General features: G+C 70.6%; 100 protein-coding genes, 1 other RNA gene and 1 pseudogene (2 of these 102 running past the window's edge). 46 read left to right on the top strand and 56 right to left on the bottom strand.

Annotated elements, in window-relative coordinates:
- The 3 genes from AB0K12_RS08925 to AB0K12_RS08915 all read right to left on the bottom strand — a co-directional run.
- Positions 1-82, bottom strand: the 5' end (the start) of a protein-coding gene (locus AB0K12_RS08925) for a hypothetical protein (RefSeq protein WP_355413268.1). The gene continues 665 nt to the left of window position 1, outside the view; the window shows 82 of its 747 coding nt (coding positions 1-82); the start codon lies at positions 80-82; the stop codon falls past the left edge of the window.
- 58 nt (positions 83-140) lie between these two features.
- The gene (locus tag AB0K12_RS08920) at positions 141-353 is read right to left on the bottom strand and encodes a hypothetical protein (RefSeq protein ID WP_364557112.1); all 213 of its coding nucleotides are present in this window, start codon (positions 351-353) and stop codon (positions 141-143) included.
- 775 nt (positions 354-1,128) lie between these two features.
- Positions 1,129-1,866, bottom strand: coding sequence for a hypothetical protein (locus tag AB0K12_RS08915; RefSeq protein ID WP_345387553.1), 738 nt, complete (start codon positions 1,864-1,866; stop codon positions 1,129-1,131).
- A 224-nt stretch (positions 1,867-2,090) separates the two neighbouring features.
- On the opposite strand from AB0K12_RS08915, the gene AB0K12_RS08910 reads away from it, so the two are divergent.
- On the top strand, positions 2,091-3,335 hold the full coding sequence (locus tag AB0K12_RS08910) for a Scr1 family TA system antitoxin-like transcriptional regulator (protein WP_364557110.1): 1,245 nt from the start codon (positions 2,091-2,093) through the stop codon (positions 3,333-3,335).
- Between the two features lie 195 nt (positions 3,336-3,530).
- Positions 3,531-4,358, top strand: coding sequence for an SAM-dependent methyltransferase (locus AB0K12_RS08905; RefSeq protein WP_364557107.1), 828 nt, complete (start codon positions 3,531-3,533; stop codon positions 4,356-4,358).
- Positions 4,359-4,422: 64 nt separating this feature from the next.
- On the opposite strand, the gene AB0K12_RS08900 is transcribed toward AB0K12_RS08905, so the two are convergent.
- Positions 4,423-5,241, bottom strand: a complete 819-nt coding sequence (locus tag AB0K12_RS08900; RefSeq protein ID WP_364557104.1) for a DUF4253 domain-containing protein — start codon at positions 5,239-5,241, stop codon at positions 4,423-4,425.
- A gap of 110 nt (positions 5,242-5,351) precedes the next feature.
- On the opposite strand from AB0K12_RS08900, the gene AB0K12_RS08895 reads away from it, so the two are divergent.
- On the top strand, positions 5,352-5,930 hold the full coding sequence (locus AB0K12_RS08895; RefSeq protein ID WP_364557101.1) for an HAD-IA family hydrolase: 579 nt from the start codon (positions 5,352-5,354) through the stop codon (positions 5,928-5,930).
- Positions 5,931-6,116: 186 nt separating this feature from the next.
- On the opposite strand, the gene AB0K12_RS08890 is transcribed toward AB0K12_RS08895, so the two are convergent.
- Positions 6,117-7,142, bottom strand: a complete 1,026-nt coding sequence (locus AB0K12_RS08890) for a TIGR03118 family protein (protein WP_364557099.1) — start codon at positions 7,140-7,142, stop codon at positions 6,117-6,119.
- A gap of 219 nt (positions 7,143-7,361) precedes the next feature.
- Between AB0K12_RS08890 and ppgK the strand changes: the two genes are divergently transcribed.
- On the top strand, positions 7,362-8,093 hold the full coding sequence (gene ppgK / locus AB0K12_RS08885) for a polyphosphate--glucose phosphotransferase (protein WP_364557096.1): 732 nt from the start codon (positions 7,362-7,364) through the stop codon (positions 8,091-8,093).
- A gap of 69 nt (positions 8,094-8,162) precedes the next feature.
- Here the strand turns inward: ppgK and AB0K12_RS08880 are convergent, their stop codons facing one another.
- Complete coding sequence (locus AB0K12_RS08880; RefSeq protein ID WP_364557093.1) at positions 8,163-8,594, bottom strand: MarR family transcriptional regulator; 432 nt, start codon at positions 8,592-8,594, stop codon at positions 8,163-8,165.
- Positions 8,595-8,651: 57 nt separating this feature from the next.
- Here AB0K12_RS08880 and AB0K12_RS08875 point away from each other — a divergent pair, with 57 nt between their 5' ends.
- From AB0K12_RS08875 to AB0K12_RS08865, 3 genes are all read left to right on the top strand, one after another.
- On the top strand, positions 8,652-9,011 hold the full coding sequence (locus tag AB0K12_RS08875) for a VOC family protein (RefSeq protein WP_364557090.1): 360 nt from the start codon (positions 8,652-8,654) through the stop codon (positions 9,009-9,011).
- 92 nt (positions 9,012-9,103) lie between these two features.
- Positions 9,104-13,027 (top strand): ATP-dependent RNA helicase HrpA, encoded by a 3,924-nt coding sequence (hrpA, locus tag AB0K12_RS08870; RefSeq protein ID WP_364557087.1) that lies wholly within the window; start codon positions 9,104-9,106, stop codon positions 13,025-13,027.
- A 105-nt stretch (positions 13,028-13,132) separates the two neighbouring features.
- Positions 13,133-13,786 (top strand): HAD family hydrolase, encoded by a 654-nt coding sequence (locus AB0K12_RS08865; protein ID WP_364557084.1) that lies wholly within the window; start codon positions 13,133-13,135, stop codon positions 13,784-13,786.
- A gap of 44 nt (positions 13,787-13,830) precedes the next feature.
- Here AB0K12_RS08865 and AB0K12_RS08860 read toward each other — a convergent pair whose 3' ends face one another.
- The 6 genes from AB0K12_RS08860 to AB0K12_RS08835 form a co-directional block, all read right to left on the bottom strand.
- Positions 13,831-14,154, bottom strand: coding sequence for a DUF5709 domain-containing protein (locus AB0K12_RS08860; RefSeq protein ID WP_364557082.1), 324 nt, complete (start codon positions 14,152-14,154; stop codon positions 13,831-13,833).
- 105 nt (positions 14,155-14,259) lie between these two features.
- Positions 14,260-15,804, bottom strand: a complete 1,545-nt coding sequence (locus AB0K12_RS08855) for a gamma-glutamyltransferase (protein WP_364557079.1) — start codon at positions 15,802-15,804, stop codon at positions 14,260-14,262.
- 82 nt (positions 15,805-15,886) lie between these two features.
- Positions 15,887-16,198 carry a MerR family transcriptional regulator gene (locus tag AB0K12_RS08850; RefSeq protein WP_364557077.1) on the bottom strand — a complete coding sequence of 104 codons (312 nt, stop codon included), beginning with the start codon at positions 16,196-16,198 and terminating at the stop codon, positions 15,887-15,889.
- Positions 16,199-16,257: 59 nt separating this feature from the next.
- Positions 16,258-16,689 carry an Hsp20/alpha crystallin family protein gene (locus AB0K12_RS08845; RefSeq protein ID WP_364557074.1) on the bottom strand — a complete coding sequence of 144 codons (432 nt, stop codon included), beginning with the start codon at positions 16,687-16,689 and terminating at the stop codon, positions 16,258-16,260.
- 110 nt (positions 16,690-16,799) lie between these two features.
- A complete protein-coding gene (locus tag AB0K12_RS08840) occupies positions 16,800-18,053 on the bottom strand; it encodes an MFS transporter (protein WP_364557071.1) in 1,254 nt (417 codons plus the stop codon).
- A 104-nt stretch (positions 18,054-18,157) separates the two neighbouring features.
- Positions 18,158-19,891: an ABC transporter ATP-binding protein gene (locus AB0K12_RS08835; RefSeq protein WP_364557068.1), complete on the bottom strand. Its 1,734-nt coding sequence runs from the start codon at positions 19,889-19,891 to the stop codon at positions 18,158-18,160.
- A gap of 70 nt (positions 19,892-19,961) precedes the next feature.
- Between AB0K12_RS08835 and AB0K12_RS08830 the strand changes: the two genes are divergently transcribed.
- A complete protein-coding gene (locus AB0K12_RS08830; protein ID WP_364557065.1) occupies positions 19,962-20,408 on the top strand; it encodes a MarR family transcriptional regulator in 447 nt (148 codons plus the stop codon).
- Here the strand turns inward: AB0K12_RS08830 and AB0K12_RS08825 are convergent.
- Entirely contained in the window at positions 20,375-21,532 is a 1,158-nt protein-coding gene (locus AB0K12_RS08825; protein ID WP_364557061.1) for a helix-turn-helix domain-containing protein, read from the bottom strand. The genes AB0K12_RS08830 and AB0K12_RS08825 overlap by 34 nt on opposite strands.
- Positions 21,533-21,638: 106 nt before the next feature.
- Here AB0K12_RS08825 and AB0K12_RS08820 point away from each other — a divergent pair, with 106 nt between their 5' ends.
- On the top strand, positions 21,639-23,738 hold the full coding sequence (locus AB0K12_RS08820) for a M6 family metalloprotease domain-containing protein (protein WP_364557059.1): 2,100 nt from the start codon (positions 21,639-21,641) through the stop codon (positions 23,736-23,738).
- A gap of 63 nt (positions 23,739-23,801) precedes the next feature.
- Here AB0K12_RS08820 and AB0K12_RS08815 read toward each other — a convergent pair whose 3' ends face one another.
- On the bottom strand, positions 23,802-24,557 hold the full coding sequence (locus tag AB0K12_RS08815; RefSeq protein WP_364363529.1) for a hypothetical protein: 756 nt from the start codon (positions 24,555-24,557) through the stop codon (positions 23,802-23,804).
- A gap of 181 nt (positions 24,558-24,738) precedes the next feature.
- On the opposite strand from AB0K12_RS08815, the gene AB0K12_RS08810 reads away from it, so the two are divergent.
- Positions 24,739-25,542 carry a tyrosine-protein phosphatase gene (locus tag AB0K12_RS08810; protein ID WP_364557055.1) on the top strand — a complete coding sequence of 268 codons (804 nt, stop codon included), beginning with the start codon at positions 24,739-24,741 and terminating at the stop codon, positions 25,540-25,542.
- A 152-nt stretch (positions 25,543-25,694) separates the two neighbouring features.
- On the opposite strand, the gene AB0K12_RS08805 is transcribed toward AB0K12_RS08810, so the two are convergent.
- From AB0K12_RS08805 to AB0K12_RS08790, 4 genes are all read right to left on the bottom strand, one after another.
- Positions 25,695-26,789 carry a Gfo/Idh/MocA family oxidoreductase gene (locus AB0K12_RS08805; protein WP_364557053.1) on the bottom strand — a complete coding sequence of 365 codons (1,095 nt, stop codon included), beginning with the start codon at positions 26,787-26,789 and terminating at the stop codon, positions 25,695-25,697.
- 62 nt (positions 26,790-26,851) lie between these two features.
- Positions 26,852-27,751 (bottom strand): PAC2 family protein, encoded by a 900-nt coding sequence (locus AB0K12_RS08800; protein WP_364557050.1) that lies wholly within the window; start codon positions 27,749-27,751, stop codon positions 26,852-26,854.
- A gap of 346 nt (positions 27,752-28,097) precedes the next feature.
- A complete protein-coding gene (locus tag AB0K12_RS08795; RefSeq protein WP_364557048.1) occupies positions 28,098-29,114 on the bottom strand; it encodes a hypothetical protein in 1,017 nt (338 codons plus the stop codon).
- A gap of 144 nt (positions 29,115-29,258) precedes the next feature.
- On the bottom strand, positions 29,259-31,370 hold the full coding sequence (locus AB0K12_RS08790; protein ID WP_364557047.1) for an ATPase: 2,112 nt from the start codon (positions 31,368-31,370) through the stop codon (positions 29,259-29,261).
- Between the two features lie 231 nt (positions 31,371-31,601).
- On the opposite strand from AB0K12_RS08790, the gene AB0K12_RS08785 reads away from it, so the two are divergent.
- The 3 genes from AB0K12_RS08785 to glpK all read left to right on the top strand — a co-directional run bounded on the left by AB0K12_RS08785 (position 31,602) and on the right by glpK (position 34,479).
- Positions 31,602-32,051 (top strand): GNAT family N-acetyltransferase, encoded by a 450-nt coding sequence (locus tag AB0K12_RS08785; protein WP_364557044.1) that lies wholly within the window; start codon positions 31,602-31,604, stop codon positions 32,049-32,051.
- Between the two features lie 100 nt (positions 32,052-32,151).
- Positions 32,152-32,958 (top strand): MIP/aquaporin family protein, encoded by an 807-nt coding sequence (locus AB0K12_RS08780; protein ID WP_364557042.1) that lies wholly within the window; start codon positions 32,152-32,154, stop codon positions 32,956-32,958.
- A gap of 9 nt (positions 32,959-32,967) precedes the next feature.
- Positions 32,968-34,479 (top strand): glycerol kinase GlpK, encoded by a 1,512-nt coding sequence (gene glpK / locus AB0K12_RS08775; RefSeq protein WP_364557039.1) that lies wholly within the window; start codon positions 32,968-32,970, stop codon positions 34,477-34,479.
- A gap of 169 nt (positions 34,480-34,648) precedes the next feature.
- On the opposite strand, the gene AB0K12_RS08770 is transcribed toward glpK, so the two are convergent.
- The 3 genes from AB0K12_RS08770 to AB0K12_RS08760 form a co-directional block, all read right to left on the bottom strand.
- The gene (locus AB0K12_RS08770) at positions 34,649-35,497 is read right to left on the bottom strand and encodes an ABC transporter permease subunit (protein ID WP_364557036.1); all 849 of its coding nucleotides are present in this window, start codon (positions 35,495-35,497) and stop codon (positions 34,649-34,651) included.
- Positions 35,494-38,262, bottom strand: coding sequence for a CocE/NonD family hydrolase (locus AB0K12_RS08765; RefSeq protein ID WP_364557033.1), 2,769 nt, complete (start codon positions 38,260-38,262; stop codon positions 35,494-35,496). Before AB0K12_RS08765 ends, AB0K12_RS08770 begins: the two co-directional genes overlap by 4 nt.
- Before the next feature lie 203 nt (positions 38,263-38,465).
- Positions 38,466-38,873 (bottom strand): PaaI family thioesterase, encoded by a 408-nt coding sequence (locus AB0K12_RS08760; RefSeq protein WP_364557030.1) that lies wholly within the window; start codon positions 38,871-38,873, stop codon positions 38,466-38,468.
- A gap of 106 nt (positions 38,874-38,979) precedes the next feature.
- Between AB0K12_RS08760 and AB0K12_RS08755 the strand changes: the two genes are divergently transcribed.
- From AB0K12_RS08755 to AB0K12_RS08745, 3 genes are read left to right on the top strand one after another with little or no spacing between them, the layout of a single operon-like run.
- Complete coding sequence (locus AB0K12_RS08755; protein WP_364557027.1) at positions 38,980-40,416, top strand: cytochrome P450; 1,437 nt, start codon at positions 38,980-38,982, stop codon at positions 40,414-40,416.
- 33 nt (positions 40,417-40,449) lie between these two features.
- The gene (locus AB0K12_RS08750; protein ID WP_364557024.1) at positions 40,450-41,268 is read left to right on the top strand and encodes a class I SAM-dependent methyltransferase; all 819 of its coding nucleotides are present in this window, start codon (positions 40,450-40,452) and stop codon (positions 41,266-41,268) included.
- 17 nt (positions 41,269-41,285) lie between these two features.
- The gene (locus AB0K12_RS08745) at positions 41,286-42,473 is read left to right on the top strand and encodes a hypothetical protein (RefSeq protein ID WP_364557021.1); all 1,188 of its coding nucleotides are present in this window, start codon (positions 41,286-41,288) and stop codon (positions 42,471-42,473) included.
- A gap of 59 nt (positions 42,474-42,532) precedes the next feature.
- Here AB0K12_RS08745 and AB0K12_RS08740 read toward each other — a convergent pair whose 3' ends face one another.
- Positions 42,533-43,567 carry a CopD family protein gene (locus AB0K12_RS08740; RefSeq protein ID WP_364557019.1) on the bottom strand — a complete coding sequence of 345 codons (1,035 nt, stop codon included), beginning with the start codon at positions 43,565-43,567 and terminating at the stop codon, positions 42,533-42,535.
- Positions 43,564-44,250: a copper resistance CopC family protein gene (locus AB0K12_RS08735; protein ID WP_364557016.1), complete on the bottom strand. Its 687-nt coding sequence runs from the start codon at positions 44,248-44,250 to the stop codon at positions 43,564-43,566. Before AB0K12_RS08735 ends, AB0K12_RS08740 begins: the two co-directional genes overlap by 4 nt.
- 52 nt (positions 44,251-44,302) lie before the next feature.
- Between AB0K12_RS08735 and AB0K12_RS08730 the strand changes: the two genes are divergently transcribed.
- Positions 44,303-44,539: a hypothetical protein gene (locus AB0K12_RS08730; RefSeq protein WP_364557014.1), complete on the top strand. Its 237-nt coding sequence runs from the start codon at positions 44,303-44,305 to the stop codon at positions 44,537-44,539.
- Here AB0K12_RS08730 and AB0K12_RS08725 read toward each other — a convergent pair.
- Positions 44,496-45,485, bottom strand: coding sequence for a diiron oxygenase (locus tag AB0K12_RS08725; RefSeq protein WP_364557011.1), 990 nt, complete (start codon positions 45,483-45,485; stop codon positions 44,496-44,498). The two genes, AB0K12_RS08730 and AB0K12_RS08725, sit on opposite strands and share 44 nt — an antisense overlap.
- Before the next feature lie 64 nt (positions 45,486-45,549).
- On the bottom strand, positions 45,550-46,149 hold the full coding sequence (locus AB0K12_RS08720; RefSeq protein WP_364557009.1) for a TetR family transcriptional regulator C-terminal domain-containing protein: 600 nt from the start codon (positions 46,147-46,149) through the stop codon (positions 45,550-45,552).
- A 464-nt stretch (positions 46,150-46,613) separates the two neighbouring features.
- Between AB0K12_RS08720 and AB0K12_RS08715 the strand changes: the two genes are divergently transcribed.
- The 3 genes from AB0K12_RS08715 to AB0K12_RS08705 are packed head-to-tail and all read left to right on the top strand — an operon-like array spanning position 46,614 to position 50,290.
- Positions 46,614-47,780, top strand: coding sequence for an acyl-CoA dehydrogenase family protein (locus AB0K12_RS08715; RefSeq protein ID WP_364557007.1), 1,167 nt, complete (start codon positions 46,614-46,616; stop codon positions 47,778-47,780).
- Entirely contained in the window at positions 47,777-48,799 is a 1,023-nt protein-coding gene (locus AB0K12_RS08710; protein WP_364557005.1) for an acyl-CoA dehydrogenase family protein, read from the top strand. The genes AB0K12_RS08715 and AB0K12_RS08710 overlap by 4 nt, the downstream gene beginning before the upstream one ends.
- Positions 48,800-50,290, top strand: coding sequence for an AMP-binding protein (locus tag AB0K12_RS08705; RefSeq protein WP_364557002.1), 1,491 nt, complete (start codon positions 48,800-48,802; stop codon positions 50,288-50,290).
- On the opposite strand, the gene AB0K12_RS08700 is transcribed toward AB0K12_RS08705, so the two are convergent.
- From AB0K12_RS08700 to AB0K12_RS08685, 4 genes are all read right to left on the bottom strand, one after another.
- Complete coding sequence (locus AB0K12_RS08700) at positions 50,269-51,282, bottom strand: YafY family protein (protein WP_364557000.1); 1,014 nt, start codon at positions 51,280-51,282, stop codon at positions 50,269-50,271. The two genes, AB0K12_RS08705 and AB0K12_RS08700, sit on opposite strands and share 22 nt — an antisense overlap.
- A gap of 192 nt (positions 51,283-51,474) precedes the next feature.
- Positions 51,475-52,905 carry an Nramp family divalent metal transporter gene (locus AB0K12_RS08695; protein ID WP_364556997.1) on the bottom strand — a complete coding sequence of 477 codons (1,431 nt, stop codon included), beginning with the start codon at positions 52,903-52,905 and terminating at the stop codon, positions 51,475-51,477.
- Positions 52,906-52,969: 64 nt separating this feature from the next.
- On the bottom strand, positions 52,970-53,743 hold the full coding sequence (locus AB0K12_RS08690; RefSeq protein ID WP_364556994.1) for a GNAT family N-acetyltransferase: 774 nt from the start codon (positions 53,741-53,743) through the stop codon (positions 52,970-52,972).
- Between the two features lie 253 nt (positions 53,744-53,996).
- Positions 53,997-54,545, bottom strand: a complete 549-nt coding sequence (locus tag AB0K12_RS08685; RefSeq protein ID WP_364556992.1) for a DinB family protein — start codon at positions 54,543-54,545, stop codon at positions 53,997-53,999.
- Between the two features lie 97 nt (positions 54,546-54,642).
- Here AB0K12_RS08685 and AB0K12_RS08680 point away from each other — a divergent pair, with 97 nt between their 5' ends.
- A complete protein-coding gene (locus AB0K12_RS08680) occupies positions 54,643-55,602 on the top strand; it encodes a YafY family protein (protein WP_364556989.1) in 960 nt (319 codons plus the stop codon).
- Between the two features lie 270 nt (positions 55,603-55,872).
- Here AB0K12_RS08680 and AB0K12_RS08675 read toward each other — a convergent pair whose 3' ends face one another.
- The 3 genes from AB0K12_RS08675 to AB0K12_RS08665 all read right to left on the bottom strand — a co-directional run bounded on the left by AB0K12_RS08675 (position 55,873) and on the right by AB0K12_RS08665 (position 59,786).
- A complete protein-coding gene (locus tag AB0K12_RS08675) occupies positions 55,873-56,970 on the bottom strand; it encodes a M20 family metallopeptidase (RefSeq protein ID WP_364556987.1) in 1,098 nt (365 codons plus the stop codon).
- Between the two features lie 243 nt (positions 56,971-57,213).
- Positions 57,214-58,239, bottom strand: a complete 1,026-nt coding sequence (locus AB0K12_RS08670; protein ID WP_364556985.1) for a membrane dipeptidase — start codon at positions 58,237-58,239, stop codon at positions 57,214-57,216.
- 95 nt (positions 58,240-58,334) lie between these two features.
- On the bottom strand, positions 58,335-59,786 hold the full coding sequence (locus tag AB0K12_RS08665) for an NAD(P)/FAD-dependent oxidoreductase (protein WP_364556982.1): 1,452 nt from the start codon (positions 59,784-59,786) through the stop codon (positions 58,335-58,337).
- A 103-nt stretch (positions 59,787-59,889) separates the two neighbouring features.
- Between AB0K12_RS08665 and AB0K12_RS08660 the strand changes: the two genes are divergently transcribed.
- The 4 genes from AB0K12_RS08660 to rnpB all read left to right on the top strand — a co-directional run bounded on the left by AB0K12_RS08660 (position 59,890) and on the right by rnpB (position 63,226).
- Positions 59,890-60,690, top strand: coding sequence for a Nif3-like dinuclear metal center hexameric protein (locus tag AB0K12_RS08660; protein ID WP_364556979.1), 801 nt, complete (start codon positions 59,890-59,892; stop codon positions 60,688-60,690).
- A 2-nt stretch (positions 60,691-60,692) separates the two neighbouring features.
- The gene (locus tag AB0K12_RS08655) at positions 60,693-61,433 is read left to right on the top strand and encodes a C4-type zinc ribbon domain-containing protein (RefSeq protein WP_364556976.1); all 741 of its coding nucleotides are present in this window, start codon (positions 60,693-60,695) and stop codon (positions 61,431-61,433) included.
- Entirely contained in the window at positions 61,430-62,695 is a 1,266-nt protein-coding gene (locus AB0K12_RS08650; protein ID WP_364556973.1) for a bifunctional RNase H/acid phosphatase, read from the top strand. The genes AB0K12_RS08655 and AB0K12_RS08650 overlap by 4 nt, the downstream gene beginning before the upstream one ends.
- A 140-nt stretch (positions 62,696-62,835) precedes the next feature.
- An RNA gene (rnpB, locus tag AB0K12_RS08645) (RNase P RNA component class A) lies at positions 62,836-63,226 on the top strand.
- 33 nt (positions 63,227-63,259) lie between these two features.
- Here rnpB and AB0K12_RS08640 read toward each other — a convergent pair.
- The 4 genes from AB0K12_RS08640 to AB0K12_RS08625 all read right to left on the bottom strand — a co-directional run bounded on the left by AB0K12_RS08640 (position 63,260) and on the right by AB0K12_RS08625 (position 66,825).
- Positions 63,260-64,426, bottom strand: coding sequence for a site-specific integrase (locus tag AB0K12_RS08640; RefSeq protein WP_364556970.1), 1,167 nt, complete (start codon positions 64,424-64,426; stop codon positions 63,260-63,262).
- Positions 64,426-64,614: a helix-turn-helix domain-containing protein gene (locus AB0K12_RS08635; protein WP_364556967.1), complete on the bottom strand. Its 189-nt coding sequence runs from the start codon at positions 64,612-64,614 to the stop codon at positions 64,426-64,428. The genes AB0K12_RS08640 and AB0K12_RS08635 overlap by 1 nt, the downstream gene beginning before the upstream one ends.
- Before the next feature lie 34 nt (positions 64,615-64,648).
- On the bottom strand, positions 64,649-66,160 hold the full coding sequence (locus AB0K12_RS08630) for a replication initiator (protein WP_364556964.1): 1,512 nt from the start codon (positions 66,158-66,160) through the stop codon (positions 64,649-64,651).
- 95 nt (positions 66,161-66,255) lie between these two features.
- Complete coding sequence (locus tag AB0K12_RS08625; protein ID WP_364556961.1) at positions 66,256-66,825, bottom strand: helix-turn-helix transcriptional regulator; 570 nt, start codon at positions 66,823-66,825, stop codon at positions 66,256-66,258.
- 248 nt (positions 66,826-67,073) lie between these two features.
- Here AB0K12_RS08625 and AB0K12_RS08620 point away from each other — a divergent pair, with 248 nt between their 5' ends.
- The gene (locus tag AB0K12_RS08620) at positions 67,074-67,814 is read left to right on the top strand and encodes a GntR family transcriptional regulator (RefSeq protein ID WP_364556958.1); all 741 of its coding nucleotides are present in this window, start codon (positions 67,074-67,076) and stop codon (positions 67,812-67,814) included.
- A 560-nt stretch (positions 67,815-68,374) separates the two neighbouring features.
- On the opposite strand, the gene AB0K12_RS08615 is transcribed toward AB0K12_RS08620, so the two are convergent.
- Positions 68,375-68,959, bottom strand: coding sequence for a hypothetical protein (locus AB0K12_RS08615; RefSeq protein ID WP_364556955.1), 585 nt, complete (start codon positions 68,957-68,959; stop codon positions 68,375-68,377).
- A 588-nt stretch (positions 68,960-69,547) separates the two neighbouring features.
- Positions 69,548-69,810 (bottom strand): annotated as a pseudogene (locus AB0K12_RS08610) (WYL domain-containing protein); the annotation flags it as partial.
- Between the two features lie 62 nt (positions 69,811-69,872).
- Between AB0K12_RS08610 and AB0K12_RS08605 the strand changes: the two are divergent.
- Positions 69,873-71,048 (top strand): epoxide hydrolase family protein, encoded by a 1,176-nt coding sequence (locus AB0K12_RS08605; RefSeq protein WP_364556952.1) that lies wholly within the window; start codon positions 69,873-69,875, stop codon positions 71,046-71,048.
- Here AB0K12_RS08605 and AB0K12_RS08600 read toward each other — a convergent pair whose 3' ends face one another.
- The 4 genes from AB0K12_RS08600 to AB0K12_RS08585 form a co-directional block, all read right to left on the bottom strand.
- The gene (locus AB0K12_RS08600; protein WP_364556949.1) at positions 71,049-71,681 is read right to left on the bottom strand and encodes a class I SAM-dependent methyltransferase; all 633 of its coding nucleotides are present in this window, start codon (positions 71,679-71,681) and stop codon (positions 71,049-71,051) included.
- Positions 71,682-71,881: 200 nt separating this feature from the next.
- Positions 71,882-74,158, bottom strand: a complete 2,277-nt coding sequence (locus tag AB0K12_RS08595) for a SulP family inorganic anion transporter (protein WP_364556947.1) — start codon at positions 74,156-74,158, stop codon at positions 71,882-71,884.
- A gap of 78 nt (positions 74,159-74,236) precedes the next feature.
- A complete protein-coding gene (locus AB0K12_RS08590) occupies positions 74,237-75,832 on the bottom strand; it encodes a hypothetical protein (protein ID WP_364556944.1) in 1,596 nt (531 codons plus the stop codon).
- Between the two features lie 184 nt (positions 75,833-76,016).
- On the bottom strand, positions 76,017-76,565 hold the full coding sequence (locus AB0K12_RS08585; protein ID WP_364556941.1) for a YbhB/YbcL family Raf kinase inhibitor-like protein: 549 nt from the start codon (positions 76,563-76,565) through the stop codon (positions 76,017-76,019).
- 758 nt (positions 76,566-77,323) lie between these two features.
- Between AB0K12_RS08585 and AB0K12_RS08580 the strand changes: the two genes are divergently transcribed.
- Both AB0K12_RS08580 and AB0K12_RS08575 read left to right on the top strand, forming a co-directional pair.
- Positions 77,324-77,845, top strand: a complete 522-nt coding sequence (locus AB0K12_RS08580) for a PH domain-containing protein (protein ID WP_364556938.1) — start codon at positions 77,324-77,326, stop codon at positions 77,843-77,845.
- A 149-nt stretch (positions 77,846-77,994) separates the two neighbouring features.
- Complete coding sequence (locus tag AB0K12_RS08575; RefSeq protein WP_364556935.1) at positions 77,995-79,593, top strand: PH domain-containing protein; 1,599 nt, start codon at positions 77,995-77,997, stop codon at positions 79,591-79,593.
- Positions 79,594-80,032: 439 nt separating this feature from the next.
- On the opposite strand, the gene sepH is transcribed toward AB0K12_RS08575, so the two are convergent.
- From sepH to AB0K12_RS08550, 5 genes are all read right to left on the bottom strand, one after another.
- Positions 80,033-82,780, bottom strand: a complete 2,748-nt coding sequence (gene sepH, locus AB0K12_RS08570) for a septation protein SepH (RefSeq protein ID WP_364556931.1) — start codon at positions 82,778-82,780, stop codon at positions 80,033-80,035.
- A 157-nt stretch (positions 82,781-82,937) separates the two neighbouring features.
- Positions 82,938-83,885, bottom strand: a complete 948-nt coding sequence (locus tag AB0K12_RS08565; RefSeq protein ID WP_364556929.1) for a protease inhibitor I9 family protein — start codon at positions 83,883-83,885, stop codon at positions 82,938-82,940.
- Positions 83,886-84,107: 222 nt separating this feature from the next.
- Positions 84,108-85,385, bottom strand: a complete 1,278-nt coding sequence (locus tag AB0K12_RS08560) for a D-arabinono-1,4-lactone oxidase (RefSeq protein WP_364556926.1) — start codon at positions 85,383-85,385, stop codon at positions 84,108-84,110.
- Between the two features lie 44 nt (positions 85,386-85,429).
- Positions 85,430-86,149, bottom strand: coding sequence for a polysaccharide deacetylase family protein (locus AB0K12_RS08555; protein WP_364556923.1), 720 nt, complete (start codon positions 86,147-86,149; stop codon positions 85,430-85,432).
- A gap of 99 nt (positions 86,150-86,248) precedes the next feature.
- The gene (locus AB0K12_RS08550) at positions 86,249-87,409 is read right to left on the bottom strand and encodes an MFS transporter (protein WP_364556920.1); all 1,161 of its coding nucleotides are present in this window, start codon (positions 87,407-87,409) and stop codon (positions 86,249-86,251) included.
- Between the two features lie 141 nt (positions 87,410-87,550).
- Here AB0K12_RS08550 and AB0K12_RS08545 point away from each other — a divergent pair, with 141 nt between their 5' ends.
- Positions 87,551-88,747 (top strand): lytic transglycosylase domain-containing protein, encoded by a 1,197-nt coding sequence (locus tag AB0K12_RS08545; RefSeq protein WP_364556917.1) that lies wholly within the window; start codon positions 87,551-87,553, stop codon positions 88,745-88,747.
- On the opposite strand, the gene AB0K12_RS08540 is transcribed toward AB0K12_RS08545, so the two are convergent.
- Positions 88,738-89,688, bottom strand: a complete 951-nt coding sequence (locus tag AB0K12_RS08540) for a ferrochelatase (RefSeq protein WP_364556914.1) — start codon at positions 89,686-89,688, stop codon at positions 88,738-88,740. The genes AB0K12_RS08545 and AB0K12_RS08540 overlap by 10 nt on opposite strands.
- A 56-nt stretch (positions 89,689-89,744) precedes the next feature.
- On the opposite strand from AB0K12_RS08540, the gene AB0K12_RS08535 reads away from it, so the two are divergent.
- Positions 89,745-91,721, top strand: coding sequence for a S9 family peptidase (locus AB0K12_RS08535; RefSeq protein ID WP_364556911.1), 1,977 nt, complete (start codon positions 89,745-89,747; stop codon positions 91,719-91,721).
- Positions 91,721-92,509 (top strand): inositol monophosphatase family protein, encoded by a 789-nt coding sequence (locus AB0K12_RS08530; RefSeq protein WP_345387408.1) that lies wholly within the window; start codon positions 91,721-91,723, stop codon positions 92,507-92,509. Before AB0K12_RS08535 ends, AB0K12_RS08530 begins: the two co-directional genes overlap by 1 nt.
- A gap of 52 nt (positions 92,510-92,561) precedes the next feature.
- Here the strand turns inward: AB0K12_RS08530 and AB0K12_RS08525 are convergent, their stop codons facing one another.
- The gene (locus AB0K12_RS08525) at positions 92,562-92,726 is read right to left on the bottom strand and encodes a hypothetical protein (RefSeq protein WP_165974805.1); all 165 of its coding nucleotides are present in this window, start codon (positions 92,724-92,726) and stop codon (positions 92,562-92,564) included.
- 255 nt (positions 92,727-92,981) lie between these two features.
- Between AB0K12_RS08525 and AB0K12_RS08520 the strand changes: the two genes are divergently transcribed.
- From AB0K12_RS08520 to AB0K12_RS08505, 4 genes are all read left to right on the top strand, one after another.
- Positions 92,982-93,635, top strand: coding sequence for a response regulator transcription factor (locus tag AB0K12_RS08520; RefSeq protein ID WP_345387406.1), 654 nt, complete (start codon positions 92,982-92,984; stop codon positions 93,633-93,635).
- A gap of 161 nt (positions 93,636-93,796) precedes the next feature.
- Positions 93,797-94,945: a HAMP domain-containing sensor histidine kinase gene (locus AB0K12_RS08515; RefSeq protein ID WP_364556906.1), complete on the top strand. Its 1,149-nt coding sequence runs from the start codon at positions 93,797-93,799 to the stop codon at positions 94,943-94,945.
- A gap of 307 nt (positions 94,946-95,252) precedes the next feature.
- Positions 95,253-95,552, top strand: coding sequence for a DUF4193 domain-containing protein (locus tag AB0K12_RS08510; protein WP_020542847.1), 300 nt, complete (start codon positions 95,253-95,255; stop codon positions 95,550-95,552).
- Positions 95,553-95,644: 92 nt separating this feature from the next.
- Complete coding sequence (locus tag AB0K12_RS08505) at positions 95,645-96,463, top strand: hypothetical protein (RefSeq protein ID WP_364556903.1); 819 nt, start codon at positions 95,645-95,647, stop codon at positions 96,461-96,463.
- Here the strand turns inward: AB0K12_RS08505 and AB0K12_RS08500 are convergent.
- From AB0K12_RS08500 to paaI, 3 genes are read right to left on the bottom strand one after another with little or no spacing between them, the layout of a single operon-like run.
- On the bottom strand, positions 96,453-97,061 hold the full coding sequence (locus tag AB0K12_RS08500; RefSeq protein ID WP_364556900.1) for a TetR/AcrR family transcriptional regulator: 609 nt from the start codon (positions 97,059-97,061) through the stop codon (positions 96,453-96,455). The genes AB0K12_RS08505 and AB0K12_RS08500 overlap by 11 nt on opposite strands.
- A complete protein-coding gene (gene paaK / locus AB0K12_RS08495; protein ID WP_364556896.1) occupies positions 97,054-98,352 on the bottom strand; it encodes a phenylacetate--CoA ligase PaaK in 1,299 nt (432 codons plus the stop codon). The genes AB0K12_RS08500 and paaK overlap by 8 nt, the downstream gene beginning before the upstream one ends.
- Before the next feature lie 7 nt (positions 98,353-98,359).
- Entirely contained in the window at positions 98,360-98,728 is a 369-nt protein-coding gene (paaI, locus tag AB0K12_RS08490) for a hydroxyphenylacetyl-CoA thioesterase PaaI (RefSeq protein WP_364557758.1), read from the bottom strand.
- Between the two features lie 191 nt (positions 98,729-98,919).
- Here paaI and AB0K12_RS08485 point away from each other — a divergent pair, with 191 nt between their 5' ends.
- The 3 genes from AB0K12_RS08485 to AB0K12_RS08475 are packed head-to-tail and all read left to right on the top strand — an operon-like array spanning position 98,920 to position 102,852.
- Positions 98,920-99,867 (top strand): MBL fold metallo-hydrolase, encoded by a 948-nt coding sequence (locus AB0K12_RS08485; RefSeq protein WP_364556893.1) that lies wholly within the window; start codon positions 98,920-98,922, stop codon positions 99,865-99,867.
- Entirely contained in the window at positions 99,864-101,402 is a 1,539-nt protein-coding gene (locus tag AB0K12_RS08480; RefSeq protein WP_364556890.1) for an FAD-dependent monooxygenase, read from the top strand. The genes AB0K12_RS08485 and AB0K12_RS08480 overlap by 4 nt, the downstream gene beginning before the upstream one ends.
- A 16-nt stretch (positions 101,403-101,418) precedes the next feature.
- Positions 101,419-102,852 (top strand): trehalose-6-phosphate synthase, encoded by a 1,434-nt coding sequence (locus AB0K12_RS08475; protein WP_364556887.1) that lies wholly within the window; start codon positions 101,419-101,421, stop codon positions 102,850-102,852.
- Here the strand turns inward: AB0K12_RS08475 and AB0K12_RS08470 are convergent.
- Positions 102,785-103,069, bottom strand: coding sequence for a DUF4235 domain-containing protein (locus AB0K12_RS08470; protein WP_364556884.1), 285 nt, complete (start codon positions 103,067-103,069; stop codon positions 102,785-102,787). The genes AB0K12_RS08475 and AB0K12_RS08470 overlap by 68 nt on opposite strands.
- 78 nt (positions 103,070-103,147) lie before the next feature.
- Between AB0K12_RS08470 and valS the strand changes: the two genes are divergently transcribed.
- Complete coding sequence (gene valS / locus AB0K12_RS08465) at positions 103,148-105,655, top strand: valine--tRNA ligase (protein ID WP_364556881.1); 2,508 nt, start codon at positions 103,148-103,150, stop codon at positions 105,653-105,655.
- Here valS and AB0K12_RS08460 read toward each other — a convergent pair whose 3' ends face one another.
- Together AB0K12_RS08460 and AB0K12_RS08455 are read right to left on the bottom strand one after the other, a co-directional pair.
- Positions 105,656-106,189, bottom strand: coding sequence for a winged helix-turn-helix domain-containing protein (locus AB0K12_RS08460; RefSeq protein WP_364556879.1), 534 nt, complete (start codon positions 106,187-106,189; stop codon positions 105,656-105,658).
- A 93-nt stretch (positions 106,190-106,282) separates the two neighbouring features.
- Complete coding sequence (locus AB0K12_RS08455; protein WP_364556876.1) at positions 106,283-108,445, bottom strand: DUF6351 family protein; 2,163 nt, start codon at positions 108,443-108,445, stop codon at positions 106,283-106,285.
- 394 nt (positions 108,446-108,839) lie between these two features.
- Here AB0K12_RS08455 and AB0K12_RS08450 point away from each other — a divergent pair, with 394 nt between their 5' ends.
- The 6 genes from AB0K12_RS08450 to AB0K12_RS08425 all read left to right on the top strand — a co-directional run bounded on the left by AB0K12_RS08450 (position 108,840) and on the right by AB0K12_RS08425 (position 113,094).
- Positions 108,840-110,186: an AI-2E family transporter gene (locus AB0K12_RS08450; protein WP_364556873.1), complete on the top strand. Its 1,347-nt coding sequence runs from the start codon at positions 108,840-108,842 to the stop codon at positions 110,184-110,186.
- A gap of 93 nt (positions 110,187-110,279) precedes the next feature.
- Positions 110,280-110,834 (top strand): PaaI family thioesterase, encoded by a 555-nt coding sequence (locus AB0K12_RS08445; protein ID WP_364556870.1) that lies wholly within the window; start codon positions 110,280-110,282, stop codon positions 110,832-110,834.
- Entirely contained in the window at positions 110,831-111,274 is a 444-nt protein-coding gene (dut, locus tag AB0K12_RS08440) for a dUTP diphosphatase (protein ID WP_364556867.1), read from the top strand. Before AB0K12_RS08445 ends, dut begins: the two co-directional genes overlap by 4 nt.
- Positions 111,275-111,367: 93 nt before the next feature.
- Positions 111,368-112,003: a DUF3710 domain-containing protein gene (locus AB0K12_RS08435; protein WP_364556864.1), complete on the top strand. Its 636-nt coding sequence runs from the start codon at positions 111,368-111,370 to the stop codon at positions 112,001-112,003.
- Positions 112,004-112,031: 28 nt separating this feature from the next.
- Positions 112,032-112,418, top strand: coding sequence for an OB-fold nucleic acid binding domain-containing protein (locus AB0K12_RS08430; RefSeq protein WP_364556861.1), 387 nt, complete (start codon positions 112,032-112,034; stop codon positions 112,416-112,418).
- Between the two features lie 4 nt (positions 112,419-112,422).
- Positions 112,423-113,094: a DUF3159 domain-containing protein gene (locus tag AB0K12_RS08425; RefSeq protein ID WP_364556859.1), complete on the top strand. Its 672-nt coding sequence runs from the start codon at positions 112,423-112,425 to the stop codon at positions 113,092-113,094.
- A 99-nt stretch (positions 113,095-113,193) separates the two neighbouring features.
- Here AB0K12_RS08425 and AB0K12_RS08420 read toward each other — a convergent pair whose 3' ends face one another.
- Positions 113,194-113,559, bottom strand: partial view of an HAD-IIB family hydrolase gene (locus AB0K12_RS08420; protein WP_364556856.1) — the 3' portion only. The gene runs 1,362 nt beyond the window's last position; 366 of the gene's 1,728 nt are visible here — the last part of the coding sequence; the start codon falls outside the window, past its right edge — the gene reads right to left on this strand; it ends in the stop codon at positions 113,194-113,196.

The raw sequence follows: 113,559 nt of genomic DNA, 5'->3' as shown, positions 1-113,559 counted from the left end.
GCGAGCCGAACAGCCGGGTGAGTTCCGGCTCGGCGGAGGGGTTCTCCGGCGCGACGATCACGCCGACCCTGCCGCGGCTCATAGCGTGCCCCGGACGGTGCGCATGGTCTTCCTCCTGTGCGGGAAGGCGAGAGAAAGGGTCACGAGGCGCGGTGCCGGAGCGCCTGGTCGATCTCGGTGATGGCGTCGACGGACACCTGACGGATGCGGCGCAGCCGGTGCACGGTGCGCGCCGTCGCCTGCGGGGGCGGAGCCGGCCTGTCCTCGTCGCCGTAGGGTGGCGGCGGGCCGGGCCTCACGCCTCGCGGGTGCATTTCATGGGGTTGTGACCTGCGCGTTTCGTCGGTGAGCATGATCGCTCCTGATCTATAGCGGGTGTCCTGAACGGTTGCGGGCTGAGTCGGGGGCCTCCGCGCGGGCGCGGCGCGTGGCCGCGTACCGGGAGGAGGGCCGCGCGTCGTGCGGCGAGGAGCCGGCGGGCGATCGCCGGCCCCTCTTCCGCCGCGCGCTGAGATCGACGTCCGGTCTCATGTCCCGACGCCACGGCGACCCGCACCAGCGCCGTGGCGGCGAGCAGAACGGCGGCCGGCGGAACGGTCACGGGCGCACGCCCGGGCACCGCTGCCCGCCGGGACGGCCGGTCGATCGGCTCAGTGGCGCCCGCCCTGCCGATCGACCCGCCGAAGCCGTGTTGGAACACGTTGAGCCGACCCCAGGCGCTACCCCTCGAGTTGGCCAGCACGCCAGCCGCTACCGCGCTGGCCAACAGCACCGAACCGACTGAGTCGGGCACGTGCCGCACGGTGCCGGGGGGGCGGGGAAGCGCCGGGGCCAGCGCTTTGCGCGCTGCCACCGTTCCCGCACTGAAGGCGGACGGGCCGGGCAGGCCGTGCGCGGCCCGCCACCTCCCGCCGCCGGATGGCAGCGCCGGCATTCCGGCGCCTGCGCTCACGCGCGTCGGCGCGGTGCCCGGAGGCACGCGTCCGGTGGACCGCTCGCCGGCGAACGGCGCGAGCGAGACGGGGGACTGCGTCGCGGCTCCGATGCAGGGATCGGGCCGTCCTCCCCGCGGTCCTGGCCCTGGCGCGGCCGTGATGACCGCGGTCGCGCCCTGGCGGCTGGTGTTCGTCATCGGGCCGTCACCGCACTCTCGGCCACGTTCGGGACGCTGACGCAGACCATGCGCTCCGTCAGCCCGGCACGCTGTGCCGCCGATCGGGGCCCGGCCGTCCGCGTCCGTGCCGGTCCCGCACCACCGGCGACCGTACGCGCGACCTTCGAGGCCAGGACGAGGTGCTCACCGCAGCGCCTGGCCACCTTGGCCTCCAGGCCGGCCACCTGGGCCAGCCTGAGCCGCATGGGCTCCAGCGACGACCGGCGTTCGAGCCCTTCGAGGTCGGCCAGCCGGGCCGGCCAGCGCAGCGCGTCGGCGCAGCGAGCCTCGACCTCGGCGGGCACGTCCGCCATCGGGAACCCGTCGTGACACAGCCGGGTGGCGAGCATGACGGCGGTGAACGCCGTCTGGTCGAAGTCGGCCAGCCGTCCCTTGAGGGCCGCGCCCAGCATCCTGACGCGGTGGCTCAGGCAGACCGCACTCCACCCGAGCAACAGCAGCCGTTCCGGTCCCGTCTCCGTGTGCCAGCCGGCCAGCCGCAGCTCGCGGGCCATCCGGTGGTAGAAGCGCCAGCGGTGACGGGGGCTTTCCAGCCAGACCTGGAGACCGCCCAGCGGCAGGCCGGCGACCTGGACGTCGTCGCCCGCCTCTGGCCCGGTCACGCGGGCACAGATGCGGCGCACCGCCTCTTCCTGCCCGGCGGAGACCGGATCGTCCATGAACCGGGAACCGTCCCGATGCTCCATGGTCATGTCCGGCCACCTCCTTGCCCGGGGAATCTCTCCAGAACCCGTAGGCTGTTAAGCCACAGTTACCACGCGCTTCCGATAGTCCGCTTTCGAGGGGGACTATGTCAACTGGCAGTTTGCGAATAAGTTGATACCTCATCGCGGGGCAGAGCTTGCCCGCATGGCAGGGGACACCGGGCCCCGCGTCCCTTACGCTGGAAAAGTTCACGGGCGGTAGGAGGTGTGCCGTGGCGAACTTCGCCGAACGGCTCGATCTCGCGCTGACCAAGCGCGGTTTCACCGGCGCGCAGGTCGCCTCCGCCCTGACGGAGGCGGGCATCCCCATCACGCGCGCCTACGTCAGCCAGTTGCGCACGGGCAAGCAGACCAACCCGACGCTCCAGGTGCTGCGGGCGCTGGCCTCGTGCCTTCAGGTGAGCGTGGGCTGGCTGGTCGGCGACGACTACCTCGAGTCAGGGTCGGTCGAGGACCTCCAGCTGCGCGCCGCCACCATCGGCCTGTCCGCCTCAGGGCTGTCGGAGAGCTCGCTGGCCGTGCTGCGCGGCGTGGTCGAGATGGCGCGCAAGGCCGAGGGGCTGCCCGACGAGCCCGAGCCCAGCTCCGAGATCCCCGAGGCGGTCGCGCCGCTGAGCGGGCCGCAGCGCAGGGCGCTCGGCAAGCGGCTGCACGGCCTGCGCGTCTCGGCGGGGCTCTCCGTCGAGCAGGTCGAGACCGCGATCGGCAAGGGCGCCGCGGCGATCCCCGCCATCGAGGAGGGCCGCATCGCGCCAGCCCCCATCACGGTCGAGCGCCTGCTGACCGTCTACGGCGTCTCGTCGCCGCCCATCCGCGAATACGTGCTGAGCCTGGCCAGGGGCGAACGCGCGGCCGCCTGGTACGACGCCCAGTCGGTGCCCGTCTGGCTGGCCACCGGCTACGCGCTCGAACAGCGCGCCACCGTGATCCGCAGCTACCACCCCCAGTTCGTGCCGCCGCTGCTGCAGACCGAGGAGTACGCCAGGGCCGCGCTCACCGTCGCGGGCCCCGCCACCCTCGGCCAGCAGACGGTCGACGAGGCGCTCGCCCTCGTCATGGCCCGCCAGGAGGCGCTGCCCCGCGACAACGGCCTGGTGCTGTGGGCCGTGATCGACGAGAGCGTGCTGACCCGCTCGATCGTCGGGCAGCACGTCCAGCTCCGCCAGCTCGAGGTGCTCCTTGAGCACGCCAAGCGGCCCAACGTCTCGCTGCACGTGGTGCCGACGGACGACCCCGTCTACGTCCCGCGCACCGGCCCGTTCACGATCTGGCGCTTCGCCGAGGCGTTCGAGCCCGACGTCGCCTGCGTCCACGGCATCGAGTCCGACCGGCTGACCGGCGACGCGGCCGAGGTGGAGGTCTACCACCAGGCGTTCACCAAGCTGTCGGTGACGACCACCACCCGCGAAGAGACCTTCGAGGTGCTCAACCACCATCGCGAAAGGCTTTCGCGTTAGTTCGGGAAATGAGCCCCTTCCCGCCCGCGAGATCATTTATGCCGGCGAGTGGTTAGTGACATATACCCAAAACTAATGGCTTTTCCGGTTGTCTTTCCCCGTGTGGCGAGGATCATATGGTCTGGGTCATCGAGTGGGGTCCGAAAGGATCATCTTTTCCCGAGATTGTGGGCGAGGGGAAAGGGGCAACACTCAATGCGTCAGCGTGCCATCCGAAATCTGGCGAAGCTGGAGCTGGCCCAAGCGAGAGTCACCCGGATTCTCGACGCGGCCGCAGGTGGGAAGAACCACTTCACGGCCGATCGGGACGCCGTGCGGCGCTACGACCTGGCCGCCCCCGTCACCACGACGGCCGCCCGTGCCGTGCTGCGGTTCTTGTGCCGGGTGGTCCGTCACCTGGCCGTACGCGGTGTGGACCAGTTCGTGATCGTCGGCAGCGGGGTGCCCAGCGGGCTGCCCCCCGGCCGGCAGCTGCACGACGTCGCGCGCAAGGCGCTGCTCGACTCGGTGCCGCGCGTGGTCTATGTCGAGAACGATCCGATGGTGCTGGCCGGCGCGCGGGCCACCATCGAGCCCGTCACCGATCTCGTCCGCGTCGTCGAAGGCGACCTGCGCGAGATCGACGAGGTGCTCGACGACCGCGTCCTGCAGACGTTCCTCGATTGGGACCGGCCCATGGCCGTGTTACTGCTGTCGGCTTACAGCCTCAACGACGACGAATACTTCCATTACGTGATCAAACGCATTCGGCAGGTGGTACCCGAGCGGAGTTATCTGTCGCTGGTGCAGACCACGTTCGACGCCATTCCCCCCGAGTTGCTGCCGGCCATTCACGACCTGCTGGCGATGACGCTGCCGGGGCACGCCGTACGCACCAGGGAGGAGGTCAAGGCGCTGCTCGAAGGGCTCGTACTGGTCGAGCCGGGGCTGGTGTGGGTCCCGGACTGGCGGCCCGACGGCTCCGACGACGCCTGCGATCCCGGCGCGTCCGGCACGTACGGGGTCGTGGCGCGCGTCCCCTGACGCGGACGACGGGGCCGGGACGGCACGGAAACCGGCCCCCGCGCGTCAGGGGCGCCTTGAGCGCTCAGTCCCACCAGAACGACCAGGCGTGCCCGCCGATGATCTGCTCGGCGTACCCCTGCAGATCGCCAGGACCCTGCACCACGTTGTCCGGGCAGAACGTCCAGTGCTCGGCCGCCACGTGCAGCGCGTGCTCAGGATCGACCGGCGGCGCCGCGACGCTCAGGTCGAGCGTGTTGAACCCGACGCTCACCACCCGCGCCCCGAAGCGGTCCTCCCAGCTGCGCACCACCGCCGCCATCGGCACCATCCACTCGTTGTGGTGCAGCGCCCCCTGCCAGCCCATGACGGCCAGCGCGTCCGCGCCGCGGCCCGCGGCGACCAGGCCGAGCGGCATCCCCTTCGCCGCCAGCTCGCCCGCCAGCCACGCCGCCACCGCCTCGGGATCGGCCCGCAGCACGCCGGGCGGGGCCGGACCAGGACAGATCGCGCCGTACGGCTCCAGCTCTCCGAGCGCGTCCGCCGGCATCTGCGCCACCCACTCCTCCCACACCTCCGCCATGAACCCCTCGGCGGTGAAGTGGTCGATCTGACGGGGATCGTCCGGCACGACCTGCCCGACCGCCCACGGCTGCGCCGACTCGTCCAGGAGCAGCGGCCATAACCCGCTGTGCGGGTGCCACTCGCGCAGCAGCGCCCAGTCGGCGCCGCTCGCCTGCTCGTCGCTCATCCAGAACGCCGGTCGCGGTGCCTCCCCCTGCCCGGTGTAGCCGGGATCCGGCCATACGACGTCGCCGGGAGGCAGCGCCACGGGCAGCCTCCTCCCCTTGCCGCCGTCGGCGAACAGCTGGCACAGCTCGCGTGGCAGCCGGTGATCGCTCATGCCCTACCGTTCCGATACCGAATCCTGTCTCGGAGATGGTAGTGCCGCGGGTCCCCTCAGCACCTGTGGCAGGGGGACGGGCTTGCGCGCACCGGGCAGAACGGTGGGCTGTGATCCCCTACGACGCGGTTCTCACCGACTTCGACGGCGTGCTCCGCCACTTCGACCACGCCGCCCAGGCCGAGATCGAGGCCCGCTACGGGCTGCCGCTCAGGAAGACGGCCTTCGACCCCGAGCTGATCATGCCGGCCACGCTCGGCGAGCGCACCGAGGCCGAGTGGGCCGAGTCGGTCGCCGTGGCGCTCGGGGGAGACGAGCGGGCCAGGCGGGCGGTGGCCGAGTTCGTGGAGATCAAATTCTGGGTGGACGAGCAGGTCAGGGAGCTGCTGGCCCGGGTGCAGGAGCACGTGCCGGTAATCATCGTGACCAACGCCATGGACACCTTGGAGTCGCATCTCGACCTGCTGGGTCTCACGTACTTCGCCGACGCCGTGGTCAGCAGCGCCAGGGTCGGCGTGGCCAAGCCGCACCGGCGCATCTACGAGATCGCCGCCGAGCTGGCCGGGGCGGCGCCTGAGCGCTGCCTGTTCGTGGACGACCGGCCGCAGAACGTCGAGGCCGCGGTGTCGCTCGGCATGACCGGCGTCCACTACCGCACCCTCGCCGACCTGACCGCCGCCCTCACCTGACCGCCCTCACCTGACCGCTCTCACCTGACCGGCCGCGCGCTGGTCCCGAGATCGAGGGGTGGAGCGGGCGTCTCCGGCGCGGCTCGCGCCGGCCGCGCCGGAGACCCCCGACCGCCGCCCCCTCGCCCATGTGGGCGAGCTGCGCTCCTCGCCGGGCTGGAGGGGACGGCGGCGGCTGAGCGCCGGTCAGTACCCGCCGTAGGGATTCTGGGAGGGGGGCCGGGTCGCTGGGGCGCTCGTCTTCTGGCCCGACGGCTTCGGCGCCGCGGCCGCCCCGTTCGAGCTGACCTTCGTGCCCTTCGGCGCGATCACGCCGATCAGGCCGTGCTTGGTGCCGTCGATGCCGGCGGAAAACCACAGGGCCTTCTCGCCGCCGGTGGCGGCGGTGCCCGGCTCAAGGTCCCAGAGCCCGGGCAGCACGATCTGCCTGCCACCGGAGTCACGCAGGGCGCCGAGGTGCCGGCCCCGCTTGTACGCGTGCACCGTGCCGTCACCGAAGTTGCCGACCAGCAGCGAGCCCGCGTACTCGCGGCCCCAGCCCTTGGGCGCGGCGGTCAGTCCCCAGGGGGCGTTGAGCCCGACCCGGGAGATGCGCCCGGTCAGCCGCCCGTTGGCGTCGAACCGGCTGACGAACCCCTTGCCGTTGCCGAAGACCGGCTTGCCGGTCGCCGGGTCACGCAGGGCGTAGGCGACCCAGATGTTGCCGTTGGCCACCGCCACGTTGTAGGCGTTGTAGCCCTTCGGCAGCGCCGGGTCCCTGAACTGCCAGCGCGCCAGCTTGATGCGCCGGAAGTCCTGGTCGAAGGCGTGGATGCGCCCACCGGCGAAGTCGGCCGCCAGCAGGAACGCCTCGTCCTCGGTCTGGACGAGCTCCAGCCCCTTGTAGTCGGCGCCGCGGGTGAAGGCCGCGATGATCGCGTTGGCCGGGTCGACCTCCGCGTTCCAGCCGCTGATGGCGCCGCTCGGGCTGGAGAAGATGAACGCGGCCGGCTTGCCCTTGACGGTGAAGCCCTGGCCGGGGTTGAACACCTGCCCGGTCGGGGCTCCGCCCGGGATCGCCACCTCCGTCTTCTCCTTCTTGCCCGTGCCGGAGTAGACGGTGGCGGTGCCGGTGCCGGTGTTCGAGACCCACAGAGTCTTTCCCATGGCCAGGCCCCACGGGTTGACGACCTTGGGGTCGGTGACAGGGGCTTTGCCCTTGACGTCCGACACAAGGTTGATGACGTCGAAACGCGTCCTGGTGGTGGCGTGTGCGGGAGTGGTGAGAGTCGCTCCCAGAACGACCGCAACAGCGCAGAGTGTGATGATGCGTGGCCGCATCCGGTGCCTCCTAATGAGCGCTTGTGACGCGAGATACGTATGCGGGCGGGACGCGGGTTCAGCCGGACCGGAAAGAGAGTTCGTCGGCGTCGTAGCGGGGAGAGGAAGAGCATGGACGTCTTGGGCATCGACATCGGCGGCTCCGGCATCAAGGGCGCGCCGGTCGACACGGAGTCAGGAGAGCTGCTGCGGGAGCGGCTGCGCATCCCCACGCCGGAGCCGTCGGGCCCGGACGCGGTCGCGGGCGTGGTGGCTCAGCTGCGCGACCATTTCGGGTGGAACGGTCCGGTAGGAGTCACCTTTCCCGGTGTCGTCGTGGACGGCGTGGTGCGCTCGGCGGCCAACGTCGACCGCTCGTGGATCGGCGTGGACGCGGGCCGGCTGTTCGGCGGGGCGACCGTGCTCAACGACGCCGACGCGGCCGGCCTCGCCGAGATGCGCTTCGGCGCCGCCCGCGGGCACCAGGGGACGGTGCTGGTGCTCACCTTCGGCACCGGCATCGGCAGCGCCCTGTTCGCCGGCGGGGTGCTGGTGCCCAACACCGAGCTGGGGCACCTGGAGCTGCACGGCAAGGACGCCGAGCACCGCGCCGCCGCCCGGGTGCGCGAGGAGCACGACCTCAGCTGGGAGAAGTGGGCCGAGCGGGTGGAGGAGTACCTGCGGCACGTCGAGATGCTGTTCTCGCCGTCGCTGATCGTCCTTGGCGGGGGAGTGAGCAAGAAGGCGCAGAAGTTCCTGCCGCACGTACGGCTCGACACGCCGATCGTGCCGGCCGGCCTGCAGAACCAGGCCGGCATCGTCGGCGCCGCCCACGCCGCCGCCGACGCCGCCTCCCACGCGTAGCCCGCGCCGCTCCTGCCTGTCTCCTGCCGGGCTGCCTGGCCCGGGGACGCTGTGCGTAGGGCTGGGGTGTCAGTCCGCGAGGGCTTCGGCCATGCGGGCCAGCAGTCGCGCCAGCTCCTCCGCCTGGACAGGGGTCAGCGGGGAGTTCATCCGCCGCTCCACGGCCAGCACGTCGGCCTTGGCGGCGGCCAGGCGGAGCCGCCCTGCCTCGGTGAGCCGGGCGGGCAGCGCGCGCCCCGAGGGGGCCGTCGACGGCCGCTCGACCAGACCGGCCTCCTGGAGGTGCTGCAGCAGCACGTTCATCGACTGCCGGGTCACGAACACCGCTCGCGCCAGCTCCGCGTTCGACAGCCCTGGCCGCTGCCCGAGCACGTCGAGGCACGAGTACTGCGGGGTGGTGAGCCCGTGCACGCGCAGCACGCCGTCCATGGCCGCCCGCAGGGCCGCCTGCACCCGTTTGAGCTGGTATCCGACGCTGCGCCCAAGCTCATCTTGCGTCATGTCAACATTCTGACATACAGTTCCCTATGTCAATGTTCTGACATATGAGGAGAAACCATGACCGCCACCGGCATCGACTTCGTCGCCCTCCAGGTCCGCGACCTCACCAGCGCCGCGGACTTCTACGAGCGGCGCCTCGGGCTCAAGCGCGCCCCCGCCGGCCCGCCCGGAGCCGTGGTGTTCGCCACCGAGCCCGTCCCCTTCGCCGTACGCGAGCCGCTCCCCGGCGTCGAGCTGCCCGAGCGCCCCGGCACGGGCGTCGTCCTGTGGTTCGAGTGCGGCGACGCCCAGCGGCTGCACGACGAGCTCCAGGCGGCCGGCGTGCCGATCGTGACCCCGCCGGCGGACGGCCCGTTCGGCCGCTCGTTCAGCTTCACCGACCCCGACGGCTACGTGGTCACCGCGCACAGCCGCTAGTCACGGCGATATTGGGATGCGCGCGGCGGGCGGGTCGGGCACCATGGGCGGTTGGCTCCGGCGAAGCGGAGCTCAAATATCCTGAAAGCAGTATGGGAACGTCTTCGTTGTCCTCGCCGTCCTCGCCGTCTCCGGCCTCGCCTTCCCGGCCCGCGCGGGCCTCCGGGTCACTCGCGGAGCTCCAGTCGCGCCTGCCCGACCTCATGCCGCGCGACCAGCGGCGGCTGCGGCGCAGGCTCGACGGCATGCGCAGGGTCCGCTCCCGCGACGCGCGCGACAAGATCGCCGCCGAGATCCTCGCCGACGTCGAGCGGGCCGAGCAGCGGCTCGTACGCCGCCGCGACGCCGTCCCTGCGGTGACCTATCCGGACAACCTGCCGGTCTCGCAGCGTAAGGACGACATCCTCGCCGCCATCCGCGACCACCAGGTCGTGATCATCGCCGGTGAGACGGGCTCGGGAAAGACCACCCAGATCCCGAAGATCTGCCTGGAGCTGGGCCGGGGCGTACGCGGCCTGATCGGCCACACCCAGCCCCGCCGCATCGCCGCCCGCACGGTCGCCGAGCGCATCGCGGAAGAGCTCGGCACCGGGCTCGGCGAGGTGGTCGGCTACAAGGTTCGCTTCACCGACCAGGCGAGCGACCGCACCCTCGTCAAGCTCATGACCGACGGCATCCTGCTGGCCGAGCTGCAGAACGACCGCATGCTCGACCAGTACGACACGCTGATCATCGACGAGGCCCACGAGCGCAGCCTCAACATCGACTTCATCCTCGGCTACCTCAAACAGCTGCTGCCCAAGCGCCCCGACCTCAAGGTCATCATCACCAGCGCCACCATCGACCCCGAGCGCTTCTCCCGCCACTTCGACGACGCCCCCATCATCGAGGTCTCCGGCCGCACCTACCCGGTCGAGGTGCGCTACCGCCCGCTCGATGACGACGACGACCAGACCCAGGGCATCGTCGACGCCTGCCGCGAGCTGATCAGCGAGGGCCCTGGCGACATCCTGGTGTTCCTGTCGGGCGAGCGGGAGATCCGCGACGCCGCCGACGCCCTGGGCAAGGCCGACTTCCGCAGCACCGAGGTGCTGCCGCTCTACGCCCGGCTGAGCGCCGCCGAGCAGCACCGCGTCTTCCAGCGCCACACCGGCCGCCGCATCGTGCTGGCCACCAACGTCGCCGAGACGTCCCTGACCGTGCCGGGCATCAAATACGTGGTCGATCCCGGGTTCGCGCGCGTCTCCCGCTACAGCCACCGCACGAAGGTGCAGCGCCTGCCGATCGAGCCCATCTCGCAGGCCAGCGCCAACCAGCGCAAGGGCCGCTCGGGCCGCACGTCCGACGGCATCTGCATCCGGCTCTATGAGGAGGACGACTTCCTCAGCAGGCCGGAGTTCACCGACCCCGAGATCCTGCGCACCAACCTGGCCTCGGTCATCCTGCAGATGACCTCGATCGGGCTGGGCGACATCGAGGCGTTCCCGTTCGTCGAGCCGCCCGACCGCCGCCAGGTCAAGGACGGCGTCAACCTGCTTCATGAGCTGGGCGCGTTCGACGCCCACAACAAGCTCACCCCCATCGGCCGCAAGCTGGCGCAGCTCCCGGTCGACCCGCGGCTCGGCCGCATGGTGCTGGAGGCCGAGAAGAACGGCTGCCTGCGCGAGGTCATGGTGATCGCCGCGGCGTTGTCCATCCAGGACCCGCGCGAGCGGCCCGCCGAGAAGCAGCAGCAGGCCGACGAGAAGCACCGGCGCTTCGCCGATCCCGAGTCCGACTTCATGGCCTACCTCAACCTGTGGAACTACCTGCGCGACAAGCAGAAGGAGCTGTCGTCCAGCGCGTTCCGGCGGCTGTGCAAGGCCGAGTTCCTCAACTACCTACGCGTACGCGAGTGGCAGGACATCTACAGCCAGCTCCGCCAGACGCTCGGCGCCCAGCCCGGCTCCCAGCCCGCCGAGCCGTACCACATCCACGCCTCGCTGCTGGTGGGCCTGCTGTCGCACATCGGCGTGAAGGACGTCATCGACAAGCAGCGCGGGCAGGACGGCCGGCGGCCGATCCAGGAGTACATCGGCGCCCGCAACGCCCGCTTCGCCATCTTCCCCGGCTCCGCGCTGGCCAAGAAGCAGCCGCAGTGGGTCATGTCGGCCGAGCTGGTCGAGACCTCGCGCCTGTGGGCCAGGGTCAACGCCAAGATCGAGCCCGACTGGGTCGAGCCGCTCGCCCAGCACCTGGTCAAGCGCACCTACTCGGAGCCGCACTGGGAGAAGAACCAGGGCGCGGTGATCGCCCTGGAGAAGGTCACCCTCTACGGCGTCCCGCTCGTCGTCGGCCGCAAGGTCGGCTACGGCCGCATCGACCCCGACCTGTCGCGCGAGCTGTTCATCAGGCACGCGCTGGTCGAGGGCGACTGGGACACCCACCACAAGTTCCTCAAGGACAACCGCCGGCTGCTCGGCGAGGTCGAGGAGCTGGAAAACCGTGCCCGCCGACGCGACATCCTGGTGGACGACGAGGCGCTCTACGACTTCTACGACCAGCGGGTGCCCGCCGACGTCGTCTCGGCCCGCCACTTCGACTCCTGGTGGAAGAAGGCCGGGCGGGAGCAGCCCGACCTGCTCACGTTCTCGCCCGAGATGCTGGTCAACGAGGGCGCCGACATCAGCACCCGCGACTACCCCGACACGTGGAAGCAGCTCGGTCAGCGGATGAAGCTGACCTACCAGTTCGAGCCGGGGGCCGACGCCGACGGCGTCACCGTCCACGTGCCGCTGGCGGTGCTCAACCAGGTCAGCTCCGACGGCTTCGACTGGCAGATCCCGGGCCTGCGCGAAGAGCTCATCACCGCGCTCATCAGGTCGCTGCCGAAGCACCTGCGCCGCAACTTCGTGCCCGCGCCCAACTACGCCAAGCAGGTGCTGGGCGGCGTCAAGCAGGGCGGCGAGCCGCTGCTGGCCGCGGTCGAGCGCGAGCTGCTGCGGCTCACGGGCGTCCGGGTGCCGCGCGAGGCGTGGCAGCTCGACCAGGTGCCCGATCACCTGCGCATCACGTACCGGGTGATCGACGAGAAGCGGCGTACGGTGGCCGAGGACAAAGACCTCGACGCGCTCAAGCGGCGGCTGGCCCCGCGCCTGCGTCAGACGCTCTCCCAGGCCGGCGACGACCTCGAGCAGACCGGCCTGCACACGTGGAGCTTCGGCACCCTGCCCAAGGTGTTCGAGCAGGGCCGGATGAAGGGCTATCCGGCGCTCGTCGACGCGGGCGACTCCGTCTCCGTCAAGATCTTCGAGACTGAGGCCGAGCAGCGCCGCTCCCACTGGCCGGGCCTGCGCCGCCTGCTCCTGCTCAACGTCACCAACCCGGCCAAGTCGCTGCTCGGCGGCCTGTCCAACCAGGCCAAGCTGGCGCTGTCGCGCAGCCCGCACGGCGGGGCGGTGGCGCTGTTCGACGACGTCGTCAACGCGGCGGTCGACAAGCTCATGCTGGAGGCGGGCGGCGTCGTCTGGGAGCCGGTCGGCTACGACCGCCTCTACCAGCACGTCCGCGCCAACCTCTACGACACCGCCCGTGACGTGCTGGGCAAGGTCGAGCAGATCCTCAGCGTGTGGCACGAGGCCGGGGCCCGGCTCGACTCCCTGCGCGCGAGCGCCGCCACCGACGACGTACGCGAGCAGCTCGGCAAGCTCGTCTACCCGGGTTTCGTCACCGCGACCGGTCACGGGCGGCTGTCCGACGTCCTGCGCTACCTGCGGGCCATCGACCGCCGCCTGACCAAGCTGCCCGAGGACCCGTGGCGCGACCAGGAGTGGATGGACCGCGTCCACAAGGTCGAGGATGACTACGACGACCTGCTGGCCAAGCTGCATCCGGCGCGGCGGGGCGACCCCGACGTGGTGGAGATCCGGTGGATGATCGAGGAGCTGCGGGTGAGCTTCTTCGCCCAGACCCTCGGCACGCCGACCCCGGTGTCGGAGAAGCGCGTCGCGAAGGCGATGGACCGGCTGGCGCCCTGAGACGTGTGGTTCGCGGCCGTCCCGTGAGAAAATCACCCGTGCACCGTTTGTCCGGGTCTGTCGGGCCGGCCGGTGCGCCTAGCCGCCAGGTGAGCAGGGGGATCAATGATCAGGTCAGTGGTGTTCGACGTCGGTGAGACGCTCATCAGCGAGGGCCGCATCTGGCACCGCTGGGCCGAGCGGCTGGGCGTCAGCCCCTTCCTGCTCATGGGCGCCCTGGGCGGGATGGCCGCCCTCGACCGGCCGCACAGCGACGCCTTCCGCCTCGTCCGTCCCGGCATCGATCTCGACGTCGAGGAGGCGGCCTGGGAACGTGACGACCCCGACGGCCTGCGCAACCACTTCGACGCCGACGACCTCTATCCCGACGTACGCGAGGCGCTGGCGGCCATCAGGGCCGCGGGACACCAGGTGATCATCGCCGGCAACCAGCCGCGCCGCGCCTACGACGCGCTGGTGGCGATGGACCTGCCCGCCGACTCCGTCCACACCTCCGACGGCTGGGGCGTCTCCAAGCCCGACCCCGGCTTCTTCGCCAAGGTCGCCGCGGTGGCCGGGTGCGCGCCCGGCGAGATCCTGTACGTCGGCGACCGGATCGACAACGACGTGCTGCCGGCCGCGGCGGCGGGCATGCGCACCGCGCTGCTGCGCCGCGGCCCGTGGGGCTACCTGCACGCCGAGCGCCCGCAGGCGAAGGCCGCCGACGTCATCGTCGACGACCTCCACGCCATCCTCCCCGCCCTGCGCCGCCTCGCCTGAGGCCGCCTGACCGCCGCCTGAGCGCCGCCTGAGGCCGCTTCACGCTAGGTGAGGTCGTCCTCCGAGTCGATGCGGATCGCCCGCTCCTCGGCCGAGAGGTCGTCGGCGTCGGCGGAGTACTCCGTGGCGATCTCCTCGTCGTCCAGGTCGGGGCCGAGCCCTTCGTCCGGCTGGGTGAGCCGGTGTTTGGGGCGGGGCCCGCGCAGGCGGTCGGGGGCCTCGCGGCGCAGGCGCTCGTCGAGCGAGTCGTGGTGCCGGGGGTCGTCGGGGACGACCTCGTGCCGGAACCCGAGGTCGTCGGTCCACTCCTCGACCTCGATCTCCTGCTCGTCAGCCAGGCCGAACCGGTCCGGAGGCAGCTCCGTCATACGGGTACCCCTACCCTCTGAACGGGCCGGAATCCTAGGATCCGGCCTTCTTCAAAGCCCGTGCCAGCTCTTGCTCGTCCATCTGCGACCGGCCGGGGACGCGGCTCAGCGCCCGATCGCGGCGCCGACGAGAGAGCGCGGGTCGGCGGCGCCCGCCAGCATGCCGTCGGGGCGGACGTCGATGAGGTGGGCGTGGCCGAACGAGCTCCCGTACGGCAGCGCCGCCACCCGGTGCCCGAGCGCGGCGAGGCCGTCGGACCAGCCGCCGCCCCCCTCCAGGTCGAGCACGGCGTCGTCGGGCGCGTCCCAGGTGTCGAACCCGGTCCCGCCGGTGCCGAGCCGCCAGCGCGGCGCGGCGATGGCCCGGCCCGGCTCCTCGCCGTGGCGCAGCAGGCGGGTGATGACCTGCAGCAGGATCTGGGGCTGGGCGTCGCCGCCCATGGTGCCGACGACGGACCTCAGCGAGCCGTCGGGGCGGGTGATGAGCGCCGGGGTGAGCGTGTGGGGCGGGCGGCGGCCCGGCCCGTATTCGGCGGGGTGGCCGGGCTTGAGCGAGAAGCCGATGCCGCGGTTGTGCAGGTTGATCCCCGTACGGGGCTCGAACACCATGCTGCCGAACCCGGACGCGTTCGACTGGATGAGCGAGACCCCCATGCCGTCGCCGTCGACCACGCACAGGTACGTCGTGTCGCCGTCCTGGACCGGCCCGCCGAGCCGCAGCCGGGACCGCGAGTCGATCCGCGACCGCCGCCGGGTGATCTCGGCCGGGTCGAGCAGGTCCTTGGCGTCCTCGTGCAGCACGTCGAGCCGGTCGTGCCCGGCGATCCTGGCGGACTCGGCCAGCAGGTGGGCCCAGACGGCATGGGAAGGGGAGGCGGGCAGGTCGAGCCCCTCGGCGATGGCGAGGGACATCAGCAGCAGGTAGCCCTGGGAGTTGGGCGGCATCGACCAGACGTCATGGCCGTGGGCGCGGGTCCTGAGCGGCTCGACCCAGTCGGCGCCCGGCGCGGCCAGGTCGGCCTCGACGTACTCGCCGGCGCCCGCCTCGATCAGGCCCTGCCCGAACTCGCCCAGGTAGAAGCCGTCACGGCCGTGCCCGGCCACGGCCTGGAGCGCGCGGGCCACGCCGGGCCTGGTGACGCGGTCGCCCGCCGCGCGTACGGAGGCGAAGTCGCCGCCACCGGGCCGCCGGGCCGCGTTGGCGGCGCCCGCCACCATCAGCGGCGAGGCGGGGAACCCGGCGGAGGCCAGCCTGATCGCGGGCGCCAGCAGCTCGGCCATGGGCAGCCTGCCGTGCCTGCCGTGCAGCGCGGCCCAGCCGTCGACGCACCCTGGCACGGTGGCGGACCTGATGTCGTGCAGGTGGGGCATGCGCGTGTGGCCTTCGGCGCGCAGCCGGGCCGGATCGGCACCGGACCCCGCGCGTCCTGAGGCGTTGAGCGCGGTGACGGTGGCGCCGTCGTGGACCAGGGCGAACAGGTCGCCGCCGAGGCCGCACATGTGGGGGGCGACGACCGCCAGCACGGCGTTGGCGGCGATCGCCGCGTCGGCGGCCGAGCCGCCGCGCTCCAGCATCGCCAGCCCGGCCGCCGAGGCCAGGTGGTCGACGCTGCACACCATGCCGGAGGGCGCGTATCTCGTGTTGTGCACGCCACGAGAGTACGCGCCCCGCCGATCTCCGGGCCGATCTCCGGGCCGATCTCCGGGCCGATCTCCGGGCCGATCTCCGGTGTCACTCCTGCTCGCGCAGCCGTGCCCGCGTCTCTTCGAGCTCCTGGCGCAGGGCGGAGACCTCGCGCTCCAGCTCCAGGATGCGGCGGATGGCGATGAGCGTCATGCCTTCCTCGGCCATGCGGGTGACGTGCTGGACGATGACGATGTCGCGCCGCGAGTAGCGCCGCTGGCCGCCGCTCGACCTGCTGGGCCTGATGACGTCGTGCTGGTCGAGCCGGCGCAGGAAGGCGTGCTGCACCTGCAGCATCTCCGCCACCTGCCCGAGGGAGTAGAGAGGTGCGTGCTCGTCGTCGAAGGGCAGGTCCGGCATGTCATCTCCGCACGGGTCGGGGGCGGGCGGTCAGGGACGCCCGCCCCCTGGACCGCGTGTCAGGCCCTGATGGCCTTGGGCTCGCCGCGCTGGATCGCCACCTTACGCGGCTTGGCCCGCTCCAGGACCGGGATGCGTACGGTGAGGACGCCGTTGGCGTAGCCCGCGTCGATGTTGCCGGCGTCGAGGTGCTCCGACAGGTAGACGCGGCGGGTGAACGTGCCCATCCTCCGCTCGTGGACGAACAGCCGCTCGTCGTCGGTGACTTCCTGCTCGCGGCGGGCGGTGACGCTGAGGACGCCGCGGTCCACGGTCACCTCGATGGAGTCCGGGTCGATGCCGGGCAGATCGAAGCGCAGGATGACGTCGTCATCGCGGCGCAGCCCGTCCATCGGCATGATCGCGCTGCCGTTGTCGAAGGTGTGACGGGCGAGACGGTCGAACTGCCGCTCGAACTCCTGCAGGAACGGGTCGATAGAGGTCAGAAGCATTTCCACCCTCCTCTTGGTTGCGCGCTCGCAGCTAACCTCCAACTTCAGTTATAGGTTAACTGCTCGCTGACATGCAACTCGACGCGGGGAAAAACTGTTCCAACGGGTGGTCAGACGTTCTCCAGCTGCGGGCGCAGCCGGATGGCCTGCCGCACCGTACGCCCGGAGAGCCGGGCCAGCCCCACCGCCGCGAGCAGCGCGGCCGACAGGCACGCCACGCCGCCGACCTCCAGGGCGACGCGCGGCCCGAGAGTGTCGCTCAGCCAGCCGAGCAGCGGCCCGCCGACCGCGCCCGCGGCGGCGCTGACGATGGACAGCGCCGCGATGACCCGCCCGCGCATCGCGTCGGGGCTGTCGAGCTGGGCGCGGGCGGAGACGGTGGTGTCCAGCGCCACCGCGCCCGCCGCGATCGGCACCATCAGGGCCGCGAACGACCACAGCGACGGCATCAGCCCGCTCAGCGCCTGCACCAGCCCGGTCAGGAACGCCATGATGAGCAGCAGCCGCAGCGTCAGCCGGGCCCGCGCGGCGGCGAGGAACCCGCCCAGCACCGTGCCGACGGCGAAGACCGTGGACAGCAGCCCGTAGCCGCCCGCGCCCGACTCCAGCGGGCCCGCGCTCATGGCGGCCATGGTGACCTGGTAGTTGCGCCCGACGCTGCCCGAGACGAACCAGAGCGCGAGCACCACGAGCAGCCAGGGCGTGCGCAGCACGTACCGCAGGCCGTCGAGCACGGCGCCGGGCTGCCGGCCGGCGGCGGCCAGCCGGTGGAACTCGCGCCGCCGCATGCCCAGCACGGCCGCGATCACCACGAAGAAGCTGGCGGCGTTGACCACGAACAGGCCGCCGTTGCCGGTGAACGGCAGCAGCGCGCCGGCCAGGCTCATGCCCAGGATGCGACCGGCGGAGTTGAGAATCGAGCCGAGCGCCATCGCGTTCGGCAGGTCATCGGGCGGCACCACCTCGGCTCCGAAGCGCCCGAGCGCGGGCCCGCCGAGCGCGTTCACCACGCCGCCCGCCAGCGCCACGCCGTAGATGGGCAGCACGGACGTCACCTCGCTCAGCGCGATCACCGCGAGCACGGCGGCGAGGCCCGCCTGCGCGAGCTGCGCGGCGATCACGACGGGCCTGCTGGGCAGCCGGTCGGCCAGCGCCCCGCCCCACATGCCGAGCAGCAGCGTCGGCAGCGCCTGCATCACGAGGCTCAGCCCCACGCTGGTCGCCGAGCCCGTCAGGGTGAGGATGAGCCAGTTCACCCCCAGCACCTGCATCCAGGTGCCGGTCACGGAGACGATGTCGGCTCCCGCCCAGAGCCGGTAATTGTGATGACGCAGGGCCCTGAACGTGGAGGAGGACAGAGACACGAAGAATCCTTGCCTTGGGGAAGCACCGGGGGGATGAACAAGTGCTTCCGCGAAGCGGATTCCGGTCTTACCGTAATGTGAGGCAAAGCACGTTTAGAACGCGGTCAGACGAGTTCCACGGGATGGTCGCGGCTCACCAGGGCCGCGTAGTGGCCGCCGCGGGCGATCAGCTCGTCGTGGGTGCCGCGCTCCACGACCCGCCCGTGGTCGAGCACCACGATCTGGTCGGCGTCGCGCACGGTGGACAGGCGGTGGGCGATGGTGATCGTCGTACGCCCCCGCGCCAGCGCGTCCAGCGCCTCCTGCACGGCCTTCTCCGTCTGCGTGTCCAGCGCGCTGGTGGCCTCGTCGAGCACCAGGACCGGCGGGTCGCGCAGCAGCGTACGGGCGATGGCCAGGCGCTGCTTCTCGCCCCCCGAGAAGCGGTAGCCGCGCTCGCCCACCACGGTGTCGTAGCCGTCGGGCAGCGCCGCGATGTGGTCGTGGATGCGCGCCGCCCGCGCCGCCGCCTCCAGCTCCTCGTCGGTGGCCGAGGGGCGGGCGAAACGCAGGTTGTCGGCGATCGAGGCGTGGAACAGGTACGTCTCCTGCGACACGACCCCCACGGTGTCGCTGAGCGTCTCGAACGTCAGCTCCCGCACGTCCACGCCGTCGATGGTGACCCGGCCGGCGGTGACGTCGTACAGGCGGGGGAGCAGGTAGCTGAGCGTGGTCTTGCCCGAGCCCGTCTCGCCCACGATGGCCAGGGACGAGCCCGCGGGCACGGTGAGGTCGACGCCGGTGAGCGTGGGGGCGTCGCCGTACGCGAAGTCGACCTGCTCGAAGCGCACCTCGCCGCGCACGTCCATCAGCTTCCGCGTGCCCGGCCTGATGTCCACCGGCAGGTCGAGATACTCGAAGATGCGCCCGAACAGCGCCAGCGAGGTCTGCACCTCGACGCCGAGCCGCAGCAGCGACACCATCGGCCGGAACAGGCTCGTCTGCAACGTCGTGAACGCCACCAGCGTGCCCACCGAGATCGCCGCGGTGTGGCCGGCGGCCCAGTAGATGGCGGCGGGCATGGCGGCCATCACGAGCTGGATCGACGCCTGCCGCCAGCGCCCCGCCATGCTGGTGGCCACGCCCAGCTCGGCCAGCTCGTGCGAGGCCGTGCCGAAGCGCTCGGTCAGCCCGGCGGAGCGGCCCATCGTGCGGCCGAGCAGGATGCCGCTGATCGACAGTGACTCCTGCACCATCGAGGCGATGCCGGCGAGCTTGCGCTGGCGCTCGGAGGTGATGCGCTTGCGTTCCGAGCCGACCTTGCGGCTGATCCACACGAACACCGGCAGCAGCGCGAGCGAGACGAGGGTCAGCCGCCAGTCGAGGGCGGCCATGGCGACGACCGTGGCGATCACCGTGGTCAGGTTGGAGACCAGGGACGCGGCCGTCGAGGTGACGACGGCCTGCATGCCGCCGATGTCGTTGGCGATGCGCGACTGCACCTCGCCGGTCCTGGTCTTGGTGAAGAAGGCCAGCGACATGCGCTGCAGGTGGCTGTAGACCGAGACCCGCAGGTCGTGCATGACCCGCTGGCCGACCGTGGTGGAGACCAGCGTCTGCAGCACGTCGAACACGGTCGTCGTGACCGCCACGAGGATCATGCCGAGCGCGAGCAGGGTGAGCAGCCCGGCGTCCCTGGCCGGGATCGCCACGTCGAGCACCTCGCGCAGCAGGAACGGCGAGGCCAGCCCCACCAGCGAGGACAGCACGATGAGCGAGGCCACCACGGTGAGGCGGCCGCGGTAGGCGCCGAACAGCTTGATGATGCGCCCGATCGGCGCGCGCGGTTCCTCCGCCAACGTGGAACCTCCTTCGGCTGCCCATTCGAACAGAGGTTAGCTCATATTTGTTCCGGCTAAACTTCTCGGCATGGCGGACAAGGAGCTCGCGGAGCTCTTCTACCTGGTCGGCAAGCGCGTGCGGCACGGCTACGCCCACCGGCTGGTCCCGCTGGGGCTCAATCCGGGCCAGGCGCGGGCGCTGCGGGTCCTGGCCGACGCCGGGCAGCCCATGCGCATGGTCCGGCTGGCCGACGAGCTGCGCATCGTGCCGCGCTCGCTCACGCCCGTGGTGGACGCGCTGGAGGCGGCGGGCCTGGTGCGCAGGCAGGTCGATCCGGCCAACCGGCGCTCCACGCTGGTCGTGCTCACCGGCGAGGGGCGCGCGCTGGCCGATCGGGCCCGCGACGCGCGCAGGGAAGCGGGGGAGGAGCTGTTCGCGGTGCTCACGCCCGAGCAGCGCGCGTCGCTGCGCGAGCTGCTCGAACGCGTCGAGAGCGGAGGTCAGGACGGGCCGGGCGGCTCGCGCGGCAGATAGCGACCGGACAGGCGGGCCAGTTTCAGGCTGAGATGCAGCGCCAGCCGCTCGCCGCCGTCCTTCAGATCGGTGCGGGCCAGCTCCTCCACCCGCTGTAATCGGTAGTACAGCGAGGTCCTGTGCAGCCGCAGCGCCTTCGAGGTCGCCACCGCGCTGCCCGCCAGATCCAGGTACGTCTCCAGGGTCTCCAGCAGCGGCAGGTACTGCGCGTCCGCCAGCAGCCCTTCGAGCCCCGGGTGCAGCTCCTGGTCGGGCAGCTGGGTGAGCATCCGGTAGACGCCCAGCCTGGCCCACTCCGCCGTACGCCCGAGGCCGGGCACCCGCGCCGTCACCTCGGCCGCGTGCCTGGCCTCCCGGTACGACTCAGCCGCCAGCGCCAGCTCGGCCCTGGGCCGCCCCACCCCGACCACCACCGGCACCGGCATGGCCGCGTGCAGCTCGTCGGCCGGGACCGGCGGCCCCGCCGTGAGCAGCACCGCGTGGTCATAGCGCATCAGGTGCAGCGGATGATGCCCGCTCAGCCGCCGCCGCAGCGCCAGCAGCCCCTGCTCCAGCGCCAGCCGGAGCGCGTCGTCGGGCTCGGCCGTACGCGGCCTGGCCACCTGGACGGTCACCGGCTGCGCCTGCGGGAACGCGCCCGCCTCGATGAGCTGCCTGGCCGCGTCCCGCTCGCCGAGCAGCAGCCCGGTCACCGCCTCCAGCTCCCGCTGCGAGGCGAGCCCGCTGGCCAGGCTCTCGTGGAACAGCGCGAGGGCGAGCCCCGGCACGGCGCGGGCGGCCTCGGCGACGGCCGGCTCGGGCATGGGCGGCTCGGCGTCGATGAACCACAGGAAGCCGAGCAGGCCGTCGGCGTGCCGTACGGGGACGCAGACCCGCGGCAGCAGCCCGAGCTGCGGCGCGCCAGGCGTGCGCAGCGGCCCGGTGGCCTCGGTGATCCCGGCCGCGCGCAGCCACCGCCGCACCTCGGGCACGGTGTGCCGGCGCAGGATCGAGTCGCGGCGGACGTCGTCCATCGCGCCGTTCTGCTCGCTGTAGGCGACCACGCGCTGGTGGCGGTCCTCCAGGAGCAGGGGGCGTTCGAGGCGGGCGGCGAGCTCGTCCACGGCCCGCTGAAGATCCGCCACAACCATCCCCTTACGTGGACTTTTCGACAAATGACGGAAATGTCAGTACAGGTCTTCCCTACAACTGCTCGGTGATCTCCGTCAACAACGTCTATACGGTCAAGCCGTGAACGCCCCGAAGAAGCTGCTGAAGGGTTTGCTGGCGGCCATCGTGCTGATCCCGGTGAGCCTGATGGCGACCCCTGCTTCCGCAGCACCCCCCGAGAACCCCGAGCACCCGTGGCGGCAGAACCACTGGCCGCAGACCCAGCCCTGGCAGCTCGACGAATCCCTCGACGCCCCTGCCGATGAGCGGGCCCTGCGCAAGACTCCCAGCGCCGGCCTCAAGCCCATCGACCCGCAGAACTGGGTGAACCCCGACAACATGACGTGGGCGGAGTACAAGAAGCCCCCAGGCACGAAGTGGAACGACCCCGCCGTCAAGGGGTCGCAGCGCACCTTCAAGGGCGCGCTCGTGCTGCTCGACTACCCCAACCAGCCGTTCGTGGTGACCCAGCCGCAGAACTCCACGGTGTACGCCAACCCGAGCGCCGAGGCCCACGACATCCCGCGCGACCAGGTCGCCGAGTTCTACCAGGACTTCCTCAACACCCCGAACGACCTCAACAAGGGGCACACCATCCACGAATACTGGATGGAGGACTCCGGTGGCCGCATCGGCGTGGAGCTGACCGGGTTCGGCCCGTACACGATGCCGGGCAAGGACCACGAGTACGCGATGGAGTACCAGCGCCAGTCGTGCCCCTCCGGCGACACCTGCAACAAGAACCTGCGCGCCGACGGCAACGCCGCCTGGCTGGCCGACGTCGGCCAGGACGTGGCGGCCCAGTTCGACTTCGTCTTCTACCTCAGCGCCGGCCAGGACGAATCGGCCACCTGGCAGGAGTTCGGGATGATGAAGTTCCCGACCAAGGAGGACGTCCCCGACGAGTGGGGCCCGGACGACCCCGCGCTGCCCAACTGGTCGCCGACCCGCTACGTCGAGTGGACCTCCTGGCAGGCCGGCTCCAACTTCTGGCCCAACGCCCGCTTCGGCGTCGACTCGGTGCAGGCCGAGAGCTCCGGCATGGGCGTCTACGCCCACGAGCTGAGCCACATCTTCGGCATCGCCGACAACTACAACAACCCGTACGGGGTGCCGCCGCGGCGGTCGTACACCGGCATCTGGGAGATGCTGAGCCGCGGCAGCTTCAACGGCCCCGGCGGCCCGCACTCGCGCTGGCTCATCCCGCCCACCGCGGGCGGGTCGATGGGCGCCCAGCACATGCTCCGCAACAAGATCAAGCTGAACATGGTGGACGAGGCGAACGTGCTGCGGCTCAGCCGCGAGGCGCTCGCCGAGTCGGGCCTGGTGACCGCCAAGGTGACGGCCCGCGTGGTGCAGCCGGGCAAGAACGGGCTGTCCGGCGTCAACATCGCGATGGACCAGGACCGCAGCACCTGTGACAGCGGCGATCCGCTGTGCGACGGCGGTGGTTACGACAACTACACCGTCGAGGTCGTCGACCGGATGGGCGCCGACTCGTTCACGCCCGACTCCGGCGTGCTGCTCGCCAAGACCAAGAACGAGGACCGGTCGCCGTTCGAGTGGGTGATCGACGCCAACCCGCAGGACATCGGCATGACCGACTACGTGCTGCCCGACGGCACGAAGGTGCCGATCACCATCGGCGACTACCGCCAGCTGTCCGACGCCCTCTTCCACGCCGGCACCGACTCCGGCAGCGAGTACGAGTACGTAGACGAGGCGAACCGCCTGCACTTCTACGTCACCGACCTGCACCGGGACAACAAGGGCCAGCTGTCGTACACGGTCGCGATCCGCTCGCTCGACGGCGCGGGCCCGCAGCGGCGCGGTGTCAAGCTGCTGCCCTCGGTGGGGCCGCCGTCCGGCAAGAACGTCTCCACCTGCAAGTTCCCGCTGTTCAACACCGGCAAGAAGGCCGCGGCCCGGGGGCAGCACCCCGAGGACGTCAGCGCCTACCTCAACGCCGACATCTACCGGCTCAAGGCCGAGGTCCAGGGCAAGGGCTGGGACGTCCGGCTGCCCAACGCGCTGGCCTCCGTCGAGTTCGGCAAGCAGGAGCTCGTCAGCGTGGACGCCGTACGCACCGGCGGCGGCCACGTCGGCAAGATCAAGCTCACGGCCACGTCCGAGAGCGACCCGGCCAAGAAGGCCACGGCCAGCTGCACCGTGATCGGCTGACACGACGACGGGGCACGGCCGGCGCCGTGCCCCGTTCGTCTGTGCCCGTTCTTCCGTGCACGCCTAGGTGAGCGGCGAGCGCAGCAGCTCGCCCGCCGTCTGCCTGGCCTGCAGGATGCTCTCCTCGAACAGCTTGCGCACATGGGCCGCCTGGTCCGACAGCTCGTTGATGCGGCCGTGGGCCAGCTCGTCGCGCACGGTCTCGGCCAGCAGCTGCTGGTATTCGGGCGTCTTCGCGGCCAGCTTCTCCAGCCGCAGGTGGGCGTGGTAGACCTTGTCGGCCTTCAGCACCTGCTTGGCGTACTTCTCCAGATGCCGTACGCGGTGCGTCAGCGACGTCCAGGCCGCGTCCAGCGCGCTCGTGTACGGCTTGAACGCCGCCTCCATGTCCGGCGGCAGCTCACGCGGCACCAGCTTGCCGTGCTCGGCGTGCATCGACGACAGCCGGCGCAGCCGCTGGGCGATCTGCCAGACCTCCTCGGGCAGTGACACCTGGTTGTCGACGCTGTCGATGAGCCCGGCCTTGTGCACGTTGGAGTGGAGAATGGCCTCCACCGCGTTCTGCGCCCTGCGCAGCAGCATCTGGCAGGGGTGGTCGAGGTCCTCGGGAAGGATGTAGTGCTCGGCGTGCGCCCGCGCGAGCCCCAGTCTTCGCTTGGTCGAGCGGTAGGTGCCGTCCGTCGCCAACCACCTGATAACGACGATCATGCCGACCCCCGTGCCCATGACGAACAGGGGCGTGCTGCTGGTCAGCATGAACAGCAGCAACAGGAAGGCCGGCAGGACGAACAGGGTGGCGGGGTTTCGCGTGGTGTCCATTCGCGCGCCCGATCGAGCCTGGCGGAGGATGTGCGGGCTCGACCGCAACTCGGCTGAGATCTCCGGGGGCAGCGATGGATCGATCACCAGCCGTGGAGGCAGAGCTCGTGGATCCATACGTTCATGCTGCGTTATGAACCTCGAATTCGCTGCGTTCTGCCGGACATATAGGGTCGTAATAATGAGCGAGATGACGAGGTGGATCGACCTTGAAGGCGCGGTCAACGCGCGTGACCTGGGCGGATTGCCCACTCGTGACGGCGGCCGCACCCGTCGCGGCCGGCTCTACCGCGCCGACAACCTGCAGGGGCTGACGCCCGCCGACGTGGCGCTGCTGGTCGGCGAGCTCAACCTGCGGCACGTCGTGGATCTGCGCTCGACGGCCGAGGTGACGCTGGAGGGGCCCGGTCCGCTGACCCGGGTGCCCGAGGTGCGCCACCACCACCTGACGTTGTTCGCCGAGGGCGGCCGGCACACCGACGTCGAGGCGGACGTCGCCCCCGAGGGCATCGACGGCGAGCGGGTGCTGCCGTGGGCTGACCGGGTGCTCGACGAGGAGCTGCGGGTCACCGGGTTCTACTTCGGCTATCTGCGCGACCGGCCCGACGGCGTGGTGGCGGCGCTGCGGGCGATGGCGCTGGACGACGGCGCGGCGCTGGTGCACTGCGCGGCGGGCAAGGACCGCACCGGCGTGCTGGCGGCGCTGGCCCTGGAGGTCGCCGGCGCCACCAGGGAGGCCATCGTCGAGGACTACGTCGCCACGGGGGAGCGGCTTGAGCTGATTCTCAAGCGGCTGCGCGGCAGCGACACCTACCGCGACGACCTCGACTCGCGGCCGGCCGACGACCACATGCCGCGGGCCCGCTACATCGAGCAGTTCCTGGGTGTGCTCGACGACCGGTTCGGCGGGCCGATGGGCTGGCTGGCCGCGAACGGCTGGACCGACGCCGACACGACCGCCCTGCGCGCCCGCCTGCGCGACTGACGGTCGCGAACGGCTGGACCGGCGCCGGACACGACCGCCCTGCCCTGCGCGCCCGCCTGCGCGGCTGACGGCCCCGCCCGGACAGCCCGCCCGGACAGCCCGCCTGAACGACGCCTGGGCATTCAGCCGGCCCCAGCGGCTTCCCGGGACCTTCAGCCGAGGTGGACGACGATGCCCTGGGAGGCCGACAGGCGGGCGGCCTCGATGACGGCGAGCGCCTCCACGGCGCTCGCCGGGTCCACCGGCGGCGGGCCGCCGTCGCGCAGCGCCGCCGCCACCTCCCGGTAGAAGTCCAGGTACGCCCCCGCCTCCGTACGCACGACGCGCCGCTCGCCTTCCGTGCCCAGCTCGCCCCAGCGCTCCTCCGGGTCGTCCCCGAACCCCGGCGCGTCGGGCGTCATCCCGGCCCGCAGCCGCTCCTCCTGCACGTCCATGCCGTACTTGACGAAGCCGGCCGCCGACCCGAGCACCCGGAACCTGGGCCCGAGCCGGGCGGCCATCGAGCTGGCCCACAGATGCGACCTGGCCCCGCTCGCGTGGGTGAGCGCGATGAACGTGTCGTCGTCGGCCTCCACCCCCTCGCGCCGCACGTCGCTCTCGCAGTAGACCGCGCGTACGGGGCCGAGCAGCTGCAGCGCCTGGTCCACCAGGTGGCTGCCGAGGTCGTACAGCAACCCGCCCACCTCATCGGGCCCGCCGCTCTCGCGCCAGCCGCCCTTGGGCACGGGACGCCAGCGCTCGAAGCGCGACTCGAAGCGCAGCACCCGGCCCAGCAGCCCCTCGCCGGCCAGGCGGCGCACGGTGCGGAAGTCGCCGTCCCAGCGCCGGTTCTGGAACACGGTCAGCAGGAGACCACGCTCCTCGGCCAGGCGGACCAGCCCGCGGCCCTCCTCGGCGGTCCTGGCCAGCGGCTTGTCCACGACCACGGGCAGGCCCTCGGTGAGCGCCGCCGCGGCCGTGGCGACGTGGGTGCGGTTGGGCGAGGCGACCACGACGAGGTCGCAGCGGCCCCACAGGTCCTGCACGTCGTCCACCGCGGCAGCGCCGTACGTGGCGGCGACCTCGGCCCGGCGATCGGGATTCCTGGTCACGACGGCGGCCAGGGACAGGCCGGGGGTGGCGTGGATCAGCGGGGCGTGGAAGTAGGCCCCCGCGGTGCCGTAGCCGACGAGGCCGACACGGATGTCCGTGCCGGCGGACGGCTGAGAGGCGCGCCGCGGCTGCGGCCGGTCTGCCTGATCGCTCATCGGCCCAGGTTATCCGCCCGCCCTTTCGCGACCGTGCTGTCCGCGCGCCCCTCCAGGCGGCGCTAGTCGTCGTCGCGCTCGGCCAGGAACCGCTCGAACTGGGCGGCCAGCTCGTCGCCCGTGGGCATCGGCGTGGTCTCGGCCATGAGGTTCTCGCGCTCGGCGCCCGCGGCGAAGGCGTCGTACTGCTGCTCGAGGCCGGTGATCGCGGTGGACAGCTCGGCGGAGGCCTTGATCTGCTCCTCGATCTCCGTCGTCGTACGCCGGGCGGCGTCGTGCAGCGACTCCATCGGGAAGACCAGCCCCGTGCCGCGCGTCACCGCCTCCAGGGCCGCCACGGCGGCGGTCGGGTATTCGGCCTGCGACAGGTAGTGGGGCACGTGCACCGCGTAGCCCACGGCGTCGTGGCCCTTGGCGCCCAGCCGCAGCTCCAGCAGGGCCGCCACGCTGCCGGGCACCTGCACCCGGCCGAACACGCTGGTCTGCGTGGAGATCAGCTCGGGCCGGCTGGCGTGCGCGGTGACGCCGAGCGGCCGGGTGTGCGGCACGGCCATGGGGATGCCGTGCAGGGTCACCAGCTTGCTCACGTTCAGCCGCTCGACCAGCTCGGCCACGGCCTTGGCGAACAGCTCCCACTCCCGGTCGGGCTCGGGCCCGCTCATCACCAGGAACTGCGTGCCCGTCGCGTCCTTGGCGACGTGCACGGCCAGCTCGGGACTCTCCCAATCCACCCACCGGTCGGTGTCGAACGTCATGATCGGACGCCGCGACCGGTAGTCGAGCAGCCGGTCCACGTCGAACGTGGCCACGACCCGGTGCTCCAGCTCGGCCAGCAGGTGGCCCAGCGCGAGACGTCCGGCACCGCCCGCGTCGACGAAACCGTCGAAGTGGTACAGCAACACCGGATCGGGCAGCTCGGGCGCGTCGTCTGCGAGCTCGTAGAGATCCTTCGGGTCGAACACGGTTGGACAGCCTTTCCCTAGGTACTCTTCACCAGAACCTACGGCGCGTCGGAACGATTCCGTGCAGGGCACCCTATCGGGACGAACCGTTTTGTATGGACGAAGGCCCCAAGGGCGGAGGCATCCAGGAGGACCTCGATCTACCTGGTCAGAGCGGGCGACGCCGCGTTCGCAGCACGCGTACGCCTCGGGCGGGGTTCGGGCGGCCAGGCAGACAGCAAGGTGGCACTTCGTTGCTGCAGACGGCTCACACGGTCGTGCCCACAGCGCCGATCCAGGCAGACGTTGATGCCATGCGGGCGCTTTTCGTCGCGAACACCGCCCGCATGGTAGTCAGTGACATCGTCTAGTCGGCCAGCTCGCGCTGGAAGCCGGTGATCTGTCCGCGCAGCACCGGATCGGCGAATCGGCGCGTCTCCTTGGCCCAGTCGAGGTAGCCGCGCATCCAGTTCTCGAGCCCTGTTACGCAGCGGAGGGTGCCGTGCCGGCGATTCTGGTCGGTGCCGAGTTCGTCGAACGTGTGCTGGAGGTCCGCCTTGGCCGCTTCGAAGATGCGTATGCGCTCGGAGATCTTCTGGTTGACCATTTCGACGGCAACCTGAAGGGGACAGTCCAAGGCCTTCCAATAGACGATGACGAGGTTGTGGAATTCCCCTTGCAGCAGCTCACGCCGTAAGCCGATCAGATCGTTGGTGCAGACCACCACGTGTCCGGCCTCGTGGACGAGAGTGCGGTACACGGCCGAGGCGCGGATGTCGTCGGGCACCTCGAACTGCTCGGCGAGTTCGATGAGGTCGAACGAGGGTGGGACATAGGCGATATTGAGCTTGTGCTCGACGTAACTGTCGGGATCGGGGACCTCGCCCCTCGTGCGGTTGTCGACCTCCCACTGGGCGGTTTCGAAGCAGTCCTGAAGGTGGGTGGCGAAGCGGTTCCACCACTGTGCGCCGGCGTGTAGGAGCATACGGTCACGGATATCGGCCAAACCGTGGAGTATCGGTCCTGCGGTGGCAGGCAGCGGTTCGCCGTTCAGTACCGCACGGAACTTGTCCGCCATGCGCCGCGCCAGATCGGGGTTGGAGCCCACGTCGGCGAGCTCGAACTGGTCGTCGTAGACGTGGAACCAGCTGTTGAGGTCGGCGGCCAGCGTCAGGACCGGCACCGACGCCTCCGGATACAGCCTGGCGACGAGCCGTGAGTACGACTCCCCAGCGAAGCGCGAGGCTGCGGTCTCATCCGCGATGAGTCTCAGCTGCCGGGCCCAGGCGATGGTGCGCTCGGCCGCAACGGCCTCGAAGGGATTGATCTTCGACGGGTACGGGATAGAAGGGGTGGGTAACGAAACCGGTGGTAGTTCGGGCATGAGTGCGCAGCCTCCCCACGGGAACCGTGGCAAATGCCTCTCATTGGGGCAGATGTCGTTCTTGTGGGGCCTACCCGAAGCCGAATTTGCCGAATCATTTACGCAATAACGGGTCAGAAGGAAAAAGGTTACGGCCTGGGCGATTTAGGTGGTGTGTGGGTCATCCTGTACGGTTGCGACTACCTGATCCAGGTCCAGTTCTGCGCCCGCCTCGAAGGCCAATTTGTAGCGGTCCTCGCCGAGGAGACTCTTGCACTCCCTGACACATTTCTCGTGATTGGCCGTGAGGAACGGGGCACCGAGCATGGGCAGGCCGGAGGAGCGCCAGTTCTGATGTAGCGCACCGAGCAGAAGCGTTGCGCGCTCGGCCTGGCCCAGGGCCGAGTAGATCTTGGCGATCGTCTCGAGTGCCATGAGCGTGCCGACGGTGTCGTGGAAGTAGCGCTTGATGCGCAGCGCCTCCTTAGCCGTCGCCAGCGCCTCGTCCAGCCGGTTCATCGCCATCATCGGCAGCGACAACGCCCAGTGCGCGTACGAGCTCAGCCACAGCTCCCCGCGCTCGCGGCAGACCTGCAGACAGTCCAGCAACAGCGACTCGGCCTCGTGCATGCTCCCTTGTTCGGTGAGGACGATGGACAGCTCCACGATGGCGGGGAGCAGCCCTGGGTTGAGCTCCTTGTTATCCGTGTTGAACTCGATGGCCACACCGAGCAGGGCGCTTGCCTTCTGCAGGTCGCCCTGCAGCATCGCGGCCGTGCCCTGCATCTTGGAACCCAAGATCACGGCTCGGGAGTCGCCCACCTGAACGGCCTCGACGCTGCAGGCCTCAGCCGTCTCACGCGCGCCCACGATGTCACCCTGAGCGCTACGCACATAGGAGAGCACCCACAGCGCCTTGCAACGCTCCTTGCTCACCGTGGGGTTGGCCTCCAGCGCCCGCTCCAAGTAGAGGCGGCCCTCGCGCGCGAACCCGCAGCACACCCACATGAACCACAGTGACGACAGCAGGCTGAGCGCCAGCGGCTCCTTACCCGGCGTGGACAGCGTGTGCTCCAGCGCGAGACGGATGTTGTCGTGCTCCTGCCGCATGCGGACGAACCAGTAGATCTGCCGCGGCCCCGACCAGGCGTCCTCGCTGCGCTGCGCCAGGCTCAGGTAGTACTCCAGGTGGCGCTGGCGTAGCTGCTCGGTCTGGCCCAGCTTCTCCAGCCACTCCTCGCCGTATTCGGCCAGCGTGTCGATCAGCTTGTAGCGCACGCCCGCGTGGTTGCTCCTGATCAGCAGGATCGACTTCTCCACCAGGCCCGTCACCAGGTCGGTGATGTCCTCCGACGGCAGCCGCCCGTCGGAGCAGACGAACCTGGCCGCGTCGAGCTCGAAGTCGCCGGCGAACACCGACAACCGCGCCCACAGCAGCCGCTCGGCCGGCTCGCACAGCTCATGACTCCAGCCGATCGCCGCGCGCAGCGTCTGGTGACGGGGCAGCGCCGTGCGGCTCGCGCCCGCCAGCAGGCTGAACCGGTCGGCCAGCAGGCCCAGGATCTGCTCGACCGACAGCGCGCGCAGCCGCACCGCCGCCAGCTCGATCGCCAGCGGGATGCCGTCGAGCCTGCGGCACAGCTCGGCCACCGGGCCGATGTTGTCCTCGTCGAGCACGAAGTCGGGAACGCTGGCGCTCGCACGGGCCGCGAACAGCTGCACCGACTCGTTGGTGAACAGGCTCTCGGCCGGGTCGTCGCCCGGCACCTGCAGCGGCGGCACCGGCACGACGTGCTCATAAGGCAGGTGCAGCGACTGGCGGCTGGTGGCCAGCACCTTGAGGTTGGGCGCCGCCTCCAGCAACTCGTGCACCAGCTCGGCGCAGCCCTGCACCAAATGCTCGCAGGTGTCGATGATGAGCAGCATGTCGCGCTCGCCGACCCACTCCGACAGCGACTCCGACTCCGTGCGCGAGGACTGGTCGGCGATGCCGAGCGCTGAGGCGATCGTGTGCTTGACCATGCCCGCGTCCTGCAGCCGGGCGAGATCGGCGAACCACACGCCGTCGGGGTAGTGGGCGCGCACCTGATGGGCCAGGCGCAGCACCGTGCGCGACTTGCCGACACCACCGATGCCGGTCACGGTCACCAGGCGTGACTCGTTGAGGTGTCGTTTGAGGTTGGCGAGGAGACGTGTCCTGCCGATGAAGCTGGTCAGCTCCGCCGGTAGATTGCCTTCTCGCCGCCAGCCTGTCGGGGTGGCCATGAGCAGCCTCACGGGGGGATCGGCGACACCTGCCTACGCATCGTACCGCTGACCTTGCGAACTGTCCTTGATCCAGCGGACACACCGGGGACAGGTTTGTACGCCTCGGTAGCATGTACGACGTGAAGGAATTCCTACCCGACCAGACCTTTGACGACACCGACCTCGGCTGGGGCGAGTGGCGCGACACCGACGACGATGCCTTCTACCTGGAGAACCGTCCCCCGCACTGGGACTGACCAGGTGCCCCCTTACGATTTCCGCCCCGCCGCACCGGCCGACTACGACGCCATCGCCGCCGTGGTCGACGACTGGTGGGGCCGGCCGGTCCGCGCCGCGCTCCCGCGGCTCTTCCTCGACCACTTCCACGCCACCAGCCTCGTCGCCGAGAGCTCCGGTGACCTGGCCGGCTTCCTGATCGGCTTCCCGTCGCCGTCCCTGCCCGGCGAGGCGTACATCCACTTCGCCGGTGTGCATCCTGCGGCCAGGCGCAGCGGCCTCGCCCGCACCCTCTACGAGCGCTTCTTCGCCCTCGCCCGCGAAAACGGCCGCCGCGTCGTCCGCGCGGTCACGTCCTCCGCCAACGCGACGTCGATCGCGTTCCACCAGCGGATGGGCTTCACGGTCAGCGACCCGGTGCCCGGTTACAACGGCCCCGGCATCAGCCTGGTCACCTTCACCCGCCCTCTCTGAGAGGTTCACCCTCCAGCACTTTGCGCAACCTATCCACCACATGCCGTATGCGGCGCCCGTTGATCGGGAAAGCAGACAAGCACGGCAAGGAGGTGGATCGGTGGCGCATCTGCTCACCCAGCGGAAGCTGACGGGGGAGCTCATCGCGGAGTTCCTCGGCACGATGGTGCTCATCCTGTTCGGCTGCGGCGTCGTCGCGCAGGTCGTCGCCGCCGAGCTGGGCGACCACGACAGCATCGCGTGGGCGTGGGGCATCGGCGTGACGCTCGGCGTGTACGTCGCGGGCCGCACGACGGGAGCCCACATCAACCCGGCCGTGACCCTGGGGTTCGCGCTGTTCCGGGGGTTCCCGTGGCCGAAGGTGCTGCCGTACGCGCTGGCGCAGACACTCGGCGCGTTCGTCGCCGCGCTCATCGTGCGCTGGAACTACACCGAGGTCCTGGCCATGGCCGACCCCGGCCACACGATCAAGACCCAGATCGTCTTCTCCACCCTGCCGGGCAACGGCACCCTGCCGGTCTCCATGTGGGGTGGGCTGCGCGACCAGATCATCGGCACCGCGATCCTGCTGTTCGTCCTCTTCGCGCTCTCCGACGTCCTCAACATGGCACCGGGGGCGAACCTGGGGCCGTTCATCATCGGCCTGCTCATCGTCGGGATCGGCATGTCGTTCGGCACCGACGCCGGCTACGCCATCAACCCGGCCCGCGACTTCGGCCCCCGCCTGGCCAGCTGGCTCACCGGCTACGACGGGGCCTGGCGAGATCAGTACGGCGACCCGTACTGGTGGGTCCCCATCGTCGGCCCGCTGGTCGGCGCAGCGCTCGGAGCCGCCCTCTACCAGCTGTGCATCGCCCGCTTCCTGCCGCCGGGCGAGGACCGCGACACCGTGAAGCCGTCAGATTGAGAGTGAGCCATGCCTGATTTCGTCGGCGCGGTGGACCAGGGCACCACCAGCACCCGCTTCATGATCTTCGATCACGACGGCGCCGAATACGCCAAATACCAGCTCGAACACGAGCAGATCCTGCCCAGAGCCGGCTGGGTCGAGCACAACCCGATCGAGATCTGGACGCGCACCGCCGCCGTCATCCAGACCACCCTCCAGCGCACCCGACTGCACCACAGCGACCTCGCCGCGCTCGGCGTCACCAACCAGCGCGAGACCACCGTCGTGTGGAACCCGCGCACCGGCCGCCCCTACTACAACGCCATCGTCTGGCAGGACACCCGCACCGACCGCATCGCCGCCGCACTCGAACGCGACGGCCGCGGCCAGGTCATCCGCGACAAGACGGGGCTGCGGCCCGAGGCCTACTTCTCCGGCGGCAAGATCCAGTGGATCCTCGAGAACGTGGACGGCGTCCGCGAGGCCGTCGACCGCGGCGAGGCCGTCTTCGGCAACACCGACACCTGGACCCTGTGGAACCTCACCGGCGGCGTCAACGGCGGCGTGCACATCACCGACGTCACCAACGCCAGCCGCACCATGCTCATGGACCTCGACACCCTCGACTGGGACGACGAGCTGCTGTCCTTCTTCGGCATCCCGCGCGGCATGCTCCCCGAGATCCGCCCCTCCGCCGACCCCTCCCACTACGGCGTCACGCTCGGGTACGGCCCGGCCGGCGGCGAGGTGCCCATCACCGCCATCCTCGGGGACCAGCAGGCGGCCACCGTCGGCCAGGTCTGCTTCTCGCCCGGCGAGGCCAAGAACACCTACGGCACCGGCAACTTCCTGCTGCTCAACACCGGCACCTCCCGCGTACGATCCGAAAGCGGCCTGCTCACCACCGTCGCCTACAAGTTCGGCGACCAGCCGGCCGTCTACGCGCTGGAGGGCTCCATCGCCGTCACGGGCTCCGCCGTTCAGTGGCTGCGCGACCAGCTCCACATCATCACCTCCGCCCCGCAGAGCGAGACGCTGGCACGGCAGGCGCCCGACAACGGGGGCGTCTACTTCGTGCCCGCCTTCTCCGGGTTGTTCGCGCCGTACTGGCGGGCCGACGCCCGCGGCGCCATCGTCGGCCTGTCCCGCTACAACACCGACGCCCACATCGCCCGCGCGACCCTGGAGGCCATCTGCTACCAGAGCCGCGACGTGGTGGAGGCCATGCAGCGCGACTCGGGGGTCGTCCTGGACGTCCTGCGCGTGGACGGCGGCGTCACCGCGAACGACCTGTGCATGCAACTCCAGTCCGACATCCTCGGCGTCCCCGTCAGCCGCCCCACAGTCTCGGAGACCACGGCCCTGGGCGCCGCGTACGCGGCCGGCCTCGCCGTCGGCTACTGGAGAGACACCACCGAACTCCGCACCCACTGGGCAGAAGACCGCCGCTGGGAACCGACCTGGACAGAAGAACAACGCGAGGAAGGCTACGCCGGCTGGAAGAAGGCGGTGACGAAGTCCTTCGCCTGGCTCGACTGACCCCGCCCAGGGGCCGGCACTTCCGTGCCCCCGGGAACGGCGGAGGGCACGCCGTCGCCCTGCGCCCCGCCCGCACGCGTCTCCCCCAGGGGCGACGTACCAGAGGGCAGGGCACGGCTTGCGCCCCGTCATCGATCGTCTGGTGGCTCCCGAAGTCAGGGGTGGAGCGTCAGCTCACTACGTCCTTTCTGCGGAAGCGGCGAAAGGCGATGGCGATCAGGACCGCGGCGTACGTGATCGAGACCGAGGCGCCCTTGGCCATGCCGCTCCAGTCGAGCTCCGGCGCCAGGGCGTCGAGCCAGGCGTTGTTCCAGAACGTCGGCAGGAACTCGCGCAGCGACCCCAGCGCCTCGACCGCCTGGAGGATCGTGCAGACGATCCACAGCCCGACGGCCCCGCCCACCGCGCCGAGCGGCGAGTCGGTCATCGTGGAGATGAGGAAGGCCAGGGCGGCCACCACGAGCTGGCTGACCAGGGCGTACCCGATCACGATCCCGAAGCGGGGCAGGACGTCGAACGCCGGGATGACCTCACCTGTGCCGGGCACCTGGATGTCGTCCCAGCCGAACGCCAGCGTGCCCGCCAGCAGCGCCATCAGCGGCAGGCAGATCACCGCCGCCGCCGAGTAGCCGAGCGCGACGATCAGCTTCTGGCGCAGCAGCCGGTCGCGGGGGACCGGCGCCGCCAGCAGGTAGCGCAGCGACGACCAGTTGGCCTCGCTGGCCACGGTGTCGCCGCAGAACAGCGCCACCGCCACCACCAGCAGGAAGCTGGCCGACACCGACAGGGCGAACGCGGCGAAGTTGAGGCCGCTCTCGGTGGCCAGGTCGGAGATGCGCAGCGACGACTGCCCCTGCCCGCTCGACTGCGGCCCGAACTGGAACGCGATCACCAGGATCCACGGCAACGCCAGCAGCAGCGCGAACATGCCGATCGTCCGCCGCCGCTTGAACTGCCTGACGATCTCCACCCGCAGCGGCAGCGTGCGGCGCGGCGCGTAACCGGTCGCGGTGGTCATCCCTTGTCTCCGATGAGGTCGAGGAACACGTCTTCCAGGCGCGGCCCGTGCCCGTTGCCGGTCGCGGCCGAGCTGAGCAGCCGCGAGACGGGGCCGGTCGAGACCAGCCGGCCGCGCTGCATCACCACGACGTGGCTGCAGGCCTGCTCGACCTCGGCCAGCATGTGGCTGGAGACGATCACGGTACGGCCGTCGCGCGCGTAGCGCTTGAGCACCTCGCGCATCTCCCGGATCTGGGGTGGGTCGAGCCCGTTGGTGGGTTCGTCGAGCACGAGCAGGTCGGGCAGGCCGAGCATCGCCTGGGCGATGGCCAGCCGTTGCCGCATGCCCTGCGAGTAGGTGCGTACGGCCCGCTCCAGCGCCTTGCCGAGACCGGCGATCTCCAGTGCCTCGTCGAAGTGCGCGTCGGCGGTGGGCCTGCCGGTGGCCGCCCAGTAGAGCTGGATGTTGTCGCGCCCCGACAGATGCGGCAGGAACCCCGGCCCCTCGACGAACGACCCCAGCCTCGACAGCACGGGCGCGCCCGGCGTCACCCGCTCGCCGAAGATGCGGATCTCGCCCGCGTCGGGCTGGATGAGGCCCATCATCATCCGCATCGTCGTCGTCTTGCCGGCACCGTTGGGGCCGAGCAGCCCCAGCACCTGGCCCTGCTCGACACGGAACGACAGGTTGTTCACGGCCAGCTCGCCGTTGCGGTACGCCTTGGTCAGCCCGCTGATCTCCAGCGGCACCTGCGCAGGGTCGGTGACCTCGTGCCGGCCGTCGTCCGCAGCGGAACCGCCACGGTCATGCGCCTCGCCGCCGCCGGCGACGACCGCCCGCGCTGACCCGTTGGCGCCCACGCCCTCCGCAACCGCTTCGGCGTCGTCCGCGCCATCGGTGGATCGTCCGTTGACGCTCGTGGGTGTGTCGCCGTTGGCGGATGTGGCGTCCACGAGGTCGGTCGGGGCCGGCTCGGCGGGCTGGGAGGCGGGGGTGAGGGCGGGGCGGCGGGACGTGGTGCGGCCCGTCGCCAGGATGACGGCGGCGACCACGATGGCGGCCAGCGGCATCGCCCACACCCACCACGCGACCCCGGTCGGCGCGGCGGCGAGCGTGGAGACGGTCGGGACGGTCAGCGCCGGGGAGGCCAGCGCCACCTGGTACGCGGCGGGCTGGGCCGGCGTCGCGAAGCCCATGTCGGTCGTCGTCACCACCAGGCGCAGGCGGTGACCCACGGCGAAGCGGTGGTCGACGGCCGGCAGCGTGATCGTCGCCTCGGCGCTGCCCGCGCCCTCGGGGATGGTCACCCGGAACGGCGCCACCAGCCCCGCGGGCAGGGTGGGCGGCTGGAGGGCGTCGGCCACGTCGTAGAGCTTGGCGAACAGCGTCGCCTCGCCCTTGCCCGTCACCCTGACCTTGACGGTCGGGCTGCCGGTGAGCTGGAGCGGCGCGGTGAGCGGCCGGGACTCGAAGGCGGCGCTCTGGCCCGGCATGTCGAGGGAGACGCCGGTGCCCTGGCCGCCCAGCAGGCCGCCGATGCCCGGCACCGTGGAGATCGAGGCGGGCGCGCCGCCCGGCGGGTTGACGACGTTCTGGGCGGGGCCGCTCAGCTCGACCGTGGTGGTGTCGGTGCCGGTCAGGCCGGGGTAGGAGTCGGCCTCGGGGTGCAGGCGGATGCGCTGGCGGGTGCCGGGGTCGCGCCCGCCGTCGCGGGTCACTGTGAACGCGCTCACCGGCGTCGCGGCGTCACCTGGGCCCTCGCCCTTGAGATAGCGGCCGAACCAGGCCGAGGTCTGCTCGAACAGCCAGTCGGCCTCGCCGTTGCCGCCGTCGTGCCCGCCGTCGAACCAGGCGATGCTCACCGGCGTGCCGGCGGCGGCGATGGCCTTGGCGTTGGCGTCGGCGTGGCCGATCGGGAACAGCGAGTCGCGCTGCCCCTGGATGAGCAGCGTCGGCGCCTTGATCTGCCCGGCCACCGTGACGGGGCTGGACTTGCGCAGCAGCTCCACCGCCTCGGGCGTGGCCCGGCCGTCGGTGGCGACCTGCTGGTAGATGTCGCAGATGGCGGGCAGGAACCTGCCGCACCGCGCCTGCTCAGGCGTCAGCGGCGCGGGGGCCTCGCGCCGGCCCAGCAGCGACGAGGCGTCGAGCGAGACGCCCTGGCCGAAGAAGATGCCGGCCCACATGCGCTTGAAGACCCCGCCGGCCCTCTCGCCCGAGCTCGGCGCGGCCGCGTTGGGGAACAGCGCGTCGGCCAGGTCGGACCAGGTGATCTGCGGGACGATCGCATCGACCCGCTGGTCGTGGGCCGCCGTCATCAGCGCGATGGCGCCGCCGTAGGAGCCGCCCGCGATGCCCACGCGCGGGTCACCCGCCGCGTCGAGCTGCACGTCGGGACGCTTGGCGAGCCAGTCGATCAGCTGCTTGACGTCTTTGACCTCGTAGTCGGGCGAGTTGAGCGCGATCTGGCCGCCGGAACGGCCGAAGCCGCGCGCCGACCACGTCAGCACGCCGTAGCCTTGCTGGGCGAGGCGGACCGCTTGGTCCCGCATGCTCTGCTTGCTGCCGCCGAAACCGTGGGCGAGCAGGATGACGGGCGCTTTTCCGCCTTCTGGCGGCGGGAAGAACGTCGTGTCGAGTTCGACCCGTTGGTCGTCTGACGGTCCGTCGACGACGGTTATCTGCTGGTCTTGGCCCCGCACCTGGGGCGCCGACGGCCACACGAGCCATGTCGCCACCCCGATCAGGGCGAGTGCCACTACCAGAGCGGCCACACGCTTCATGTGGTGAGCCTACTTTCCGCACCTGAGAGATCCCTGAGACGGCGCCCGCGCGGGCACCGCCCCAGGAGTGAACCGGGGCTGAAAGGACTGGTCAGCGGCCGTCCCGGCAAGATCGCGCGAACCCTCGCGGCTCAGGCCCCGAACTCTCGCGGTCTGGGCGAACGGTCACGCGGGCAGTGCTCAGACCATGGCCTGGGCGGGTGTCACCCCAGGAGTGCGTAGACGGTCGTGGCGTGGGCGGCCGTCTCCGGGCTGCTCGCCGCACGCAAGGTGATCTCGGAGAAGGCGAGCGTGCGCCCGAGCTTGGTGATGCGGACGTCGATCAGCACGTCGTCGCCGACCACCGGCCGCTGGAACGTGGTGGACTGCTGCACCGTCGTCATCGGCACGAACCCGCCGCGCGCCGCCGAGATCGCGACGACCGTGGCGGTGTCGGCGGCGGCCATCATGGCCTGGCCGCACAGCCCGCCGCCCTCCCTCGCCAGGTCGTCGGACCAGGGGAGGCGGACGATCGCGTGGCGCTCGCCGACCTCCTCCACGCGCAGCCCGAGCTGACGGATCCAGGGGGCGAAGTATTCCTGGAGGATCGCCTCTGCGTCTTCTGGAGTCACGCGGACATCATGCACGCTGGACAGGACGGGCGGGCCGCCTCACGTACGACCTGTGGACAACCGGCCACGCCCCGCGAACGCCTGTGGACGAGCCGGGAGGATGCGCATGTCGGCCGCGAACGACGACGGCGCGATGGACCGACGCCCCCGACGACCGACGCCTGAGGAGGCGGACCAGGGGCCGGGGGAGCGGGATCGGCGGCGCCAAGTGAAGGAGGCGAGCCAGAGGCCGGGGGAGCGGGATCGGCGGCGCCAGGCGACGGAGGCGGGGCTTGGCGGTGATGTGGTCGAGGTGTTCCTGCCCGCCACCTACGATCAGGCCGTCCCCTACGAGCTCTTCGCCCGGCTGCGAGAGGAGAGCCCCGTCTGCCGCGTCCCCGAGCCTCCGGTGGGGCCGTGGCGGCCGGGGCCCGGGTACTGGGCGGTGTTCCGGCATGCCGACGTCAAGCACGTCCTGCGTACCCCGGAGGACTTCTCCTCCCACCTCGGCGCCACCCAGATCCGCGACCCCGACACCCCGTCCGACCTGGAGTTCGTCCAGGTGCAGATGCTGAACATGGACCCGCCGGGCCACTCCAGGCTGCGCAGGATCGTGGCGGCGGCGTTCACGCCCCGCGCCGTACGCGCCCTGGAGCGGACGATCGAGCGGCGGGCGGGGGCGCTGTTCGGCGAGGGGGAGTGCGACTTCGTGGAGGTGGCCGCCGACCTGCCCGTCTGGACGCTGGCGCACGTCATGGGGGTGCCCGCGCAGGACAGGCGGCTGCTGTACGACTGGGCGTCGCGCGTCATCGGCTACCAGGACGCCGACTACGCGGGCCTGTCCACGGCGGACGTCGCCTCCCTGACCCCCATGGGCCGTCACGCCGTCAAGGCCAGGCCGGAGCCGCGGCCCGGCGTCAACCCGCGGTCGCGGGCAGCCCTGGCCGACATGTTCGCCTACGCGCACGCGCTGGGGGAGGCCCCCGTGGACGACGAGTCCGTCATGTCCGCCATGCGGAAGGGCGGCCTGACGGAGGCCGAGTTCGAGAACATGTTCTTCCTGTTCGCCGTCGCCGGGAACGAGACCCTGCGCAACGGCATCCCCGGCGGCCTGCTCACCCTCCTCCAGCACCCGGACCAGCTGGAGCGCCTGCGCGCACACCCCGAGCTGCTCGGCTCCGCCATCGAGGAGATGCTGCGCTTCTGGCCGCCGGTCATGCACTTCCGTCGTACGGCGACCCGCGACCTCACCCTCGGCGGGCAGCCGATCAGGGCCGGCGAGAAGGTGGTCGTCTACCACGCCTCGGCCAACCGCGACCCGGCCGTCTTCCCCGACCCCGACCGCTTCGACATCGCCCGCACCCCCAACGACCACGTCAGCTTCGGCTTCGGCCCGCACTTCTGTCTCGGCGCGCACCTGGCCCGCGCCCAGCTCCGCTCGGTGTTCAGGGAACTGCTCAAGTGGGACGTCGAACTCGCCGGCCCGCCCCGCCGCCTCACCTCCAACTTCCAGAACGGCCTCAAGCACCTTCCGGTACGCCTGAGCTCCAGGAAAACGTGCTGAAAACCCGGCGATCGGCTGCCTATCATCACGATCATGGCCGACTACCTGCGTATCAACCGGGACAACTGGAACGCGCGCGTCCCCGTCCACGTCGCCAGCTCCTTCTACGACGTGGCGGGCTTCAGGTCGGGCCGCAGCCCGCTGCGCGCGTTCGAGATCGAGGAGGTCGGCGAGGTGACCGGCCGCAGCCTGGTGCACCTGCAGTGCCACTTCGGCCTCGACACGCTCTCCTGGGCGAGGCTGGGCGCGGAGGTGACCGGCCTCGACCTGTCCGACGCCGCGATCGACCAGGCCGAGCGCATCGCCGCGGAGTGCGGCATCCCGGCGCGGTTCGTCACGGCCGACGTGTACGACGCCCCTGAGGCGCTCGGCGCGACGTACGACATCGTCTACACCGGCATCGGCGCCCTCGTCTGGCTGCCCGACCTCGCCCGCTGGGCCGAGACCGTCGCCCGCCTGCTCAAACCCGGCGGATTCCTCTATGTCGCCGATTTCCACCCGTTCACCGAGGTCCTCGACGACGAAACCGGCACCAAGGTCACCAACGACTACTTCGACCGCGGCCCCCACGTCTGGGACTACCCGCACACCTACACCGGCCCGGAAGTCCTCGAACACCAGACGTCCGTGGAGTTCAGGCACGGCATGGGCGAGATCGTCACCGCGGTCGCGAACGCCGGCCTGCGCCTGGAGTTCCTGCACGAGCACGACCACACGTTGTTCCGCCGCTTCGGCACCTTCACCGAACGCGACGGCGGCTACCGCCCGCCCGCCGGCGCGCCGCGGATCCCGCTGATGTTCTCCCTGCGGGCGACCGCGAGCCCGGCCGGGAGCGGCGTTCCGGGCGGCTGACCGTAAGATTCTCTGCCGTGAAGTCTCCAGCATCGCTCAAGAAGGCCGCCGCGTGGGCCCTGCCCTACTGGACCCGCGGCGAGGCAGGCCGCGACACACCGCCCGACCTGTTCAGGGCGCTCTACTTCGGCTGGCTGGTGGCGCTCACGCTCAAGCTGCTCGGCTCGGCCTGGGACGTCTCCTGGCACTTCAAGTGGCTGCGCGACGACCTGGCGCCGCCCCACCTGCTCAACTCCGCCGGCACCGCCGTCGCCGTCGCCCTCACCCTGATCCACGGCTACACCGGCTACGGCGTCGACAAGAAGGCGCTCAGGCTCATCCAGTGGGGCACCGGCATCTTCCTCGTCGCGGTGCCGCTCGACCTGATCAACCACCGCGTCAACGGGCTCGACATCACCTCGTGGAGCCCGTCCCACATCATGCTGTACGTCGGCACGTTCTTCATGATCGCCGGCGTGATCAGGGGCTGGTTCATGGGGGCGCCGCCCGGCCGCGAGCGCACGGTCGTGCTGGGCGCCTTCTTCGCGTTCTTCCTGGAGAACGTGCACTTCCCCGAGCAGCACCAGGAGTACGGCGTGCTCTCGCTCGGCGCCTGGGACAACAAGGCGACCTACGCCGAGCCCATCCTGCTCCAGTTCGCTGCCGACCAGATGAACCGGCCGGTCGACAGGGAGATGATGGCCGGGTTCGCGCTGCCGGTGCCCGACTACCTCTACCCGGTCTACGCGGTGGTCGTCGGGCTGTCGGTGCTGGTGCTGGCCAGGCGGCTGATCGGCAGGTTCGGCGCGGCCACGCTCGTCGCGGCCGGCTACGTCGGGTTCAGGACCGTGATCTGGCCGCTGCTCACCTTCACCGGCTTCCCGCCGTCCGCGCTGCCGTTCTTCCTGGTCGTGGCCGGCTTGCTGGTGGACGTCGCGTTCCTGGTGCGGATGCCGTACGTGCGGGCGGTGCTGGGCACGGTCGTCGCGACCGCCGCCGCGTACGGCGCGCTCGTGGTGCAGAACGCGGCCATGGGGCCGGTCTACGGCGCTCTCAAGGGCCAGGAGGGGCTGCTCGGAGCGCCCCCGCTCGCCACGTCGTCGGCGGTGTGGGCCGGCATCGGCCTGCTCGTCGCCTGGCTGGCGATCGAGGCCCTCACCGGCCGCAGGAAGGCTCAACCCGTGGGAGCGCCCGCCCCGGTGGTGGCGGCCCCGGCCACCACCTGAGACTCGGGCCACCACCTGAGGCTCCCGCCACCACCTGAGGCTCCGGGCAGGAGGAGCGGTCAGGCGATCGAGGCGCGGGTGATCGCCACCGCCACCCCGTAGGCCAGGCCCATCACGCTCACCTCGGCCACCGTCCACCCGACCAGGGCGGTGGCCTGCCCCCTCCTGATGGCGGGCAGCAGCCGGAAGCGGATGTGCGCGGCCAGCGGCACCAGCAGCGCCACCAGCGCCGCCTTGACCACGACCAGCAGTCCGTAGTGGCTGGTCACGATCGCGCCGGGCAGCGTCACGCCGGGCGTGAGCGCCATCGTGCCGAGCCCGGTGATCAGGCCCGACAGCGCCACCAGGAGCAGGCACACGGTGGCGATCCTGGAGAACCTCGGCAGCGCCACGGCCAGCAGGTCGCGGTGCGGGGCGAGGAAGGCGGCCGTGACGACCAGCCCGCCGGTCCACGCCGCCGCACCCATCACGTGGACCTCCATCGAGATCATGATGGGGTCGTGCCAGATCGAGTTGACGGCGTGGCCGGTGACCGGGATCGGCAGCAGCCCGAACAACCCCACGATCACCCGCAGCTCGGCCGGCACCTTCTCGCCGAACCGCACCGCCATCAGCCCGATCCCCGCCGCCGCCAGCGCGCACGCGGCGCTGAACAGCAGGCCCTGTCCCGTGCCGACGGTGTCGACGTAGCTCGCGATCATCCCGAACGTCGGCACCACGCCGGGGTTGAGCTCGGCCGTCTGGAAGACGACCGTGAGCAGCGCGCAGATCGCCCACGCCCACGCGGCCACCACCGCCAGCGGGCGCACCCGCACCAGGACCGGCTCGGTACGCTCCGGCGCGTTGAAGCCGAGCAGCTTGGGCAGCAGGCTCAGCCCGACCACGGCCACGGCGGCGACGTCGAGCAGCGCCCTGACGAGGGGCAGGCCGATCTCCACGACGGGCCCCGGCATGGGGATGCCCGGCACGGACTCCTGCGCCGTCAGCGAACTCGCCGCCACGGCCGCGACGACCGCGCACACCCCGAAAGCCCCGGCGACCAGCCGCCCGCCGACCTTCCGCGTCTGCGGCAGCGGGGGAGCAATCACACTCACGCCCGGGCCCCCTCACCGGAACGCCCACCGTCGCCCGCCGTGGGGGCTGGGGGTTCGGAGCCAGGGGAGTCGAGCGCGGCGGGGGCCGAGGAGTCTGCGGGGACAGCCGCAGGGGGTGCGGAGGCCGCTGGGGAGGCCGCTGGGGAGGCCGCAGGAGATGCGGGGGCCGAGCGGCGGAGGGCGACGATGGTGCCCGCGGCCAGGACGATCAGGGCGCCCAGGACCCACAGCACCGCCATCCCGGCGCCGCCGTTGGCCGCCGCCTCGGCCGCCGAGGCGTCGGAGCCGCCGGCCGTCTCCCGCGCGGCGGGCGCAGCGGCGCCGCCGCCCGTCACGGTGAAGGAGATCTTCCCGGTGACCGGGTGCCCGTCGGCCGACAGGATGCGGTAGCCCACCACGTATGACCCGGCGGGCAACGGCTTGACCTGGACGGTGACCCGTTCCGCCGCCACCGAGGCGGCACCGTCGGCCCACGAGCCGCCGTCCGCCGACGTGACGCCCACCTGCGCGTACCCCTGGCGCACCGCCTGGTCGAACACCAGCGTCACCCGCTCGGGCGCGGCCGTCAGCGCGGCTCCGTCCTTGGGGTCGCTGCTGATGAGCACGTTGTGCGCCCGCGCGGGGGACCAGAGCAGCCCGGTCGCCGCGACGGCGAGCAGCAGGACCGTGAGTAGCCGCCTCACAGATCGAAACCTTCCATCGAACCTCGTCATGAACCTGTATATGGTCCCACCCATGGCGGACCTGTTCGGCGGCGCGGCCCCCTACTACGCGAAATACCGCACCCGCCCACCGGAGCCGGCGATCGCTCACCTGGCGGCGGCGTTCGGTGCGGACAGCACGGTGCTGGACCTCGGCTGCGGCCCTGGCACGCTCGCGATCCCGCCGGCAGGACGGGTGCGCGAGGTCCGGCCGTCGCTGACGACGGTCACCGAGGTCGTGACGGCGCGGCGTCCGCCCAGATCCCCATGAGCTTCCAGACCCGCCGGCTGACCGGGTTGACCAGCCCGATCTCGGCGCACAGCGCGCGCGTGCGGGCCACCGAGTCGCGGACCTCGCGCCCGGCGTCCGGGTCGCGCAGATAGACGTCGGCCACCACGCTCGCGGGGATGCGGAAGCGCCGGATCATCGGCCCGGGCGGAGCGAGCATGATGCGCGCCATCACGCCGAGCACGACCGGCGCGAACAGGCCGAGCAGGAACCGCCGGTGCGCCGGCATCCTGGGCACCCGGTTGCGCAGGTAGTGCCGGGCGAACGAGATGTGCCTGGCCTCCTCCGCGACGTGGATGCGCATGATGGTCTCCTCCAGCGGGTGGTGCGGCCTGCTGTCCTTGAGCACCCTGCGCTGGACGTGGTCGATCGGGTCCTCGCCGCCGAGCACGAACACGAAGAACAGCTCGGTCGAGATCAGCGGGATCCAGGGCGCGACCTGCGCGACGGCCGACAGGGGGCGCGGCATGCCGCGGATCGGCATCCCGGTACGGTTCACGAACTCCTGGAACATCATCCCGTGATGTCCCTCTTCGATGGTCTCGTGGTAGACGTACCGGAACTCGGGTGACCCGTTGGGCAGCCGGTAGGCGTAGTTGAGCAGCCCGCGCTTGAGCAGGTTCTCGAACTGCAGGCCGATCTTCATCGCGGTGGCCACCCGCCACAGCCCGATCCGCGCGCGCACCTCGGGGGGCTGGGCGCGGTACCAGGGGTGGCCGCCCAGCCGGTCGACCCCTGGCAGCTCCCAGCGCGGGTCGGACGGGTCCACGTGGAACTCCGGGTCGTCCCACGGGATGTCGCGGTAGGGCTCCCAGTGCTTGTCGACGGACGCCTTCGAGAGGCGTTCGATGACCGCGCGGTAGGCGCCGCCGTCGCCGACGTGCTCGTCGCGTTCCTGGGGGGCGGTAGAGCGTGGTGCGGACGTCATCGCTGCGCTCCTCTCCTCGCCCAGTAATTGTACGAAGCATCCAATAAGGCTGGGAAGGTGAGGGTCACAGGTTTTCCGCGTCCACCCCCAGCTCCTTGGCCGCCGCCGTACGGATGAGCACGTTGACCCGCCGCCGTGACAACACCTTGGGATGCGTGTGCGTCTGCACCGCGAGGCCGTCGATCAGGGCGAACAGCCGCCACGTCGCCGAGTCGGGATCGTCGCAGTCGAAATCGCCGCTCGCCACGCCCGCCTCGATGATCGTGCGCATCAGCGTGCGCCCCCTGGCGTCGATGCGCCGGGAGGTCTCCTCCAGCTCGGTGCTGCGCATCGCCTCGGACCAGGCGTCGATCCAGAGCCGCCAGCCCTCCGTGGGGATGGCCGGCGAGCAGAGCCGCAGCAGCGAGCGCAGGCGCTCGAGCGGCGTGCCGGAGGAACGTTCGACGTCGGCGAGCGCCTCGAGGTGCACGCGTGCCGCATAGCCGAATGCCTGCGCGAACAGCCGCTCCTTGGTCTCGAAGTGGTAGAAGAGCAGGGCCTGGCTGACTCCGGCCGCCCTGGCGATGTCCAGGGTCCTGGTGTGCCCGAAACCTTGCTCCGCGATCACCTCGCAGGCCGTCTTCAGCAAATCCTCGCGCCGTAATCGGCTGAAACCAGTTGTCACAGCGGGTAACTCTAACTTCTGATCACTAGTATTTATAGGACAAAACGGACGTCAGTCCTTCTGGTTATATGGAGCCCCGGTACGTACACACAGTCCCGTTCATGGTGATCATGGTAGTTGGGGGTACCGAACGCCCTTCTGCGGGGTCGGAAAACCGTCTCAACCGCTGACTCCGGGCAGGCGAAGGACGACACGGGCGCCCGTCTCCGAGCCCTCGATCCGCAGCGTTCCGTGGTGCGTCCCGTCATGGCCGCGCTGGCGAGCAGCGCCGGTCTCGCGCGTATGGATCGGTCCGGCCGTACGATCGCACCCATCCCCCTGCAGGTCAGATGATCACATCGGGCGGCTTCTCCCCGAATCATCGGATTCCATGGCGAATCACCCCGGCGCCCACCAGAGCAATGCTCTATGCGTGCCGGGGTGAGCTGACTAGAGTAAGTGAGCACTGATGCCGAGGAGCCGAAGTGAACCTTGCTGAGTATCGGCGTGCGGCCAGAAGCTGGCTGCAGGAGAACGCACCGACCGACGACTACCCGGAGGCCGACGGGATCCCCCGCGCCAAGGAGTTCATGGCCAAGCTGTACGACGCCGGCTACTCCGGCATCAGCTGGCCGAAGCAGTGGGGCGGCCAGGGCCTGACCCAGGCCGAGGAGCGGGTGTTCGCCGAGGAGGCCCGCGACTTCACCCTGCCCACCTACGTCTTCTCGATCGGCCTCGGCATGACCGGGCCGACGATCGTCGACCGGGGGAGCGACGCCCTGCGCGAGCGGTTCGTCCGCCCGCTGCTGCGCGGCGAGGAGATCTGGTGCCAGCTCTTCTCCGAGCCGGGCGCCGGCAGCGACGTGGCCAGCCTGCAGACCAGGGCCGTACGCGACGGCGACCACTGGATCATCGACGGCCAGAAGGTGTGGACCTCCGTCGCCCACCACGCCGACTGGGGCCTGCTGCTCGCCCGCACCGACGTCGACCGGCCCAAGCACAAGGGCCTGACCATGTTCGTGGTGGACATGCGCCACCCCGGCGTGACGGTCAGGCCGCTGAAGGACATGTCGGGCCGGGCCAACTTCAACGAGATCTTCTTCGACGCCGTGCCGATCCCCGACGAGCACCGCGTCGGCGAGGTCAACGACGGCTGGAGCGTGGCCGTCACGACGCTGCTGCACGAGCGGCTGTCGATCTCGGCGGGCGTCGGCATGAGCGGCCAGAAGGAGAACCCGGCCGCACTCGACGCGCTGCGCAGGCAGGTCGACACCGCCGACCCGCTGGTCCGCGACGAGCTCGTCGAGCTGCACATCCGCAGCCGCGCGCTGGAGCTGTTCAACGAGCGGCTGTCGCAGGAGACCAGGGCCGGCGTCTTCCCCGGCGCCCGCGGCAGCGCCGCCAAGCTGCTGCTCGCCGAGCTGACCCAGTTCCAGGCCGACCTCGCCACCCGGCTCGTCGGCCCCGAGGCCACGCTGGCCGGCCACCCGCTCGCCCGCGCGATCTCCATGGCCCCCGGCATGGCGCTGGGCGGCGGCACCAACGAGATCATGCGCAACATCATCGGTGACCGCGTGCTCGGCCTGCCGCCGGAGCCGCGCGTGGACAAGACCGTGCCGTTCAAGGACCTGAAGGTGGGGACGCAGGGGTGAAGCTCGTACTCAGCACCGAACAGCAGGAGCTGCGCGCGGCCGTACGCGCCTTCCTCAGCGCCGCCTCGCCGCTCCCCAAGGCCCGCGAGGGATACGACCCGCAGGTCTACGCGCGGCTCAACGGCGAGCTCGGCCTGTCCGGCCTGATCGTCCCCGAGGAGTACGGCGGCGCCGGCGCCGGGCTGAGCGAGCTGGCCGTCGCGCTGGAGGAGACCGGCGCGGCGCTGCTGCCAGGCCCCTTCCTCGCCACCGCGTTCGCCGCCATCACGCTCAGCCGGGTGCCCGACAAGGAGCTGCTGGCCGGCATCGCCGAGGGCCGCGTCGCCGCCACCGTCCACTCCAGTGAGGTCTCCTACGACGGCGCCACCGCCTCCGGCCGGCTGCCCCAGGTGCTGTCCGGCATGGAGGCCGGCGTGCTGGTCGTGCCCGCCCGCACCGCCGACGGGCCCGTGCTGCTGGCCGTCGACCTGGCCGGTCCCGGCGTCACCAGGACCGCGCTGGACACGCTCGACCTCACCCGCGGCCAGGCCGACGTGGTGCTCGACGGCGCCCCCGCCCGCCTGCTCGGGCCCGCGCCCGAGAGCGGCGTCACCGAGCGGATGTGCGTGGCGCTGGCCGCCGAGCAGCTCGGCGTGATGCGCGCCGCGCTCGACGCCATCGTGGCCTACGCCAAGATCCGGGTCGCGTTCGGCCGCTACATCGGCTCCTACCAGGGCGTCAAGCACAAGCTCGCCGACATGCACGCCAAGCTCGAACAGGCCGAGTCGATCGTCAGGTACGCCGCGTGGGCCGCCGACGAGTCGCCCGCCGACCTGCCCGAGGCGGCCGCGCTCGCCCAGGCGTACGTCGGCCGCGCCTGCTTCGAGGTGGCCCGCGACCACCTGCTGCTGCACGGCGGCATCGGCTACACCTGGGAGCACGACGCCCACCTGTTCTACAAAAGGGCCAAGGCCGACGAGGTGCTGCTCGGCCCGCCCCGCATCCACCGCGCCAGGCTCGCCGACCTCCTGGAGCTCTAGATGGACATCAGCGGCCTACCCGGCTTCTACGCCATCGCCGCCGCCGACCCCGGCCGCCTCGCCGTGATCGACGCCGACGGCACCCGCACCACCTATGGCGAGCTGCTCGCCCGCGTCAACCAGGTCTCCCACGGGCTGCGCGCCCGCGGTCTCGGCACCGGCGACGTCGTCGCGGGCGTGCTGCCCAACGGCGTCGACGCGCTGGTCATGGTCATGGCCACCGGGCAGATCGGGCTCTACTACGTGCCGATCAACTGGCACCTGACCCAGGCGGAGATCGCGTACGTCCTCAAGGACTGCGACGCCAAGGTCGTCGTCACCGGGCCCGGCCACGCCGTGCCGGGCGGCGAGATCGGGACGGACGGGCTCGCCGCGGGCCAGTCCGCCGAGGCGCCCGGCGACCGCACCTCCGGGGCGGTCATGTGGTACACCTCCGGCACCACCGGCTTCCCCAAGGGCGTGCAGCGCCCGCTGCCGGGAGCCGAGCCCGAGGCGATGGTGCCGCTGTACGTGTGGTTCCTCGGCGAGGTCGTCGACCTCAAGCCGGGCGACGCGCGGCACCTGGTCACCTCGCCGATGTACCACTCGGCGCCGTGCGCGCACGCCCAGTTCGCGCTGCATCTCGGGCACACCGTGGTGATCGCGCCCCGCTTCGACCCGGTCAACATCCTGGAGCTGATCGACCGCCACCGCATCGGCAACGCCATGATGGTGCCGACCATGTTCCACCGGATGCTGCAGCTGCCCGGCGAGGTGCGGGCCCGCTACGACCTGTCCAGCCTGCGGCAGGTCATCCACACCGCCGCCGCCTGTCCCGTCGCGGTCAAGCAGCAGATCATGGACTGGTGGGGGCCGGTCCTGTACGAGTATTACGGCTCGACCGAGTCCGCCATCGCCTTCGCCGTCAAACCGCACGACTGGCTGGCCAGGCCCGGCACCGTCGGCCGGCCGGTGCCCACGTTCGAGGCGAAGATCTGCGACGAGTCCGGCGGCGAGCTGCCTCCCGGCTCGCCCGGCCTGGTCTACGTCAAGTCCAGCATGGGGACGTTCGAGTACCGCAAGGATCCCGGCAAGACGGCCGCCAGCATGCTGGGGGAGTGGTACACCCCCGGTGACATCGGCTACTTCGACGAGGACGGCTACCTGTTCCTGTGCGATCGGCGTACCGACCTGATCGTCTCCGGCGGGGTGAACATCTACCCCGCCGAGATCGAGGCGGCGCTGCTCGACCATCCCGCCGTCGCCGACGTGGCCGTCATCGGGGTGCCCGACGAGGAGTGGGGGCACATCGTGGTCGCGCTCGTCCAGCCCGCCGCGAGCGCCGAGCCGGGGCCCGCGCTGACGGCCGAGCTGCTGGAGCACTGCGGGCCGCGCATCGCCCGGTTCAAGCAGCCCAGGGTGATCGAATACCGGGAGGTGCTGCCGCGGACGCCGACCGGCAAGCTGTCGCGCTCGAAGGTCCGCGAGGACTACCTCGCCTCCCGCTCCTGATCGCCCGCTCGCCCCTGACCACCCGCCTGTCCCCCACCGCTCGCTCTGCCCGCCCGCCGGTAGCGGTCCGCCAGCTCCAGCACGTGCTGGGCCAGCTCCGGCGGGTCGAGCACCTCGAAGTCCACGCCGACGAACCCGATCCACACCGCGATGCCCCGCAAATCGTCGCCGCCCAGGCTGACCACGCAGGTGCCGGCGTCCACCGGCTCGACGTCCAGGGGCAGCCGCAGCGACCGCACGTGGTCGGCGGACGCCCGCAGCAGCACCCTCGCGTGGTGCCGCTGCATCGCCGTGCTCACCCCTCGTTCCACGTACGCCGCCACGTCGCCGTCGCCCGGCAGCGTCCTCGGCGCGAACCGGGGGCCTGACGGCGTGCGCGGGCGCACCCTGTCCACCCGGAACGTGCGCCAGTCCCGCCGGTCCACGTCGTAGCCGACCAGGTACCAGCGTCCCCGCCGGTGCACCAGCCGGTGCGGCTCGACGTCCCGCACGCTCTCCTCGCCGTCGTGGCCGGCGTAGTCGAACCGCAGCCGCTCGTGGTCGCGGGCGGCGTTCGCGATCGTCGTCAGCACCTCGGGCGCCACCTGCGGCCCCGTCCCCGGGATCTGCACCGTGTACGCGTTGAGCGCACTCACCCGCCGCCGCAGCCTCGCCGGCAGCACCTGTTCGAGCTTGGCCAGCGCGCGTACCGACGTCTCCTCGATCCCCTCGACGCCGCCCCCGGCCGCCCGCCCCAGCCCGACCGCGACCGCCACCGCCTCCTCGTCGTCCAGCAGCAGCGGCGGCAGCGCCGCCCCCGCCCCCAGCCGGTACCCGCCGGCCACGCCGGGGGCGGCGTGCACGGGGTAACCGAGCGACCGCAGCCGCTCGACGTCGTTGCGGATCGTCCGCGTCGACACCCCGAGCCGCGCGGCCAGCTCGGGGCCCGGCCAGTCGCGGTGGGCCTGGAGCAGGGACAGGAGTTTGAGCAGACGGGCCGAGGTGTCCAGCATGTCCATCAGTGTGACGGCTATCGCGGCAAGGATGTTGCCGCGATGACGTCCCCAGGTTGATCGGAGACCAGCAGCAACGCCTTGCCCACCAGCAGGCGGCCCTCCAGGGCGGCCGCCGCTTCAACGACTCGCATGCGTCCGGGTCTGCGAACTCAACCTCGGTTGAGGTCAACCGCGCCGGCGCGCCCGCCGTCACCCGAACAGCTTCTGCGCCTGCTGGAAGACCACGATCACGGTCAGCGTGCCGAAGAACAGCACCGACCAGACCAGCGCACCCAGCCGGTACGACCGCACCTTGATCGCCTCAGGCAGCGCCCTCCTGTTGAGGACGATCAGCAGGATCGAGTACACGAACATCATCACGGCCGCGAAGCACGCCGAGAACACCAGCAGGATCAGCGGCTGGTCCAGCCCCGCCAGCAGGATCACCGTGCCGACCAGCGCGATCGCCCACACCACGATGAAGTAGACCCGGTTGACCGAGACCGCCCTGTCCCGCAGGTAGACGGTCTTGAGGGTGTCGGAGGCCAGCCGCGAGGTGTAGTCGACGATGCCCATCGCCGACGCGAACAACGCCAGCGCCCCGATCACCCAGAACAGCACACCGAACCACGGTCCGACGACGTCCATCAGCACCTGGCCCTCGGCCTCCAGGAACGCGATGCTGTTCTCCAGGCCCGGCCGGCCGAACACCGTCGAGTACGCCAGCATCGACATGAGCGCGATCGTCACGAACGACACCATGGCGAACGTCCATGCCTGCTCCACGTTCGCGAAACGCCACCACGCCTTCCAGCGCGCCAGGTTCTCCTTCGTGGGCGCGAACTGGTAGCCGGTCGACGACACCGCCTCCTCGTGGCCGGTGACCGGACTGACCAGGCGCGGCACGTACAGGCCCATGCCGAAGCCCTTGTCGCGGATCCAGTTGCTCTGGCACAGGTTCTGGCCGCCGCCGGCCCCCGCGTACGCGATGGCGCCCATCAGGACGGCGAAGTCGAGCGGCGGCACCGGGAAGCGGGCGCCGACCGTCAGGCCGCGGCCGAGCTGCAGCCAGCTCTCCGCGTTGATCGCGACCACGATCGCCACGATCGCCAGCGTCGCGACCAGGGCGATCTTCACGAAGATCACCTTTTCCAGCAACGTGTAGATCACCGGCGCCAGCGTCAGCCCGGCCGCGATCACGATCAGCATGCCGATCGCGATGTAGCGCACCGAGCCCTGCCCTGAGCCCGTCAGGTACGTCACCATCGTCGCGGACGTGGTCACCCAGCCCGGCCAGAGGTTCGAGCACAACGTCATGATCACGAAGACCAGGCCCCAGTGTTTCCACATGCGGCTGAACCCGGTCAGCGCCGTCTCGCCGGTGGCCAGGGTGTAGCGCTCGATCTCCATGTTCAGGAACCACTGGGTGATGATGCCGATCGCGGCTCCCCAGATGAAGATCAGGCCGACCTGCGAGGCGATGTACGGCCAGAGGATGAACTCGCCCGACGCCAGCCCGACCCCGGCGCCCACCAGGCCGGGGCCGATGATGCGCCAGGTCGATCGGGGTGGCTCGGGAAGGTCGCGGACTTCGACGGTCGGTAGGACTCGCGCAGGAACGGTGGGGGTGAACTCCGTCATGCGGATCTCCTTGCTCGGCATTCCTGCCGCCACATTACAGAGATCCAAAACAGCAGTGGAATACCTAAGTAATCGACACGACGTATTCTCCGCGAGTGGTGAAACCCACCACATGCCCGCCCGCCGCCATGGCTCCGCCCAGCGCCTCCCGCATCGCCCGGCGCCAGGCCCGCGCCGCGTACGCGTTGTCGCGCCGCAGTTTCTCCACATCGCTCGGCGTGCCCACCAGGAGGAACCGGCTCCTGCCGGCGGTTTCGCGAACGGGCTCCCCGTTCGGCCCCTCCCACAACGTCATGGCAGCGTTCTGGGGCTCGTCGTTCGGCTCGATGCTCTCCTGGAGGTGCCAGACGGCCAGGAGGCGGTCGGAGGCGTCCCCCTCGTTGATCGCGTCGGCCATCACGCCGTAGAAGTCCGGCAGGTACTCCTCCGGGCGGGCGCCCAGTTTGACCAGGTTGAAGCGGGCGTTGCGGCGTACGAGAGGGTCGAACGTCCACGTGATGCGCTCCAGCCCCTGCTCCAGGCACCACCACCGCTGGTGCGTCTTGAGCGCGTACCCGATGCCCCGGCCCGCCACGGCCCCCGTCACGTGCGAGTGCAGCGCCCGCCCCGCGGCACGGAACCCCACCGACGCCCCGACCAGCTCGTCACCCGCGTACGCGCCCGCCACGTAGTTCCCGGTGTGCGCGAACCCCACCATCAGCTCCACCGTCGCCGGCACGTTCGTCGGCCCGGGACGCCAGATCTCGTCGAAGAGCCGGTAGACCTGCTCGAACTCGCCGATCTCCCGCAACTCCCTGACCGTCACACCGGCCCTGGCCGCCGCCTCCTCGTGCTCCATGCCTTCATTTACGCACGCCCCCGAACCCCGCAACCCTTCGGCCCCACCCCCGACCTCCACCCCCGCCCCGGGCCCTGAACCCCGCCCCGACCGTTGATGGCGGGCGGGCTGCCGCGCCACCGGCCTTGACCCACCCCCGCCCCGACCCCAGACGTCGAACCCTTACCGCCCTTCGAGGTGCCCGCCCCGCCCCCCGGCCTCTACGTACCGGGGCCGTGCCGGGGCGGGCAGCAGGTGGAGACACAGGCGGGCCTCAGCCCATGCTCTTCGCGCCGTCGAGCGACTCACGGATGATGTCGGCGTGCCCGGCGTGCTGAGCCGTCTCCGCGACGATGTGGATCAGCGCCCGCCGGGCCGACCACCGGACACCGGGCTGGAACCACGGCGCCTCGGGAAGCGGGTGGGCGACGCCGAGGTCGGGCAGGGTGGCGACCACCTCGTCCGTCCTCCTGGCCACCTCCTCGTACGCCTCCAGCACCCCGGCCAGCGTCTCACCGGGCAGCAGCTCGAACTCCGCGGTCCGCGCGGCGTAGTCCTCCTCGGTCATGTCCGCGAAGTTCTTCATCGCAGAAGTGCCGTTCAGGATGAAGTCCACCCAGCCCTTCTCGACCTGGGTCACGTGCTTGATCAGGCCACCGAGGCACAGCGCGCTGGCGGTGGTGCGCATGCGGGCCTGCTCGTCGGTGAGGCCCCGGGTGGTGAAGCGCAGGAAGTGGCGGCTCTGCGCCAGCTCGGCCAGCAGGTCGGCGCGCTCCCCGGTCACCTCGGCGGTGCTGCTCGTGCTCGGCGTGTCGACGGTCATGGGCGGTGCCTCCCTGGTTGTGTTCTCGCTCGCTCACCTAAAGAATGACGCCCATTGCGGCCACTTTCCGTCCTCAATAGCGGAGAGACTGAAAAACATGGCGAACACCAGCACCCGTACCTTGCGCCTGCTGTCCCTTCTCCAGACCCACCGCTACTGGCCAGGCGCCGAGCTGGCCGAACGGCTCGGCGTGTCGGCGCGCACCCTGCGCAGGGACATCGACCGGCTCCGCGAGCTGGGCTACCCGGTGCAGGCCCAGCGCGGCGTCGACGGCGGCTACCAGCTCGCCGCCGGGGCCGCGCTCCCGCCGCTGGTGATCGACGACGAGGAGGCCGTCGCCCTGGCCGTCGGCCTGCAGGCGGCCGCGCAGAACCCGGTGGAGGGCATCGCCGAGTCGTCCGTACGGGTGCTCGCCAAGGTCGTCCAGGTCATGCCGGTACGCCTGCGCCGCCGCATCGACGCCTTGCGCGCCATGACCGTCTCCGCCGGCTGGGGCAACCCCGCCAGGGCCGCCGCCGACCCTTCGGTCCTCACCACCGTCGCGCTGACCTGCCGCGACAACGAACGCATCCGCTTCACCTACACCGCCGCCGACGGCCGTACCACCGAGCGCCACGCCGAGCCCCACCGCCTGGTGTCCCTGGGTCACCGCTGGTATCTGGTCGCCTACGACCTCACCCGCCACGACTGGCGCAGCTTCCGCATCGACCGCCTGTCCGACCCGCAGAGCACCGGCGCCCGCTTCCGCCCCCGCGACCTCCCCACCGCCGACGCCGCCGCATTCATCCAGTCCAGCCTCGACAACGTCGCCCCGCAGTCCTACCGCGCCCAGGTCCTCGTCTACGCCCCCGCAGAGGAGGTCCGCACCCGCATCGGCCGCTGGGCCACAGTGGAGGAAACCGAGCCCGGCCAATGCATGGTCTCCATGATGACCGACAGCCTGGACTGGCCGATCATGGCCGTCGGCACCCTGGACGCCGACTTCCGCGTCGTCAGCCCCCCGGAACTCCTCACCCGCTTCCACACCTTGGGCACCCGCTTCACCCGCGCCCGGTGAAACGGCACCACCCCCCACTCACACGGGCAGAGCGCCAGCAGGCACGCGACCACTCGTCCCGGGACTCATGGCCGGCCAAGCTTTGTCCCCCTGCCATCGGTGCCGCACCGACGCGGGGCAGGGGGTCGCGCAGGCACGCGCCCACACCTCCCGAGCCGCCAAGGTCCCCCAGCCCACCTCCGCCCAGTGCCACCTCCGCCCAGCCCACCTCCGCCCAGTGCCACCTCCGCCCAGTGCCACCTCCGCCCTGCGTCGCCTCGGGAGCAGGGCTCAGCGGACGGCCTCGATCAGGGCGCGGAGCAGGGCGGTGCGGCTCGGGAGTTCGGAGATCAGGACGTGTTCGTGGTCGGCATGTGCCCCGCCGCCCACGGCGCCCAGGCCGTCCAAGGTGGGACAGCCCACGCCGGCCGTGAAGTTGCCGTCGGAGGCGCCGCCCACCGAGGCCGAGGTCAGCGCGGGCAGGCCCAGCCCCGCCGCCAGCTCCTGGGCCAGGGCGAAGAGCGAGGCCGACATGGAGGCTTCGAGCGGCGGCCGGTTGGGCCCGCCGACGACGTCGAGACGGGTGCCGGGCACGACGGGCCGCAGCGCGTGCATCGCCGCATCGACCCGCTCCTGCTCGGCCACCTCCGCCACTCGCACGTCCACCCCGACTGAGGCGAAGGCGGGGACGGTGTTGAGCGTCGAGCCGCCGGACAGGACCGTCGGCGTCACGGTCGTCGCCCCCGCGCCCAGCCCGGCGACGGCCAGGATCTGGTGCGCGAGCTCGATGCCCGCATTGGCCCCCTTCTCCGGCTCCAGCCCGGCGTGCGCCGCCTTGCCGTGCACGTTGACGGTGTAGAGCGAGGTGCCCTTCCTGACCGTCTTCAGCGCCCCGCCGTCGGCACTGGCCTCCATGACGAAGGCGGCGGCCAGCCCGCGCGCGGTGTCCTGGATCAGCCGCGACGACGTGATGGAGCCCACCTCCTCGTCGCCGGTGACGAGCAGCGTGACGCCGTCGAGCGAGTCGAGCCCGGCCAGCGCGTGGAACGTCTGCACCAGCCCCGCCTTCATGTCGAACACACCCGGCCCCCTGACCACCCCGTCGACCACCGACCAGGGGTGGGTGGCGAGGCTGCCCATCGGCCAGACGGTGTCGTGGTGACCGAGCAGCAGCACCTTGGGCGTACCGAACGACCAGCGCAGGTGCGTCACGCCGTCGATCACCAGGAACTCGGGCCCGCTGCCCAGGTGGCGCGCCCCCATCGCGGCCACCACTTTGGCACTGCGGGCCACGGCCTCCAGGTCGCTGGAGAACGACTCACACGTGACCAGCTCTTCGAGATCGGCCAGCATGGCCGCGAGCTGCGGAGAGGTGGTGCTGTCTGTCATGCCGGTCGTCTCCCGTGAGATGCGGTCGTGGTCGGAGAGGCGCTCACCCCGGCGGCGCCCCGGGGTCGCGTAGAGGAAGCGGCCGCACTGACCGCCCGCCGTGCCGGCGGGCGGAAGGCGATCGCGCCGCCCGTTCGGACGCGGGAGGCCGCCGCGGTGGTGCCGGTCACCGGACCTCTACCGGTCGTCCGGGCGTGAAACGCCGCCGCGGTGGCGTGGGTGTCCAGACGTAGGGAAGCGGCATCAGAGCAGCTCCCCGAGCAGGCGGTGGACGTTGCCCCCGACGATCTGCATGACGTCCTTCTCCGGCAGGCCGCGCGCCAGCAGCCCTTCCGTCACCATGGGCAGCCCCCTCGGCCCTTCGAGGCCGGGGATCGCCGCCTTCGGGTCGACGCCCCTCGCGTGGACGTCTTCGCAGCACGGCGGCGTCAGGTCGTCCATCACCTCGCGGATGAAGTCGGGCCCCAGCCCCACGTGGTCGATGCCGGCGACGGAGGCGACGTGTTCGATGTGGTCGAGCAGCCGGTCGAGGGTCATGTCCTCCGTGCGCTCGGCGAGGAAGGGGGCGAAGAAGTTGACGCAGACCACGCCCCCGTTGGCGGCGACGGCGCGGAGCTGGTCGTCGGTGAGGTTGCGGTGGTGGTCGCGCAGGGCGCGGGCCGAGGAGTGGGTGGCGATGACGGGCCTGGTGGCGAGCTCGAGCACGTGGGCGACACCGGAGGCGCCCAGGTGGGAGACGTCGAAGATCATGCCGAGGCGCTCCATCTCCTGCAGCGCCTCGACGCCGTGCGAGGTCAGGCGGCTGCCCGTGGCGTCTTGGCCGCTGCCGTCGGCCAGCGGCGTACGCCCGAAGTGGGCGATCGACGCCACGCGCACCCCCAGCCGGTGCATGGTGGGGATCAGCTCGACGCTGGCGTCGATGCCGGGCATGCTCTCCATGGCGAGCACCAAGGCGATCTTGCCTGCGTCGAGCGCCCGGTCGATGGCGGCGGCGTCGAGACAGAGGCTCACCTCGTCGGCGTTGCCCTCGGCCAGCACGTGAGCGCACTCGATCATCCGCAGCGTCTGCCGCAGCGCGCCCTCCGGCAGGTATTGGTCGTCGATGAAGACGGGCAGGATCTGCAGGTCGACCCCGCCGTCGCGGAGCTGCGGCAGCCACTGCTCGCGGAAGAACGAGGCCCACTGCTGCGGCGGGCGTGCGGAGACCGCCATGAGAAGGTCGTTGTGGGTGTCGGCCACGACTGCGCGCTGGTGCAGGGGAATCGTCATGGCCAGGACGCTACCTCGCGGTCATGACCAGCAACAATGTGCCCAGGTCCGATCTTTGGCGTCCGGCCCTGGTCTGACGCACCAGAGGACGGGTCCTACCCAGGTCCGACCGCCCGGTACGCGGGCTCCGGCGGCCTGGCCGTCAGCCTGCGGTAGAGCGTCGTGCGCCCCGGCCAGTTGTTGGTGACGCGGCCGTCGGCCGTCTTGTACCAGCTCCTGCAGCCCGCGCCCCACACCATCTTGCTCATGGCGAGGTCGAGCTGCCGCCGCCAGGCCGCCATCGCCTCGGGCCGCACCTCGATGGGCCCGGAGGCGCCGAGGTGCGGCAGGCACGCCATGATGTGCGCCACCTGGCACTCGATCATGACGATGATGGAGTTGTGCCCCAGGTTGGTGTTGGGCCCGTACAGCATGAAGAGGTTGGGGAAGCCCGGCACGGAGATGCCAAGGTACGCCTCGGCGCCGTCCTTCCACCGCTCGCTCAGCGACCGCCCCTCGCGTCCGGCCACCTCCATCGGCACCAGGAACTCGGTGCTCTTGAAGCCGGTGGCGTAGACGATCGTGTCCACCTCGTACGCGCCATCAGCCGTATCAACACCTTTGGGCGTGACGCGGGCGATCCGATCGGTCACGAGCGAGACGTTCGGCCTGGTCAGGGCCGGATAGAAGGAGCTGTCGATGACCACCCGCTTGCAGCCGGGCGGGTAGTCGGGCGTGAGCCTGGCCCGCAGCTCGGGGTCGGGCACCTGGTCGCGCAGGTGGCGCAGCGCCCGCTGCCTGAGCAACCCCTCGCTCCACCCCTGGGCCAGCGCCGGATAGAGGGTGCCCTCGGCGTACCTGTAGATCCACTCCCGGTACGCCCGCTGCAGCCCCGGCACGAACCGGAACGCCATCCGCGTCAAGGGCCCGAACGCGGCGTCCGGCTTGGGGATGACCCAGTTGGGGGTGCGCTGGAAGAGATAGAGGTGCTCGGCCCGCTCAGCCACCCGCGGTACGAGCTGCGCCGCCGACGACCCGGTGCCGATCACCGCGACGCGTCTGCCGGTCAGGTCGTGGTCGTGGTTCCAGCGGGCCGAGTGGAAGGAGACGCCCTCGAACTCGTCCATCCCGGATATGTCCGGCATGTGGGGACGGTTGAGCTGCCCCACCGCCATGACGACCACGTCGAACGTCTCCGTGTGTTCGCCCTCGGTGGACGACGTGGTGACCTGCCAGGCGCCGCCGTCGAAGACCGCCCGCCGCACCTCCGTCCGTAAGCGGATTTTCCGCCTGACGTCGTATTTATCGGCGCAATGGTGAAGGTAGTCGAGAATTTCCGGCTGCTCGGGATAGCGCCGCGTCCAGCTCGCGTACTTCTCGAACGAGTACGAGTACAGATGCGAGGGAATGTCGCACCCCGCCCCGGGATAGCTGTTGTCCCGCCACGTACCGCCCAGATCCGCGGCCCTCTCGAAGACGGTGTACGTGCGGATCCCGGCCCTTTCCAGCCGGATCGCCATGCACAGCCCGCCGAAACCCGCTCCGATGATCGCGACGCGTGGCGCCATGCCAGTCCCTCCGCAAGTCAGGATCCACTTACATTACGCCGAACCCCGCCGCCGCGACACCCCTCCGCCTCCCGCGTACCGGTAGTCTGCGCAGGTGGCTGCTGTGACGTTGACGGACGTGATCGGAGTGCTCGAGGCGGCCTACCCGCCCGCCCGGGCCGAGTCGTGGGACGCGGTGGGGCTGGTCAGCGGAGATCCGGCCCAGGAGGTGCGGCGGGTGCTGCTGGCGGTCGACCCGGTCGCCGCCGTGGCCGACGAGGCGCTGGAGTGGGGCGCCGACCTGATCGTCACCCACCACCCCCTCTACCTGCGCGGCACCACCACCGTGGCCACCACCACGCCCAAGGGCCGCCTCATCCACACCCTGATCAAGAACGACGTCGCCCTCTACACCGCCCACACCAACGCCGACGTGGCCAATCCCGGCGTCTCCGACGCGCTGGCCAGGGCGGTCGGGCTGGTGGGCGACCTCGTGCCGCTCCAGCCGTTCGCCGACGACCCGTGGCGCGGGCTCGGCCGCATCGGCGAGCCGGCGGAGGAGACGACGCTGGAGGAGTTCGCCGCGCGGGTGGCCAAGGGCCTGCCCCGCACGTCGTGGGGCATCCGCGTGGCCGGCGACCCCGGCCGTCCCGTGCGGCGCGTCGCGGTCAGCGGGGGAGCGGGCGACTCCCTGCTCGGCGCGGCCAAGGCGGCGGGCGTCGACGTCTTCCTCACGGCCGACCTACGCCACCACCCGGCCAGCGAGTTCGTGGAGGCCGGCGGGCCCGCGCTGATCGACGCCGCCCACTGGGCGACCGAGTGGCCCTGGCTCGACAGAGCCGCGTCCATCCTGCACGAGAGTGGCGTTACCGTTGAAACGCGCGTCTCCGCCACGGTCACCGATGCTTGGACAAGAGGATATTGATCATGAAAGCAGCCCCTGAGGCACAGAAGCGACTGCTCGACCTGGCTGAGCTCGACTCCGTGCTTGATCGGCTGGCCCACCGCCGCCGCACCCTGCCCGAGCTGGCCGAGATCGACGAGCGCTCCAAGCTCTACGCCAAGCTCGTCACCCAGGTCATCGAGGCCGAGACCGAGGCGGGCGACCTGGCGCGCGAGCAGACCAAGGCCGAGAACGACGTCGACGCCGTACGCACCCGCGCCGACCGCGACCAGAAGCGTCTCGACTCCGGAGCCGTCACCTCGCCGCGCGACCTCGCGAGCCTGCAGTCCGAGATCGCCTCACTGCACAAGCGGCAGGGCGACCTCGAGGAGGTCGTGCTGGAGATCATGGAACGCCGCGAGGCCGCCGACACCAAGGTGACCGACCTGATCACCCAGCGCGACGAGGTGCGCGCCGCGCTCTCCGCCGCCGAGGACCGCCGCGACGCCGCGCTCGCCGAGATCGAGAAGGAGGCGGCCGACGTCCAGGGCCGCCGCGGGGGAGTCGCCGGCGACATCCCCGCCGACCTGCTCAAGCTCTACGAAAAGCTCAAGGAGCAGTACGGCGTCGGCGCCGCCATGCTGCACGGCGGCCGGTGCCAGGGCTGCAAGGTGGCCCTGTCCATCGCCGAGATGAACGCCATCAAGGCCGCCCCCCACGACGAGGTCGTCCGGTGCGAGGAGTGCCGCCGCATCCTCGTCCGCACCCCAGAGTCGGGCCTGTGACCACCTACGTCATCGAGGCCGACGGCGGCTCGCGCGGCAACCCGGGCCCGGCCGGCTACGGCGCGGTCGTCAAAGACGCCTCCGACGGCCAGGTGCTGGCGGAGGCGGCAGAGGCGATCGGCGTCACGACCAACAACGTCGCCGAATACCGGGGCCTGATCGCCGGCCTGCGCGCCACGCTCGACGTGGCCGGCGAGGGCGCCCAGGTGGCCGTACGCATGGACTCCAAGCTCGTCATCGAGCAGATGGCGGGCCGCTGGAAGATCAAGAACGAGGGGCTACGGCCGCTGGCGGCGGAGGCGGGTTCGCTGGTCAGGCGGCTGCGGGTGACGGAGTGGACCTGGATCCCCCGCGAACGCAACAAGCACGCCGACCGCCTGGCCAACGAGGCCATGGACGCCGCCGCCCAGGGCCTGACCTGGACCGCCGGCGGCTCGTCCAAGGAAACCGCCGCGTCGGCTCCGCCGGAGGGCCGCGTCAGAGGGGCCGCGGCCGCCACCGGTCCTGCGGCGCCGTCCGTACCCCGGCAGACCGACCTCCTCGACGCCGGCGAGCTGTCCGCCCCGACGGCCTCCGTCGCCACGGCCCAGCAGACCGCCCAGCGCACGGGGGAGCGCACCGGCACCGGCTGGGCCCCGCCCACCCGCGTCGCCACCTCGCTCCTCCTCCTGCGCCACGGCGAGACCGAGCTGTCCGTCCAGCGCCGTTTCTCGGGGCTCGGCGACGCGGAGCTGACGGCCAACGGCCTGGCCCAGGCGTCGGCGGCGGCCGCGCGGCTGGCGCGGGAGCCGTACCGGCTGGACGTCATCGTCACCTCGCCTCTGACGCGCGCCCGCCAGACCGCGGACGCGGTCGCCCAGCAGACCGGCCTCGACGTGGAGGTCTGCGACGACCTCAGAGAGGCCGACTTCGGCGCGTGGGAGGGCCACACGTTCACGGAGGTGCAGCGCCGCTGGCCCGACGAGCTCGCCGCGTGGCTCTCCGACCCGGCCGTCGCCCCGCCGGGCGGCGAGAGCTTCGCCGAAGCCTCCCGCCGCGTGCAGGCTGCCAGGGAGCACCTGGCCGAAAGGTACGAGGGCCGCACGGTGCTGGCCGTCTCCCACGTCACCCCCATCAAGCTGCTCCTCCAGGACGCCCTGACGGCCCCCCTCCAGGCGCTCTACCGCATGCACCTCGACCTGGCGTGCCTGTCGCTGATCGAGTACTACGCCGACGGCCCCGCCGTGGTGAAGACCTTCAACGACACCGCCCACCTGCGCTGATCGAGGCCGTGCCGGCACTGGCACGCACCGGCACGGCCCCGGGGCGCCATCGTCCCCCTCAGGCGATGACCGGCCCATTCCACCGATCCGATCTTGTCGATGACTTGGGGATGACCTGAGGTTTGATAACCTCCTCCAGACGAGTCGGCCGGGCGGCCGCGTCGGGCCTCCGGGCCCGCCGAGGAAGGTCCGGGCTCCACAGGGCAGGGTGGTCGGTAACGCCGACCCGGGGTGACCCGCGGGAAAGTGCCACAGAAAGCAGACCGCCTCCCGGCCTCGGCCGGAAGGTGAGGGTGAAAGGGTGGTGTAAGAGACCACCAGCGCCCACGGTGACGTGGGCGGCTAGGTAAACCCCACCCGGAGCAAGGTCAAGAAGGGACGCCTTCCGGGGCGTTCCGCGCGCGACGCTCGAGGGCTGCCCGCCCGAGTCGCGCGGGTAGACCGCTTGAGACCGCCGGCAACGGCGGTCCTAGATGGATGGTCGCCCCTTCGCAAGAAGGACAGAACCCGGCCTACAGGCCGACTCGTCCCTCTCCACCCCTGTGACCAGGGGTGGAGCAGCGTTCATGACTCCTTGTTCCGTCTCTGTTCCGGAAGAGTCGGGAGAAGAAGCGCATCGATGGCTCCGCGCCCTAGATCGTCTTGGTCCGGGAACAGATGGCCGTAAGTGTCCATCGTCTCGGCGATGGTGGCATGCCCCAGCCGGGTCTGGATCACCTTCGGATTGAGGTTCGCCTTGATCAACCCGGAGGCGTAGAAGTGCCGCAGATCATGAAACCGGGTTCCTTTGGGAAGGCCAGCCTCTTCTACAGCCTCACGCCAGCAATCATTGAACGATTTTCGCTGAGCGACGCGACGGCACCTGTTAGTGATGAGTACGCCCTCGGGGCCAGGTGAGTAGCGTGCCTGATGCTCCTGGATCTGATCGAGTACGAGGTCATCGACAGGCAGCGTGCGACGGGACGCCCTGGTCTTGAGTTCGACCAGTTCGCCGTTCTGCGCTTGACGATGAACGAAAACGCGCTTGGCTTCAGCCTGAACCTTGGAAGCTGTCAGCCCGAGAGCCTCGCCCAACCGAAGGCCAAGCCCAAAGCCGAGCCAAACGGCCAGTTGGTAACGAGGGGTCATGGCGTTGGCGAGAGCCAAGACGGCCTCTACCGACAGGGGTTCGACCACACGCGCCGTGATGCGCGGTAGGGGGACGCGTGAGCATGGGTTGCTAGGAATGTCCCCGTCATCGACAGCAGCTTGCAGGACGAGACGCAAGACCGCGAACACGGTGTGCACCGTCGTTGGGGCCAAGGTCTTGTTCAGCCGTGCAATAACGGCCTTCATGTCTGCCCTGGTTAGGCTACCGATCCGCCTTTCGCCTAAAGCCGGAATCAGGTGCGCATTCAGATGAACGGTATAGGTATCGAGACTGTTAGTCCGCAGATGCACCTGTGATGGCAGCCATTTTTCCAGGGCATACTCACGAAACAAAAGTCTGCCCCTGCGTTCGTCGACGTAGACGCCACGAAGCCGGTCCGCCTCTTTGGCCGTCCCATGACTCTGCGCCTGGGCTTTGGTCGCGAAGGCTTTCGTCTCCTCCTTACCATCTAGCCCGATCCAGACAGCAAGCCAGCGCTTGGCTTCTTTGCTGCCGCCGTTGTCGGGATGCCGCTTAGTCTTCTGTCGCTGTTTTTGACCATCTGGCCCCGTAACGAACCAGAGATCACGGACGCGAGCCATCAGGCCGCATCTCGTTGCTGGCGAAACCAGTCGAGAACGTCTTCCGGTAGATAGCGGAGGTGACGCCCGACGCGGGCGGCCTTTGGGCCGATTCCTCGATGCCGCCACTGGTACAAGGTGGCAACTGGCACGCCGAGAAAGGCCGAGACGTCTTCCGTGCTCCAGGTTCGCTGAATAGCAGAACTCATGGTGGTGGTGCTCCGTTCGCGGTCTGAGGGTTGGTCAGGCGGCGAGCGGTGTGGACGAACTGCATGCCTGTTGGTGGGCGAGTTCTTCGCGTCCTGCTCGGGTGCGTTCGCGGGCTTGGGCCGCTGCCGTGTTGGCGAGGAGTTGGTCACCGGTGGTGTGCCAGCCGGTGCCTGCGTAGGTGAGGAACCCGATGACCAGGGTCGTTTCCTCGGTTTTGCTGTCAAGGACGGCTTGACGCTGAAATGGCGCTGTTTCCGGGTGTCCCTCTAGCCCTGGGTGGCCTCTGTTGAGGGCATGTGCGCGTCTGTAAGCGGCTCGTTGTTCGCGGATGGAGCCGAAGGTGATCGAGTAGTGGCGGGCTTTGGTGAGGAAGTGTCCGCCGAAGCCGAGCATGTGGGCCCACCTGCGCAGTCCCCTCCATTGTGGGGTGTGGCCGAGGTTCCAGGCGGCGGCGATGAGGCGTTCGGGGTGGGTGCCGTGCGGGTTGGCGTACAGGCCGATGGTGTCGGGGGTGAGTCGGCGGGAGGTGTGGCCGGTGGCTTCGGTGCCTTTGGTGGAGTACTTGGCGAGGTAGGCGGCGACGGCTTGGTCGTCGAGGGCGTCGCCGGAGGCTGACAGGGTGATGGGCCGGATCTCGTGCTGGCTGCCCCAGGCGATGTGCCAGCCCTCAGGACGTACCGGGTGGAACGGGGTGGTGTGCGTGATGGTGGTGGCAGCCAGGGTGATGGCGGCGGTGATGTCCTCGACGGTGATGCCGTCCGGGGGAGGGAGGATGGCGTCGGAGAGGTCGGGGTCGTGGCCGTCGAGGCGGAGCAGGATGTGGAAGTGGACGGCTCCGCGTGCCTGGTATTCGGCGGCTTTGCCGTGGGAGAGCCGGACCTTGGGTAGTCCGCGTTGGCGAGCGAGCTGATTGAGGTGACGTTCGGCGTGTTGTTTGGTGCGGCGCCAGAGTTCCCCGGCGTAGTGGTTCCACACGACGTGGTGGGCGTAGTCGTAGCAGTCGGGACACAGAGGCCGGCCGAGCTGTTCGTCGCCGGGGGAGTGGCGTTGCCAGCAGGCCAGGGTGCGGCCGTGGGGGCAGGTGGGTGCGTCGCGGCGGGCGTGGCAGGGGGTGGGGCGGCAGGTGCAGCGGGTTTTGTCGCGGCAGGCGCAGTGGGGGACGTTGCGGGTGTGGACGGGGCCGAAGGAGGGGGCGGTGAGGGTGGCGAAGACGGCTGGGTGGGTGCGGACGGTGTCGGGGACGGTTTTGCCGCCGACGAGTCCGGCGCGTACGAGGTGGTAGGCGTCGTGCTGGTAGGTGGTGGCGCAGGAGGGGCAGACGGTGTGGCGGCGGTTGCCGCAGGCTTTGTAGATGACGCCGTCGGGCAGGGCGGAGGTGTGCCGGACGGTGAGGACTTCGCCGGTGCGGGTGTCGATGGTCGCGAGGTTGCCGTGCAGTCGGACGGGTTGAGTACAGGCGGCGGCTGATTCGACGTGACCGAGCCAAGCCGAGTAGCCGGGACGTACGACACGGTCCAGGACGGTCTGGAACGTGTCGGCCGCCATAGGAAAGCTGGGCCGGGCGACCCCGGTTCTGTGCAGCTGTAATGACTGGTGGTCGGAGCTGACGTGCGGGGCCGCCGGGCGGACGTATCCAGGTATCACTGGCTAGTCACCAGGTGCAAATTCCTGGACGGGATTGTGTGTGCCGAGTCAGGTTCGGCGAGAGTTGCCGGTGATTGAACCAGCAGGAGAGCGAAGCGTACTTGGACGACTTCTGGTGCAGTGATGAGCGCAGAGTCCAGAACGCGCTGCAAATCGGGGTGTGGGATCTGGTCCGGGTCGTCCTCCCAAGAAGCTACGACAGCTTCGGTGATCTGGACGAAACCAAGGTTGAGGTCGGAAGCCCCGAATGCTTCCAGGTAGATGGGTCGCATCCGGTACGGGATGGCACGACGGCCGTTTTCAAAGCAGGAGATGTAGACGTGCAAGGACTCATCTCGGTAGGGCAGATCGTTGCTCTTGCCCAGCCGCGCTGCGGCGGCACGTAGCTGCTTGAGGAGCTGGGTCTGCGACCAGCCCTTGGCGAGTCGCGTTTCCTTGAGTGCGACCGCGTTGCAGGTTGACGGGGTGTTGGTCGGCGCGAAGCCGAGATGACGAGCGAAGCCCTCACGGGTCATCCGCAGGGCAATGCGCAGGGCCGAAGCGCGACGTCCGGTCCAGACGTCCACGATCCCTAGCGGCACCGAACGTCCAGCTTCCGTGCTGGGCGCTGCCTGTGACGGTGCCGTACTCTGAACATGCATCACCGAAGTCCTTTCGCGAGGTGGATGATGCGTCCGGCCTCGGTGGGTGCCAGCCCACCGGGGCCACACTGTGTCTGCTGACCTATGCGGCCAGCTCAACCAGCTCTATAATGTTCTAGAGCAGCAACTCCGTCAAGAGCTGCTCTAGAGCACTTCAGAATGGGAGCTCCATAGTGGCCGAGGACCTCAAGGGCCTGGCACCATACCGCCGCATCGCTGCCAAGATCAGAACTCAAATCGAGCAAGGCCACATCCAGCCAGGTGAACCCATCCCGTCTGTACGGGAGATCATGCGCGCCGAAGGCGTCTCAACGGCGACAGCCACCCGAGTTGCGGCAGTGTTGCGAGCCGAAGGGTACGCCGAATCAATTCCTGGCATCGGAACGATCGCTCGTATCCCTCCTCCTGCCCAAACCACTGGCCCAGATCGTCTGCAACTTCTCCGCGCAACAGGAAGCGGTTTCCGGCCAAACGAACGTGTCGAGATCCTAACCGCTGGGCTTACGGAAGCGCCTCGAAGGGTCGCTGACGCTCTAGACATCGATCCTGGTGATGAAGTCATTCAACGACAGCGTCGCTACCTCGATGACCTAGGAGTCGTAACCGTCTCTACTTCATGGCTGCCGCGCGAACTTGCTGGTCCAGCCCCAGAACTTCTCACGGTTGAGCCATTGCCCAAAATGACCTTCGGTCTCATAGAAGACCGTACTGGCCGTCGAGCCTCTAGGCGTCGAGACACCATCGCTATTCGTCCCGTTCCGCATGACATAGCGCCGCTTCTAGAAGTCGAAGAAGGCCACCTGGCTTTGACCATGGTCAACCGGTACTGGGACCAAAACGGCGATCTAACTGAGTATGCGGAAGACTTTCTCGGCCGCGAGCGAGAGTTGTCCGCTGATTACGATCTCACCTGAGGTAAGTGCAGACACTCCGAAGTCGGCCTAACACTCTTAAGCCCTGTGAGAACTTTCTCTACAAACTTAAAGCGGCCCTGACCGGGCCGCACGCGCCGCCGACGCGACGCGGGCCGGGCACTCCACATGGGCTCCATGCCCGACCCGCAGAACGCCGGTCGGCTGGCGCGGACGAGGACAGGGCCGCTTTGGGGGCGCACGGTTCTGCTCACGGGGCCGAGCTAGTCGGCGCACGCGGAGCCAGTCACAAGGCTGGCCTTACTACGTGCCTCCGGCGGGGGCGCTCCGGCTCCGGGATGGCGTCCACGCCCTTGCAGGCGGTGGGGTGGCTGGTGTGAGAAGCCCATCCCGCCTGCCATCGACCCAGGCAAGCCCAGCAGACCGCCTCCTCCGCCGCAAGCCCGGCCGTGACCGTTGGAAGTCCCGTAACTGTGGAAGGCGCCCAGGCGCAGGGACACGTCAAGCCGGGCTTGCACCTCCGTCGCCGGCCCGCTGCCGCTCCGCGGTGGGTCGACGGCAGACGGGATGGGCGGTTAGAGACCGTGAGGCGCTCGGGCTCGTTACGTGTCTAACGTCCTTCGAATAGCGCGCAAATACTCGAGAGCATCGAAAGCTAAAATTGTCCCTGTTAGATTAACTGCTAAGTAGTAATTACAGGACTTCACAGGGTCTTTTTTGGCAAAATTTGGAACATATTTCGAGATTGCTTTCGTGTCTCTGGAGCAGGCGTCATGTAAGAAAAACATAAGCTTATCCATAGGTGAAGCGTCTATCTTATTGTGGCCATCCTTTTCGATTTCATGGATCAGTGCCCAGTAGGCAGATTCAAACTCTGTGCGTGTCTCGTGTAACTCGGGTGAAGGTAGGCCGTCGCAGCCTATATCGGCATTATGTGGCCTATGGCTTTCTGCTTCTTCCTCTAAGAGATGCATGCATTTTCCGACTGTTCGAAACATTTCAACAAGCGCAGCATGTTGTGACGCTATTTGTCGAGCTCTGTGCTCTTCTCTAGTCATTGCTTCAATCTCTAGTCGCACGGCATCGAGCATCCCGCGAACTTGAAGTCGTGCACCCCAAGCCGTGAAGAAACCGCCTATGAGCGCACCCAAGGTTCCTGCAAGCACACCCGCCCAGAAGTCTGTCATGCTTTCATCTTGCATGATCCCGCAAGCGAACAGGTACCGATGAAGAACGCACGACAACTGGGTGACGAAGTAAGTGACATCAGGGACGCACATCACAGCATGACCATGCGCGTGAGCGAACGTCCAATGTAGACCTGAGCAGCGAAAACGCCAGCTCCAGTGATCGAATTGCTACTCATACAAGCGACTGGCCACAGGGCTTGATGAGAGTGCCGACCACAACTCTACTCAGCTCGCTTCAGCAAGAAGATCTTGTTCCGTCTCTGTTCCGCCACAGCCCAAGAGACACCGGAAGCTACTGGCAACTACTGAAACGTACTTCCGCAGCTCAGAGCCGAGATCACGAAGCAACCCAAGGTCAGCGCACCGCTCAGAACAGAACCCGGCCTACAGGCCGACTCGTCCCCTAATTCTTCGCCTGATCTGGGGCGAAAGGCTCGGCCAACAGCGTCGAGGCCCCCGGGGGCGCATCGCGGGCACATTCGCCGGAGGTCGGCTCCTCGGCGATGGCTTTGTTGAGCACCTTCAGTGCCCGCTCGGAGGGTGTCCGCGTGACAGTGATGATGGAGATGAGCGCTTCCCGGCAGAGTACGTGACCAGCCGGTACGGCTCCACCTCCCGCTGGGAGGCCGGCCCGTCGCGGCTCCGGTAGCCGAACCGCAGCCGCTCGTGATGACGGCAGGCGGCGGCCAGGACGGTCAAGGTGCCGACGTCCACCCGGGGGGCCGGGCTCGTCCCTGGGCACGGCGCGGGCTGACCGGCAGCCGTTCGGCCGGCTCTGCGCCGGTCCAGTCACGGGAGGTCTGCAGGAGGGAGAGCAGGCGCAGCAGCCGCGCCGAGGTTTCCAGCACGTTCCGCGGTCTGCCTCTCCATTAGGAACGGACTGTGCCTATTCGGTGTCTAGCTTGGTCCCATGAGCAACGACATCGTCCCGTTCCGGATCGACGTCCCCCAGGACGACCTCGACGACCTCCAGCAGCGGCTGGCACGGACCCGCTGGGCCGAGGAGCTGCCTCCGGACGACTCGGCTCCCGTCGGCCCGGTGCCGCCCGGCTGGGAGTACGGCGTCCCGGTCGGGTACGTCAAGCAGCTGGTCGAGCGCTGGCGCACGGGCTACGACTGGCGTGCATGGGAGGCGAGGCTGAACGCGTACCCGCAGTTCACCACCGAGATCGACGGCCAGACCGTCCACTTCCTGCACGTGCGCTCGCCGGAGCCGGACGCTACCCCGCTGATCCTGACCCACGGCTGGCCGGCCACGGTGGCCGAATGGCTGGAGGTGATCGGCCCGCTCACCGACCCCCGGGCCCACGGGGGCGACCCGGAGGACGCGTTCCACCTGGTCATCCCGTCGCTGCCGGGCTTCGGCCTCTCAGGTCCGACCAAGGAGCGCGGCTGGGACCGCTATCGGGTGGCCCGCGCCTGGGCCGAGCTGATGCGCAGGCTGGGGTACGACCGCTACGGCGCGGCCGGCAATGACGTGGGCTCGCTCATCTCGCCCGAGGTGGGCCGCACCGACCCGGAGCACGTCGTCGGCGTGCACGTCACGCAGGTCTTCTCCTTCCCCTCCGGCGACCCGGCCGAGCTGGAGCAGCTCACCGAGGACGAGCGCGGCAAGCTCGACTTCGCCAAGTGGTTCACCGAGAACAGGGGCGCCTACGACAAGCTGCAGTCCACCGAGCCGCAGACCCTCGCGCACGCCCTGGCCGACTCGCCCGCCGGCCTGCTGGGCTGGCACGCCCAGCTCCTCGGCCCGCTCGACCCCGACGTCGTGCTCACCAACGTGATGATCTACTGGCTGACCAACACCGCCGCCTCCGCCGCCCGGCTCTACTACGAGGACGCGGCGACCGCCCCCGCCACCCAGAAGACCAACGGCCGGGGCGCCACCGTGCCGGAGCCGACGACCGTGCCGCTCGGCCTGGCCAACTTCGCCTGGGACTACCAGTCGATCAGGACGTTCGCCCAGCGCGACCACAAGAACATCGTCTCCTGGAACGTCTACGACCGGGGCAGCCACTTCGCCACCCAGGACGCGACCGACCTCCTCGTGGACGACATGCGGCGGTTCTTCGGCAACCTGCGCTGATCAGCCCTTGAAGACGGCGGTGCCGAGGACATGGGTCAGGGGCGGGATCGGAGGCTGCGGGGCGAAGGGGAAGCGGTCGATCTCCGTCACCTCGAAGCCCGCCCGTACGATCTCCGCCACCGTGTCCCTGTTCGGGTGGCAGCCGCCCGCCGCCCGGCGCCAGGCCGGGGTGAGCAGGTCCTGCAGCAGACCGGTGGCGCGGCGCGGGGAGCGTACGTGCTCGTAGAAGTGCAGCCGCCCGCCGGGGGCGAGCACGCGCGCGATCTCCGCCAGTGCCCGGCTCTGCTCGGGCACCGAGCACAACACCAGCGACACGACCGCCGCGTCCATCGTGCCGTCGCCGGCCGGAAGCGCGTCGGCGTGACCTGGCACCACCGACACGGGCACCGGCGCCGACCTGGCCTGCGCGACCGCGTGGGCGCGCAGCGTGTCGTCCGGCTCCACCGCCAGCACCTCCGTGACGGACGGCGGGTAGTGGGGGAAGTTGCGGCCGTTGCCGGCGCCGATCTCGATCACCCGGCCGTGCAGGCCCGCCAGCAGGCGGCGGCGGTGCGCGTACGCGCCGCGCCGGTCGGCGAGCTCGGACGCCCGTACGTACGCCTGCGCGAAACGGGGATGCTGGAACGCGGTCATCCCTCCAGCATGCCCCGCCGGGAGCGACGAGGGGCGGAGGTGATCGTCCCGGACATCGCGCCACCGTCGGCATCCCGCCGCGACGAACCGCGACAGGGCGTGGCGAACGGGCACCTCCGCCCCTCCGGCCCCTGGGAGCCAGGACCGGCGTCACGAGGAATGCCGTGGGCAGACGGCCGAACCTCGCTGGCACCGCGACCCTAACCGCGCGCGCCGCGCCCGGTCTGCGGAGGATTACCTAGAACGCGCCGATCGGCGGTCATCACCCGGCGGGCGGGCATGCCGACGTACGGGGTGGCGGGCCGCAGCGGCGGCACCATGTGCACGCGGGCCGAGCCGATGTCGAAGTACAGCCCGACCAGCTCCAGCTTGCCCGCCCTGACCTGCTCGTCCACCTTCCGGTACGTCCGCAGGTTCTCCAGCTGCTGCTGCACGTTCACCCGGCACAGCACGTCGAGCGCCCCGCTGTGCAGCCGGTCGCCCTCCAGCTCGATGAACGTGGCCAGGCTGTGGTGCCCGTGCCGCAGCCACCGGCGCAGCCCCGGCAGGCTGCCCGCCTGCACGCCGCCGCTCAGCACCCCCGCCATGGCCCCGCACCCCGAATGCCCGCACACCGTGATGGTCCGGACGTTCAGCACCTGCGTGGCGTACTCGATGGCGGCCACCACCGAGTCGTCGTGCGGCTCGGCGCCCCTGCGGGGGACGAGGTTGCCGATGTTGCGCACGGTGAACAGGTCGCCGGGCCCGCTCGCGGTGATCAGGCTGGGCACGATCCTGGAGTCGGCGCAGGTGATGAACAGGTGCGACGGCTGCTGCTTGCGGGCCAGCTCGGTGAAGATCGGGCGGACGAGCGGTGCCGTACGGCGGTGGTATTCGCGCGCGCCCGCCGTGAGCTGGCACTCGGCCCCCACGCTGTCACGCGGCTCGGCGGGGGCGCGGCGCCGGTGCGCCCACGGCAGCCACGACCGGTCGGGCGCCTTCAGCGGCGACTTCTTCGGCAGCGTACGTCCCCCGCTCGCGGCCAGCGTGTACCACTCGTCGTGCAGCTCGTCGATGTCCACCGTGCCGCCCGTGCGCTCGTGGTCGAGCCGCCAGGAGTGCAGGGCCTCGAAGGCCGCGTTGTCCATGAAGTCGATGTTCAGGTCGAGGTCCACGTGGGCGCCGGTGGGCACGGCCCGCAGCTCGTGGGTCAGCCGCGGCACGCCGAGGAACGTCAGCGACCCCGAGATCGTCACCCGCAGCCGGCCCTCGCGGTCCTCCCGCTTGAGCACGGTCACCATGGTGAGGCGGCGCAGCGCCAGCAGCGCGGCCAGCGCCAGCCCGGCCAGCACGCCCTCGGCCAGCCCGAGCAGGATGACCGCGACCATCGTCACGACGTACACCGGCACCTCGCCGTGCCCGTGCACCTTCTTGACGTGGCCCAGGTTCACCATCTGCACGCCGATGAAGACCAGCAGCGCCGCCAGCGCCTCCAGCGGGATCAGCGTGATCGTCCAGCCGAACCCGAACGCGAACACCAGCACCCACACCCCGTGCAGGATCGTCGACCACCGGGTACGCGCGCCCGCCTGCACGTTCGCGCTGCTGCGCACGATCACCCCGGCGACCGGCAGCCCGCCGAGCGCGCCGGTGACCATGTTGGCCACGCCCTGCCCGGTCAGCTCCTGGTCGAGGTCGGCTCTGCGGCCGGTGTGCAGGCCGTCCACGGCCACGCAGCACAGCAGCGACTCGCAGCCCGCGAGCAGCGCCACCAGCAGCACCGCGGCCACCACCAGGTGCCAGTCGCCCTGCGGCAGCACGGGGAAGGCCCACTCCGTCACGCTGTCGGACAGGTCCACCCGCGTCACGTCCCAGCCGAACGCCCACGCCGTGACCGCCGCCGCGAACAGCGCCGCCAGCGGCGCCGGCACCACCTTGACCGGCTTGGGCAGCCGTGTCCACAGGGCCAGCACCAGGATTGTCAGCACGCCGACGGCGACCTTGTGCCCGTGCAGGTTCGCGATCTGGCCGGGCAGCTCCACCAGGTTGGCCACCGCCGAGCGCTGGGAGCTGCCGCCGAGCACGATGTGCAGCTGGGCGAGCGCGATGATCACGCCGACGGCGGCCAGCATGCCGTGGATGACGGCCGGTGAGACCATCAGCGCGGCCCTGGCCGCCTTGAACACTCCGAGCACGAGCTGCACGGCCCCCGCCAGCAGGGTGATCATGCAGGTGGCCCGCCAGCCGTAGGTGTGCACGAGGTCCACGACCACCAGCGACAGGCCCGCGGCGGGGCCGCTCACCTGCACCGCCGAGCCGCCCAGTGCGCCCGCCACGACGCCGCCGACCACGGCGGCGATCAGCCCGGCGACGAGAGGCGCTCCCGAAGCCATCGCGATGCCCAGGGAGAGGGGCACCGCGACGAGGAAAACCACGAGCGAGGCCGGCACGTCATATCGGAGGGTGCTCAGCCAGCTACTCTGCGTGTCGCGGAACATGGAGCAAACCCTATTGCTCCGTCTCCCCCGCTTTAGGGGGGCGTCACGCTGGTTTTACGGATTAATGGGTACGAAAGATCATCTGTAATAGTCGTGCGGAAGGTCCTGCTCGGGGGCCGCCCTGCGGTGGCTGCCGCGGCCGCCCTCCTCCTTGCCGCCGCCGTACGCGGGCCAGCCGCCCTCAGGCGCCGGAGGCTCCGGCCAGGACGCCGCCGGGCTGGTGGTGATGTCACCCGTTTCGTACGCGCCCACCGCGAACGGGGACGCCGGCTGCGCCGGAGGCGGCGTGGGAGCCGAGAGCACGTCGTAGTTGGAGACCGCCCGGCCCGGCACGGTCGGGGTGCCGGTGGCGGGGGAGGGGCTCGTGAGCGGGTCGGAGTCGTCGGCCACGGCGTAGCCGGAGCGCACCTCGTAGGAGGCGGGGTAGGACGAGCGCGCGGCGGGCTGCTCGAACGCCGGCCAGGAGCTGGCTCCGCCGTAGGGGGTGTCGCTCGGCGCCGGGTCGTCGAGGATGTCGGGCGAGGCGGCGGGCCACGAGCCTGACGTGGTGCCGGGCCGCGCGGCGCTGCCGTAGGAGGGGTCGAGCGGGTCGGACGCGCCACCGCCGTAGGCGGGGAACGGGTCGCTCGTCGGGGCGCCGTGGATCGGCGCGGCGGGAGCGGCCGGGAAGCTGCCGCTGGAGGTGGGGCTGACCGCGGGGAACGAGCCGCTGCCGGTCGCCGCGGGGGTGGCGGGATAGGAGCCGCTCGCCGAACCCGCGCCGTAGCCGCCGCCCGTGGCGGGGTAGTTGGAGGAGACGCCGCTGGAGGCCACCGGGGCGGGCCTCGTGGTGGACCTCGGGGCGGGCCTCGTGGCGGGCTCGGGAGGCGTGGGGGCCGGCACCGGCTGGGCGCCGGGGGCGAGGATGCTCATCACGTCGGCGGTCGGCGCCGCGAAGGTCACCGTGCGCTGGTCGGCCAGCTCGGACTGCGAGGGCTTGGCCCGCTTCTGCGGCTCCACGAGATCGGCGAGGTTGGCGGCGGCGGGCTGGCGCTGAGGGAGAGGGGCCTGCACGGTGGCCGCGTTGGGGTCGACGGAGGCGGCGGGCTGCGGCTTGGCGGGACGCCGCTTGGCGGGGCGCTCACCGGACCGCTCGGCGGGACGTCCGGAGGAACGTCCGCCGGGCCGCGCTGCGGGCCGATCTGTGGGCCGATCAGTGGGCCGGTCGGCTTGGGCGGCGGGACGCTGCTGCTCGCGCTCGGCGGGACGCTCGCGCTCGGACGGGCGCTCGACGGGACGGGAGGCGGCCTTCCTGGCGGCGACGGTGCCACCCGCACCGAACCCGCCCTCCTCCGCGTCACTGCGGATGCTGGCCCAAAACTCCTCGTCATCGTCGTCGTTGGTGGGGTTGCCCCACTCGTCGACGCCACGACGGCCACGCTGACCGGTGCGGACGGGCTTGGGTTTCGGCTCGTCTATGGGGCTGAAATCGGGGCTGAAGTTGGCCATCCGTGGCTCATGCTTCGCGAACTCGTCCGTCGAACGAGTCTGGGTCTGCTCCTCTTTCTCGGCCATCTCCTTCAGCCGTTCCGGAGGAAGCGAGCTCTCCCTGCGGTTCATCGAACGCATGCCCAGTGCCACGACGACGAGCACGAGGAGCACGACAGCGACCAAGCTCACTACGACCGCGATCATTGCACCACCCTCAAAGCCATGGCCTCCCTCTGGCACCGATGAGATCGCGCGGCCATCGACGCGATCTGCCCCCTTTGATCACCAGTGCCTAACGATTGGATCTGATTGTGTCGGACCACTATGAGAGTTGTCACACCCTACGTGAAGAATTGGTACACCGGCACCACATGCCGTGTTCGGGTGTTCACTCGATGTTCACCGCCGTGAGCCGCCCCCGGGCGATGGTCTGGTTCGCGATCTGCTTCAAGATCTGCGGGAGCTCCGAGCCTTCGGCGCTCTCGACCTTGTCGTCCAGCGTGTAGACGGTGAACCGATAGCTTGCCTTCTCCTCACAGGGCGGCTCGTAGCCGGCCCGCCCACTGGTCACCGTCGCCTGGCCGGAGCCCTCAGGCGGGTCGGCGGCGGCGTTGGGGCCGAGCTCGGTCGTGGTCGCCGGGATGTTGTAGATCACCCAGTGGACGGCCGAATCGGACCCGGTGTGGCTGTCGGCCACGATCGCGATCGACTTCGCCTCGGACAGCGGCTGGCTCGACCAGCGCAGTGGCGGGCTGCCCTGGTCGCCGTGACAGGAGTATTCGCGCGGCAGCGGTTTGCCCTCGCGCAGCTCAGGACTCGTGACGTTGATCTCCGCGATGTCCTTCGCCTGTGATCTGCCGATGAAACCGAGACTGCCGCAACCTGACAAGGCGAACGCGACACCCACCGCCGTCACAGTGGCGGTGACGCGTCCCACGCGTGATGCCGTGTTACACAGCCCCATGCCGGACGATGCTACGCGGGTCTCGGCGGTGCGCAGACCGTTTCTCGATGGTCCGTGGTCGGTAAAGGATCCGAAAACAGCCAGAATGACGGCATCCGGGTAGTGAAGTTGACCACATGAACGGGGCATGAGGAGGTCTCGCGGGGCTCTGTCTCACGGACCGATACAGCCTTGCTACCTGGGAGTTCATCCCGCATGGGGGCGATGAGGAGATCCCCCGCCAACCGCCCGAAAAGGGACATAGGTTTCGGACTGGGCGTCCAGCAGAAAAACCAGGTGCGCCAGCTCGCACAGCAGGGTAGCGGAACCGCTCCGGTACGCAATCACCGGGGCTCCGTCTTCAGGACTTCCTGCTGTGCTTCCCGCTGTGCTGTCCTGCTGTGCTTCCTGCGGTGGGGGTGTCTCCGCGGACGGCGGCTGCCACGTTGCGTGAGGCGATCGCGCAGTGGTGCGGTCACGCGCTTGCCGGGCCTGGCTGGCACGAACGTGGCGCCGCCGACGTGGCCAAGCTCGACAGCCTGCGGTTGGCCGCCACCGAGCATGGCACCGCCCCGGCGGCCCTCCGGCCCGACACGCCGTGCCACACCGGGGATCTTTACCACCCGCCCCGGGGCCTTCCCGATCCTCCGGATGAACGAGACGGGATGGTAGGCCCGGATATCGGGTGAGGCGGTGGATTCGTACCGCAGGTGAACTGATCGCCTGCCCGGTTCGCACCCTAAGCTGGGCTTGTGACGTCAACAGGCCCGCTGCGCGATCCGGCGAACCGCGTCTCGCCCAAGGCGATCAGGTTGTGGCTTCTCGAATCGTTGATCGCGTTCGTGTTCTTCATGGGCGGTGCGCTGCTGGTGTCCACGTGGGTGGGCGGGAGCGGGTGGTCATGGGTGCCCGATTGGTTCGCTGAAGACTCGTGGCTGCTGCCCGTGGCGGTCCTCGTCGTGGTGCTGCCGTTCCTGGTGGCCGAGCCGTTCGTACGGTACGCCGTGCACCGCTGGGAGCTGTCAGGCGACGTCGTCTATGCCAGGTCGGGGTTCCTGACCAGGGAGTGGGTGTTCGTGCCCGTGAGCCGCATCCAGACGGTCGACAAGGGGCAGGGCTGGTTCGAGCGCATGCTCGGCCTGGCCACCCTTGAGATCCGTACGGCCTCCCACGCCGGCTCCTCCACCATCAAGGGCCTCGACTTCCATGTGGCGGCGGGCCTGGCCGAGCAGCTCGCGCACCGGGCCGAGCAACTCCGGGACGACGCCACATGACCGGCCCCCACCCCGGCACCCCGGACCACCCGCCATCCGACGACGACCGCGAGGTCCCGGACGGGGGCTCGCGGGGTCCGGGTCCCGTGCCGCCTCCGGGGATGGGGGCGCCTCCTCCGCCCGGCGGTCAGCCGATGCCGGGTCAGCCGATGCCGGGTCAGCCGGTGCCGCCTCCTGGAGCGGGTGGGGAGCGGGGGCCGTGGGAAGGGCCCGGGGGGCCGTACCCCTACCCCCAGCCGGGGCGGGCGCCGCAGCGGCTCAGCCCCAAGGTGCTGCTGATCGACCCCGTACGCATGCTGCCCTCCCTCCTCCTCCCCTTGGTGGGCGTGCTTTTCGTGGGCGGCTTCTCGGCCAGGTCGTACGGCTTCGCGGCGGTGGGCGTCGTCGCCGCCGTGGTGTACGCGGTGGTCCGCTGGGCGACGTTCACGTACGAGATCGTCGGCGACCGCCTGGAGACCAAGCAGTCGCTGATCAGCCGCTCGATCAGGACCATCCCCCTGGAACGCATCCGCGGCGTCGACGTCTCCACCCCGCCCATGCACCGGCTGCTCGGCCTCGCCGTGCTCAAGATCGACACGGGGGCGAGCGGCGACGAGGAGGAGGCCAAGCTCGCCGGCGTCACCCTGGACGAGGCCGAACGCCTCAAAGCCGTCCTCCTCCGCCGCACGTCCGCACCGGCGACCCCCGGAGCCCAGGCCCATGAGCCGGCCCAGCCCGCCGAACGCACGATCTTCGCCGTGCCCAGGAAGTGGCTGCTGTACGGGCCTTTGTCCGGCGCCTACCTCCTCACCCCCTTCGCCTTCGCCGGCGGTGCCGTGGGGCTGGCGTTCCAGTGGGGCGACGAGCTGGGCTTCGGCCGGGACGCCGCCTGGAACGCCGGGCAGTGGCTCTGGGATCACCCGTACCTGTTGCTCGTGGTCGCGGTGCTGCTCGTGCTGGCGATGCCGTTCGCGGGCGGGGTCATGTACGCCGTCTTCAACTGGGACTTCCGCCTCAAGCGCCGCGACGGCTACCTGGTGGCCGAGCGCGGGCTGATCAACCGGCGCAGCGTGTCGCTGGAGTTCCAGCGCGTACGCGGCTACGAGATCGTGGACGGCCTGGCCGAGCGCTGGGCCGGGGTGGTCCGCGCCTGGGCGATCGTGACGGGGCTCGGCGACTCGGAGACGCGGGGGCAGCTCCTGCCCGACGTACCGCGTAACGTCGCCTTCCAGGTCACCGGCGACGCGATCGGCCCCTACCGGGGCGAGCTGCGTCCCCACCCGCCCGTGGCCCGGCAGCGGCGGCTGTTCCGCGCGATCGCCCCTTGGGCGGCGGCGGCCCTGGTGAGCGCGGTCGGCGTGTGGCTCTTCGGGACCATGATCTGGTGGATGCTCCTCATCCTGACCCTGCTGCTCGCCGCCGCAGGCGTCCCGCTCGGCCTCGACCGGTACGCCTCACTCGGCCACGGCTACGACGGCCACCGGCTCTCCGTACGGTCAGGGTCGCTCCGGCGCGCCCAGGCCGTGGTCGAACGCCGCGCCGTGGTGGGCTGGCGACTCCGCCAGACCTGGTTCCAGCGGCGCGCCGGGGTGCTCACGCTGATCGCCGGCGTGGGCGCGGGCAAGGGCGGCTACTCGGCCATGGACGTCTCGATGGCCCAGGCCGTCGAGCTCTCGACCGAGGTGACCCCGGAATGGCTCGCCCCCTTCCTCAAACGAAACCCTGACGGGGACGGGACGGCGGGAGGCGATCCCCTCCGCCGCTCCTGATCCCACCCCTGACATCGAGATGATGCCGTGAGCGGTCGGCATGCGCAGGGTTCGGACACGCCGGGGCGACATGGGTGGGGGCGGAGGTTCGAGCGGGGATGGCCGGCGTGCCGCGGCGGTCATCGCGCGCGATGGTCCGGGCGGCAGGCGGATGGGCGGCGATGCCCTGAGGCGTGCCGGGCATGGTGCGGGTGCCTTCGCTTGCAGTAGCGGACCGCTTCAGCCGTGTCCACGCGCGATCGCGGTCGCGTGCCGCTGCGCTGTGGTGCCGACGGTCTCGGGTGCGCGAGCGCCCGGACAGCGGAGAGCTCGGACGCCGGATGGCTCCAACACCGAAGGACTCAGGCGCCGACGTTGTCCGGGTGGCGCCTTGTGCGGGTGGTGCTGGGTTCGGGTGGGTTGGCCGTGGAGGGGTTTTCCCTGGCCTGGTGCGGAGCGGTCAGTCCTGGCGGCGGGCGCCGAACATGATCTCGTCCCACGTCGGAACGGACGCGCGGCGGCCCCTCGAACCCTTGCGTCGGCCCGGAGCGGGCTTCGGCGCGGGCACCGGGACGGCGGGCTCCTCCTTGCCGTCGTCCTTGCCCGCCCGTGCGGCCGGGACCGCAGGAGGGGCGGGCTTCGGCTTGGGCGCCGGACGCGGCTTCGGCTCCTGGACGGGCTCCGCGGGCTTCTTCCCCCGATCGGCGTCCTGCTGCTCGGCTGCGGCCGCCGGCTCCTGCGCCTTCTCCGGTTCCTGAGTCTTCTCCGGCTCGGGAGCGGTCGCCGTCTCGGACGGTTCGGGCGTGGCCGCCTTCTCGGGCGTGGCAGGCTCGTCCGCGCTGGAGGTCTGCTCGGCGCCGGTGACCTGGCTCGTGGACCCCGCCTGGCTCGCGGGCGCGGGCCGGCTCACGGCGGTCGCCTCGACGGTGCCTGGCGCCTCGCCCGTGTTCGCGGGCCGGGCGTCGGTGGGCTCGGGCCGCGTCGGCTGGGCGGTCGGCGCCTGCTCGGCGGCGGGCGTCGGCGCCTGGCCGGTGGTGGGCTGAGCCGTCGGCTCCTGTACGGAAGCGGCGGCGGGCTCAGGCGAGGAAACCTCGGCGGGTGTGTCTACGGTGACGGCCTTCTCCGCCTCAGAGATGACGGACTCGGCCTTCGAAGCGGCATCGCCTTGTGCCGCAGCGGCCTCGGTGCCGGCAGCGGAGACGTCGGCAGCCTCGCCTTGGGCCGCCGGGGCATTCCCGGCCGCGGCCGGGGCCTTCGGTGCATCGGTGGGTGCGGCCTGAGTTGCCGGGGCACCGGTGGGCACGGCCTGGGCCACCGGAGCGTCGGCGGCCACGGCCGGGGTTGCTGGAGCGTCGGCGGGCACGGGCTGGGTTACCGGAGCGTCGGCGGGCGCGGCCTGGGCCTCGGGCGTCTCGGCCTGGGGCTCCGCAGCGGGCACGGTCGGCGCCGTCTCTGCCGCCTGCGCCGGTGTGGCCTCGCGGGCGGCCTCGGTGGGCGCCGACGCCTCGGCGGTCGCGGAGACCTCCGGAGTCTTGGGCTCGGCTGCTGGCGAGACGGCCTCGGTCTTGGGCTCGCTCGCCTCGGAGGTCGCGCTTCCGGGCGACGCCAAGGTGGCCGCAGCGGCGGGTGCGACAGCGTCGGCGGCGGCCTGGGCCTGCGGCTCAGCGGCAGCGTTGGGTTGAGGCGCAGCGGTGGTGCTGGCCGCGGGCGCAGCGGCGGTGGTCGGCTCGGTGGTCGCGGGGACGGGCTCGGGCTTGGTCGGCTCGGTCGCCGTGGCAGCGGCGTCCGTGGTGGCCTGGGGCTGCTCGGATGCGGGGGCGGTGGCCTCGGGTGAGGGTGCCGCCACCTCCTGAACGGGCGTGATCGCTTCGGCGGCGGTGGCCGGGGACGCGGCGGGTGCTGTCTGCTGGACGGTGGTCGTCGCGTCGGCGGCCGGCTGCGTGGTGATGGGCCGCTGCTGTGTGGTGTGCTCGGCAGCGGGCGCAGGGGCCTGGGGCCGGGGCTGGGTGGCCTGCTCGGGAGACGCGGTGGCGGCGGAGGCGCTCTGTGGCGTGTCAGCGGGCCGGCTCTGGGGTGCGGCGGAGTCACGGTCGGCCGGACCGGTGGGCTCGGTGAGAGGTGCGTGGTCGGCCGGGCGAACGTGCTCGGAGGCGCCCGAGGTGTGGCTGGCCGGGCGAATGGGCTCGGAGGTGACCGGGGTACGGTCAGCCGGGCGAAGGGGCTCGGAGGTGACCGGGGTGCGGTCGGCCGGGGCGTAGATCGCGGACTCGGGGTCGCGGCCGGAGCTGAAGTCGGGCAGCCATGGCGAAGACCCGCCGCGGCGGGTCGGGTCGGCGGGGCGGCGTTCGTCGCGGGTGGACGTGTCAGAGGCCGCGGGCGGTTCGGCCGGCGCGGGCGGGTCGAAGAAGTCGTCGTCGTGGGAGGAGTCGCGGGTGCCGCGCGACGACGGGTACGGGCCGTCGCCGCTGCGGCCGGCCGGCTCGTAGCCCACGGCCGGCTCCTCCGGCTCGCGGCGCACCACGGACGGGAACGGCAGCGTCTCGGAGGGGAGCGGCGGCACCGGCTGGAGCTTGGCCACGCGCGGCGCGAACGGCGTCACCGTGGTGTCCTCGACCACCGGCGGCTCGGGGTCGAAGTCGGCGGCGGACAGGCGGAGCGCCTCGTCGTCGTGCGGGGTGACGTGGCGCTTGCGCGGGTCGAAGAGCCACTCGGCGTGGCGGGTGTGACCGTTCCAGACGTAGCCGAGCTTGACGCGCCAGAGGCCGTCGTCGCGCTTGGCGCTGTCCCAGTCGATCTCGTCGGTGGGCACGCCGCGCCTGGTGAGGCGCTCGGCCACGAGGTCGCCGAGCGTGGGCCCTGGCGCTGACTCTCCCGGCATGCGTACGGCGACGCGCTGCGCCTGCTGGGCGACGTATTCCCGCTCTTGGAGCACCGGCCCCTCGAACCAGCGGACACGCTCGACCGGGATCCCGGCGGTCGCGGCTATCTCCTCCGCCGTCTCTCCGGCGCGGATGCGGGCCTGGATCTCCTTGGGGCGCAACGGACTCTCCACTTCGATCTCGTACTGGCCGAGACGGGAGAAGTTGCCGCGGACGGCAGCACGGAGCCGGTCGTCCACGGGAAGCGTGAAGCGCGTCCCTCGCCCGGCAGTAGCCAGCACGAGGTAGGTGCCGTCCTCACTCACCGCGACGAGTCGGAGCTCCTGCATGCGAGTCCCTTCGTCAGCGTCGCCATTCTTCCCCCGGACCCTTGAGTCTCTCGCGTGTGCCGGTTGCCTGCCAGCACCGTACCCGGCATGTCCGAACATCGCCTTCCTGGGATGGCCCATGGGCGATGTGACGCCGGTCACATTGGAGTCCATGCCTCTAGAGCCCGCCATCGCGCATGAGGAGGTTATGTGGCCGCGACGGGTTCTGGCGAATCGCGCCCCGCGCCGTCGAGCAGCCGAGCCGGTCGGCCAGGGCGGCCGGTCCTGAATTGGGGTGAAGTGCCAGGTGGCGGGCCGCGAGTCCGGCCAGATACGGCGCGCGGGCGGAGAAGGCGAGCCCCTCGGCGGTGACGTGGCAGGCGCCCCCGTCGGCGGCCCCCACGACGAACATGCCCGAGCGCGACAGCGACCCGGCGGCCCTGGCCAGGGCGGGGGAGTCGGCGCCGTCGATGGCCAGCGCGGTCACGGAGGGGCCCCGGGCGTGCCGGTGTATCCAGTCGAGCCCTGCCAGGACGTCCGACAGCGTCCCCGTGCCGGCGCACCCGAGGACGCGTACGGACGCGATGCCCGCCTCGGGCGCGGCGCGGTGGGCGCGGGACGCGACGCGGGTGCCGTGACCGCGGCAGTCGCGCCCGGTGCCGCCGGTGGCGTCGAAGGCCCGCCAGGCCCGGTCGTCGAACCGGTCGCGGCGGACCTTGACCCCGCTGTCCACGACGTACACGGTGGTGCCGTCGCCCCTGGCGCCGGCCGGGGCGCGGCGGGTGGGTTCGCGGGTGGTCATGGCGTGGATCTCGCGGTCGGGCTCGATCGTCTGGACGCGCGGGTCGGCGCGCAGTTCGGCCAGCTCGACGGGCGTGAGGAAGGTCGCGAGGCCGGGCAGCGCCGAGGTGTAGTAGCGGCGTACCCGCCAGCGCACCTCCCCGACGAGGTCGCGCGCGGCCGCGCGGTCGCGGGCCGTGACGACGTAGGGGCGGGCGGGCTCCTGCGGCGTGTCGCGCAGGGCGAGGCCGGAGGCGGGCGTCATGGCCAAGGGGACGGCGGTCGTGGCAGCCGTTGCCACAGCCGCGGCGAGGTACACGGAGGGCAGGCCGAGTCGTCGGGGCACGAGTTACAAGGGTGCCTGTCACGCAGGTCGCACGAACACCGGGACACGCACTCACGTCTATTCACGAGAAAGCTCTTTACCGAACGCATGGTGTGAGGAAGCACTGATCCGGGGGATGGGGCGAGCGCCGGACGGAGGAGCCCAGGATCCGGTCGTGCCCTCGGACGCGACGCTGGAGCAGGACTCCACGGGCCGGCACGGTGGCCGCTCGGTTGAGGCGGGTCAGCCCAGGACGGTGTCCAGGTAGGCGTTGGCGAACAGCCGGCCGGGATCCAGGCGGTCGCGCAGCGCGACGAAGTCGGCGAACCGCGGGTACGCCTTGGCCAGGTAGGCGGCGTCCCGCGTGTGCAGTTTGCCCCAGTGCGGCCGCCCGCCGAGGCGGGTCATGATCTCCTCGACGCCCGCGAAGTACGCCGGGTTCGGCGTCGGCCGGTAGACGTGGCAGGCGACGTAGGCCGTGGCGCGCCCGTACGCGGTGGACAGCCACGCGTCGCTGGGCGGCGTCACCCGCACTTCCACGGGGAAGGTGATCTTCCAGTCCATCCGGTCGATCAGGTCGCGCACCTCGCGCAGCGCCTGGGCCAGCCGCTCGCGCGGGACGGCGTACTCCATCTCCAGGAAGCGCACGTCGCGCCGCGCCGTGAACTGCTTGTACGACAGGTCCACCGACGACGACTCCCCGAGCGCGGAGGCGCTGACGGCGTTGATGTGCGGGATGAGCGCGGGCAGCCGGGCGCCGATCGCGCAGGCGGCGCCGAAGACGGTGTTCTCCAGGAAGACGGTCTCCAGCCAGCGCCGCGCGGGTGAGGGCGGCCGGGGCGGCCCTGGGCTGCGGTTGTTGGTCTTGACCAGGCAGGCGTCGGTGTGCGGCAGCCAGAAGAAGTCGAGGTGCTCGTTGGCGGAGGTCAGCTCGTCGAGCGCGCCGAGCATCTCGCTGAGCGCGAGTTTGCGCCGCCGGTTGTGCAGCAGGAAGGCGGGTTCGACGCGGAAGGTGACGGTGGTCAGGACGCCGAGCGCGCCGAGGCCCACGCGGGCGGCGTCGAAGAGGTCGTCGCCGGGGGAGGCCGTGGTCAGGGTGCCGTCGGCGAGCACCATCTCCAGCTCGGCGATCTGGTCGGCGAGCCCGCCGCTGTCGCGTCCCGTGCCGTGGGTCCCGGTCTGTACGGCGCCCGCGACGGTCTGCTCGGTGATGTCGCCCATGTTGGCCAGGGCCAGGCCGCGTTCGGCGAGCAGCTCGTTCAGCACGCGTAAGGGGGTGCCGGCCTGGACGGTCACCCGGTCGTCGGCCAGGGAGACGATGCCGGTGAGCGCGTCCGGCCTGAGCATGATGCCGTCGGTGAGGGCCACTCCGGTGAAGGAGTGGCCCGTCCCCACCATGCGTACGCGGCGGCCGGAGCCGGCGGCGTCGCGCAGGGCGCGTACGACGTCGCCGGCGCAGGCCGGTACGCGGATCTCGGCTGGGGTGCCCGTCTGATTGCGCGCCCAGTTGACGAAGGCCACGAGCACCCTCCAGCGAAAGTCGTCCGGTTAAACGCGAACGATACTCATCTCTCCCAGCCTTCGGGAACGGGGAAGATGTCGCCGGGCTCCAGTTTCTGGTCCTTGATCACGTCGGAGACCGTGACCAGGTGGTAGCCCTTGTTCTTCAGGGTCTTGATCAGCGCCGGCATGCCGTCCACGGTCTGCTTCACCCAGTCGTGCATGAGGATGATGCCGTTCGGCTTGGCCACGGCCAGCGTCTGCTTCTGGATGGCCTTGACGTTCTTGGAGCTCCAGTCGGCGGAGCCCGCGGTCCACAGGATCATCGGCATGCCGAACTCGATGGCGACGTCGGAGACCTGGATGTCGGCCAGCCCGTACGGCGGGCGCAGCAGCTTCGGCTCGACGCCCGCGGCCTTCTTCACCGCGTCCTGCGTCTTCTTGATCTCGTTACGGATCGTCGCCGCGTCGCTCTTGGTGAAGTCGGGGTGACTGTAGCTGTGGTTGCCGAGCTCGTGGCCCTCGGCGACCATGCGCTTGACGAACTGGGGGCGGCTCTTGACGTACTGGCCCTCAAGGAAGAACGTCGCCTTGGCGTCGTACTTCTTGAGCGTGTCGAGCAGCGTGCCCGCGTACTTGCCCGGTCCGTCGTCGAACGTCAGCGCCAGGCACTTCACCTGGGAGCAGTCGACGGGAGCCGCCTTCTTCCCGGCGGCCGCGGACTTGGCGCCCTGGGCGGGAGCGGGGGTCGCCTCGGCGATGGCCGCCGCCGGGGCAAGGGTCACGCAAACAGCCGCGATTGCTAGAAGTGAACTGATGTGTCGGGACATGACTAGTGCTTCCAGTGTGTTGGGTGTTGCGAGGGATCTCCCGACCGTAGCGGATCAACTCTCGGAGGGTGAAGCAGCCTCGGGAAGTCTCAGCAAACCCGAACCTCCGACGCCGACGATCACCGCCACGACGGCCGCGACCACGGAGAAGCCGTACGCGGCGGAGGCGCCGTACGACTCGGTGAGCCGCCCGCCCGCCCACGCGCCCGCCGCCACGCCGAACCCGATGGCCGTCGAGATCCACGCCATCCCCTCGGTGAGCAGCGACGGCGGCACCAGCCGCTCGGTGAGCGAGAAGCTGGTGATGAGCGTGGGGGAGATGGCGAAGCCGGCGAGGAACAGCGCGGCGGCCATGAGCCAGGCGTGGTCGATGAAGATGATCGGCACCAGGCCCACCACGAACAGCGCGAGCGCCCGTACGAACCTGGCCCGCAGCGAGATCCGCCAGTGCCGCGAGCCGAACCACAGGCCCGACACCATCGAGCCGCCCGCGAACGCCGCCAGCAGGAACCCCGCGGCGCCCTTCACGCCGTGCTCCTCCGCGAAGGCCACCGTGATCAGGTCCACCGAGCCGAAGATCGCGCCCATCGCGAGGGCGACGCCGGCCAGCACGGCCACGCCGGGGATGAGGATCGGCGACCCCGACGACGACCTGATCTCCTGCACGGGCGGCTCGGTGCTCCGCTGCCCGGCCAGCGCCAATGAGCCGCCCAGCATGCAGACCAGCGCCACGATGAGCCCCGCGTAGGGGTTCACGGCGGTCGCGAGCACCGTGACCAGCGCAGGCCCGGTGACGAAGACCACCTCGTCGATCACCGACTCGAACGCGAACGCGGTGTGCAGCCGCCCAGAACCGCCGTGGATGACCGACCAGCGGGCCCGCACCATCGAGCCGAGCGACAGCGACGTGGCCCCGACGATCAGGCCGGAGGCGTAGAGCGTCCAGTCGGGCAGTCCGGCGCCGGCGAAGACCATGAGCGCGGCCAGGGCGAGCGCGTTCACCACCGCGAACGGCGGGATCACCCGGCTCTGGCCGAACCGGTCCACCAGCCGCCCGGACAGGGGAGCGGCCACGGCGAAGGCGAGGTTGGTGGTCGCGGCGACCGCGCCGGCCGTGGCGTACGACTCGGTGAGCGTGGAGATCAGCAGGATCACGCCGATGCCGAGCATCGACATCGGCATCCGGCCGATGAGCCCGGCCAGGACGAACGCCACCGCTCCGGGCCTTTCGAACAGTCCCCGGTAAGGCCCGACCACGCTGTTTCCCCCTTACGTGAGCTTGAGCGGGCTAACCATTGCGCACCGTATGTCCGGATGGCAAGTGCTTTCGCGCAGGGGTGAGTTAACGTGTCCCGAGTGTCCGGTCTTCCCAGCTTTCGCGCGGTCATGCTCATGGTCGCCGCCGTGCTCGTGGTCACCGCCGCGGCCGGAGGCGTCGTGGTCGTCCTGGGTGAGGATCTGGTCGGCACCGCCCAGGAGCAGCCCGTACGCAGGTTCCGCCCCCCACAGACACCACAGCAGGCACCCCAGCAGTCGCCCGCGCCGCGCCTCGACGAGATGGTGCCCACCGCCGAGCCGGTCAAGGACTTCGGCGAGGGCGGCCCCAGCGTCACCGTCACGCCGCCGCGCGTGCTCGCCGTCGCGGCCGGCACCGTGCCCAAGCAGACCAGGTTCCGGCTGGGCGAGCTGGCCCACGTGCAGAAGGTGGCCGTGGTGGACGCCGGCGCCGTCAAGGTGTCGGGCACGTCCCTGAACCTGCTGGCCGTGGACCCGGCCGAGTTCCGCTCCTGGACCCCGCGGCCCGTCGCCGACCAGCCCGCCGTATGGAGCGCGCTGACCAGGGGCGAGCTGGTGGCCGACGCGGAGGCGATGAAGAAGTTCGGCATGATCCTGGGGGCCGTCTACCAGGTGGACGGCGGGCCCAGGCTGCGCGTCGCCGCCTCGGCCTCGCTCGGGCTGCACGGCGTGGACGGGCTCATCAGCGCCGACCTCGGCAGGTCACTGGGGTTCGCTCAGGGCGTCGCCGTGCTGCTGCACGGCAAGGAGGGCAAGATCAGCCAGACGGGCGTGAAGAAGCTGCTCGGCAAACGCAGCCAGGTCGTCGTGCTCGACGCCGCCGCCCGTACGCCCAAGCGGCGGCAGCCGCCTGCCCAGCAGCAGGTCACCGTGGGCCGGCCGAGCAGCTATCTGGAGCTCTACAAGGCCGCCGCCACCCGCTGCCCCGGGCTGTCCTGGACGGTGCTCGCCGCCATCGGGCAGGTGGAGAGCGGGCACGGCCGCAACAACGGGCCGTCGAGCGCGGGCGCGCTCGGGCCCATGCAGTTCATGCCCGCCACCTGGAAGCACTACGGCGTGGACGGCGACGGCGACGGCAAGAAGGACATCTGGAGCCCGTATGACGCCGTGCCCGGCGCGGCGAACTACCTGTGCGCCAACAAGGCCGGGCAGGGCGGCGAGCGGCTGCGCAAGGCGATCTGGTTCTACAACCACTCGTGGGACTACGTGAACAAGGTGATGTCGATCGCCGGCGCCTACGCGAAAGCCTACGCCTGAGGCCGCCTGCGGGGCGGCGGGCAGCAGGTCAGCGGGCACGGGACGGGCTCGGGCTCGTCCATCAGCTCGCGCACCATCCGCACGAACGCCGGATGCGTGCCCGCCGTCGCCGCCCGCTCCATCGGCAGCTCCAGCTCGGCGGCCACCTGCCTGGCCTCGGTGTCGAGGTCGTAGACGACCTCCATGTGGTCGGAGACGAACCCGATCGGCACCAGCACGACCGAGCGCGCGTCGGTCTTGCGGAGATGGTCGCAGACGTCGGGCTCCAGCCACGGCACCTGCGGCGGCCCGCTGCGCGACTGCCACACCAGGTCCCACGGCTCGGTGCGGCCCAGCGCCCGGCTCACCAGCTCGGCGCTCCTGCGCAGCTGCGCCTCGTAGAGGCCGCCCTCGGGGCCCGCGGTCTCGGCCATGGACGTGGGGATGCTGTGGGCGGTGAACACCAGCCTGGCGTCGTCGCGGCCGAGCCGATCGAGGGCCGCCCTGGTGTGATCGGCCATCGCCGTCACGAACCCGGGATGCTCGCCGTAGTGGCGCATCTTGACCAGCTCGGGGCCGCCCTCGACGGAGATCCGGTCGATGTCCTCGTAGTATTGGCGGCAGCTCGAGTAGCCGGCGAACGCCGACGTGGCGAACACCGCGGCCTTGCGCACCCCGTCGGCCCTCATCTGGCGCACGGTGTCCTCGCCGAACGGGTGCCAGTTGCGGTTGCCCCAATAGACCGGCACCCCGGCGACCGGGCGCAGCGCCTCGACCAGGTCGCGGTTCTGCTGGTTGATCGGGCTGACCCCGCCGAAGCCCTGGTAGTGCTCGGCCACTTCGAGCAGCCGCTCGCGCGGCACGCCACGGCCGCGCACGACGTTCTCCAGGAACGGCATCACGTCGTCGGGACCCTCGGGGCCGCCGAACGACAGGACCAGCAAGGCGTCGTAAATTCCCACGTGACAACCCTATGCGGGGATGTCGGCGGTCCTCGCCGCGAGGTAGGTTCGGTCGGGTGAGCGCATTCAACGACATACGCGACTATGTGGCCATCCCCCGAGTTCTCTCGCTCAAGCTGTCGCCCGACGGGTCCAGACTGATCTCCGCCGTGCAGTCCCTGAACCCCGAAGGCAAGTCGTACGGCACCGCGCTCTGGGCGATTCCCGTGGACGGCGAGCCGTACCGGCTGACCCGCTCGGCCAAGGGCGAATCGGCCGCCGTCTTCACCGCGGCCGGCGATGTGCTGTTCACCTCCGCCCGCCCCGACCCGACCGTCAAGGACGCCACCGACGAGGTGCCCGCCCTGTGGCTGCTGCCCCGCGCCGGCGGCGAGGCCCGCCAGGTGGCGAGCAGAGCCGGCGGCATCGGCGCCGTGCGCACGGCGGGCGACGTGGTGGTCTTCTCAGCCGACGTGCTCGACGGCGAGGAGTCGGCCGACGCCGACAAGCGCAAGGCCCGCAAGGACGCCGGAATCAGCGCGATCCTGCACGAGCAGTTCCCGGTCCGCTACTGGGACCACGACCTCGGCCCTGGCCGGCCCCGGCTGTTCGCCGCGCGGCTCGGCGCCGACCGGCTCGAGGACGTCCGCGACCTGACACCCGACGCCGGCGACGCGCTGCGGCAGGGCACGTTCGAGCTGACCCCCGACGGCGCCTCCGTGATCACCACGTGGCAGGTCTACCTGCCCAAGGGTGAGTCGCGTACGGACCTGGTGGTCATCGACGTGGCCACCGGCGAGCGCCGCGTGCTGCTCAGCGAGGACGACCACGACTTCGGCGGCCCGCTGGCCGTCTCGCCCGACGGCACGAAGCTCGCCTGCGCCCGCGACCGCAGGACCGGCTACGAGGTCTCCGCGCGCAGCACGCTGTGGATCGCCGACCTCGCCACCGGGCAGGGCCGCGAGTACGCGCCCGACGCGTTCCCCACCGACGTCCAGTGGGCCCCCGACTCCTCGGCCGTCTACCTGGTCGCCGACCACCAGGGCCGCCGCCCGGTCTTCCGCGTCCCGCTCGACGGCGAGGCCACCAGGCTCACCGGGGACGACGCCGCGTACCTGCACGTCAACCCGTCGCCCGACGGCCGCTTCGTCTACGCCCTGCACAGCGGCGTCGCTCTCGCCCCCGGGCCGGCCAGGATCGACGCCGTCACCGGCGAGGTCACCGACCTGCCGTCGCCCGCGCCGCGCCCCGAGGTGCCCGGCACGCTCACCGAGGTCACCGCCACCGCCGACGACGGCGCCACCATCCGCGGCTGGCTCGCCCTGCCCGAGACCGCCTCCGCCGCCGACCCGGCCCCGCTCGTGCTGTTCGTCCACGGCGGCCCGCTCGGCTCCTGGAACGACTGGCAGTGGCGCTGGCAGTCGTGGATCCTCGCCCAGCAGGGCTACGCGGTGCTCATGCCCGACCCGTGCATGTCCACCGGCTACGGCCAGGAGATGATCGACCGCGGCTGGGGCAACTGGGGCCCGCGCACCCAGGCCGACCTCGACGCGATCGTGGACGCCACCCTGGAGAGGGACGACATCGACGCCGAGCGCACGGCCGCGATGGGCGGCTCGTACGGCGGCTACATGGCCAACTGGCTCGCCGGCCACACCGACCGCTACAAGGCCATCGTCACCCACGCCTCGCTGTGGAACCTCGACCAGTTCGCCGGCACCACCGACGCCGCGATGTACTGGCAGCGCGAGTTCGGCGAGCCGGGCGGCGAGCGCTACCAGCTGCTGTCGCCGCACAACTCTCTCGACAAGATCGCCACTCCGATGCTCGTCATCCACGGCGACAAGGACTACCGGGTGCCGATCGGCGAGGCGCTGCGGCTGTGGTGGGACCTGCGCCGCGCGGAGGTCGACGCGAAGTTCCTGTACTTCCCGGACGAGAACCACTGGATACTCAAGCCCGGCAACATCGTCGCCTGGTACGACACCGTGCTCGCCTTCCTCGGCCACCACGTGCTCGGCCAGGAGTGGAAGCGCCCGGAGTCGGTGGCCTGATGACGGACTTCCTGAGGCTCGCCGAGGACATCGCCCGCGAGGCCGGCGACATGCTGCTCGCCAAGCGGCCCACGATGTCCCGCGAGATCGAGACCAAGTCAAGCCCCACCGACGTGGTCACCACCCTGGACAAGGCGTCGGAGGCGCTCATCCGCGAGCGCATCCTGGCCGCCAGGCCCGATGACCGCATCCTCGGCGAGGAGCAGGGCGAGGCGCCGGGCGAGGGCGACGTGCGCTGGATCGTCGACCCGATCGACGGCACCGTCAACTTCCTGTACGGCCTGCCCGACTGGGCGGTGTCGATCGCCGTCGAGGTGGCGGGCAAGGTGGTGGCGGGCGTCGTGAACGTGCCGCAGCGCGGCGAGGTCTACACCGCGGCGCTCGGCGAGGGCTCATGGCTCGGCGCCGAGCGGCTGCGCTGCAACACCGGCGTGCCGCTGTCGCAGGCGCTGGTCGCCACCGGGTTCGGCTACGCCAAGGCGCGCCGCGAGAGCCAGGGCGAGGTCGTGGCGAAGGTGCTGCCGCGGGTGCGCGACATCCGGCGCGGCGGCTCGTGCGCCATCGACATCTGCTCGCTGGCGGCGGGCCGGGTCGACGCCTACTACGAGCGCGGCGTCAACCAGTGGGACTTCGCGGCGGCCGGGCTGGTGGCCACCGAGTCGGGCGCCAGGCTCGGCGGGCTGCACGGCCGTCCGGTCAGCTCGGAGTTCGCGCTGTGCGCGGCTCCCGGCCTGTTCGAGGAGCTGCACGACCTCCTTGTGTCACTGGATCCGCTGCGCGGAGCCTGAGTGCGTCAGGTGCGAAACGGCCGGAGCGTGGCTCCGGCCGTTTGGCGTCTCGCTAGCGGGGCAACGGTATGCCGTGATCGTCGGCCAGACGGCGCAGGTCCTCGATCTCGGCGGTGAGGGTGTCGGCGAGGTAGTCGTCGCCGACGCTGCGGGCCTCCCGCAGGCCCTTGTAAGCCTGGTCGAGGCGGTGTTCGATCGTGGTCGTGAACTCGCCCATCTCACCTACTCTCCGGGGGTTCGATCCGTCCAAGGGCGAAGTCTCCCCATTGCCGGATGAAGCCTGGGCAATGGGTGTCCCGACGGCATACCCCGGCTTGTCGCCCTCCGAAACATGAATTTCTCCAAGCCTCGGTAAGCCGCGCCCGCCCGGGGGCCTTCGGCCGGTCCCAGGTGGCCGGAACATGCCTTACCGTGCGCTTATCGAGGTTGTGGCCAGAATGAGTGACCAGAATCGGAGAGAGGTGTACCGGGCGTGCGCGTGCTGGTGGTTGAGGATGAGCGGGTGCTGGCCGACGCGATCGCGACGGGGTTGCGGCGCGAGGCCATGGCGGTCGACGTCGCCTACGACGGCGGCGGGGCTCTGGAGCGTACCTCCTACATCGACTACGACGTGATCGTGCTGGACCGTGACCTGCCGGTCGTGCACGGTGACGAGGTGTGCCGCAGGCTGGTCGAGCAGCGGACGGCCTCCCGCATCCTCATGCTGACCGCCTCGGGCGACGTGGACGACAAGGTGGAGGGTCTCGGCCTGGGCGCCGACGACTACCTGGCCAAGCCGTTCGTGTTCATCGAGCTGGTGGCCAGGGTGCGCGCGCTCGGCCGGCGCTCGGCCCCCGCGCTGCCGCCCGTGCTGCAGCGCGCCGGCATCAGGCTCGACCCGGGCAAGCGGCTGGTGGAGCGCGACGGCAGGGAGGTCGTGCTGACCAAGAAGGAGTTCGCGGTGCTCGAAGAGCTGATGCGGGCCGACGGCGCCGTGGTCAGCCAGGAGGACCTGCTGGACAAGGCATGGGACGAGAACATCGATCCCTTCACGAACGTGGTCCGGGTGACCATGATGACGCTGCGGAAGAAGCTGGGCGAGCCTCAGGTGATCGAGACCGTGCCCGGAGTTGGGTACAAGTTGTGACGGACAGGCCAGAGCGCGAAGCGGGCCCGACGCATCCGATGATCAGCCCGCACTCCGAACGCAAGGCGACGCGCGTCCAGGAGACGCCGCCGCCCCCGACGGGACCACCGGTGTGGGACGGCCCTCCGCCGCCCGCGCGGCAGCTCACCCAACGCTCCACCATGGAACGTGTGAAGGAGCTTCCCGGCAAGGTCAGCATCCGCTGGCGCCTGACGCTCACCTACGGCGCGCTCGTGTTCGGCGCCGCCGTAGCACTGCTGCTGTCCATGTACGCCATCGTCGGGGCGTCCATCGGCAACGAGTGGCCGACACTGGACACGCGGGGCATCAACCCCATCGACGCGGCGATCGCCCAGAACCAGTGGCTGCAGGCCAAAGAGGCGACCGTGCACAACGCCCGCGGCGAGTTGCTGCAGAGCGCGGTGATGGCCCTGTTCGGGGTGGGCATCCTGGCGCTGATCATCGGCTACTTCGTGGCCGACAGGGCGATGCGGCCGGTCGCCAGGATGACCGCGACGGCGCGCAAGCTGTCGGAGAGCACGCTGGCCCATCAGCGCATCGCGCTCGAGGGCCCCAACGACGAGCTGAAGGAGCTGGCCGACACCTTCGACGCCATGCTCACCCGGCTCAACGTCGCCTTCGACACCCAGCGAAGATTCGTCGCCAACGCCTCACACGAATTGCGCACTCCGCTCACCATCAACAGGACGGTCCTGGAGATCGCGCTTTCCGATCCGGCGGCCTCCGAGGACCTCAAAGCGCTCGGGCGTACTCTCCTTGAGGTCAACGCGCGTAACGAGAAGCTCATCGAAGGGCTGCTGCTGCTCGCCAGGAGCGAACGCGAACTCGCCGTGCGCAAACCGCTGGATGTGAAGGAGGTCGCGCAGACGGCGGTCGAACAGGTCGCGCCGTTCGCCGCCGAACACGGTGTGACCGTCACCACCGAACTGGTCAGCGCGCCTACCGTGGGCGATCCGGTGCTCCTGGAGCGGTCGGTGAGCAACCTGCTGGAGAACGCGGTGAAGTACAACATTCCCGAAAGCGGAAAAGTCTGGATCCGTACGGGAATGGCGGACGGTGCCTTGGTTGTTCAGGTGGCCAACACGGGGCAGCACGTCCCGGCGTACGAGGTCAACAGCCTGTTCGAGCCGTTCAGGAGGCTTCATGCGGATCGAGTGGATTCGGCCAAGGGAGCGGGTCTCGGGCTGTCCATCGTGCGCGCGGTCGTGCAGGCCCACGGTGGGAATGTGGCCGCTGTGCCACGTGATGGCGGGGGGCTCGTGGTGACCATTAGGCTGCCGCGGCGCTGACGTGGTGACGTTCTGACGTGTTCGTCCGCGTGTTGTCGCATGGGGGCGTCTCGTTCTCGCCGCACATGTGGTTGGATGTGCCGTCGAACACGGTGGTGCATGACGCCAAGGCTGTGGGTTTCGCCATATTTGGCTAACCATTGCCGACGGCAGCAGGCCCTGACGTGTTGGGAGGTTCGTGGTCCGTTTCCTCGGGGTACCGATGGGAAATCTCCCCGACGGAACGGGCACAAGATGGGCTTCCCGGACGTTAGAAGACGCGCGATGAGCGCGAACACATATGGATGAGGGGGATGGAGTAAGCACAATGGCTACCGACTACGACAGCCCGCGCAAGACAGACGACGACCTGGGTGAAGACAGCCTCCAGGAACTCCAGGCGCGGCGCACCGACAAGTCGTCCGGCAGCATCGACATCGATGAGACCGACCTGGCGGAGTCGCTCGAACTGCCCGGTGCCGACCTGTCGAACGAAGAGCTCTCCCTGCGGGTGATCCCCCGGCAGGCCGACGAGTTCACCTGCTCGCGCTGCTTCCTGGTGCACCACCGCAGCCAGCTGGCCTCCGAGAAGAACGGCCAGCAGGTCTGCCGGGAGTGCGCCGCCTGATCACTGGAGCGAACGAGCTCGGGGCAGAGGGACCGAAGACGACGAAAGCCCCCGAACCCGAGCGATCGCGACATGAATTACGGAGGCATCGCGTGGCCGAACCGGAGAAAGACCGCCAAGCGGGCAGTGAGGTCGCCGACCCCGATCGTGAGGTCGGCGAGCTCGTTGGCAAGCTCACCGCTCCGGGTGAGCTGGAGCCGGCCGAGCGGCGCAGGCTGCTCGGCCGACTCGCTCAGGCGCTGTCCACCGGGGCGAAGCGGGCACGGGCCACCGGCGCGGGCCGAGGCCGCTGGCTGGCCGACGTCTTCCTCAACATCGCGCCGCGCATCCCGATCAGAGACCTGCACACCCTCGCCGAGCACCATCACGGCCTGACCGGCGAAGAGCTCGCCGACGACCTGGTGCGCACCGCTCAAAAAGCCACGATGACGGTCGGCGCCATCGGCGGAGCACTGGCCGCGGCCGAGTTCGCCGCCCCACCCCTCCTGCTCTCCGCTCCCGCCCAGCTCGTCGCCGAGACCATCGTCGTCGCCGCCATCGAGGTCAAGCTGCTGGCCGAGCTGCACGAGGTCTACGGCGTCCACGTCCAGGGATCCGGCGCGCAGCGCGCCGTCGCCTTCACCGCCGCCTGGGCCAAGCAACGCGGCATCGACCCCCTCGCGCCCGCGTCCGTCTCCCTGGCGCTCGGAGCGGCCACCAAGACGGCCCTGCGCAACCGCCTCATGCGGACGCTCGGCCGCCACCTCACCACCTTCGGCCCCTTCCTGACCGGCGCCATCGCCGGCGGCGCGCTCAACCGCATGGCCACGAAGAAGCTCGGCGAGGCCATCCGCGCCGATCTGCGCGTCAAGGGCCCCGCCCCGGCCCAGCAGGCCGTCCAGGGAAAGCCGCGCGGCGAGCTCAGCGAGTAGGCCGCAGGCCGCTGAAGGCCATCGTGAGCAGCGCGTCGGCCAGATCGTCGGCCGAGTCGCCGCGCGCCGGCTGATACCACTCGGTGATCGAGTTGACGGTGCCGAACAGCAGCCGCGTCACCAGCCCCGGATCGACGTCCGCCCTGATCCCGCCCTCCGCCACCGCCTCGCCGACCAGCCCGGTGATGAACCGGTCGAATTCCCGCCGCCGCTCCAGCGCCGCCTGCTCGGTGCCGCTGTTGCCGCGAACCCGCAGCAGCAACGTCACGTACGGCAGGCGCTCGACGAGGATGCGCACGCTCTGCCTGACGACCCACTCCAGCCGGTCGATGGCCGCGCCCTTCGCGGCCCGCTCGTCGGCCACCATCGCGAACAGCCCGTCGAGCGCCCGGTCCAGCGCCCTGGCGAGCAGGTGCTCCTTGCCCGGCACGTGGTAGTAGATGGCCGACTTGGTCACGCCGAGCGCCTGGGCGAGGTCCTCCATGCTGGTGCCGTCGTAGCCGCGCTCGTTGAAGACGCCGACCGCGATCGACAGCACCGACTCGGGATCGAGCCCGCGACCCCGCCTGCGCCGGGGTTCGGTGGCGGCCTCAATCATGACGCTCGTCGACGACGCGCTTCAGCTTGCCCACCGACCGCTCCAGCGTCTCGGGGTCCACCACCTCGACCTCGACGCTCACGCCCACGGTCTCCTTGACGGCGGTGCGCAGCGCCTGACCGGCCGCCTCGCGCCCCTCGCCGAGCCCCGGCCGCGCCTCGACCCTGACCGTCATCACGTCGAGCCGCCCAGGACGGGTGAGGCGGAGCTGGAAGTGCGGCGACAGGCCCTCGACGCCGAGCACGACCTCCTCGATCTGGGTGGGGAACACGTTCACGCCACGCAGAATGATCATGTCGTCGGTGCGCCCGGTCACCTTCCGCATCCGCCGGAACGCGGGCCGCGCGGTGCCGGGCAGCAGCCTGGTCAGGTCGCGGGTGCGGTAGCGGATGACCGGCATGGCCTCCTTGGTCAGTGTGGTGAAGACCAGCTCGCCCTCGTCGGCCGGCTCCCCGGTGAACGGATCGACGGTCTCGGGATAGAAGTGGTCCTCCCAGACGTGCAGGCCGTCCTTGGTCTCGACGCACTCGTTGGCCACGCCGGGACCCATCACCTCCGACAGGCCGTAGACGTCCACGGCGTCGAGGTCGAAGGCGTCCTCGATCTCGGCGCGCATCTGCTCCGTCCACGGCTCGGCGCCGAAGATGCCGACCCGCAGCGACGTGGCGCGCGGATCGATGCCCTGGGCCCTGAACTCGTCCAGCAGCGCCAGCATGTACGACGGCGTCACCATGATCACATCAGGCTTGAAGTCGTCGATGAGCCGCACCTGCCGGGGCGTCATGCCGCCCGAGACCGGCACCACCGTGCAGCCCAGCCGCTCGGCCCCGTAATGGGCGCCGAGCCCGCCGGTGAACAGGCCGTAACCGTAGGCCACGTGCACGATGTCGCCGGGCCGCCCGCCGGACGCGCGGATCGAGCGGGCCATCACCTCGGCCCACACGTCGAGGTCGCGCTTGGTGTAGCCGACCACGGTGGCCCGCCCGGTGGTGCCGCTGGAGGCGTGGATCCGCGCCACCTGCTCGCGGGGCACCGCGAACATGCCGAACGGGTAGCTCTCGCGCAGGTCCTCCTTCGTGGTGAAGGGGAACGCGGCCAGGTCGGCGAGCTCCTTGCAGTCGCCGGGGTGCACGCCCGCCGCGTCGAACTTCTCCCGGTAGAGCGGGACGTTGCGGTAGGCGTGGTCGAGCGTGTGCCGCAGGCGCGCCAGCTGGAGCGCCGCCAGCTCGTCGCGGGAGACGCGCTCTATCGGGTCGAGCTCGTCGGGGGCGGGGGGTCGTCCCAGTCTCATGGCCGTCTCACTTCAGCTCCCGGCTCCGGCCGCGGAACTCCGCGACCACCTGACCGTCGGGCCTGCGCACGGTGACGTCGTAGATGCCGCTGCGGCCGTAGCGGGTGCGCTCCTCCGCCTCGGCGATCAGCACGTCACCCGCGCGGGCGGGGGAGACGAACGTGATCTCCGCCCCCGCCGCCACCGTGACCGGCCCATGACTGTTGCACGCGCCCGCGAACGCGGTGTCGGCCAGCAGGAACACGTAACCGCCGTGGCACAGGCCGTGGCCGTTGACCATCCGCTCGGTCACGGTCATCCGGCACACCGCCCGGCCGTCGCCCAGCTCTACGGGCTCGATGCCGAGGGCGGCGGAGGCGGTGTCGGCGTCCATCATGCGACGCGCGCTCTCCACGAAGGTCTCCCTTGTCAACTGACCGAATGTTCGGTAAACCAATCACCGGCGGGACACGCCTGTCAAGAGCACGCCGCCGGGACTTCCGGCGCGCCGGTGGGAAGAGACTCCTAGGAGTGCGCGCACCGCCCCGGACCCCGGGACGGCGGCGCCCTGAGCGGGAGGAGACAGCGATGGCGAAGCCGTTCGCCTCGTCGGCGGACCTCGGCGAGAAGCGGCAGTCCCTGGAGATCCTGGCGGACGGCGTGTACGCGCTCACCGCCGAGGGCGACCCCAACGTGGGGGCCATCGAGGGCGAGGACTTCCTCGTCTGCTTCGAGGCCCTGGCCACGCCGGTGGCGGCCCGCCGGTGGCTGGCCCGGCTCCGCGAGCACACCGGCAAGCCGATCCGCTACCTCGTGCTGTCGCACTACCACGCGGTCAGGGTGCTGGGCGCGTCGGCGTTCGGCGCCGAGGTGATCGTCACCCACGAGAAGACCCGCGAGCTCATCGCCGAGCGCGGCGCACAGGACTGGGCCAGCGAGTACGCCAGGATGCCCCGCCTGTTCGAGGAGCCCGGCTCGATCCCCGGCCTGACCTGGCCGACCGCGACGTTCAGCGACCGGTTCACCATCGACCTGGGCGGCGGGCGCGGCGACCTCGTCCTGCAGTACTGCGGGCGCGGCCACACCGAGGGCGACCTGGTGGCCTGGCTGCCCGAGCAGCGCGTGCTGTTCGCCGGTGACCTCGTGGAGTCGCAGGCCGCCCTCTACACCGGCGACGCCTTCCACCGCGACTGGGTCTCGACGACGCTCGACCGGGTGGCCGCGCTCGGCGCGCGCACGCTGGTCGGTGGCAGGGGAGCGGTGGCCGAGGGCGAGGACGCCGTGGCGGCCGCCATCGGGCAGACCCGCGACTTCCTGACCGTCATGCTGCGCGAGGTCGGGGCCTCGGAGTCGGTCAAGGAGGCGTTCGAGCGCACACACCGCGCACTCGCCCCCCGCTACGGCTCCTGGCCCATCTTCGAGCACTGCCTGCCGTTCAACGTCTCCCGGCTGTGGGACGAGCTGCACGGCGTCGAGCGCCCGCACATATGGACCGCGGAACGCGACCGCCAGGTCTGGGACGAACTTCAATCATGAGCGCCGGGCCGCAGGTCATCGTCATAGGCGCGGGGCCGGTCGGGCAGAGCGCCGCGCTGTTGCTGGCCCGGTGGGGCGTTCAGGTGCTGGTGCTCGACCAGCGGCCAGGCCGGGGGTCCGGCGGATCGAAGTCGATCTGCCAGCAGCGCGACGTGCTCGACATCTGGGCCGCCGCCGGCGCCGGGCAGGTGGCCGAGGAGGGGCTGGCCTGGACCACCGCCCGCACCTACTACCGCGACCGCGAGCTGCTGTCGTGGACGTTCGAGCGCGAGGGGCCGCTGCCGCCGTGCGTGAACATCTCCCAGACCCGCACCGAGCAGATACTCGACGCGGCCATCGCCGCCCAGCCGCTCATCGAGGTGCGCTGGGAGCACGAGGTCACCGGCCTGACCCAGGACGACTCCGGCGTCACCGTGCACTGCGGGCAGCGGCGGCTGCGGGCGCCGTACGTGCTGGTCTGCGCGGGGGCGCGGGCGCAGGCGATCCGGGCGGCGCTCGGGGTGACGTTCACCGGGGAGACGTTCGACGACCAGTTCCTGATCTGCGACATCAAGGCCGACCTGCCGGGCTGGGAGAACGAGCGCCGCTTCTACTTCGACCCCGTGTGGAACCCGGGGCGGCAGGTGCTCATCCACCCGTGTCCCGGGGGCACGTACCGGATCGACTGGCAGATCGCGCCCGACTTCATCCCCACCGACGCCGACATCGCGCGCAAGATCCGGCAGGTCATCGGGGAGCGCCCGTACGAGCTGCTGTGGCACAGCACCTACCGCTTCCACGCGCGCCTGGCCTCGCGGATGCGGGTCGGGCGGGTGCTGCTGGCCGGCGACTGCGCTCATCTGGTGGCGCCGTTCGGGGCGCGCGGGCTCAACTCGGGGGTGCCGGACGCCGAGAACGCGGCGTGGAAGCTCGCCTTCGTGCTCAACGGGTGGGCGGGGGAGGGGCTGCTGGAGTCGTACCACGTGGAGCGGCACGCGGCGGCGGTGGAGAACCTGGAGGTGACCGGCGCCACCATGCGCTTCCTCGTGCCGCGCACGGTGGAGGAGCGCATGCGGCGGCGGGCCGTGCTGGAGGGCGGGCGGGTGGACGAGGTCGACTCGGGGCGTTTCGCCGAGCCCTTCTGGTACGTCGGCTCGCCCCTGACCACGCCCGAGCCCTCGCGTCCCTTCGCCGGCCGGCCGCCGAAGGGCGCGGTGTGCCCGCCGTCACCCGGCGTGATCCTGCCGGACGTGGCCGTGCCGGGCGGCCGGTTGCGCGATATTACACGAGACGGATTTCTCGTGCTATTGGGTGATATGTGCGATTCGAGTTTGTTTGTGCAGGTCTTGGGCAAGGTCATTACGGCGCCGCTCGCCGTTCGCGGGCTCGCGGAGATCGATGGGACTGGCTCGCTCGCTGAGAGGCTCGGCGCCGGGCCGGATGAGGCATGGCTCATCAGGCCCGACTCCCACATCGCCGCGATCCTCCCTCACGCGGGCCCGGAGTCGGTGGCGGCCGCCGTTGGCCGCGCGCTCGGCGGCTTTCCTGACATATGACCCATAGGAGGACTGCGTGACTGGCCGTAGCTCGTTCTTGATCGTCGCGAACCGATTGCCGGTGGACCGCACGATCGAACCCGACGGAACGGCCTCGTGGCGCAGGAGTCCTGGCGGGCTCGTCACCGCGATAGCCCCGGTGATGCAGCGCCGCCACGGAGCCTGGGCCGGCTGGCACGGGGCGCCCGACGAGAAGCTGGAGCCGTTCGAGCAGGACGGGATGAACCTCATCCCCGTCCCGCTGTCCGCCCGCGAGGTGGAGCTCTACTACGAGGGCTTCTCCAACGCCACCTTGTGGCCGCTCTACCACGACGTCGTGGCCACGCCCGTCTTCGACAGGGAGATGTGGGAGGCCTACCAGGTCGTCAACCAGCGCTTCGCCGAGGCCGCCGCGGAGGCGGCCGAAGAGGGCGCGGTCGTGTGGGTGCAGGACTACCAGCTCCAGCTCGTGCCCGCCATGCTGCGCCGCCTGCGTCCCGACCTGCGCATCGGGTTCTTCCTGCACATCCCCTTCCCGCCGACCGAGCTGTTCTGGCGCCTGCCGTGGCGCAAGGACCTCGTAGAAGGGCTGCTCGGTGCCGACCTGGTGGGCTTCCAGCTGCCCGGCGGCGCCTCGAACTTCCGCCGGCTGTGCCGCCGGCTGCTCGGGCTGCCGTACAAGGGGAACGAGATCTTCCTCGACGACCGGATCGTCACCACGCAGGCCTTCCCGATCTCGGTGGACTTCGCGCAGCTCGACGCGCTCGTCCGCGAGCCGCACATCGTGGCCAGGGCCAAGGAGATCAGGATCGAGCTGGGCGAGCCCGAGCACGTGCTGCTCGGCGTGGACCGGCTCGACTACACCAAGGGCATCGGGCAGCGCCTCGAAGGCTTCGGCGAGCTGCTCAAGGACGGTCGGCTGCGGCCGGGCGAGGCGGTGTTCGTGCAGATCGCGACGCCCAGCAGGGAGCGCGTGGACGAGTACCGCAGGCTGCGCGACGACATCGAGCTCCAGGTCGGGCGGATCAACGGCGAGCACGCCCAGCTCGGCTACCAGCCCATCTGGTATTTCCACCAGTCGTACAACCACGAGGAGCTGGCGGCCCTCTATCTCGCCGCCGACGTCATGGTCGTCACGCCCCTGCGCGACGGGATGAACCTGGTGGCCAAGGAGTACATCTCCTGCCACCACGACCTGCAGGGCGCGCTGGTGCTGAGCGAGTTCACCGGGGCGGCCGACGAGCTGCGGCAGTCGTACCTGGTGAACCCGTACGACGTGGAGGACATCAAGCGGCAGTTGCTGAACGCGATGCGGGCCACGCCGCACGAGCTGGCCCGGCGGATGCGGACGATGCGCCGCCGGGTCGCCACCTACGACGTGGACCGCTGGGCCAACGAGTTCCTCACTGCCCTGGAGTCACCTGCTTCAGCGACTTCCACGCGTCGTAGCGCTTCTTGGCGGTCCGGTTGACCACGATCTGCGCCACCGACATGCCCACCCCCATGACGACGGCGTAGCCGATCGCCTCGCCGAGGCTCACCTCAGGCGACTCGGTGTCGATGGGCGGCTCCTTGCCGGTCGCTTTCGTCCAGGCGAAACCCAGCACCTTGCGGGCCGCCCACGCCGTCACCAGACCCACGAGTCCGCCGATGACCCGCCAGGCGATATCTGGCTTCTCCTCCGCCATGTCGATCTCCCTTCCCCTTTGTAACGAACACTAGTCTCTACCGCTTGCCGGGCCTGCGAAGCCGTACCATAAGGAGGCATGACTCAACAGCGACTACGCCGTCCCTCCATGCCCCAAAAGCCGACTCTCGACGGCTTGGAGCAGGTATGGGTAGCTCGCTGGGAAGAAGAGGGCACCTACCGCTTCGACCGGTCCGCGGCGCGTGAGCAGATCTACTCCATCGACACGCCGCCCCCCACCGTGTCGGGCTCGCTGCACATCGGCCACATCTTCTCCTACACCCACACCGACATCATGGCGCGCTACCAGCGCATGCTCGGCAAGTCGGTGTTCTACCCCCTCGGCTGGGACGACAACGGACTGCCCACCGAGCGCCGCGTGCAGAACGTCTACGGCGTGCGCTGCGACCCCTCGCTGCCCTACGACCCCGGCTTCGTGCCCCCGGAGAAGCCCGGCAAGCGCGACATCTCCATTTCGCGGCGCAACTTCGTGGAGCTGTGCCACAAGCTCACCGCCATCGACGAGCAGGCGTTCGAGGAGGTGTGGAAGCGCATCGGCCTGTCGGTCGACTGGTCGCTGCTCTACACCACCATCAGCGACGAGGCGCGGGCGGTCTCGCAGCGGGCGTTCCTGCGCAACCTGCTGCGCGGCGAGGCCTACCTCGCCGAGGCCCCGACCCTGTGGGACGTCACGTTCCGCACCGCGGTCGCCCAGGCCGAGCTGGAGGACAGGGAGTGGCCCGGCGCCTTCCACACCATCTCCTTCTACGGCGAGAAGGGCCCGGTCACCATCGAGACCACCAGGCCCGAGCTGATCCCCGCCTGCGTGGCGCTGGTCGCCCACCCCGACGACGAGCGCTACAAGGACCTGTTCGGCACCTCCGTGCTGACGCCGCTCTTCGGCGTCGAGGTGCCGGTGCTGGCCCACCGCCTGGCCGAGCCCGACAAGGGCACCGGCATCGCGATGATCTGTACGTTCGGCGACATCACCGACGTCACCTGGTGGCGCGAGCTGCACCTGCCCACCAGGCCGGTCATCGGCTGGGACGGCCGGCTGCTGCCCGAGCCGCCCGAGGGCGTGGAGGCGGAGCCGTACAAGGAGCTGGCCGGCAAGACTATCCACAGCGCCCGCGAGCGAATCGTGGAGATGCTGCGCGAGTCCGGCGACCTCGAGGGCGAGCCCAAGCCGATCAAGCGCCCGGTGAAGTTCTACGAGCGCGGCGACAAGCCCCTCGAGATCGTCACCACCCGCCAGTGGTACATCCGCAACGGCGGCCGCGACGAGGAGCTGCGGCAGCGGCTGCTCGCCCGCGGGCGCGAGCTCACCTGGCATCCGCCGCACATGCGGGTGCGCTACGACAACTGGGTCGAGGGGCTCACCAGCGACTGGCTGATCTCCCGCCAGCGCTTCTTCGGCGTGCCCTTCCCGGTGTGGTATCCGATCGACGAGTCGGGGCAGCCCGTCCACGACGCGCCGATCCTGCCCACCGAGGACATGCTGCCCGTCGACCCGTCGTCCGACGTGCCGCCCGGCTACACCGAGGAGCAGCGCGGCGTGCCCGGCGGGTTCATGGCCGACCCCGACGTCATGGACACCTGGGCCACCTCGTCGCTCACCCCGCAGATCGCCGGCCGCTGGGGCAGCGACGACGACCTGTTCAAGCGGGTCTTCCCCGCCGACCTGCGGCCGCAGGCCCACGAGATCATCCGCACCTGGCTGTTCTCGACCGTGGTGCGCTCGCACTACGAGTTCGGCGAGCTGCCCTGGAGCGACGTCGCCATCTCGGGGTGGATCCTCGACCCCGACCGCAAGAAGATGTCCAAGTCCAAGGGCAACGTCGTCACCCCGCTCGACCTGCTGGACAAGCACGGCTCCGACGCGGTGCGCTACTGGGCGGCCAACGGCCGCTACGGCGTCGACACCGCCTTCGACCCCGGGCAGCTCAAGATCGGGCGGCGGCTGGCCATCAAGATCCTCAACGCCTCCAAGTTCGTGCTCGGGCTGGCCGAGAGCGACGGCGAGGTGATCGAGCCGCTCGACCTGTCGATGCTGGCGGCGCTGGCCGACACCGTGCGCGAGGCCACCGAGGCGTTCGACGCCTACGACCACACCAGGGCCATCGAGGTCGTCGAGCGCTTCTTCTGGGCGTTCTGCGACGACTACCTGGAGCTGGTCAAGGCACGGGCGTACGAGTCCGGCCCCGCCGCCGCGTCGGCGCACGCGGCGCTGCGGCAGGCGCTCGACGTGCTGCTGCGGATGTTCGCGCCGTTCCTGCCCTTCGTCACGGAAGAGGTGTGGTCGTGGTGGCGCGACGGCTCCGTGCACCGCACCTCCTGGCCCGCCGCCGAGCGCGGCACCGGCGACCCGGCGGTGCTGGCCGTCGCCTCCGACGTGCTCACGCAGGTGCGCAAGGCCAAGTCGGAGGCCAAGCTGTCGATGCGGGCCGAGGTGTCGCGGCTGAGCGTGTGGACGCCCGACGCCGGGCTGCTCGCGCAGGCGTCCGACGACGTGTGCGCGGCGGGCAACGTGGAGGAGTTCGTGCTGGAGTCCGGTGAGCAGCTCAAGGTCGAGGTGGACCTGATCTGATCACTCGGGCTCCTCGAGCGGGTCCCTGGTGACGTCCCGGTGGACGGCGAGGAAGACCGAGTAGGCCGCGCCGTCCGCCGGTGGCCGGCGGTCGCGGAAGTCGTCGATCACCTCGCGCAGCCGCCGCCACAGCTCCTCGCGGCCCTCTTCCGTCAGCCTGACCCCGAGCCTGGCGAACTCGCCGTCCGCGACGTCGACCAGCCGCACCTCCTCAAGGAACGCGCCGAGCATGGCCGCGTTGGCGCCGGTCACGCCGCTCTCGCGGACGTCCATCTCCCACGTCTTGCCGGTGGTGCGGTAGGGGATCTCCGTCGAGCCGCGCGGGCCCGGCCTGCGCGGCTCGGCGGCCAGGAAACCCGTTTCGACGAGCTTGCGTACGTGGTGCAGCGTGGTGGCGGGGTTCGCGCCCAGCCGGCCCGCGATCTCCTTGTTGGTCAGCGCCTGGTCGAGGCAGAGCCGCAGGATGCGCAGGCGGGCGGCCGAGGCCAGGGCGCGGGCCTCCGGCTCGGTGGCGGGGCGGCGTTGGGTGCCCATGGCAGGCCACTCTATTGCCACCCCTCCGTCCGCCACCGCCCACCAAGCCCCGCACCCGCCCCGGACCCTGCCCCCCTGGCCCCTGCGTCGCCCTTAGCGGTAGTCGCACACGCCCGTGGGGAAGATCTGCTTCAGCCTGGCGCGCTGGCCGGGGGTGGGGCGCCAGGAGCCGTACAGGCCCTTGGCGATCGCCCGGTCGACCGGCTGGAGGCGGCACTTGTAGACGCCGCCCTCGATCGGGCCGCCCGCCACCGTGCGGGAGGTGCCATAGAGGGGGAAGCGCTCGGTGCACGCCCCAGGGGCGCGGCGGTCCAGAATGCCGTCCCACACGTGCGGGCCTGCGGCGATCTCGGTGCCGTCGGTGGCGAAGCAGCGGTCCACGGCCTGGGGCGGCTTGTTCCTGATCACGCCGCGCGCCGGATATTTCCGGATGTTGGCCATCCACGCGTCGATCACCTTGAGCGCCTCGGGCGTCTGGTCGAACTCGGGCCCGTTCGGACGCGCATCCGTGAACCAGATGACCTGATTGCCCGCCTGCCCGTCGTGGTCCAGCATCCGCTTCCTGGAGGCGAACGACTGGTGCGCGTTGTGCATGTCCAGCTCCTCCTCCAGGTAGTGCCGCCAGTCGATCACCGGGATGTCGATGTCCCCGTCGAACACCAGCCCGCTGCGCAGCACGTTCCTGATCGCCACCGGGTCGCCGGTCCGGCGCGGCGCGGGATCGCCCTGGTGGGCGTTACGGGCGCTCCACGGATCGAGGTCGGCCGGGCAGGCCGAGGGCACGAACGGGCAGCCCTCCTGCACCATGTCCGCCGCCTCCTTCCACGAGCCCGCCTGCGCGTTGAGGTCAAGGAACTCCTCCGGCGTCAGCACGCCGTCGGTGAGCGCCTTGAGGCCGTACTGGACGCCCACGTTGTCCCAGGTCGAGCGGGCGTAGCCGGTCTCGTCCACGCCGTACACCTTGCGCAGGTCGTCCCAGTGCGTCCACTGGACGGTGTCCTTGACGCCCGGCGGGTCCATGCGCTGCCACTCGGCGTCGTTGTTGGACGTCCACAGCGGGTTCATGGTGAGCGGGGTCAGGCCGCGCCAGCCGTTCACGCACTCGTCGGAGCCGGGCCGCCCGGTGTACGGGTTCGCGACGGTGTCGCTCGCGTTCATGCCGATCAGCGCCGTGCGGTCGTCCCACCTGGCCCAGCGCGGATGCCGGTCCATGTAGCGTTCGAGCAGCTCGCAGTCGCCCACGTGGATGGTCTGGGTGACCATGTCCGGATAGGAATACTGCGGGATGGCGGCGTCGATCACCCTCGTCCCGTGGTTCTGGCCGTAGATGTACTGCTGGATCGCGCCGCCCGACGCGCCCACGCCCACCGTGTAGAGCGGCGGGCCGTACCGCTCGATGAACCGCTCCTTGACCATCAGGGCCGTCTCGCCGCCCAGGATCAGGTTGTAGTGGGTGCTGGTGCGGGTGCCGGACGAGTACATGATCGCGTAGCCCTGGCCGAGCTGATGCGCGTCGAGCGCGCCGCCGCCGATCGTCCCCTGGTCGTGGCCGATCGCCACGCCGCCGTCGAACCGGTAGACGGCGCGGCCGGTGTAGCCGTCCTCCAGCATCGCGATCGAGTAGAGGAAGCGGTTGATGACGCCGCGCTCGCGGCGTACCACGAAGTCGACCGTCCGGCCGTCGGGCAGGGTGGTGGTCGCCATGTCGGCGGGCCGTTCCGCGGGCATCGGCTTGTACGTGCCGTCCGTCGAGCGGTAGAGGCGGTCGTTCACCGCCGGGGCGAAGCAGTCCTTGCTCCAGCCGCCCTCCACCCGCATGCCCTGGCCGTCCTGGTTGTCGGGCTTCGGGGGGCCGAGGCCGCTGCGTTCCGTCTTGCACAGGAACGGGTACTGGTGCTCGCCCGAGAAGATCGGCCCCTGGATGGGGTGGTTGCGTAATTTGATGCTCTTCCTGTGCCGGCCGGCGACCGCCGTGATCGTGTTCTCGCCGGCTCGCAGGCCCGTCACGAGACCCGTCACGGGCCCCGTACGCCCCCTGCCGCTGCGCTCGAACGCCTCCGTGACGTCCTCGCCGTTCCGCAGCACCCGGGCCTTGACGTCTCCGTCCACCCTGATCAGCGCATCACCTCCGCTGACCTGATCCGGCCGGCTGGACAGCACCTCCAGGGACAGCGGCACACGGGAGGCGGACGCGGGCGCGACGGGCGCGGCGACCAGACAGGACGCCGCCATGACGAGGATCACCGGAGCCTTCATGGTCACGACGGTGACACGATCACCGCCCCTTGCACAGACCCGATGTCGCCGATGTGAGGGGACGGCATCGCGTGAGGGTGTGCGCCGACGTGAGGCCGTCGGCGCTGAGGGGCTGCGCCGGGGAACCGCCCTGACGGACCCCGCCACCGTGCGTGCGGCCTGCCCACTGTGCGCGTCGTCCGCCGCCGGGCGTGCGGCCTGCCCACTGTGCGCGTCGTCCGCCACCGGGCGTGGGGCCCGCCACTGTGCGCGTCGTCTGCCGCCGTGCGCGTCGTCCGCCGCCGTCGGGGATCGCCGGGACCGCTGGATCGCTTCGCCGGATTACGCTGACAGCGGTCGTGGTCGCGCCGATATCCGCGCGCGTGACGGGCCCGGACATGCCAGTCTTGAACACGTGCTGTCCGACCGCCCAACCAAGCTCGTGCCGCCCGTGCTGGCCAGGATGGCCGCATGGTCCGGTTGCCTGATCCTCGTCGGCGTGGTCGTCTACTTCATCGTCCAGGTCATCGCCCGCCTCGCGTTCGTGGCGCTGCCCGTGGCGATCGCGCTCCTGCTGACCGCGCTGCTGTTCCCGCTCACCAAGAGCCTGCGGAGCGCCGGCATGCGGCCCATCTACGCCACCTGGATCACCATGCTGGTGGCGCTGGCCGTGCTCGTCGGCACGGGATGGCTGGTCGGGGCGCGGGCCAGCGAAGAGTTCCCCGGTCTCGTCAGCCAGGTGCAGGAGACCGCGAGGACCGTCCAGGAGTGGCTGATCACCGGGCCGCTCCACCTCGAAGAGGCGCAGATCACCGACTACGTCGACGAGATCGCCGCCATGGTCAACGAGCAGCGCACCGCCATCACCGGCACCGTGCTGTCGGCCGGCGCGGTCGCCGTCGAGGTGCTCGCGTCCATCGTGCTGCTGCTGTTCGTGACGTTCTTCCTGCTCAAAGACGGTGACCGCATCTGGATGTGGTTCCTCAAGGCGTTCGGCGGGGTGGCGCCCAGGGTCGACCGGGCCGGGCGGGCCGCCTGGACCACGCTCTCCCACTACGTCCAGGGCACCGTGGCGGTGGCCGCCGTCCACGGGCTCATCATGGGCATCGTGCTGGCCGGCATGGGCGTGCCGCTGTGGGCGCCGCTGGCCGTGCTCATCTTCTTCGCCAGCTTCATCCCCATCGTCGGCATCTTCTTCGCCGGCACCGTCGCCACCCTGGTCACGCTGGGCGCCAAGGGGCTCGTCTACGCGCTGATCTTCCTCGGCATCCTCATCGTGGAGCAGCAGCTCGAAAACCACGTCCTGCAGCCGCTGATCGTGGGCCGGGCGCTGCACTTCCACCCGCTGGCGATCATCCTCGTCCTGTCCGTGGGCGGCGTCCTGGCCGGCATCGCCGGCGCCGCAGTGGCGGTCCCCGTGGCAGCCGTCATCTACCGCGCACTGCCAGAGCTCCGCCACAAGCCCCCAGAGCTCCCCCCAGGCCACGACGAGCCACCTTCACCCGCCCCACCGCCACCCCCACCCACCGACGACACGACGGACACCCCCGGCCACGGCAACGGCGGAGGCCGCCGGAGCGACGGAGGCGACCGTCGCGGCGACGGCGGCGAGGGCGACAGCCGCCGTGACAGCGGCGCTCGCGGTCCCCGTGTCGCTGGTGACAGCGGCGTTCGCGGTTCCGGTGTCGCTGGTGACGTCGGCGGTATGGCGGGCGGTGACGTGTCCAGGGCCGATACGGAGGCCGCTCCTTCACGCCCATGATCCACCGGTGTGCGGGGCGGGTGATACGGCAGTGGGGCGGGTGGGGTTCGGGTGGGATTCGGGTGTGGGTGGCACGGAGTAACCTCGTCACCCGTGACGCGTTCCTCCCTCACCACGCCGCCTCCCAACGCCGGACCGCCCGAGGCGGTGCCGGGTGCGCCCGCGCCGGGCACCGTTCTGTCGTCCCACTACGGTCAGTGCTTCGGGTGCGGGACCGAGCACCCTACGGGGTTGCATCTCAAGGCCAGGACGCCCGACGGCACGACGGTCGAGGCCGAGTTCACCGTGGGGGAGGCGCACCAGGGGGCGCCGAAGCTGGCGCACGGCGGGGTGCTGGCGACCGCGATGGACGAGGTCATCGGTATGTCCGTATACCTGTTCCGCAAGCCATATGTGACGGGACGGCTGGAGACCGACTACCTCCTCCCCGTTCCCGTGGGCACGACACTCCACCTGCGTGCCTGGTGCAACGGCATCGCGGGCAGGAAGGCGTACCTTGAGGCTGAGGGGCGCATCGGCGCCCCGGACGGACCGGTCGCCGTCCGCGCGGCAGCGCTGTTCATCGAGGTGAACATGGAACACTTCGCCAAGCACGGCGATCTGGCCGCCATCGAGATCGAACATCCGGATTACGAGGTGAATCCTTGAGCAACACAGTAGAGGTCCTCATCCAGCGGCTCGACGCGGAACTGCCGATGCCGTCATACGCGCACGCGGGTGACGCCGGCGCCGACCTCTACGCGGTCGAGGACGTCGAGTTGCAGCCCGGCGAGCGGGCCGTGGTCGGCACGGGCGTGGCGATCGCGCTGCCCGACGGCTACGCGGCGTTCGTCCATCCGCGCTCCGGCCTGGCGGCCAAGTACGGGGTCACGCTGGTCAACGCGCCCGGCACGGTCGACGCCGGCTACCGGGGCGAGATCAGGGTGACGCTGATCAACACCGACGCCAAGGAGCCGTTCCGGCTGAGCCGGGGCGACCGGGTGGCGCAGCTCGTCGTGCAGCGCGTGGAACGGGCGGCCTTCTACGAGGTGGAGCGCCTGCCGGGGTCCGTACGCGGTGCGAACGGGTTCGGCTCCACGGGGCGCTGACCGGTGCAGATCTAGCGGGCCCGAGGCAGGGGGTCCGCGTGAGACGGACGTACAACGGGCCGATGGGCCCGACGAGCAGGGAGAGTGAGGAACGTGTTCCGACGTCGTCGTCGTGAGCAGCCGGATCAGGCGGCCGAGCAGGAGGCTGCGGTGCCGATGCGGGAGTCCGGCCCGTGGGACGCCGACGAGCCCCACCCGGACAACGACCGTATCGACCTGGGCGGCCTGCGGTTGCCGCACAACCCCGACTTCGACGTGCGGCTGGCCTCCGTGGGGGACCAGCACGTCGGCGTGGTCGTCCTGTATGACGAGAGCTCGCTGCAGTTGCAGGCCCTGGCCGCGCCGCGTAGCTCGGGCCTGTGGGACGAGGTGCGGACCAAGCTGGCGAGCCAGGCGGGGGTGCTGCACGAGCAGGAGGGGCCGTTCGGCACGGAGCTGAGCGGCGAGATGCGGCTCGACGGTGACAGCAGGCCGGCCCGCTACATCGGCATCGACGGGCCCCGCTGGTTCCTGCTCGCGGTCATCTCGGGCAAGGCGGCCGTCGACGACGCGACGGCGGCCGCGTACCACGACTTCATCAAGGATGTCGTGGTCGTGCGGGGTGACGAGCCGATGGCGCGCGAGGAGCCGATCCCGCTGCGCCGGCCCAACGAGCCGGGCGGCGACGCGGGCGAAGGGCCGCGGTTCAACCCGTTCAGGCGAGGACCGGAGATCAGCGAGATTCGCTGAGGGCTGACATCACATAGGCTGAGGCATCATGAATACGGCAGAGCCCCCGAAACGTGGGGGATTGCGCGGGTTCTTCAGCCGGCTGGCCTCCCCCCAGTCAGAAATCGAGGCCCGCGAGCTGCGGGAGGACGCCGACGAGGTCGGCGCCACCCCCATCGTCTCGTGTGGCGGCCGCCGCCGCTTCTGCGTGGCAGGTACGCTACGTACGGTGACACTGCGTCCGAGGGGCGGTGCTCCCGCTCTCGAGGCCGAGCTCTACGACGGGTCCGACGTCATCGACCTGGTCTGGCTCGGCCGCCGCAGGATCGCGGGCATCGAGCCGGGCCGCACGGTCAAGGCCGAGGGCCTGGTGAGCCTGCAGGACGGGCGCAAAGTGATGTTCAATCCGCGTTACGAGCTGCGCCCAGGGAGTTGATCAGGTGAGTGCCGAGGCGGAAGAGGTCGCCCACGACACGGTCGAAGCGGCGGTGCGAGCCCAGCTCGCGAAGGCGTTCGGCGGGGTCAGAGGCATCATCGAGGCGGCGGTGCCGACGGTCGCGTTCACGATGACGTGGATCCTCAGCGAGGATCTCAAGCTGTCGCTCATCATCAGCATCTCGCTGTCGGTGGTGCTGCTGCTGGTGCGCGTGCTGCAGCGGTCGACGCCGCAGTTCGTGATCAACAGCTTGATCGGCATCGCGATCGGGGCGTTCTTCGCCAGCCGTACGGGCGACGCGAAGGATTACTTCCTGCCCGGCATCCTCTACAACGCCGGCTACGCGGTGGCGATGCTGATCTCGATCGTCGCCCGGTGGCCGGTCGTCGGATTCCTGATCGGCTCGGTCACGGGTGACCCGACGGGCTGGCACAAGGATCCCGGCATCGTGCGGCTGTGCACGCGGCTGACCTGGCTGCTCATGCTGCCGTGCGCGGTCAGGGTGGCCGTGCAGGGGCCCGTCTACCTGTTCGGCGGCGGTGACGAGGCGGTCGCCGCGCTCGGCTTCGCCAAGATCGTCATGGGCTGGCCGTTGCAGGTGGCGGCGCTGGCGGCCATGCTCTGGGTGCTCGGCCGCGGCCGCACCCCGGTCAAGCCCCCCGTAGCCCCCGCCTGACCTGCCCGAGCGCCCCGGCGACAGGCCCTCACGCCTGTTGTGGCCGAGGTCCCTCAGAAGAGGTGGGGCGGTCGTCGTGGCCGGGGTCTCAGGGAGAGGTCAGCGGTCGTCGTGGTCCGGGTCGAAGGCGGTGGGTTCGGCGGGGAGCGTGTAGCGGGCGCCGATGAGGTCGGCCACGCGCCGCCGCGTCGAGTCCGCGTCGGCCGCCTCGTCGCGTTCCAGCGCCGCCACCTCGTCGGCCAGCTCGGCGTCGCCGAGGCAGTCGCGGATCCACGTCGAGTAGTCGCCCCGCCGCAGGTGGTGCAGCCACGTGTCGTGATCCAGGCCCTCGGCCAGCTCCACGAACGTGTGCAGGTTCCTGGCCCGCAGCCGCATCCGCTGCTCGGGCCCGGTGAAGTAGAAGCTCTTGTCCTTCGACATGGTCCCGGCCGCGTACTTGCGCCGGTGCCGGGTACGTTCCTGCCG

Origin of the sequence: Nonomuraea sp. NPDC049419 (genome assembly GCF_040676995.1) — a bacterium.
In the GTDB taxonomy this organism is placed as follows: domain Bacteria; phylum Actinomycetota; class Actinomycetes; order Streptosporangiales; family Streptosporangiaceae; genus Nonomuraea; species Nonomuraea salmonea.
The sequence above is the reverse complement of the archived record's forward strand: the minus strand, read 5'-3'. Positions and strand labels throughout refer to the sequence as shown.

What these genes read in the sequence shown, in the direction of transcription:
- AB0K12_RS08920 (WP_364557112.1), bottom strand. Translation starts at nt 353, where the DNA reads ATGCTCACCGACGAAACGCGCAGGTCACAACCCCATGAAATGCACCCG.
- AB0K12_RS08915 (WP_345387553.1), bottom strand. Translation starts at nt 1,866, where the DNA reads ATGACCATGGAGCATCGGGACGGTTCCCGGTTCATGGACGATCCGGTC.
- AB0K12_RS08905 (WP_364557107.1), top strand. Translation starts at nt 3,531, where the DNA reads ATGCGTCAGCGTGCCATCCGAAATCTGGCGAAGCTGGAGCTGGCCCAA.
- AB0K12_RS08900 (WP_364557104.1), bottom strand. Translation starts at nt 5,241, where the DNA reads ATGAGCGATCACCGGCTGCCACGCGAGCTGTGCCAGCTGTTCGCCGAC.
- ppgK (WP_364557096.1), top strand. Translation starts at nt 7,362, where the DNA reads ATGGACGTCTTGGGCATCGACATCGGCGGCTCCGGCATCAAGGGCGCG.
- AB0K12_RS08880 (WP_364557093.1), bottom strand. Translation starts at nt 8,594, where the DNA reads ATGACGCAAGATGAGCTTGGGCGCAGCGTCGGATACCAGCTCAAACGG.
- AB0K12_RS08875 (WP_364557090.1), top strand. Translation starts at nt 8,652, where the DNA reads ATGACCGCCACCGGCATCGACTTCGTCGCCCTCCAGGTCCGCGACCTC.
- hrpA (WP_364557087.1), top strand. Translation starts at nt 9,104, where the DNA reads ATGGGAACGTCTTCGTTGTCCTCGCCGTCCTCGCCGTCTCCGGCCTCG.
- AB0K12_RS08865 (WP_364557084.1), top strand. Translation starts at nt 13,133, where the DNA reads ATGATCAGGTCAGTGGTGTTCGACGTCGGTGAGACGCTCATCAGCGAG.
- AB0K12_RS08860 (WP_364557082.1), bottom strand. Translation starts at nt 14,154, where the DNA reads ATGACGGAGCTGCCTCCGGACCGGTTCGGCCTGGCTGACGAGCAGGAG.
- AB0K12_RS08850 (WP_364557077.1), bottom strand. Translation starts at nt 16,198, where the DNA reads ATGCCGGACCTGCCCTTCGACGACGAGCACGCACCTCTCTACTCCCTC.
- AB0K12_RS08845 (WP_364557074.1), bottom strand. Translation starts at nt 16,689, where the DNA reads ATGCTTCTGACCTCTATCGACCCGTTCCTGCAGGAGTTCGAGCGGCAG.
- AB0K12_RS08830 (WP_364557065.1), top strand. Translation starts at nt 19,962, where the DNA reads ATGGCGGACAAGGAGCTCGCGGAGCTCTTCTACCTGGTCGGCAAGCGC.
- AB0K12_RS08815 (WP_364363529.1), bottom strand. Translation starts at nt 24,557, where the DNA reads ATGGACACCACGCGAAACCCCGCCACCCTGTTCGTCCTGCCGGCCTTC.
- AB0K12_RS08810 (WP_364557055.1), top strand. Translation starts at nt 24,739, where the DNA reads ATGAGCGAGATGACGAGGTGGATCGACCTTGAAGGCGCGGTCAACGCG.
- AB0K12_RS08805 (WP_364557053.1), bottom strand. Translation starts at nt 26,789, where the DNA reads ATGAGCGATCAGGCAGACCGGCCGCAGCCGCGGCGCGCCTCTCAGCCG.
- AB0K12_RS08795 (WP_364557048.1), bottom strand. Translation starts at nt 29,114, where the DNA reads ATGCCCGAACTACCACCGGTTTCGTTACCCACCCCTTCTATCCCGTAC.
- glpK (WP_364557039.1), top strand. Translation starts at nt 32,968, where the DNA reads ATGCCTGATTTCGTCGGCGCGGTGGACCAGGGCACCACCAGCACCCGC.
- AB0K12_RS08770 (WP_364557036.1), bottom strand. Translation starts at nt 35,497, where the DNA reads ATGACCACCGCGACCGGTTACGCGCCGCGCCGCACGCTGCCGCTGCGG.
- AB0K12_RS08765 (WP_364557033.1), bottom strand. Translation starts at nt 38,262, where the DNA reads ATGAAGCGTGTGGCCGCTCTGGTAGTGGCACTCGCCCTGATCGGGGTG.
- AB0K12_RS08755 (WP_364557027.1), top strand. Translation starts at nt 38,980, where the DNA reads ATGTCGGCCGCGAACGACGACGGCGCGATGGACCGACGCCCCCGACGA.
- AB0K12_RS08750 (WP_364557024.1), top strand. Translation starts at nt 40,450, where the DNA reads ATGGCCGACTACCTGCGTATCAACCGGGACAACTGGAACGCGCGCGTC.
- AB0K12_RS08730 (WP_364557014.1), top strand. Translation starts at nt 44,303, where the DNA reads ATGGCGGACCTGTTCGGCGGCGCGGCCCCCTACTACGCGAAATACCGC.
- AB0K12_RS08725 (WP_364557011.1), bottom strand. Translation starts at nt 45,485, where the DNA reads ATGACGTCCGCACCACGCTCTACCGCCCCCCAGGAACGCGACGAGCAC.
- AB0K12_RS08705 (WP_364557002.1), top strand. Translation starts at nt 48,800, where the DNA reads ATGGACATCAGCGGCCTACCCGGCTTCTACGCCATCGCCGCCGCCGAC.
- AB0K12_RS08700 (WP_364557000.1), bottom strand. Translation starts at nt 51,282, where the DNA reads ATGCTGGACACCTCGGCCCGTCTGCTCAAACTCCTGTCCCTGCTCCAG.
- AB0K12_RS08695 (WP_364556997.1), bottom strand. Translation starts at nt 52,905, where the DNA reads ATGACGGAGTTCACCCCCACCGTTCCTGCGCGAGTCCTACCGACCGTC.
- AB0K12_RS08690 (WP_364556994.1), bottom strand. Translation starts at nt 53,743, where the DNA reads ATGGAGCACGAGGAGGCGGCGGCCAGGGCCGGTGTGACGGTCAGGGAG.
- AB0K12_RS08685 (WP_364556992.1), bottom strand. Translation starts at nt 54,545, where the DNA reads ATGACCGTCGACACGCCGAGCACGAGCAGCACCGCCGAGGTGACCGGG.
- AB0K12_RS08680 (WP_364556989.1), top strand. Translation starts at nt 54,643, where the DNA reads ATGGCGAACACCAGCACCCGTACCTTGCGCCTGCTGTCCCTTCTCCAG.
- AB0K12_RS08675 (WP_364556987.1), bottom strand. Translation starts at nt 56,970, where the DNA reads ATGACAGACAGCACCACCTCTCCGCAGCTCGCGGCCATGCTGGCCGAT.
- AB0K12_RS08670 (WP_364556985.1), bottom strand. Translation starts at nt 58,239, where the DNA reads ATGACGATTCCCCTGCACCAGCGCGCAGTCGTGGCCGACACCCACAAC.
- AB0K12_RS08665 (WP_364556982.1), bottom strand. Translation starts at nt 59,786, where the DNA reads ATGGCGCCACGCGTCGCGATCATCGGAGCGGGTTTCGGCGGGCTGTGC.
- AB0K12_RS08655 (WP_364556976.1), top strand. Translation starts at nt 60,693, where the DNA reads ATGAAAGCAGCCCCTGAGGCACAGAAGCGACTGCTCGACCTGGCTGAG.
- AB0K12_RS08640 (WP_364556970.1), bottom strand. Translation starts at nt 64,426, where the DNA reads ATGGCTCGCGTCCGTGATCTCTGGTTCGTTACGGGGCCAGATGGTCAA.
- AB0K12_RS08635 (WP_364556967.1), bottom strand. Translation starts at nt 64,614, where the DNA reads ATGAGTTCTGCTATTCAGCGAACCTGGAGCACGGAAGACGTCTCGGCC.
- AB0K12_RS08630 (WP_364556964.1), bottom strand. Translation starts at nt 66,160, where the DNA reads ATGGCGGCCGACACGTTCCAGACCGTCCTGGACCGTGTCGTACGTCCC.
- AB0K12_RS08615 (WP_364556955.1), bottom strand. Translation starts at nt 68,959, where the DNA reads ATGACAGACTTCTGGGCGGGTGTGCTTGCAGGAACCTTGGGTGCGCTC.
- AB0K12_RS08605 (WP_364556952.1), top strand. Translation starts at nt 69,873, where the DNA reads ATGAGCAACGACATCGTCCCGTTCCGGATCGACGTCCCCCAGGACGAC.
- AB0K12_RS08600 (WP_364556949.1), bottom strand. Translation starts at nt 71,681, where the DNA reads ATGACCGCGTTCCAGCATCCCCGTTTCGCGCAGGCGTACGTACGGGCG.
- AB0K12_RS08595 (WP_364556947.1), bottom strand. Translation starts at nt 74,158, where the DNA reads ATGTTCCGCGACACGCAGAGTAGCTGGCTGAGCACCCTCCGATATGAC.
- AB0K12_RS08590 (WP_364556944.1), bottom strand. Translation starts at nt 75,832, where the DNA reads ATGATCGCGGTCGTAGTGAGCTTGGTCGCTGTCGTGCTCCTCGTGCTC.
- AB0K12_RS08575 (WP_364556935.1), top strand. Translation starts at nt 77,995, where the DNA reads ATGCCGGGTCAGCCGGTGCCGCCTCCTGGAGCGGGTGGGGAGCGGGGG.
- sepH (WP_364556931.1), bottom strand. Translation starts at nt 82,780, where the DNA reads ATGCAGGAGCTCCGACTCGTCGCGGTGAGTGAGGACGGCACCTACCTC.
- AB0K12_RS08530 (WP_345387408.1), top strand. Translation starts at nt 91,721, where the DNA reads ATGACGGACTTCCTGAGGCTCGCCGAGGACATCGCCCGCGAGGCCGGC.
- AB0K12_RS08525 (WP_165974805.1), bottom strand. Translation starts at nt 92,726, where the DNA reads ATGGGCGAGTTCACGACCACGATCGAACACCGCCTCGACCAGGCTTAC.
- AB0K12_RS08515 (WP_364556906.1), top strand. Translation starts at nt 93,797, where the DNA reads ATGGAACGTGTGAAGGAGCTTCCCGGCAAGGTCAGCATCCGCTGGCGC.
- AB0K12_RS08510 (WP_020542847.1), top strand. Translation starts at nt 95,253, where the DNA reads ATGGCTACCGACTACGACAGCCCGCGCAAGACAGACGACGACCTGGGT.
- AB0K12_RS08500 (WP_364556900.1), bottom strand. Translation starts at nt 97,061, where the DNA reads ATGATTGAGGCCGCCACCGAACCCCGGCGCAGGCGGGGTCGCGGGCTC.
- paaK (WP_364556896.1), bottom strand. Translation starts at nt 98,352, where the DNA reads ATGAGACTGGGACGACCCCCCGCCCCCGACGAGCTCGACCCGATAGAG.
- paaI (WP_364557758.1), bottom strand. Translation starts at nt 98,728, where the DNA reads ATGATGGACGCCGACACCGCCTCCGCCGCCCTCGGCATCGAGCCCGTA.
- AB0K12_RS08485 (WP_364556893.1), top strand. Translation starts at nt 98,920, where the DNA reads ATGGCGAAGCCGTTCGCCTCGTCGGCGGACCTCGGCGAGAAGCGGCAG.
- AB0K12_RS08480 (WP_364556890.1), top strand. Translation starts at nt 99,864, where the DNA reads ATGAGCGCCGGGCCGCAGGTCATCGTCATAGGCGCGGGGCCGGTCGGG.
- AB0K12_RS08470 (WP_364556884.1), bottom strand. Translation starts at nt 103,069, where the DNA reads ATGGCGGAGGAGAAGCCAGATATCGCCTGGCGGGTCATCGGCGGACTC.
- valS (WP_364556881.1), top strand. Translation starts at nt 103,148, where the DNA reads ATGACTCAACAGCGACTACGCCGTCCCTCCATGCCCCAAAAGCCGACT.
- AB0K12_RS08460 (WP_364556879.1), bottom strand. Translation starts at nt 106,189, where the DNA reads ATGGGCACCCAACGCCGCCCCGCCACCGAGCCGGAGGCCCGCGCCCTG.
- AB0K12_RS08455 (WP_364556876.1), bottom strand. Translation starts at nt 108,445, where the DNA reads ATGAAGGCTCCGGTGATCCTCGTCATGGCGGCGTCCTGTCTGGTCGCC.
- AB0K12_RS08430 (WP_364556861.1), top strand. Translation starts at nt 112,032, where the DNA reads ATGAATACGGCAGAGCCCCCGAAACGTGGGGGATTGCGCGGGTTCTTC.